The 115,343-nt window shown below is 68.1% G+C and carries 104 protein-coding genes (2 of these 104 running past the window's edge); 36 read left to right on the forward strand and 68 right to left on the reverse strand.

Annotated features, from left to right (window positions below; genetic code table 11):
- From LX14_RS01860 to LX14_RS01880, 5 genes are all read right to left on the reverse strand, one after another.
- Nucleotides 1–94, reverse strand: partial view of a type II toxin-antitoxin system Rv0910 family toxin gene (locus LX14_RS01860; RefSeq protein ID WP_253645584.1) — the 5' end (the start) only. Its footprint begins 347 nt before the window's first position; 94 of the gene's 441 nt are visible here — the first part of the coding sequence; its start codon is at nt 92–94; its stop codon lies beyond the left edge, outside the window.
- Nucleotides 95–132: 38 nt separating this feature from the next.
- Complete coding sequence (locus tag LX14_RS01865) at nt 133–1,377, reverse strand: lipase family protein (protein ID WP_253645585.1); 1,245 nt, start codon at nt 1,375–1,377, stop codon at nt 133–135.
- 23 nt (nt 1,378–1,400) lie between these two features.
- Nucleotides 1,401–1,565, reverse strand: a complete 165-nt coding sequence (locus LX14_RS01870; RefSeq protein ID WP_253645586.1) for an antitoxin — start codon at nt 1,563–1,565, stop codon at nt 1,401–1,403.
- A gap of 76 nt (nt 1,566–1,641) precedes the next feature.
- The gene (locus LX14_RS01875) at nt 1,642–2,781 is read right to left on the reverse strand and encodes an MBL fold metallo-hydrolase (RefSeq protein ID WP_253645587.1); all 1,140 of its coding nucleotides are present in this window, start codon (nt 2,779–2,781) and stop codon (nt 1,642–1,644) included.
- Nucleotides 2,778–3,434: an SDR family oxidoreductase gene (locus LX14_RS01880; protein WP_253645588.1), complete on the reverse strand. Its 657-nt coding sequence runs from the start codon at nt 3,432–3,434 to the stop codon at nt 2,778–2,780. Before LX14_RS01880 ends, LX14_RS01875 begins: the two co-directional genes overlap by 4 nt.
- A 365-nt stretch (nt 3,435–3,799) precedes the next feature.
- Here LX14_RS01880 and LX14_RS01885 point away from each other — a divergent pair, with 365 nt between their 5' ends.
- A complete protein-coding gene (locus LX14_RS01885; protein ID WP_253645589.1) occupies nt 3,800–4,687 on the forward strand; it encodes an SGNH/GDSL hydrolase family protein in 888 nt (295 codons plus the stop codon).
- Nucleotides 4,688–4,736: 49 nt separating this feature from the next.
- On the opposite strand, the gene LX14_RS01890 is transcribed toward LX14_RS01885, so the two are convergent.
- The 6 genes from LX14_RS01890 to lysX form a co-directional block, all read right to left on the reverse strand.
- The gene (locus LX14_RS01890) at nt 4,737–6,980 is read right to left on the reverse strand and encodes an FUSC family protein (RefSeq protein WP_253645590.1); all 2,244 of its coding nucleotides are present in this window, start codon (nt 6,978–6,980) and stop codon (nt 4,737–4,739) included.
- 41 nt (nt 6,981–7,021) lie between these two features.
- The gene (locus LX14_RS01895) at nt 7,022–8,746 is read right to left on the reverse strand and encodes a twin-arginine translocation signal domain-containing protein (RefSeq protein WP_253647851.1); all 1,725 of its coding nucleotides are present in this window, start codon (nt 8,744–8,746) and stop codon (nt 7,022–7,024) included.
- A gap of 138 nt (nt 8,747–8,884) precedes the next feature.
- Nucleotides 8,885–9,676 carry a DUF1295 domain-containing protein gene (locus LX14_RS01900; protein ID WP_253645591.1) on the reverse strand — a complete coding sequence of 264 codons (792 nt, stop codon included), beginning with the start codon at nt 9,674–9,676 and terminating at the stop codon, nt 8,885–8,887.
- 11 nt (nt 9,677–9,687) lie between these two features.
- On the reverse strand, nt 9,688–10,980 hold the full coding sequence (locus LX14_RS01905) for a class I SAM-dependent methyltransferase (protein ID WP_253647852.1): 1,293 nt from the start codon (nt 10,978–10,980) through the stop codon (nt 9,688–9,690).
- Between the two features lie 11 nt (nt 10,981–10,991).
- The gene (locus tag LX14_RS01910; protein WP_253645592.1) at nt 10,992–11,684 is read right to left on the reverse strand and encodes an alpha/beta hydrolase; all 693 of its coding nucleotides are present in this window, start codon (nt 11,682–11,684) and stop codon (nt 10,992–10,994) included.
- Nucleotides 11,685–11,798: 114 nt separating this feature from the next.
- Nucleotides 11,799–15,215 carry a bifunctional lysylphosphatidylglycerol synthetase/lysine--tRNA ligase LysX gene (gene lysX, locus LX14_RS01915; protein ID WP_253645593.1) on the reverse strand — a complete coding sequence of 1,139 codons (3,417 nt, stop codon included), beginning with the start codon at nt 15,213–15,215 and terminating at the stop codon, nt 11,799–11,801.
- Between the two features lie 196 nt (nt 15,216–15,411).
- Here lysX and LX14_RS01920 point away from each other — a divergent pair, with 196 nt between their 5' ends.
- Entirely contained in the window at nt 15,412–17,820 is a 2,409-nt protein-coding gene (locus tag LX14_RS01920; protein ID WP_253647853.1) for an amino acid permease, read from the forward strand.
- 131 nt (nt 17,821–17,951) lie between these two features.
- Here the strand turns inward: LX14_RS01920 and LX14_RS01925 are convergent, their stop codons facing one another.
- From LX14_RS01925 to LX14_RS01935, 3 genes are all read right to left on the reverse strand, one after another.
- Nucleotides 17,952–19,262, reverse strand: a complete 1,311-nt coding sequence (locus LX14_RS01925) for an NAD(P)/FAD-dependent oxidoreductase (protein ID WP_253645594.1) — start codon at nt 19,260–19,262, stop codon at nt 17,952–17,954.
- Between the two features lie 49 nt (nt 19,263–19,311).
- Entirely contained in the window at nt 19,312–19,749 is a 438-nt protein-coding gene (locus LX14_RS01930) for a DUF5994 family protein (RefSeq protein WP_253645595.1), read from the reverse strand.
- A gap of 133 nt (nt 19,750–19,882) precedes the next feature.
- On the reverse strand, nt 19,883–20,821 hold the full coding sequence (locus LX14_RS01935) for an ADP-ribosylglycohydrolase family protein (RefSeq protein WP_253645596.1): 939 nt from the start codon (nt 20,819–20,821) through the stop codon (nt 19,883–19,885).
- Nucleotides 20,822–20,911: 90 nt separating this feature from the next.
- Here LX14_RS01935 and LX14_RS01940 point away from each other — a divergent pair, with 90 nt between their 5' ends.
- Entirely contained in the window at nt 20,912–22,402 is a 1,491-nt protein-coding gene (locus tag LX14_RS01940; protein WP_253645597.1) for an APC family permease, read from the forward strand.
- Here LX14_RS01940 and LX14_RS01945 read toward each other — a convergent pair.
- On the reverse strand, nt 22,395–23,906 hold the full coding sequence (locus LX14_RS01945) for an HNH endonuclease signature motif containing protein (RefSeq protein WP_253645598.1): 1,512 nt from the start codon (nt 23,904–23,906) through the stop codon (nt 22,395–22,397). The genes LX14_RS01940 and LX14_RS01945 overlap by 8 nt on opposite strands.
- Before the next feature lie 76 nt (nt 23,907–23,982).
- Nucleotides 23,983–25,425: a glycoside hydrolase family 183 protein gene (locus LX14_RS01950; RefSeq protein WP_253645599.1), complete on the reverse strand. Its 1,443-nt coding sequence runs from the start codon at nt 25,423–25,425 to the stop codon at nt 23,983–23,985.
- 147 nt (nt 25,426–25,572) lie between these two features.
- On the opposite strand from LX14_RS01950, the gene LX14_RS01955 reads away from it, so the two are divergent.
- The gene (locus tag LX14_RS01955) at nt 25,573–25,779 is read left to right on the forward strand and encodes a DUF2510 domain-containing protein (RefSeq protein ID WP_253645600.1); all 207 of its coding nucleotides are present in this window, start codon (nt 25,573–25,575) and stop codon (nt 25,777–25,779) included.
- Between the two features lie 33 nt (nt 25,780–25,812).
- Here LX14_RS01955 and LX14_RS01960 read toward each other — a convergent pair whose 3' ends face one another.
- The 3 genes from LX14_RS01960 to LX14_RS01970 are packed head-to-tail and all read right to left on the reverse strand — an operon-like array spanning nt 25,813 to nt 28,399.
- Nucleotides 25,813–26,868 carry a substrate-binding domain-containing protein gene (locus LX14_RS01960; RefSeq protein WP_253645601.1) on the reverse strand — a complete coding sequence of 352 codons (1,056 nt, stop codon included), beginning with the start codon at nt 26,866–26,868 and terminating at the stop codon, nt 25,813–25,815.
- Between the two features lie 48 nt (nt 26,869–26,916).
- Nucleotides 26,917–27,357: a MarR family winged helix-turn-helix transcriptional regulator gene (locus LX14_RS01965; RefSeq protein ID WP_253645602.1), complete on the reverse strand. Its 441-nt coding sequence runs from the start codon at nt 27,355–27,357 to the stop codon at nt 26,917–26,919.
- Nucleotides 27,350–28,399 carry an AAA family ATPase gene (locus LX14_RS01970; protein ID WP_253645603.1) on the reverse strand — a complete coding sequence of 350 codons (1,050 nt, stop codon included), beginning with the start codon at nt 28,397–28,399 and terminating at the stop codon, nt 27,350–27,352. Before LX14_RS01970 ends, LX14_RS01965 begins: the two co-directional genes overlap by 8 nt.
- A 151-nt stretch (nt 28,400–28,550) precedes the next feature.
- On the opposite strand from LX14_RS01970, the gene LX14_RS01975 reads away from it, so the two are divergent.
- Nucleotides 28,551–29,588, forward strand: a complete 1,038-nt coding sequence (locus tag LX14_RS01975) for an aliphatic amidase (protein WP_253645604.1) — start codon at nt 28,551–28,553, stop codon at nt 29,586–29,588.
- Nucleotides 29,589–29,649: 61 nt separating this feature from the next.
- Here LX14_RS01975 and LX14_RS01980 read toward each other — a convergent pair whose 3' ends face one another.
- The gene (locus LX14_RS01980) at nt 29,650–30,009 is read right to left on the reverse strand and encodes a hemophore-related protein (RefSeq protein ID WP_253645605.1); all 360 of its coding nucleotides are present in this window, start codon (nt 30,007–30,009) and stop codon (nt 29,650–29,652) included.
- 106 nt (nt 30,010–30,115) lie between these two features.
- Complete coding sequence (locus tag LX14_RS01985) at nt 30,116–31,243, reverse strand: SPFH domain-containing protein (protein ID WP_253645606.1); 1,128 nt, start codon at nt 31,241–31,243, stop codon at nt 30,116–30,118.
- Nucleotides 31,244–31,348: 105 nt separating this feature from the next.
- Here LX14_RS01985 and LX14_RS01990 point away from each other — a divergent pair, with 105 nt between their 5' ends.
- The gene (locus tag LX14_RS01990) at nt 31,349–31,564 is read left to right on the forward strand and encodes an NfeD C-terminal domain-containing protein (RefSeq protein ID WP_253645607.1); all 216 of its coding nucleotides are present in this window, start codon (nt 31,349–31,351) and stop codon (nt 31,562–31,564) included.
- Nucleotides 31,565–31,658: 94 nt separating this feature from the next.
- Here the strand turns inward: LX14_RS01990 and katG are convergent, their stop codons facing one another.
- The 3 genes from katG to LX14_RS02005 form a co-directional block, all read right to left on the reverse strand.
- A complete protein-coding gene (katG, locus tag LX14_RS01995; RefSeq protein ID WP_253645608.1) occupies nt 31,659–33,869 on the reverse strand; it encodes a catalase/peroxidase HPI in 2,211 nt (736 codons plus the stop codon).
- A 72-nt stretch (nt 33,870–33,941) separates the two neighbouring features.
- Nucleotides 33,942–34,382, reverse strand: coding sequence for a Fur family transcriptional regulator (locus tag LX14_RS02000; RefSeq protein ID WP_253645609.1), 441 nt, complete (start codon nt 34,380–34,382; stop codon nt 33,942–33,944).
- Between the two features lie 62 nt (nt 34,383–34,444).
- Nucleotides 34,445–37,969 (reverse strand): ATP-binding cassette domain-containing protein, encoded by a 3,525-nt coding sequence (locus tag LX14_RS02005; RefSeq protein ID WP_253645610.1) that lies wholly within the window; start codon nt 37,967–37,969, stop codon nt 34,445–34,447.
- A 205-nt stretch (nt 37,970–38,174) separates the two neighbouring features.
- Here LX14_RS02005 and LX14_RS02010 point away from each other — a divergent pair, with 205 nt between their 5' ends.
- Nucleotides 38,175–39,353 carry an NADH:flavin oxidoreductase/NADH oxidase gene (locus LX14_RS02010; RefSeq protein WP_253645611.1) on the forward strand — a complete coding sequence of 393 codons (1,179 nt, stop codon included), beginning with the start codon at nt 38,175–38,177 and terminating at the stop codon, nt 39,351–39,353.
- A 1-nt stretch (nt 39,354) separates the two neighbouring features.
- On the opposite strand, the gene LX14_RS20830 is transcribed toward LX14_RS02010, so the two are convergent.
- From LX14_RS20830 to LX14_RS02035, 5 genes are all read right to left on the reverse strand, one after another.
- Nucleotides 39,355–40,233: a M23 family metallopeptidase gene (locus tag LX14_RS20830; RefSeq protein ID WP_253645612.1), complete on the reverse strand. Its 879-nt coding sequence runs from the start codon at nt 40,231–40,233 to the stop codon at nt 39,355–39,357.
- A gap of 37 nt (nt 40,234–40,270) precedes the next feature.
- On the reverse strand, nt 40,271–40,999 hold the full coding sequence (locus LX14_RS02020) for an SIR2 family NAD-dependent protein deacylase (RefSeq protein WP_372505351.1): 729 nt from the start codon (nt 40,997–40,999) through the stop codon (nt 40,271–40,273).
- A gap of 36 nt (nt 41,000–41,035) precedes the next feature.
- Nucleotides 41,036–41,563 (reverse strand): hypothetical protein, encoded by a 528-nt coding sequence (locus LX14_RS02025; RefSeq protein WP_253645614.1) that lies wholly within the window; start codon nt 41,561–41,563, stop codon nt 41,036–41,038.
- On the reverse strand, nt 41,560–42,132 hold the full coding sequence (locus LX14_RS02030) for a hypothetical protein (protein ID WP_253645615.1): 573 nt from the start codon (nt 42,130–42,132) through the stop codon (nt 41,560–41,562). The genes LX14_RS02025 and LX14_RS02030 overlap by 4 nt, the downstream gene beginning before the upstream one ends.
- 194 nt (nt 42,133–42,326) lie before the next feature.
- Nucleotides 42,327–43,286 carry a hypothetical protein gene (locus LX14_RS02035; protein WP_253645616.1) on the reverse strand — a complete coding sequence of 320 codons (960 nt, stop codon included), beginning with the start codon at nt 43,284–43,286 and terminating at the stop codon, nt 42,327–42,329.
- A gap of 95 nt (nt 43,287–43,381) precedes the next feature.
- Here LX14_RS02035 and LX14_RS02040 point away from each other — a divergent pair, with 95 nt between their 5' ends.
- Nucleotides 43,382–43,720 carry a WXG100 family type VII secretion target gene (locus LX14_RS02040; protein WP_253645617.1) on the forward strand — a complete coding sequence of 113 codons (339 nt, stop codon included), beginning with the start codon at nt 43,382–43,384 and terminating at the stop codon, nt 43,718–43,720.
- Here LX14_RS02040 and LX14_RS02045 read toward each other — a convergent pair.
- The 3 genes from LX14_RS02045 to LX14_RS02055 form a co-directional block, all read right to left on the reverse strand.
- A complete protein-coding gene (locus LX14_RS02045; protein WP_253645618.1) occupies nt 43,671–44,480 on the reverse strand; it encodes a hypothetical protein in 810 nt (269 codons plus the stop codon). The two genes, LX14_RS02040 and LX14_RS02045, sit on opposite strands and share 50 nt — an antisense overlap.
- A 67-nt stretch (nt 44,481–44,547) precedes the next feature.
- Complete coding sequence (locus LX14_RS02050) at nt 44,548–44,886, reverse strand: DUF1801 domain-containing protein (protein WP_253645619.1); 339 nt, start codon at nt 44,884–44,886, stop codon at nt 44,548–44,550.
- Between the two features lie 21 nt (nt 44,887–44,907).
- The gene (locus LX14_RS02055; RefSeq protein ID WP_253645620.1) at nt 44,908–46,266 is read right to left on the reverse strand and encodes a hypothetical protein; all 1,359 of its coding nucleotides are present in this window, start codon (nt 46,264–46,266) and stop codon (nt 44,908–44,910) included.
- A gap of 183 nt (nt 46,267–46,449) precedes the next feature.
- On the opposite strand from LX14_RS02055, the gene LX14_RS02060 reads away from it, so the two are divergent.
- The 8 genes from LX14_RS02060 to LX14_RS02095 all read left to right on the forward strand — a co-directional run bounded on the left by LX14_RS02060 (nt 46,450) and on the right by LX14_RS02095 (nt 52,674).
- On the forward strand, nt 46,450–46,761 hold the full coding sequence (locus tag LX14_RS02060) for a WXG100 family type VII secretion target (RefSeq protein ID WP_253645621.1): 312 nt from the start codon (nt 46,450–46,452) through the stop codon (nt 46,759–46,761).
- Between the two features lie 3 nt (nt 46,762–46,764).
- Entirely contained in the window at nt 46,765–47,055 is a 291-nt protein-coding gene (locus LX14_RS02065) for a WXG100 family type VII secretion target (RefSeq protein ID WP_253645622.1), read from the forward strand.
- The gene (locus LX14_RS02070) at nt 47,055–48,713 is read left to right on the forward strand and encodes a WXG100-like domain-containing protein (RefSeq protein ID WP_253645623.1); all 1,659 of its coding nucleotides are present in this window, start codon (nt 47,055–47,057) and stop codon (nt 48,711–48,713) included. The genes LX14_RS02065 and LX14_RS02070 overlap by 1 nt, the downstream gene beginning before the upstream one ends.
- Entirely contained in the window at nt 48,710–49,408 is a 699-nt protein-coding gene (locus LX14_RS02075) for a hypothetical protein (protein ID WP_253645624.1), read from the forward strand. Before LX14_RS02070 ends, LX14_RS02075 begins: the two co-directional genes overlap by 4 nt.
- A 99-nt stretch (nt 49,409–49,507) precedes the next feature.
- A complete protein-coding gene (locus tag LX14_RS02080; protein WP_253645625.1) occupies nt 49,508–50,161 on the forward strand; it encodes a hypothetical protein in 654 nt (217 codons plus the stop codon).
- Nucleotides 50,158–51,120, forward strand: coding sequence for a hypothetical protein (locus LX14_RS02085; protein WP_253645626.1), 963 nt, complete (start codon nt 50,158–50,160; stop codon nt 51,118–51,120). Before LX14_RS02080 ends, LX14_RS02085 begins: the two co-directional genes overlap by 4 nt.
- A gap of 1 nt (nt 51,121) precedes the next feature.
- The gene (locus tag LX14_RS02090; protein WP_253645627.1) at nt 51,122–51,460 is read left to right on the forward strand and encodes a hypothetical protein; all 339 of its coding nucleotides are present in this window, start codon (nt 51,122–51,124) and stop codon (nt 51,458–51,460) included.
- 119 nt (nt 51,461–51,579) lie between these two features.
- Nucleotides 51,580–52,674, forward strand: a complete 1,095-nt coding sequence (locus LX14_RS02095) for an alkene reductase (RefSeq protein ID WP_253645628.1) — start codon at nt 51,580–51,582, stop codon at nt 52,672–52,674.
- A gap of 84 nt (nt 52,675–52,758) precedes the next feature.
- Here the strand turns inward: LX14_RS02095 and LX14_RS02100 are convergent, their stop codons facing one another.
- From LX14_RS02100 to LX14_RS02130, 7 genes are all read right to left on the reverse strand, one after another.
- Nucleotides 52,759–53,283 (reverse strand): hypothetical protein, encoded by a 525-nt coding sequence (locus LX14_RS02100; RefSeq protein ID WP_253645629.1) that lies wholly within the window; start codon nt 53,281–53,283, stop codon nt 52,759–52,761.
- A gap of 124 nt (nt 53,284–53,407) precedes the next feature.
- Nucleotides 53,408–54,976 (reverse strand): hypothetical protein, encoded by a 1,569-nt coding sequence (locus LX14_RS02105; protein WP_253645630.1) that lies wholly within the window; start codon nt 54,974–54,976, stop codon nt 53,408–53,410.
- 212 nt (nt 54,977–55,188) lie between these two features.
- A complete protein-coding gene (locus LX14_RS02110; RefSeq protein ID WP_253645631.1) occupies nt 55,189–55,704 on the reverse strand; it encodes a DUF3558 domain-containing protein in 516 nt (171 codons plus the stop codon).
- A 383-nt stretch (nt 55,705–56,087) separates the two neighbouring features.
- On the reverse strand, nt 56,088–56,636 hold the full coding sequence (gene msrA, locus LX14_RS02115; protein ID WP_253645632.1) for a peptide-methionine (S)-S-oxide reductase MsrA: 549 nt from the start codon (nt 56,634–56,636) through the stop codon (nt 56,088–56,090).
- Complete coding sequence (msrB, locus tag LX14_RS02120; RefSeq protein WP_253645633.1) at nt 56,633–57,103, reverse strand: peptide-methionine (R)-S-oxide reductase MsrB; 471 nt, start codon at nt 57,101–57,103, stop codon at nt 56,633–56,635. Before msrB ends, msrA begins: the two co-directional genes overlap by 4 nt.
- A gap of 148 nt (nt 57,104–57,251) precedes the next feature.
- A complete protein-coding gene (locus tag LX14_RS02125) occupies nt 57,252–57,521 on the reverse strand; it encodes a hypothetical protein (RefSeq protein ID WP_253645634.1) in 270 nt (89 codons plus the stop codon).
- 534 nt (nt 57,522–58,055) lie between these two features.
- A complete protein-coding gene (locus LX14_RS02130; RefSeq protein WP_253645635.1) occupies nt 58,056–59,660 on the reverse strand; it encodes a DUF6119 family protein in 1,605 nt (534 codons plus the stop codon).
- Nucleotides 59,661–60,056: 396 nt separating this feature from the next.
- Between LX14_RS02130 and LX14_RS02135 the strand changes: the two genes are divergently transcribed.
- A complete protein-coding gene (locus LX14_RS02135; RefSeq protein ID WP_505011333.1) occupies nt 60,057–60,791 on the forward strand; it encodes a DUF4145 domain-containing protein in 735 nt (244 codons plus the stop codon).
- A 248-nt stretch (nt 60,792–61,039) separates the two neighbouring features.
- Here LX14_RS02135 and LX14_RS02140 read toward each other — a convergent pair whose 3' ends face one another.
- From LX14_RS02140 to LX14_RS02150, 3 genes are all read right to left on the reverse strand, one after another.
- Complete coding sequence (locus LX14_RS02140) at nt 61,040–62,125, reverse strand: GmrSD restriction endonuclease domain-containing protein (protein ID WP_372505234.1); 1,086 nt, start codon at nt 62,123–62,125, stop codon at nt 61,040–61,042.
- Between the two features lie 773 nt (nt 62,126–62,898).
- Complete coding sequence (locus tag LX14_RS02145) at nt 62,899–65,094, reverse strand: DUF2357 domain-containing protein (RefSeq protein WP_253645637.1); 2,196 nt, start codon at nt 65,092–65,094, stop codon at nt 62,899–62,901.
- A 2-nt stretch (nt 65,095–65,096) separates the two neighbouring features.
- Nucleotides 65,097–67,154 (reverse strand): MrcB family domain-containing protein, encoded by a 2,058-nt coding sequence (locus tag LX14_RS02150; RefSeq protein WP_253645638.1) that lies wholly within the window; start codon nt 67,152–67,154, stop codon nt 65,097–65,099.
- Nucleotides 67,155–67,516: 362 nt separating this feature from the next.
- On the opposite strand from LX14_RS02150, the gene LX14_RS02155 reads away from it, so the two are divergent.
- Nucleotides 67,517–69,385: a DNA/RNA helicase domain-containing protein gene (locus LX14_RS02155; RefSeq protein WP_253645639.1), complete on the forward strand. Its 1,869-nt coding sequence runs from the start codon at nt 67,517–67,519 to the stop codon at nt 69,383–69,385.
- Here the strand turns inward: LX14_RS02155 and LX14_RS02160 are convergent, their stop codons facing one another.
- The 5 genes from LX14_RS02160 to LX14_RS02180 form a co-directional block, all read right to left on the reverse strand.
- Entirely contained in the window at nt 69,386–70,024 is a 639-nt protein-coding gene (locus tag LX14_RS02160; RefSeq protein WP_253645640.1) for an SOUL family heme-binding protein, read from the reverse strand.
- 132 nt (nt 70,025–70,156) lie between these two features.
- Nucleotides 70,157–70,795, reverse strand: coding sequence for a hypothetical protein (locus LX14_RS02165; RefSeq protein WP_253645641.1), 639 nt, complete (start codon nt 70,793–70,795; stop codon nt 70,157–70,159).
- Nucleotides 70,796–71,007: 212 nt separating this feature from the next.
- On the reverse strand, nt 71,008–71,679 hold the full coding sequence (locus LX14_RS02170; protein ID WP_253645642.1) for a hypothetical protein: 672 nt from the start codon (nt 71,677–71,679) through the stop codon (nt 71,008–71,010).
- 115 nt (nt 71,680–71,794) lie between these two features.
- Nucleotides 71,795–74,068 (reverse strand): TPR repeat domain-containing protein, encoded by a 2,274-nt coding sequence (locus tag LX14_RS02175; protein ID WP_253645643.1) that lies wholly within the window; start codon nt 74,066–74,068, stop codon nt 71,795–71,797.
- Entirely contained in the window at nt 74,065–74,391 is a 327-nt protein-coding gene (locus LX14_RS02180; RefSeq protein ID WP_253645644.1) for a hypothetical protein, read from the reverse strand. Before LX14_RS02180 ends, LX14_RS02175 begins: the two co-directional genes overlap by 4 nt.
- A 186-nt stretch (nt 74,392–74,577) precedes the next feature.
- Between LX14_RS02180 and LX14_RS02185 the strand changes: the two genes are divergently transcribed.
- Nucleotides 74,578–74,898, forward strand: a complete 321-nt coding sequence (locus LX14_RS02185; RefSeq protein WP_253645645.1) for a hypothetical protein — start codon at nt 74,578–74,580, stop codon at nt 74,896–74,898.
- Between the two features lie 10 nt (nt 74,899–74,908).
- On the opposite strand, the gene LX14_RS02190 is transcribed toward LX14_RS02185, so the two are convergent.
- The gene (locus LX14_RS02190; RefSeq protein WP_253645646.1) at nt 74,909–75,634 is read right to left on the reverse strand and encodes a hypothetical protein; all 726 of its coding nucleotides are present in this window, start codon (nt 75,632–75,634) and stop codon (nt 74,909–74,911) included.
- Between the two features lie 194 nt (nt 75,635–75,828).
- Between LX14_RS02190 and LX14_RS02195 the strand changes: the two genes are divergently transcribed.
- The gene (locus LX14_RS02195) at nt 75,829–76,404 is read left to right on the forward strand and encodes a hypothetical protein (protein WP_253645647.1); all 576 of its coding nucleotides are present in this window, start codon (nt 75,829–75,831) and stop codon (nt 76,402–76,404) included.
- Between the two features lie 16 nt (nt 76,405–76,420).
- Here LX14_RS02195 and LX14_RS02200 read toward each other — a convergent pair whose 3' ends face one another.
- Nucleotides 76,421–77,011, reverse strand: coding sequence for a GNAT family N-acetyltransferase (locus LX14_RS02200; RefSeq protein WP_253645648.1), 591 nt, complete (start codon nt 77,009–77,011; stop codon nt 76,421–76,423).
- A gap of 76 nt (nt 77,012–77,087) precedes the next feature.
- On the opposite strand from LX14_RS02200, the gene LX14_RS02205 reads away from it, so the two are divergent.
- Nucleotides 77,088–80,156: a DEAD/DEAH box helicase gene (locus LX14_RS02205; protein WP_253645649.1), complete on the forward strand. Its 3,069-nt coding sequence runs from the start codon at nt 77,088–77,090 to the stop codon at nt 80,154–80,156.
- Nucleotides 80,157–80,202: 46 nt separating this feature from the next.
- The gene (locus tag LX14_RS02210; RefSeq protein ID WP_253645650.1) at nt 80,203–80,907 is read left to right on the forward strand and encodes an alpha/beta hydrolase; all 705 of its coding nucleotides are present in this window, start codon (nt 80,203–80,205) and stop codon (nt 80,905–80,907) included.
- Nucleotides 80,908–80,950: 43 nt separating this feature from the next.
- Here the strand turns inward: LX14_RS02210 and LX14_RS02215 are convergent, their stop codons facing one another.
- The 3 genes from LX14_RS02215 to LX14_RS02225 all read right to left on the reverse strand — a co-directional run bounded on the left by LX14_RS02215 (nt 80,951) and on the right by LX14_RS02225 (nt 84,642).
- The gene (locus LX14_RS02215; protein ID WP_253645651.1) at nt 80,951–82,156 is read right to left on the reverse strand and encodes a kynureninase; all 1,206 of its coding nucleotides are present in this window, start codon (nt 82,154–82,156) and stop codon (nt 80,951–80,953) included.
- Nucleotides 82,157–82,364: 208 nt separating this feature from the next.
- Complete coding sequence (locus LX14_RS20835; RefSeq protein WP_253645652.1) at nt 82,365–83,618, reverse strand: FAD-binding domain-containing protein; 1,254 nt, start codon at nt 83,616–83,618, stop codon at nt 82,365–82,367.
- Between the two features lie 19 nt (nt 83,619–83,637).
- Nucleotides 83,638–84,642: an aldo/keto reductase family protein gene (locus LX14_RS02225; RefSeq protein ID WP_253645653.1), complete on the reverse strand. Its 1,005-nt coding sequence runs from the start codon at nt 84,640–84,642 to the stop codon at nt 83,638–83,640.
- Between the two features lie 301 nt (nt 84,643–84,943).
- Here LX14_RS02225 and LX14_RS02230 point away from each other — a divergent pair, with 301 nt between their 5' ends.
- Entirely contained in the window at nt 84,944–85,705 is a 762-nt protein-coding gene (locus LX14_RS02230) for a hypothetical protein (protein WP_253645654.1), read from the forward strand.
- Here the strand turns inward: LX14_RS02230 and LX14_RS02235 are convergent.
- A complete protein-coding gene (locus tag LX14_RS02235; protein ID WP_253645655.1) occupies nt 85,693–86,382 on the reverse strand; it encodes an HAD-IA family hydrolase in 690 nt (229 codons plus the stop codon). The two genes, LX14_RS02230 and LX14_RS02235, sit on opposite strands and share 13 nt — an antisense overlap.
- Nucleotides 86,383–86,479: 97 nt before the next feature.
- On the opposite strand from LX14_RS02235, the gene LX14_RS02240 reads away from it, so the two are divergent.
- Nucleotides 86,480–87,463, forward strand: a complete 984-nt coding sequence (locus LX14_RS02240) for an isopenicillin N synthase family dioxygenase (RefSeq protein ID WP_253645656.1) — start codon at nt 86,480–86,482, stop codon at nt 87,461–87,463.
- Nucleotides 87,464–87,470: 7 nt separating this feature from the next.
- Here the strand turns inward: LX14_RS02240 and LX14_RS02245 are convergent, their stop codons facing one another.
- Together LX14_RS02245 and LX14_RS02250 are read right to left on the reverse strand one after the other, a co-directional pair.
- Nucleotides 87,471–88,787, reverse strand: a complete 1,317-nt coding sequence (locus LX14_RS02245) for an esterase/lipase family protein (protein WP_253645657.1) — start codon at nt 88,785–88,787, stop codon at nt 87,471–87,473.
- 97 nt (nt 88,788–88,884) lie between these two features.
- Nucleotides 88,885–89,835 (reverse strand): dienelactone hydrolase family protein, encoded by a 951-nt coding sequence (locus LX14_RS02250; RefSeq protein ID WP_253645658.1) that lies wholly within the window; start codon nt 89,833–89,835, stop codon nt 88,885–88,887.
- 328 nt (nt 89,836–90,163) lie between these two features.
- Here LX14_RS02250 and LX14_RS02255 point away from each other — a divergent pair, with 328 nt between their 5' ends.
- From LX14_RS02255 to LX14_RS02275, 5 genes are all read left to right on the forward strand, one after another.
- Nucleotides 90,164–90,439: a GlsB/YeaQ/YmgE family stress response membrane protein gene (locus LX14_RS02255; protein WP_253645659.1), complete on the forward strand. Its 276-nt coding sequence runs from the start codon at nt 90,164–90,166 to the stop codon at nt 90,437–90,439.
- Between the two features lie 38 nt (nt 90,440–90,477).
- Nucleotides 90,478–91,686 carry a TY-Chap domain-containing protein gene (locus LX14_RS02260; protein ID WP_253645660.1) on the forward strand — a complete coding sequence of 403 codons (1,209 nt, stop codon included), beginning with the start codon at nt 90,478–90,480 and terminating at the stop codon, nt 91,684–91,686.
- A gap of 97 nt (nt 91,687–91,783) precedes the next feature.
- Nucleotides 91,784–92,212, forward strand: coding sequence for a hypothetical protein (locus LX14_RS02265; RefSeq protein WP_253645661.1), 429 nt, complete (start codon nt 91,784–91,786; stop codon nt 92,210–92,212).
- A gap of 10 nt (nt 92,213–92,222) precedes the next feature.
- Complete coding sequence (locus LX14_RS02270) at nt 92,223–92,672, forward strand: hypothetical protein (protein ID WP_253645662.1); 450 nt, start codon at nt 92,223–92,225, stop codon at nt 92,670–92,672.
- 78 nt (nt 92,673–92,750) lie between these two features.
- Nucleotides 92,751–94,040 (forward strand): TY-Chap domain-containing protein, encoded by a 1,290-nt coding sequence (locus LX14_RS02275; RefSeq protein WP_253645663.1) that lies wholly within the window; start codon nt 92,751–92,753, stop codon nt 94,038–94,040.
- On the opposite strand, the gene LX14_RS02280 is transcribed toward LX14_RS02275, so the two are convergent.
- Nucleotides 94,015–95,541 (reverse strand): alpha/beta hydrolase, encoded by a 1,527-nt coding sequence (locus LX14_RS02280; RefSeq protein ID WP_253645664.1) that lies wholly within the window; start codon nt 95,539–95,541, stop codon nt 94,015–94,017. The two genes, LX14_RS02275 and LX14_RS02280, sit on opposite strands and share 26 nt — an antisense overlap.
- A 39-nt stretch (nt 95,542–95,580) precedes the next feature.
- A complete protein-coding gene (locus LX14_RS02285; RefSeq protein WP_253645665.1) occupies nt 95,581–95,883 on the reverse strand; it encodes a hypothetical protein in 303 nt (100 codons plus the stop codon).
- Between the two features lie 399 nt (nt 95,884–96,282).
- Here LX14_RS02285 and LX14_RS02290 point away from each other — a divergent pair, with 399 nt between their 5' ends.
- The 3 genes from LX14_RS02290 to LX14_RS02300 all read left to right on the forward strand — a co-directional run bounded on the left by LX14_RS02290 (nt 96,283) and on the right by LX14_RS02300 (nt 98,986).
- A complete protein-coding gene (locus tag LX14_RS02290; protein ID WP_253645666.1) occupies nt 96,283–97,308 on the forward strand; it encodes a sulfate ABC transporter substrate-binding protein in 1,026 nt (341 codons plus the stop codon).
- 96 nt (nt 97,309–97,404) lie between these two features.
- Entirely contained in the window at nt 97,405–98,202 is a 798-nt protein-coding gene (cysT, locus tag LX14_RS02295) for a sulfate ABC transporter permease subunit CysT (RefSeq protein ID WP_253645667.1), read from the forward strand.
- A complete protein-coding gene (locus LX14_RS02300) occupies nt 98,180–98,986 on the forward strand; it encodes a sulfate ABC transporter permease (protein ID WP_253645668.1) in 807 nt (268 codons plus the stop codon). The genes cysT and LX14_RS02300 overlap by 23 nt, the downstream gene beginning before the upstream one ends.
- A gap of 18 nt (nt 98,987–99,004) precedes the next feature.
- On the opposite strand, the gene LX14_RS02305 is transcribed toward LX14_RS02300, so the two are convergent.
- The 3 genes from LX14_RS02305 to LX14_RS02315 form a co-directional block, all read right to left on the reverse strand.
- On the reverse strand, nt 99,005–99,820 hold the full coding sequence (locus LX14_RS02305) for a thioesterase family protein (RefSeq protein WP_253645669.1): 816 nt from the start codon (nt 99,818–99,820) through the stop codon (nt 99,005–99,007).
- Entirely contained in the window at nt 99,817–101,097 is a 1,281-nt protein-coding gene (locus tag LX14_RS02310; RefSeq protein ID WP_253647855.1) for a uracil-xanthine permease family protein, read from the reverse strand. The genes LX14_RS02305 and LX14_RS02310 overlap by 4 nt, the downstream gene beginning before the upstream one ends.
- 112 nt (nt 101,098–101,209) lie before the next feature.
- Nucleotides 101,210–101,428 (reverse strand): hypothetical protein, encoded by a 219-nt coding sequence (locus LX14_RS02315; protein ID WP_253645670.1) that lies wholly within the window; start codon nt 101,426–101,428, stop codon nt 101,210–101,212.
- A 155-nt stretch (nt 101,429–101,583) separates the two neighbouring features.
- Here LX14_RS02315 and LX14_RS02320 point away from each other — a divergent pair, with 155 nt between their 5' ends.
- The gene (locus LX14_RS02320; RefSeq protein ID WP_253645671.1) at nt 101,584–102,000 is read left to right on the forward strand and encodes a nitroreductase/quinone reductase family protein; all 417 of its coding nucleotides are present in this window, start codon (nt 101,584–101,586) and stop codon (nt 101,998–102,000) included.
- 46 nt (nt 102,001–102,046) lie between these two features.
- Here LX14_RS02320 and LX14_RS02325 read toward each other — a convergent pair whose 3' ends face one another.
- Together LX14_RS02325 and LX14_RS02330 are read right to left on the reverse strand one after the other, a co-directional pair.
- A complete protein-coding gene (locus LX14_RS02325; RefSeq protein ID WP_253645672.1) occupies nt 102,047–103,030 on the reverse strand; it encodes an NAD-dependent epimerase/dehydratase family protein in 984 nt (327 codons plus the stop codon).
- A 198-nt stretch (nt 103,031–103,228) separates the two neighbouring features.
- On the reverse strand, nt 103,229–104,098 hold the full coding sequence (locus LX14_RS02330; protein WP_253645673.1) for a ParA family protein: 870 nt from the start codon (nt 104,096–104,098) through the stop codon (nt 103,229–103,231).
- 228 nt (nt 104,099–104,326) lie between these two features.
- Here LX14_RS02330 and LX14_RS02335 point away from each other — a divergent pair, with 228 nt between their 5' ends.
- Entirely contained in the window at nt 104,327–105,907 is a 1,581-nt protein-coding gene (locus LX14_RS02335; RefSeq protein ID WP_253645674.1) for a YncE family protein, read from the forward strand.
- A 34-nt stretch (nt 105,908–105,941) separates the two neighbouring features.
- Here the strand turns inward: LX14_RS02335 and LX14_RS02340 are convergent, their stop codons facing one another.
- Entirely contained in the window at nt 105,942–107,888 is a 1,947-nt protein-coding gene (locus tag LX14_RS02340) for an ABC transporter ATP-binding protein (protein ID WP_253645675.1), read from the reverse strand.
- Nucleotides 107,885–109,618, reverse strand: coding sequence for an ABC transporter ATP-binding protein (locus tag LX14_RS02345; RefSeq protein WP_253645676.1), 1,734 nt, complete (start codon nt 109,616–109,618; stop codon nt 107,885–107,887). The genes LX14_RS02340 and LX14_RS02345 overlap by 4 nt, the downstream gene beginning before the upstream one ends.
- Before the next feature lie 167 nt (nt 109,619–109,785).
- On the opposite strand from LX14_RS02345, the gene LX14_RS02350 reads away from it, so the two are divergent.
- A complete protein-coding gene (locus LX14_RS02350; protein ID WP_253645677.1) occupies nt 109,786–110,361 on the forward strand; it encodes an LGFP repeat-containing protein in 576 nt (191 codons plus the stop codon).
- A 64-nt stretch (nt 110,362–110,425) separates the two neighbouring features.
- Here LX14_RS02350 and LX14_RS02355 read toward each other — a convergent pair whose 3' ends face one another.
- A complete protein-coding gene (locus tag LX14_RS02355) occupies nt 110,426–111,901 on the reverse strand; it encodes a carboxyl transferase domain-containing protein (RefSeq protein WP_253645678.1) in 1,476 nt (491 codons plus the stop codon).
- A gap of 21 nt (nt 111,902–111,922) precedes the next feature.
- The gene (locus tag LX14_RS02360; RefSeq protein WP_253645679.1) at nt 111,923–113,605 is read right to left on the reverse strand and encodes a purine-cytosine permease family protein; all 1,683 of its coding nucleotides are present in this window, start codon (nt 113,603–113,605) and stop codon (nt 111,923–111,925) included.
- 182 nt (nt 113,606–113,787) lie between these two features.
- Here LX14_RS02360 and LX14_RS02365 point away from each other — a divergent pair, with 182 nt between their 5' ends.
- Nucleotides 113,788–114,168: a (2Fe-2S) ferredoxin domain-containing protein gene (locus LX14_RS02365; protein ID WP_253645680.1), complete on the forward strand. Its 381-nt coding sequence runs from the start codon at nt 113,788–113,790 to the stop codon at nt 114,166–114,168.
- 9 nt (nt 114,169–114,177) lie between these two features.
- On the opposite strand, the gene LX14_RS02370 is transcribed toward LX14_RS02365, so the two are convergent.
- Nucleotides 114,178–114,909 carry an enoyl-CoA hydratase gene (locus LX14_RS02370; protein ID WP_253645681.1) on the reverse strand — a complete coding sequence of 244 codons (732 nt, stop codon included), beginning with the start codon at nt 114,907–114,909 and terminating at the stop codon, nt 114,178–114,180.
- A gap of 149 nt (nt 114,910–115,058) precedes the next feature.
- Nucleotides 115,059–115,343, reverse strand: partial view of a hypothetical protein gene (locus LX14_RS02375; RefSeq protein ID WP_253648036.1) — the 3' portion only. The gene runs 102 nt beyond the window's last position; 285 of the gene's 387 nt are visible here — the last part of the coding sequence; its start codon lies beyond the right edge, outside the window — the gene reads right to left on this strand; its stop codon occupies nt 115,059–115,061.

Raw genomic sequence — 115,343 nt, forward strand, 5'->3', positions numbered from 1 at the left:
TGAGCCACTCGTCGAAACGGGACAGGTCCTGCACGTGACCCCAGGCGACGTCGGGAGTCAGTGGGACGGAGACGGTTTCCTTCACGGATGCCATGGCGATCAGGATAGGGGTCGCATCGGTGACGCCGGGCGTCAACAGGACGACGGAGCCGCCCGGCCCGCGAACCGGTCGCCGATCCATGTGACCGCCTCCGGTCCGGATTGCAGATCGGTGTGACCGCGACCCGCCTCGACGGTGACGTCGACGGTGTCGCCCATCACGCAGGCCCGCCGCACCGCACCTGCGGTCCATGCCGGTGTGACGAGCTGGTCGCGACTGCCGTAGGCGACGAACAAGGGGCCGGCCGCTCGCCGTCGCGGCAACGAGGACCGGGCCAGCATGTCGTGCAGGGCGCGTAACGCCTCTGGGGAGGCGACGGTCGCGTCACCCGGACGGACCTGGGTGAGCGCCGAGTACTTCTGGAACTCGCTGCCCTCGCCGCACGCCGCCAACGCGGCGCCTCCTGCGGCGAGGCCACCCCGGATGTACTGCGACTCGTCGAGTCCGGGGTCGACGGTTTTCAGGCCGTCGAGCACGAGCGGGATCAACCCGAGTTGCAGGGTGGTGAAGGTCGGCGCGCGGAAGGGTGTGCGGTCGTAACCGTCGGCGATCGGCGCGACGTCGGCGGCGGGGGCCAGTGCAGCCGCCCCCACGAACCGCAGCCCGCTGCCGTAGTCGGTACCCGCCCACTCCGCGGCGGCCCAGGCGGCCTGTCCGCCCTGGGAACTGCCGAGGGCGGCCCACCGGTCCGAGGTGTCGGGGACGACGCGGCGCGCGGCGCGGACGGCGTCGATCATCGAGTAGGCCGCGCTGCGGGCGATCAGGTAGGGGTGCGGGGTCCCGGGTTCACCGAGGCCCACATAGTCCGTCGCCGTCACGACGGACCCGGCACGGACGAGTCGGGCGATCTGTGTCGCGTATCCGAGCAGGTCCGGATGCAGGGACGGCGCGCAGTTCTCGTCGGTGCCGGTGGTGCCGTGACCGACCGCCACCACCGGCCACCCGCCCGCGGGGGGCGCGCCGTCGGGTGTGACGACGATGCCCGAGACCCGGACGCCGAAGTCGCCGTCGGGGTCGCCCGGGGCATACCCCGCATTGGACCGGTAGACGATGCGGGTGACGTCGTACCCGGCCAGAGGACCGTCCGCGTCGACCCGCATCGGCGCCTGCGACACGACACTGCCGCGGTCGGCGACCGCGACGGGCGCCGGAAGCGACGACGACACCTCCGACGACGCCGAGTTCGACGACGATCGCGCGCCGTCCGCGCCGTCGGGGGGTGTCCCCGGAGAACACGCGGCCGCGACCACCACCAGGGTGATCGCGGCCGTCGTCACGCGGGCGACCCGCGAGAGCTGCACTAGCGCTGCTGGCCGAACTTCTTCGCGGCGTCGCGGCCCTTGTCGACCTGGCTGGAGTACTTGCCCTTGGTCGCCTTGTTCACCGCGTCGGCGCCCTTGTCGATGTACTGCGGGTTCTTCTGCACGACGGCCTTGGCCTTGTCGGCGAGCTGCTTGAAGTTCACTCTGGTCACCTCGTCGGTCGGGTACGGGTTGTCGTGGGTGCAACGCATCGCGGCGCGGCGGAGTTCCCGAAACGGACTATTCCGCGACCGACCGCCACCACGACGCCGAGTCGATGCCGGGACCCGTCCGTGTCGACACGTCGATCCGCGCACCCGGGGCGGGGGTCGCGGTGACGACGCCGTTCTCGGACGCGGCGGCGAGCATCCGCGCCACCGGTTCGGCCCAGGGGTGCAGCGCCAGGTTGAACGTCGCCCAGTGGATCGGGACCATCAGCGAGTTCGCGCGTTCGTCCCCCGCGAGCATCGTGTGCAGCGCGACACCCTCCTCGGGGTTCACGTGGATGTCGGGCCAGCTGCGGTCGTAGGCGCCGATGGGGACGAGCGTGAGCTCGTACGGCCCGGTCGTGCGGCCGGCGTCGGCGTAGCTCTCGGTGAAGCCGGTGTCGCCGGTGAAGAACGCCGATCGCGTCGGGCCGTGGATGCCCCAGCTCGCCCACTGCGTCAGGTTGCGGACCACGCCACGACCCGAGAAATGCCGCGCGGGGACGCAGTCGAACGTGAGGTCACCCACGGAGATCTGCTCGCCCCAGTCGCCCTCGTCGATGCGGTCGGGAGCGATCCCCCACGACTCGAGGTGCGCCCCGACACCGACCGGCGCGACGAACCGTGCCGTCGGCTGGGCGTCCGCGATCTCGACGACGGTCGCCATGTCGAGGTGGTCGTAGTGGTCGTGGCTGATGAGCACCACGTCGATCGGCGGCAGGCCTGCGACGGTCACCGGCACGTCGTGCATGCGGGCCGGCCCCACGAGCTGCGACGGCGAACAGCGACGGGAGAACACCGGGTCGGTGAGGACACGGCGGCCGTCGATCTCCACCACCGCGCTGGCGTGACCCAGCCAGGTGACGGCCAGCGACGCGGCCTCCCCGGAGAGATCCGGTGTCACGACCCGGATCGGACGCTGCGGTTCTCCGCGACGACGCTGTCGGATCATGTCCACCGCGGTGCCGCGGTCGGGTGCGGCGATCGACGACGGCTCCCGGTTGGCGAAGAAGCCGTCGACCTGATGCGGACTGCGGGCGATGTGGGGGGCGATCTGCTCCGGCGACGCTCCGAACGCGCGTCCCGTCGACGAGCCCACCGCCGCCAGTCCGGACGTGACCGCCCCGACGGTCCCGACGCCCGCGGTGGCGACAAGCCTGCGCAGCGGTGTCATCCGCGGGCCAGTGCGTCGGCGATCGGGGTGTCCCCGCCGGTGAACTCGATCATGCGGCCGACGGTGTCCGGGGTGTCGATGACGGCGGCGATGACCGCGGCGACGTCGGCGCGGGCCACCTTCGTGCCCTGCTCCGCCCCCTGCTCGCGGGTGGTGATGGTGCCGGTGGCGTCGCCGTCGGCGAGGCTGCTCGGCGCCACGATGGTCCACTGCAGGTCGCTGGCGCGCAGGTACTGGTCGGCGTCGCCCTTGGCCTCGGCGTACGCGTAGAAGGAGTCGTCGGGGTCGACGCCGTGATCGGTCGAGGCCCCGAAGTAGGAGACGAGGACGAAGCGCGACACCGAGGCGGCCGATGCCGCGTCGATGGACCGCATGGCCGCGTCGCGGTCGACCGCATAGGTCCGCTCCGGGTTGCCGCCGCCGGCGCCGGCCGAGAACACGATCGCGTCGTGCTCACCGAGAGCCTCGACGATGTCCTCGGTGGACGCCTTCTCGATGTCGAGGACGATCGGGGTGGCGCCGCGTGCCGTGATGTCGTCGGACTGGTCCGGGTTGCGGATCACCGACGACACCTGGTGCCCGGCGTCGGTGAGCAACTGCGCGGCCTGCAGCGCGATCTTGCCGTGTCCTCCGATGATGGCGATGCGTGACATGGCTGTCCTCCTCTGTTCCCCGCCACCTCGGCGGCGGGGAGTCTGCGACCGTGCGATGCGCGGTCTGCGTGGTGGTGTTCGTCCGTGGACGAGCACCGGCGGCCGGGTCCCGACCTTCTCAGGTCTCCCAACGCGCGATCGCCGCCGTGCATTTCGCCTGCGTGAGCGCAATCCTCTGACCAGTCGGTCCGGGATGGTCGTCGCGGACCCCGGTACCTGCCGTTTCCCGGTGAGCTGTCCGGCCTCGCGGTGATGACGTGTCACAGTCACCTCCCGTAGTACCCCCACGTTTCGATCGTGGACACCACAGTGGTGCACGATGCATCGGCTGCCATCCGTGGTGGCCGAGGTGACAAGGGGGACGGGTGAACGCAGGAGTTCTGCGCGGAGTACGTGGTCGCGTCGTCATGGCGGCCATGATCGGGGCCATCGTGGCGCCGTTGATGGCCATGAGTGCGCCGGCCGCCGCGGACACCGCGCCCGTTCGCTACGTCGCGCTCGGCGACTCCCGCGCGGCAGCCCCGTCGTTGACGTCCTTCTTCGAGGGCAGCGGCTGCGCGCGGTCTCATCAGGGCTACCCGTACCGGGTCAGGGCGGCGCTCCATCCCGCGTCGTTCACCGACGCGACGTGCATCGCGGCGACGACCGACGACGTCGTCTCCCACGGCCAGCAGACGCTGCTGCCGGTGCCGAAGACGCAGCGACCGCAGATCGACGCGCTCCGCCCGGACACCACGCTGGTGACGCTGTCGATCGGCGGCAACGACATCGCCTGGGCGTCCCTGCTCCAGCCGTGTTTCGGTCTCACGAACCTCCGTGACAGCGGGTGTCGACGTGAGGCGGGTCTGCGCACACGCCAGAACGTGGCCTTGACCGACCTGCTGCCGAAGGTGGAGCGGGTCCTCGACGCGATCCGTCAACGGTCCCCGCGGGCACGCGTCGTCGTCGTCGGACACGGCGGTTACTTCGGCCGCACGGGCTGCTCCCCCACCGCGACCGTCGGTACCGCCGACATGGCGTTCATCGCCGACTTCTTCCGTCGCTTCGACGGGACCCTCGCCGAGGCCGCTCGCTCCCGCGCTGCGACCTACGTCGACATCGCGGGTCCGGCGGTCGGCCACGATTCCTGCGCGCCGATCGGCACCCGTTGGTTCGCGGGCCAGTTCCCGTCGGGTCTCACCCCGCCGAACCACCCCACGCCGCTGGGCAGTGCGTCGATGGGCGATCTCGTCCTGGCGGCCCTGCGCCACTGACCCGCCCCTGACCGCTTGCAGGGTTCCCGCTTTGGAGAGTTCGTACGGTTCAGATACGCACACGTGTCAGGGCGGCGGCGTGGTCGAGACGGTCGAGAGCGCGCACGGCGATCCGCGTTGCGGTCGGCAGCTGCTCCGGATCGCGCTCGACGAGCGCGGTGACCGGAGTCTGCGTCAGGGCATGCGCCCCGGAGCCCGACGGACTCCCGGCGACGTCACCTCCCCCGGCCTCACGCACCACCGATCGCAGAGCGGCGACCGACGCCCGCACGTCGTCGGCCCCGGACCGCAGGGCCTCGACGATCTCCGGTGACGGCGCGGTGGCGGGATCCGCACCGGCCGCGACGATCCCGGCGCGCGTCAACGCGTGTGCGGCACGGTCACACGCCTCGAGCACCCGCACCAGCCGGGCTGTCGAGCGGCGGGCTCGGCTCGCCGGCGCCACCCGCAGGGCCCGCCGGTCGGACGTGCCGACCTGCAGCGGACGCGCGGCCGTCTGCAGGTCCTGCAGTGCGACGTCGAGACGCCGCGCGGCCGGGACCAGGTCGACGCCACGGCCCGGTTCGACGACCGAGTCGACGCTCTGGACGATGAGGTCGTCGAGGGCCTCGAGGTAGTCGTCGACCTTCTGCCGCACTGTCTCCCGCGTGCGGGTCGGCAGGATGAAGTAGGCCGCGGCGATCCCGACGCTCGCGCCCACGCAGGTCTCGACGATCCGCAGTTCCAGCACCGCCACGCTGAAGGTGCCCAGGAGTCCGTAGAGCATCGCGAGCAGCACGGTGATGAAGAAGACGAGGAACCCGTTCGCGACGGCCACGAGGTAGAACGCGAAGAAGACACACACGACGATCAGGGCCAGCTGCAGCGGTGGCCTGTGCCCGACGACCGCGGCGAGCAGCACACCGGCCAGCACCCCGATGACGGTCCCGACGATGCGATGCCCTGCGCGCGTGAGGATCTCACCCCGCGTCGTCGTCCCGGTGAAGACGACGAACGCCGAGAGCACCGCCCAGTACCAGCGGGCCGGCGAGACGAGCTCACCGAGCACCGTCGCGATCGACGTGGCCACGGCCACCTGGATCGCCGTGCGCGTCGTCGGCTCGAGCCGCGCCAGCCACGACCGCGACGGCGTCGCAGCGTCCTCGCTGTCCGTAGCGAGCGGCGGGGGCGTCGCCGGCGCACTCGACCTGTCCCCCGCGGCCTCCCGCTCGATGGCGTGGGCGGTCACGCGGTGGACCGCGATGTGCGCCCGGACCGCTCGTGCCGCCGAACGGATGACGATGGACTCCTGATCGCTCCCGGTGGCGCCGGCCTCGAGGCGCGTCACGATGCGTCGCGCGGACCGCAACTCGTCGTCGGTCGGGGTGTTGTGCAGCGTGACCCGCAGCGCGGCCAGCACACGGTGCACCGCGGTCGACAGGTGTGCCGGATCGGTCCCCCGCATCGCGAACGCCACCTGCTCGGTGGCCTGTTGGGCGTCGAAGATGCGCCGTGACATGTCGTTCCCCGTCACCGACAGGTGCGCGGCGGCGACGTTGCGGTCGAGCCAATCCTCGATCATCAGCGCGGTGTTCGCGAGTCGTTCGAGGCGTTCGGTCACCGTCCGGCGGACCGTCGCGTCGTGGCGTCCGGGGATCGACGGCGAGTATCCCTCGGCGCCGGCCGGGTCGATGGTGTCGACGACGTCGAGCGCTGCCGCGCGCAGCGCGCGGGTCAGTCGCGTCAGTTCCGCGCCGGCCCATTCGCGTTGGAACAGGTACCGCACCGTCAGCGCCGACCCGACACCGATGACGACAGCCATCAGCAGGTACGGCAGCTGTGCGGTGGTCGCCCGCAGGAACAGCGCGAAGAAGTAGGAGATGAACGCGCCCATCCCGAGCGCGAACCCGCGCGGGCCGAACCTGCGGACGTAGACCGCGGTGAACAGGACGAGGATGAAGCCGACGTCGGCGAACACCCGCATCGACCCCAGCAGTGTCGACACCGTGACCGCGATCGACGCGGGGACCGCGATCAGTGCCGTCGTGAGCAGTCGACCCCGCGCGGTGCGGTCCCGGACGACGAACGCCGAGAACATCGCGACGACCGACCCGAGCATCGCGACCGTGATCGGCTGGTGCAGCGCGCGAGTCGTGACGACGAGGACGGCCAGCGCCACCACCAACGTCGACGTGGTCTGGCTCGCGCTCCGCAGCCGCAGTTGCCCCGGATCGGACACCACCAGGAACCGGGCGAGGCGCACCAGCGCGTCCCCGGGCCGGCGCGGCGACGACACCCACGACGACCGGCCCATGGCGTCAGCCTACGGCGCGAGAGCGCACCGGCAGGACCGTGTCAGGAACCGAACGAGACCCCCAGCGGGACCCTGCGGGTGAAGGTCAGGCGGTCGAACTCGCGGCCGTACTCGTCGACGGCGGAGATGTCCATGCGCGAGTCGGTCAACCCGGGCAGACCCGGTGTGACGTCGATGCTGATGAACGAGTAGTTGCGGAACCGCACCCGCGACCACTCGACGCTCTCGGCCTTCTTCGACCCGTCGGCGTTCCAGACGTAGCTGTTCGGGACGGTGTCGTCGGAGACGACCTTGCCGCGGTAGCTCTCCGACTCCCCGGGCTGGAACTCGTAGCGGGGCCGCCCACCGCCGCCGACGGTGTAGTAGACGGTGCCGTCGGTCTTGGCCGAGACCGTCGACCGGTCGGGTGCGGCCTTGCGCGGCTGCCCGTTCCGGATCGGGTCGGTGCGCTCGAAGATGTGGTTGTGGGCCTGGAAGACGGCGTCCACCTGGTACTGGTCGAACAACTTCGTCCACGCCGCCCGCACGCCGCCGTCGCTGGCGTGCTGCGCGGTGGTCGAGTACGCGCAGTGGTGGAAGAAGCAGACGATGAAGTCGATGTTCGGGTCGTTGCGGAACCGGGCGAGGGTCGAGGCGACCCAGGACGTCTGGGCGCCGCCGCTGTAGCCCGTGTTCGCGGTGATCTCGAACGAGACGTCGTTGGCGTCGAGCGACAGCACCGCGACGTTGCCGTAGGTGATCGAGTAGACCGACGGGCACCCCGCGGGGCCGTTCGTCGGCATGTCGAGACGCGCGGCGTGGCCGCCGTAGCCGTGCGGGGAGTAGAGCGCCTCCATGTCGTGGTTGCCGGTCGCGAACATCCACGGGGCGCGCGACGCGCTCTTCTCGATGGCAGCGAGGTAGCCGTCCCAGACATACGGGTTGTACTTGTCGAATCCCGACGCCGCCTTGCCGCCGCTGGGCACGTACTGCAGCTGCTTGCCGCCGCCCGACGGGTCCGCGTAGGCGATGTCGCCGGCCAGGATGTGGAACGCGGGGTTGCGTGCGGCGATGGCGTTGACGATGTTCGCCGCGTGCGGGACGGTCGGGTCGTTGTCGGCCTTGTAGTACTGGTCGTCGTAGTCGCCGGCCTTGAGGCCGGGGGGCTGCGTCGGCGTCGTCTCGGTGCCCTGGTCGCCCATCATGGTGAACCGGAACGGCAGGCTCCGGCCGGGTCGCAGGCCGGTCGAGGCGCTGCGCACGTCGGTGGCGCGGCCGTCGGCGGTGCGCCAGCGGTAGAAGTGCGGCAGGTGGGCGGGCAGACCGTTCACGGCGGCGTGGACGTAGAACTGCTCCGCGCCGAGGATCCCACCGGTGCTGACCGGCACCTGGCTCACGAGGTTGCGGACCTCGGCGACCGTCGTCGCCCCGAGCGCCGGGGTCGGGCCGTGGTCGAGGAACACCTTCGCCGTGCCCGGGTTGCGGGACAGCTGGGCGGAGAACCGGAGCTGGCTGGCGGCGTCGTTGCCGAAGGCGACGTGGCGACCGCCGACGGCCAGCGGCGCGTCGGCGGCGTAGGCGATGCCCGACCACGCCATGTTGCCCAGACCCGCCGCCGCGGCGACCGCGGCCGACCCGGTGAGGAAGTTGCGGCGGCTGACGCTGTGGCGCTTGAGGTTCCAGCGATGCCAGTCGTGCTGTTCCGCGGTGGACATCGACGCGGCGACCTCTCGGGGGACGCCGGTGTCGACCGTCTCACCGAGGGGGTTCACGCGGGTGCTGGACACAATGTCGGCCATGCATGTGAGACCACCGTCCCGGCCCGGCACCACGGTGTCGGGTGGGCGGCGCGGAGGTGAACGCCGGGTGAAGGTAGTGAACTGCCGCTATTCGGACACCTCAGCCGGGTGTCACGCCGACCGCCGTCACGCCTTCTTCGGCGGGAGCGGGATGAAGTAGCTGGTCCGGTCCTGGTACTCGCGGTAGCCCGGGCGCTGCGCCATGTGCTGCTCGAGCAGTCGCGCCCCGGTGGCGAACACGAGGAAGTACGTCATGGCGATCGGCGACAGGATCGTGGCGATCGTGGGCCAGAACGTCAGGCAGACCAGGAACGTCCCCCACCACACGCAGGCGTCACCGAAGTAGTTGGGGTGACGCGTGTATCGCCACAGACCCTTGTCCATGACGGTGCCCTTGTTCCCGGGGTCGGCCTTGAACCGGTCCATCTGCAGATCGCCGACGGTCTCGAACGTCACGCCGAGCACCCACACGGCGACGCCGACGACGGCGAGATACCAGAGCGTGCCGTGCGCGACCGACGAGACCTGCAGCGGCAGCGAGACGAACCACAGCGCCGGTCCCTGCGTCGCGTAGATCTTGGTGATCGCGGTGAGCGCGCGGTTGCCGCCGGCGTCGTCGAGGAGCTTCTCGTAGCGCGGGTCCTCACCCTTGCCCCGCGATCGTCGGTACATCGACGACGCCAGCCGCAGACCCCACACACCGATGAGGACGAGCACCAGCAACCGACGCCACAGGTCGCCGTTGCCGAGCACCGCGGTGATCAGGGCGATCACGACGAACCCGAGACCCCATGTCACGTCGACGACGTTGTGGCGTCCGATCGAGAACCCGATCGCGGCGGTGATCGCGAGCAGGATGATCACCCCGGCCAGGCTCGCGCCGGTGACGATGCCGAACTGGCCCCAGTCGAAGGTCATCGCGCTACCTCTCAGAAGTCGCGGACCGGAGGCATGGAGGAGCGTCCGCGCGCGTCGGGTCGGACCGACAGGATCTGGTCGACACCCATCCGACCGTCGCGGAAGGCCATCCCGCCGCCGACGAGGTAGAGCCGCCACACCCGCGCGACCTCCTCGCCGACCATGGCGACGACGTCGTCCCAGCGGTTCTCGAACGTCTCGTACCAGACGTCGACGGTGCGGACGTAGTGCTCGCGCATGGCGTGCACGTCGCGGACCTCGAGCCCGGACTCCTCGATCATGGCGACGGTCTCGCCGACGGGACGCATGAACATGTCCGGCGCGATGTAGGACTCGATGAACGGCCCGCCACCGGGGTTGTCCCCGTGCTTGCGCGACATCTGCTGGATGAGCACCCGACCGCCCTCGATCACGTTGTCGTGCAACGCCTTCGTGTAGGTCGGGTAGTTCTCCTGGCCGACGTGCTCGCCCATCTCGATCGACGCGACCGCGTCGAACGGGCCGTCGGGGATCTGGCGGTAGTCCTGGATGCGGATCTCGACGCGATCACCCAGCCCGCGCTCGGCGATGCGCGCGTCGATGAACGCCTTCTGTTCCTTCGAGATGGTCACGCCGACCACCTGCGCGCCGTAGGTCTGCGCGGCGTAGAGGCTCAGCGAGCCCCAGCCGCACCCGACGTCGAGGAACCGCATGCCCGGGCGCGCGTCGAGACCGATCTTGCGACAGACCATGTCGAGCTTGTCCCGCTGGGCGTCGGCGAGTGTGTAGTCGGCCGCGTCCGACGTCCAGTAGCCGCTGGAGTAGGCCATGTGCGGGTCGAGCACGAGGGCGTAGAAGTCGTTGGAGAGGTCGTAGTGGTGGCTGATCGCCGCCCGGTCACGGGCCAGGGTGTGCAGCTTGCCCTTCACGACGGCCTGGCTCGCCGGCGCGGGCAGCGGACGGCCGATCGCGCCCAGCTTCGACGCCGACCGCACCAACCGGGCAATGCGCGACGGGGTGATCGAGATGCGCGACAGCTTGCGCTCGGCGATCACCGACCACACATGGGTCAGCGCGGCGTTCAGGTCGCCCTCGACGTCGAGCTCACCGGTCACATAGGCCTGCGCCGCACCCAGTTCACCCGGGCTCCACAGCAGTCGACGCAGCGCGTCGGGGCTGCGCAGCGTCACCAGCGGCGCGTCGGCCGGACCGGCCTCCGCGCCGTCCCAGGTGCGCAGCCGGACGGGCAGTTCGCCGCCGACGAGGGGTTCGAGCAGGTCCGCGATCGTGTGCGCGGCACCGGTGCCGGTGGGGGTCGGCGCCATGCGGGTGGTGGTCAACGGAGGTTCTCCTGTCGGATGGGGTGATCGTCGATCGGGTGGGCGTCGGCGATGCGGGCTGCGGCCGCGCCGACGGCGGCGACGACCCGGCGGGTCCACACCCACGGGCGCATCAGCATGAAATGTCCGGCCATCCCCATGGACAGCCACCGCGCGTCGACGCCGCGCTCGGCCGCGCGCTGCGTCGCCAGCAACGACAGGCGCGGGCTGGTCCAGCGGTCGAGCCGTCCGTGCAGCACCTGCAGGTGCTGGCCCGGTCGCAGGGTGTCGGCCTCGGTGCCCTCGGGCCACCACGGCGCGAGGGCGACGATGGTGTCGACGGACGGATCGTCGGCGACGGCGGCCGCGGTCCGGCCCCCCATCGAGTGGCCGACCAGGACGACCGGGACGTCGCCGTAGCGGTCGCGGATCCGGTCGAGGGCCCACCGGGCGTCGGCGACAGGACTGCGGTCGGCGCCGTTCCACCCGCGGAAGCGGTACTGCAGCATCAGCACGGTCGCGTCGGGCATGCGTCGGGCGATCGCGCGGGCGAACGGCCGCATCCGCGCCGCGGACAGATGGCCCGTCTGGGCGGGCTCGGTGCTGCGGACCCTGCCTCCGTGCAGCACCAGCACCACCATCGACGGGGCCGCGACATGGCGGATGCGGTGCAGGACCGGCGGGTGCGGTCCCGGCGTCGGTGACGTCATGACTGCCATTCGGCGCGGGCGCCGTCGCGGATCATCGCTCGTCGCGTGGGCGCGGTCACCTGCTGGTCCATCCTTCGACGGTACCGACGCCGCCCACGCCGCCGCAGGCGTGCCCTACTGGGTGGGGCGGACGAACGGGAAGGTCAGCGTGGGCCGGATCGTGACACCGGTCAGCATCATCACCAACCGGTCGACGCCGAGCCCCAGACCGCCGGTCGGCGGCATGGCGTACCCCAGCGCGTGGAGGAAGTCCTCGTCGAGGCTCATGGCCTCGGGGTCACCGCCGGCGGCCTGCATCGACTGCCGGGTGAGGCGGTCGCGCTGGTCGACGGGGTCGGTGAGCTCGGAGTACGCGGTGCCCAGCTCGGCGCCGAAGCCGACGAGGTCCCACTGCTCGGTGAGACGCGGGTCGGACCGGTGCTGCCGGGCCAGCGGCGAGACCTCCTTCGGGAAGTCGCAGTAGAAGGTCGGGAACCGGGTCTGCTTCTCCACGAGCGCCTCGTAGAGCTCCATCACCATCCGGCCGGCCGACATGTCCGACGGGACCTCGACGCCGTGGGCGGCGCACACCGCACCCACCTCGGCCGACGAGCTCGTCGACGTCACCGAGGTCCCACAGGCCCGCGACACCGCCTCGTGCACCGTGATGATCGGCCAGGTGCCGTCGAGACGGACCTCCTGGCGCACACCGTTCTCGTCGGGCTGGTAGGCGACCGGCGCCCCGTTGATCGCGACCGCCATGGCCAGGATCAGCTCGCGGGTGAGCACGCGCATCGAGTTGTAGTCGCCGTAGGCCTGATAGGCCTCGAGCGAGGTGAACTCGGGGTTGTGGGTGGCGTCGGCGCCCTCGTTGCGAAAGTTGCGGTTCAGCTCGAAGATCGCGCCCATCCCGCTGACGCAGAGTCGCTTGAGGAACAGCTCAGGGGCGATCCGCAGGAAGAGCTGCTGGTCGTAGGCGTTGATGTGGGTCTTGAACGGACGCGCCGACGCGCCGCCGTGCACGGTCTGCAACATCGGGGTCTCGACCTCGTCGAAACCACTGTCCTGCAGCGTCTGTCGTAGGGCGCGCACACCCCGCGACCGCTTCTGCAGCAGGTCGACGGCGTCGGGGTTGGTCAGCAGGTCCAGCGGCCGGTCCCGCACGCGTACGTCGTCGCCGATCTCCGCACCGAGCGCGGGCATCGGGTTGAGGCACTTGCCGGCCATCCGCCACGACGACATCGCGATGGACAACTCGCCCGATCGCGACCCCGCGACCTCGCCGGTCACGCTGATCAGGTCGCCGGTGTCGACGCGTCGACGGAAGGCGTCATGCGCTGCGCGGCCCGCGACAGCCGGGTCGGAGACGATCTGGATGCGAGCGCGATCGTCCTCGAGCACGACGAACTCCACACCGCCGAGGTCCCGGATGGCCCGCACGCGTCCCGACACCGACACGGTCACGCCGGTCCGTTCGCTCGCGCCGACGCCGGCGTGGGCCTCGACGATCTCGGCGACGCGGTGTGTCCGCGGCACCGACACCGGGTAGGCCTCGTCGCCCTCGGCGCGGATGCGCTCCAGCTTCGACATCCTCGCGCGCTGCTGGTCGTTGAGGCGTGGCGCCGGCGCGCGGGCGACCAGGAACCGGTCGTCGAGTTCGGCGACGCGGGCGAGGAACGCGGGGTCGGTGCGACGCGGCTGTTCCTCGGGGGTCTTGTCCCCCACCAGGAACTTCGGGCCGAGGTGCGGCAGGAACCCCTCGGCGACACCGACCGCCACCGCCGCCCGCATGACGGTCAGTGAGGGGTGGTAGCAGAGCAGTCGCGGGACCCACACGGGGTGGTACTTCTGGTTCGAGCGGTACAGCGACTCCAGCTGGTAGAACCGCGACGCGAACCCCAGGACACCGTCCACGGCACGGGTCACCGGACCGGCACCCTCGCGTTCCGCGCTGGAGAACACCGAGCGGAACACCGCGAAGTTCAAGGAGATCCGACGCACCCCGAGGTCGTGCGATGCCTCGATGAGCCGCGCGACGAGGTACTCGTTCACCCCGTTCTCCGCTGCCCGGTCGCGACGCATCAGATCCAGAGACACCCCGCGCAGACCCCACGGGACGAACGACAGGAACGCGCGGATCCGCCCCTCGGAGTCGTGGGCGCAGATGATCAGGCACCGCCCGTCGACGGGATCCCCGACGCGGTTGAGCGCCATCGAGAAACCACGCTCGGTCTCCTCGCCGCGCCACTCGTCGGCGAGACGCTCCACCTCGGCGAGCTGCTCGGGGGTGAGGTCGGAGTGGCGACGGATGGTGGTGGTGTACCCGGCGGCCGTCACGCGGTTCACGGCCTGACGCACCGGCTTCATCGACTGGCCGCGCAGGCTGAAGTCGTCGACGTCGATGATCGCCTCGTCGCCGATGGCGAGGGTCTTCAGACCCGCCTCGCGGTAGACCCGCCCGCCCGCCTCGCTCGCCGCGAGGACGGCCGCGTGCAGGGAGTGGATGCGGCAGTTGCGCAACCACTCCTGCGCCGCCGCGGGCCACGCGTCACGGTCGCCGATCGGATCCGCGCTGGCGACGCTGGTGCTGCCGACGACGCGAAAGGTGACCGCCGCGCGACCGTCGGGGGAGAACACGACCGACTTGTCGCGGCGCGTCGCGAAGTACCCCAGCGAGTCCTCCTCGCCGAAGCGCAGCAACAACTCCCGGACACCGAGTTCCTGCTCGGCGTCGACGAAGCTGTTGTCGCGGTTGGACCGGTAGAGCGTGACCAACGCGAGCACGAGGGCGATCGCCGACATCCACCCGGCGCAGGCGTACACCCAGTGGTGCCCGTCGTGGCCCTGCAGGACCGCGTCGCCGAGATCGGCGCGGTCGCCGAACGTCGAGCGCAGCGCCCAGACGGCCTTCTCGTCCATCCCCCGCAACCGGTGCGGGAACAGGACGGTGAGGACGAAGGTCACCGCGAACGACGTCGCGAACCCGCCGACCAACACCGCGAGCGCGGTCCGCACCGATCCGGGTGCGAGCTCCGCGGTGTAGGCACGCCGGGAGTACGCCACCGCGATGAGCACGACGACCCCGACGACGAGCACCACCGACGCGGTCACCGTCGACGTGCGGAACTGTCCGTAGGCGTCCTCGACGGTCACGTCGTCGGTGTAGAAGGTGATCAGCGCCAGCAGGTCGTCGAGCACCGACAGCGCCATCACGAGCATCAGCGCGGTGTGCGCGCCCTTGAACCGACGGCGCACCGCACCCGCGAGCGCGAACACGAGGCAGACGACGAAGATGCTCGGCTCGGCGGGCAGGTTGAGCGCGCCGAGGATGTCGGTGACGACATCGGTGACGCGCAGGTGCCGCAGCGGGATGGACAGCAGCGACACGATCGCCGCGAGGGTCAGCAACCGGCCCGACCACAGCGCGATCTGCTCGGCGATGTGTTCCCGACGCCGGGACCGATCCGGTCGGACGCGACGGCTCGGCGCGCTCGCCGACGGCGGTCGCGCGTCGGGGCCCTCGGGGCGGTCGAGTGTCGGTGCGGCGGACATGAAAACCGACATTAGCAGCGAGAAGTCGGCGTTTTCCGACCTTCACGACAGGCGTGCCGTATCGGTCGTCGACGGGCGTGAGCCGGATATGTCCGGACCTGTCGAATCCTCTGTCCACCACCCGCACGCAGGCCCTGCGCGCTGCGTATCGTCTCGCCGGGTGGGCGTGGGACACGCCCCGGGTCGAGAGGTCGTCATGTCGCAGGAACCCGCGCCGCGGTCACGTCGCGCCGTCGACGTCACGCTCAGCCGCGACGTGCCCGAATCGCTGGGGTACGGGTTCAAACGCCTGGTGCTCGGCAAGCCGATGATCACCGATCAGCTGCGCGACGAGCGGCTCACCAACCCGGTCGCGCTCGGCGTCCTCGCCCCCGACGCGATCTCCTCGACCGCCTACGGCAGCGAGCTCATCCTCGTCGAACTGCTCCCCTACGCCGGCCTGGCGGCGTTCACACTCCTGCTGCCGATCACCGGGGTCATCCTCGCGATCCTCGTCCTGGTGGCCGCGTCGTACCGCCAGGTGGTGATGGCCTACACCCGGGCCGGTGGGTCGTATGTCGTCGCGCGCGAGAACTTCGGGCCCCGCGTCGCCCAGGTCGCGGCGGCGGCGCTGCTGATCGACTACGTCGTCACCGTCGCGGTGCAGGCGGCCGCCGGCACCGTCGCGGTGGTGTCGGCGTTGAAGGTACTCGGTCCCTACAGCCTCGAGATCACCATCGGCGTCGTGCTCGTGATGTGTCTGGTGAACCTGCGCGGGCTGCGTGAGGCCGGGCGACCGTTCGCGGTGCCGACCTACTTCTTCACCGGCATGGTGCTGCTGCTGATCGTGGTCGGACTGGTGCGTGACGCCACCACGGGCCTGACGCGCTACGTCCCCGCCGATCTCCCCGGAACCGTCGAGGTGCACCAGGGTGGCGGACTCATCGCGGGCGCCACGATCCTGGTGTTGTTGCGCGCCTTCGCCAACGGCGGCTCGTCGCTGACCGGCGTCGAGGCGATCAGCAACACCGTCGGGTCGTTCCGCAAGCCCGAGGGCGCCAACGCCCGTCGTGTGCTGACGGTCATGGCGACCATCCTGTTCGTCCTGCTCAGCGGCGTCGCCTGGTTGGCCCACGAGACCCACGCGACACCCTACGTCGACGGCTACCCGTCGGTGCTGAGCGAGATCGCGCGGGCGGTGTTCGGGTCCGGGACCATCGGCACCACCCTCTACGTGCTGCTGCAGATCGCCACCGCCGCGATCCTGTTCACCGGCGCCAACACCAGCTTCAACGGGTTCCCCGCTCTCGCGAACTTCGTCGCCGCCGACCGGTTCCTGCCCCGACAGCTCGGCAAGCGTGGCCACCGACTGGTGTTCTCCAACGGGATCATCGTGCTCACCGTGCTGGCCGTCGTGCTGCTGCTGGCGACCGGCGGCTCGGTCAACGCGCTGATCCCGTTCTACGCGATCGGTGTCTTCACCGGCTTCGCGATGGCCGGGTTCGGCATGACCAAACACCATCTGACGCACAAGGAGTCGGGCTGGCGGCACCGTCTGGCCATCAACTTCGGCGCCGGACTGCTGTCGCTGATCGTGGTCGGCATCTTCGCCGTCGCCAAGTTCACCGAGGGCGCGTGGTTGGTCGTCGTCGTCTTCCCGCTGCTGGTGTTCGGGTTGATCCGACTCAACCGTGAGTACCGCGCCGAGGCCGCGATCCTGGAGGAGTTCCGCAGCAACCGGCCCGAGCAGGTCAACTACGCGCGGCACACGGCGTTCGTCCTGGTGAACTCCGTCGACCTCGCCGTCCTCGAGGCCCTGCGATACGGCCACGGTCTGCGTGCCGACGACCTGACCGCCGTGCACCTCGTCGTCGACGCCGCGCAGGCCCGCAAGCTGCGGGAGCGGTGGGAACACCTCGACCTGCGCACACCGCTGAAGATCATCGACTGCCCCGACCGCCGGATCACCCGCGGAGTGCAGCGACTGGTGGTCGAGGCGCTGTCGGCCGCTCCGCGCACCCACGTCACGGTGTTGCTGCCACGGCGCACCTACGCGCCACTGCTGGGTCGGCTCCTGCACGACCGCAGTGCGGACAAGATCTCCCGCGCCGTCAGCGAGATCCCGCACGCCGCGGCGACGATCATCCCGTTCGACGTGCAGGCCGAGATCCGCAAGGCCTTCCCCGATCTCATCGAGGAGCGGTTGGCGCGACGCGTCGAGTCACTGCAGGCACGTCTGGCGGAGGAGTCCGACGAGGTCCGCGCCGACCACGACGCACCGGAGACCTCGTCGTCGGTGCTGGCCATCGGCGGGCTGATGCCCGGGCACCGCGGCACGGTGGAGGGGCGCGTGCGCGACACCTTCGACCGCACCATCGACGACGACGAGGTCCACATCGTCGAGGTCGCCGACGACAGCGGGCTGATGCGGCTGCGGTTCACCGGCCGTGACGGCAAGACCGGCGGTGACCTCGTCCCCGGTCAGCTGGTGCGGGCGGGCGGCAAGGCCCGCCAGGGCCGCAAGGGTGTCGTGATGATCGACCCGACCTACACGATCATCGGCGAGAACGACGGCGATGACAGCAGCGACGACAGCAGCGCTGACGACTCCTCGACCGTGCAGTAGATCCCGCCGAGTGTGCCGAAACCACCCGCCGAGCGTGCACTAGATTCCGCCGAGCGTGCCGAAACCACCCGCCGAGCGTGCAGAAGATCCCGCCGAGCGGGCCGAAACCACCCGCCGAGCGGGCCGATCCGTCAGGCGTAGGGGCGTCGCGCGGTGTCGGGGTCGCCGTAGGTGATGGCGCGTTCCCCGCGGCTGCCGCCGATGATCGTCGTCGCCCAGCTCGCCAGGGTCCACGCGCGGTTACGCGTGCCGGCGAGGAACGTGATGTGGATGCCACCCCAGCCGAGCCAGCCGAGGAACCCCGACAGCCGGATCGGACCCGACTCGAGCAGCGCGTGATAGCGCGCGATGTAGGCGGCGGTGCCCAGATCCCGGTACTTGAACGGCGTCCGCGGGTCCGACTTCCCCTCGACGGTGCGCGCGATGTTCCCGGCCGCGTGAAACCCCGACTGCATCGCGACCTCGGCGACGCCGGCCAGGTCGTCGAGGCTCATGATGTCGCCGACGACGTAGATGTTCGGATGCCCGTCGACGGTCAGGTCCGGGTTCACCGGGATGGTGCCGCCGCGGGCCTGCTGGACACCGGTCGCCGACGCGAGCGCCTCCGCGAACGGCACGGCCTCGACACCGGCGGTCCACAGAACGGTGTGGGTGTCGATCTGTTCGGTCGACTTCGTCTTCTTGTCGGTCGTGACCGCGTAGTCGCTGCAGACGTCGGTGACGTGGCGGCCCAGGAGGGTGCGGACGCCGATCTTGTCCAGGATCTTCTGCGCCTTGCCCGACAGGCGCGGGTGGAACGACTCGAGGACCCGCTCACCACCGTGGACCAGGATGACGTCGGCCTCGGTCGGGTCGATGGTGTCGAACTCCTGGGACAGCGACCGGGTCGCCATCTCCCGGATCTGACCGGCCAACTCGACGCCGGTGGGCCCGCCGCCGCTGACCACGAACGTCAGCCACGGCTTGCGCAGGTCCGCGGTCGGCAGGGTCTCGGCGATCTCGAACGACGAGATGATCTTGCGACGGATGGCCAGCGCGTCGTCGACGGTCTTCATCCCCGGCGCGTACATCGCGAACTGCTCGTTGCCGTGATACGACTGCCGCATCCCGGCCCCGACGATGAGGTGGTCGAAGTCGACCTCGAAGGTGGTCCCGTTGAACCGGGTCGCCGTGACGACCTTCTTCTCGACGTCGATGTTCGACGCCTCCCCCAGCAGGACCTGCAAATTCTTGTTGCGTCGCAACAGATGTCGCAAGGGGCTCGCGATCTCACCCTCGGACAGCAGACCGGTCGCGCACTGGTAGAGCAGCGGCTGGAATACGTGTGACGTCCCGCGGTCCAGCAGGGTGACGCGGACGTCGGCCCGCTTCAGACGCCGCGCGGCGTACACCCCGGCGAATCCGCCGCCGATGATCAGGACATGGGGTCGGTCGTCGGCCATGTCCCGATTGTGCCCCACGGCGGGGTACCCCGAACCCACCGGCGTCGTCTCAGCTGGTCGCAGCGAAGAACATCTCGTCGACGGTCGCGGTCGCGTCCTCGGCGGAACTCATCGCCAGCACACGCTGGGCGGCTCCGACAGGAGCGTCCGGTGGGATGACCATGAGCGTGATCGAGTCGGTGTCCCCGACGGCACGGACCTTGAGCATGTGCGGGGGCCAGAATCGGTAGCCGTCGAGACGGATGACGTTGTAGCGGTGGATGATCCGGTTTCGAGCGATGTCCCAGTCCTCGGCGTTCACGACGATGCGACCCGCGGGTGTGGCGCGCGGCGCGAGAGCGTCGAGCAATCCGCCGATCTCGGCGTTGAGGTCGCGCGACGCCGGCCACCACGCACCGTCCACGTGATCGCCGGGAGTGGGGTGGGCTTTGGTGGCGAGTCGGATCTGGTCGACGGCGGACGAGGCCACGGGCGAGGACGGCGTCATCGGACGCTCCGATCTACCCGGCGGACGGCCGGGCTGTGACGCACCGAGGATCACAGGACACCAGCCGGTGCCTCGCGCGTCGATACCTCTTCACGCTACGCCTCACCAGCGCCGACGCCCGATGCGGCGGCGGTCAGGAATGGCCGAGTGTGTCGACGGGGTCCTCCCCGACGAGCCGCAGTGCGGTCGCCCGGAGGTCGGTGGCTGTCCATCCCGGATAGCCCTGCAGCATCGAGGTCCATCGCTCCGGCAGCCCCGCGGTCCCAGCGCACGCACCGGCGAGGGCCCCGGCGATGGCGGCGGTGGTGTCGGTGTCGCCACCGGCCCGCACGCAGTTCTCGACCGTCCCGACGACGTCACCGCCTGCAGTACAGATCGCCCACCACGCCGTCTGCAGCGCGTGCACCACCCACCCGTTGTTCGAGAAGTCCGCGGGTCCGCCGGTCTCCGCCTGGTCCAGCAGCGGCTCCCAGAACTCTCGGACACCCGCGTCACGCTCGGCGACGTACTCCCGCAGCGACGACCGGTCGCCGGTGCGGATGCCGCGCGCGATCGCCGCCGACCACAGCTCGCAGGCCTCTCGCGCCCGCGGGTCGGCGTGGGTCAGGTCGCTGATGGCGCCGGCCGCGGCTGCGCACTGTGCGTCGTCGTGGCGGACGAACGCGACGCCCACCGGTCCGGTGCGCATCAGGGAGCCGTTGCCGCCGGTGAGCCCGGGAACCCCGCTCGCGCGGGCGGTCATCGCGGCCGCCGTCACGTCGCGGTGGGTCAGCACCGACCGGGTCTGGTTGCCGATGTCGGCCGGACGGGTGTCGTACCAGGCGACGAACGCCGCCGCGACAGCGTCGAGATCGACATGTCCCGGTGACAGTCCCGCGGCGACGCAGGTGGCCATCGACGTGTCGTCGGTCCACTCCCCCGGCGCCCAGTCGAACGGGCCGCCACCGATCATGTCGACGACGACGTCCTGCGGCGGATGGGTGAACTCGTAGCCCGCCCCCACGGCGTCGCCGAGGGCACTCCCGACCAGCGCGCCGACAGCCCGGTCACGCTGTTCCTCGCTCAGTTGCATGGATCCGATCATGCCCGTCGAGTCGGACATTTTCGCCCGGATGCGGCGGTACACGATTGCGCACCTGTGGTGCGCAGTAGCGTCAGGTCGGTGGGCATATTGCGGACCAAGAGTGTCGAGGCGATCAACCGCGACGTGGCGGGCGGCGACGGCGACGGTGAGAGCCGGGGACTGAAGAAGACACTGACGACGCGCGACCTCGTCGGGTTCGGCGTCGGCATCGTGATCGGCACGGGCATCTTCACCCTGACCGGCATCCAGGCGAAGGAGAACGCGGGCCCCGCGGTGGTCATCTCGTTCCTCGTCGCCGGACTGGTGAGCATGCTCGCCGCGGTCTGCTACGCCGAACTCGCGTCGTCGGTCCCCACGGCGGGCAGCGCCTACACATACGCCTACGCGACGCTCGGTGAGGTGTTCGCCTGGATCATCGGCTGGGACCTGGTGTTGGAGTTCGCGCTCGGCGCCGCGGTCGTGGCGCGCAGCTGGTCGGGATATCTCGCCGACCTCTTCGAGCTGCCGAAATCGCTGTTCACGGAGGACGCGTCGGTGAACATCGGTGCCGTCGCCCTCGTGCTGGTCCTCGGCATCATCGCCGCGGTCGGCGTGAAGGAGTCGGCACGCGTCACCAACACCCTCGTGCTCGTCAAGGTCGCCATCTCGGTGTTCATCATCGTGGTGGGCGCATTCTTCGTCACCAAGGCCAATCTCGTTCCCTTCGTGCCGAAGTCGACTCCATCCGACGAGAAGGTGTCGACACTGAGCCAACCGTTGCTGCAGTGGATCGGCGGTTTCGAACCGGCATCGTTCGGCGTCGCCGGGATCTTCACCGCCGCCGCGGTCGTCTTCTTCGCCTACACCGGCTTCGAGGCCGTCGCGAACCTCAGCGAGGAGACCCGCAACCCGGCCCGCGACATCCCGCGCGCGCTGCTGATCGTCCTCGGGTTGTGCACGACTCTTTACGTCCTCGTCGCGTTCGTGGTCACCGGCATGCAGAAGTACACCGACCTCGACGTCAGCGCACCGATCGCGAAGGCGTTCGACGCCAACGACGCGAGCTGGGCGGGCACGTTGATCGCCATCGCCGCGGTCGCCGGCCTCACGTCGGTGACACTCGTCGACATCATCGCCATGAGCCGCATCGGATTCGCCCTCGGACGCGACGGACTGCTGCCGCAGGCGGTCGCCAAGTCGCACCCGAGGTTCGGGACACCGTTCCGCTTCACCATCGGGACGACGATCTTCGTCGCGATCCTCGCGGGCCTGGTGCCGCTCTCGGACCTGTCGGAGATGGTCAGCATCGGGACGTTGTTCGCGTTCCTGGTGGTGTCGATCGCCGTCCCGGTCCTGCGACGCACGAAGCCCGACCTGAAACGACCGTTCCGCGTGCCGTTGTCACCGGTCGTCCCGATCATCTCCGCACTCGCGTGCATCTACCTGATGACCAATCTGGTCGTCGAGACGTGGCTGCGGTTCCTGGTGTGGCTGGTCCTCGGTCTGATCATCTACCTCGTCTACGGTCGCCGTCATGCGCGGCTCGCGGGCGGCGACAAGGGCGCGGAGGCAGGCGCGATCACTAGCTGATCTGCATCGGCCATTTCCACGAGCCGCTGAGCCCATGCGGCGACTCCGGCGGTGGGATGCGTTCCCGCACGATCAGTCTCAGCTCGCGTTCCACGGTCGACTCGGTGTCCGTCGGTGGTGCGTGGTCGGCGAGGATCTGGTCCGGTCGGTGCAGGTGGTTGGTTCGGGGTGGGTCGGTGGTGCCGTTGGCGGTCCATCCGTATTTTCCGCGGTCGGGGCCGGATCGGATTTTCTGCGTTTGCCAGCCGCCGGGTTTGTCGTGGACGGCCCGGTTGTGGGGTCCGCAGGCGGGGGCGAGGTCGGTGATGTCGGTCGATCCGCCTTGGGCCCAGTCCTGTTCGGCGTGGTGGGCCTCGGTGTGGCTGAAGGGTGCCGGGCAGCCGGGCATCGAGCAGCCGCCGTACTGGGCGAACGTCACGGACCGTTGCGCCTCGGAGGCCAGGCGGCGTGACCGTCCGTAGAACAGGGCTTCGCCGGTGATGTCGTCGAACACCGCCAGATGCATCTGCGCTCGAGCGGCCAAGCTGATGATGTCACTCATCGGCAGATCGGTGCCGGTAGCGGTGTGCCCGACCCCCGCCCGCTCGCGCAGCTGTGTCTCGGTGATGGAGATGATCAGGTGCGGCGGCAGTCCACGATGCGACTTCCCGAGCAGCCCGCCGTCGGCAGCGGCCCGCAGCAGCGCGTTCAGCGCATCATGGTTGCGTTGCTGCTGCGACCGCGAATCCCGTTCCGCGGCCGCGGTCAGCGCATCGGTGTCGATGCCGTCGTCGTCCACCCCACCGCGGGGTGAGGCCTCATCGTCAGGATTGTTCATCCCCGGCTTGGCCCACTTCGCCAACACCACCTCGAACAGGGCTCGGGTGACGGGGTCCAGATTCCCGCGCAGCCTCGACATGAGTTGCGGGTCCTGGTTGCCCAATGACAGGGATCGCTGCCGGGCACGATCACGATCCGACGGTTCCTCGCCGTCCGGGTCGAGGTGGGCGAGCAGCCGCGCCCCCGCGCGGTGAATGTCCTTCGGCGAGTGGTGTCGGGCGATGTCGGCGAGTTGTTCTTCGGCCTTCTCCCGAACCTCCGGCGGTGTCGCGGCCGGGACCTTGTCCATCACCGCGAGCACCGCATCCGCGTGCTCGTGGGTGAGGTCGCCATCGGCCATGGCCGCCGCGGTCTCCGGGCACTTCGCCGGCAACTTCTCGCCGGTCACCGAGAACATCTCCGACAGCGCGAGCACCTGCTTCAACCGCCGCTTGGGATTCGGCACGCGTAAGCGTTCAGCTACGAACTGCGTCAGCGTCGAGCACTGCACCGACGTGTGGGCATCACGATCACTGACGTCGAGAATGCGTCGCAGCCCGATCGACCCCATCGTGCGAACCGCCCGCTCATGCGTGATCGCCAACTCCGCGACCTCACGCTCCGAACACGCATCCGACGACGCCTCGGCGATCTCACCCAGAAGGCGATGCAGCGCGACGTATTTCGTGACGAGACCGTCGTCCACGATGCACCTCCCCCCAGCTACAGCGACGCCTCCATCATAGAACAGGCGTACGACATTCGCCAGGGTGTTCGATGCCTCAGTTCGTCCGGATGTGCATCAGGTCAACGTTGTACGACGTGTACGTGGTGGCCGTGAAGTAGAGGTCCTTTCCGGTCGACCACGGGTGCATGAAGCCGCCGTAGAGCTGTGGGTGCTGCGCCGACGACATGAGCAGCGTGGGTTCGGACCACAGACCCTGCGGTGACTTGGACTGCCGCAGAACGATTCCCCCGCGAACCTCGTCCAGGTAGGTCGCCTGCCACAGCTGCGAGTCCGCGTCGTAGCGCACCGACAGCTCGCCGGTTGGCCCGCCGAACAGCGAGGTCGCCTGGTCGCCGTTGGAGGTCGGGCGCCATGTCCCGTTGACCCAGTACTGGTAGGCGGTCTTGTTCAGGACGTCCGACGCGGGAACCCGTGCGAGTGCGGTGGTTCCGAGGCGACCGTTCGGGGTGCCGAACATATAGACGTAGCCGCCCGCCGGGACCATCGAGGAGACCTGGAACTTCGACTGCCCGAAGACGTTGTCCCACCGTGCGTATTGCGAGTTGGTCCACGTCGATCCGCCGTCATCGGACCATGCGAGGCCGCCGTAGTTGGTGAACCACTGGCCGGGCACGGTGAAGTCCTTCACCGACATGTAGCTCATGTACTGCCGCTTGCCCAGCGCGAAGCCCGACGTCGGGATGACCGTCTGCTCGACGAGGTTGATCTTGCGGCTGGCGATCACCTCGGCGGCGTGACACCGACTGTCCTGGACCATCGAATCGATGCGCAGGCCGCGGTTCAGGTCGCGGTTGCCGGAGAAGCCGAGGGTGTTCGAGCGCCAGTCGCCGCCGTTCGCGCCGGGCGGACGGAATCCCTTGCCGAAGGTGTCACCGAACGCGACGGCCACCTTGTCCGGTGCCGCCTCCCACATGATCCCGAGGTCGGTGCCGTTGACCTGGAAGCGCTTGTCGGTGCGGCTCGTCGAGCCGTGGCCCGTCACCTGCCCGACGTACTGCAGACCACCCGCGCGGGGGTTGCCGAGCTTCGGGGTGACGGTCCCGCGATCGGCCGGCGGGGTCTGCGCCGGCGGGCGGGCCTGGCCGGGAGGCGGCGTGCCGCCGGGAACCGGCACCGGGATGGTCGCGATCGGCCGCGGGGTGAACGTGATCTTGGGGACAGCGATGGGCCCGGATCCAGATCCCACCTGCGCAGCGGGCGGCGGTGGGTCGGTGATGTCCGGGCACGGGTCCTTGCACGGATCGGCCGGCGGAGCCGGCGACGGGATCCGTTTCCGCGAGTTCTGCGGGCCGAACTGTGGGACGGGTTTGAACTGCAGGTACGGCAGTCCGAAGTCGATGCGCGGCGGCAACGGGCTGCCCGGCCGGGCCGGCTGGGGCAGGTCGTTGACGCAGCCCGAACTCGGCAGGGCGGCGGCTGCCGGTGCGGCTGCGGCAGGTGCCGCGACCGCGAACGGCGCGACAGCGCAACATGCCATTGCCACATACAGGGATCGGCGTATCACACTATCGACCTCTTCACATATCTCCGGTTCAGCGGCGTGAACCTAACACGGGTCGGGAGGGTGTACGAGGGGATGGAGATACGGGAGTGCACATAGCGGACAACCGTCCATACTCGGTGGATGGACACATGGTTGATCGTCGTCATCGTGGTGTTGGTGGTGTCCGTGGCGGTGGGCGCGATCCGCCCGGCGATCCGATTCGCCCGCTCGACCCCTCCGCCGACGCCCGAGGGCTGGTACCCCGACCTCCACGACCCGTCGATCGAGCGGTTCCACGACGGACAGGGCTGGACGGAACAGACCCGGCCGAATCCCGAGGAGTCCTGAACAACCACACCCCCGGCCGGCATTCGGTGGCCGTCAGGCGACGGCGCTGATCCGCGCCACGACGTCGAAGTCGAGTGCATCAGCCACGGCCACATAGACGTCCTGTGCGAGGTGGCGGCCGTCGAAGACGACATCGCCCCGGGGACTGCCGTACCGGAACCCGTCCGCGGCCGCGCGATTCATCGACGGCACGTCGAGCGACCCGGCCCGACGGGCCAGTTCGGCGAGGAGCTGCACCCCCTCGAAGCAGGATTCCCCCGGTGAGGTGAGTGGTGGCGCCGTCGTGCCGAATCGCCGCGCATACCGGCCTCCGAGGTCGAGACATGGTGCGGTCACGAGGCTCTCGTAGAACCCCGCCGTCGAATAGACCCCGCGGGTCGCGGCCGCTCCGGTCGCGAGCAGCATGTTCTCGTCCATCAGCGGACCCAGCCGCACACACCGATCGCTCAGCCCGCGCCGCGCGAACGCCCTGTTGAACAGCACCGCGTCGGACCCCAGCAGCATGACCACCACGCCGTCCACGTCGGCGCGCTCGATGCTGTCGAGGATGGGCGCGACGTCGCGGCATCCGAGCGGGGCGAAGGCCGTCGCCGCGATCTCGGTTCCCGGCATCTCCCGGACGGCCGCGGCGATGTGCCGCGCGGTCGTGCGCGGCCAGACGTAGTCGCTGCCGACGACCGCCCATCGCCGCACGCCGTGTTCCTCGCCCATCCAGCGCATGGCGGGGATGACGTGGCGGTCGGGCGTCTCCCCGGTCAGGAACACCGCGTCGTCGGCCTCGCCGCCCTCGTAGGTCGCGGTGTACACGTACGGCACCACCGGCGCCGCGGCAGCGACGAGCGCTCGACGGACAGCCGAGTTGTGCCACCCCACCACTGCGTCGACAGCCCCCTGCCGACGCAACCCCGCGACCGCGGTGGCGACGACGTCGGGGGCCGCGCCGCCGTCGATGGTGGTCACCTCGACCGGCTCACCGAGGATCCCGTCGCGGGCGTTGAGTTCGTCGACGGCGAGCTGGGTTCCGGCCGCGCACGACGGGCCGAAGATCCCCGACGGTCCGCTCCGCGGGATGACCACTCCGAGTCGCATCCGTCCACCACCGTCCCTCGCGTGTACGTCCAGCCTGGCAGGCGGCGATTACCGCGACGTTTCGTCGACCCTGTCGCCGTCGACGAGGTGGGTCAGCCCGTCCCCGAGCGCGAGATACCGGCGTGCGCCGACCATCGTGGCCATCTCCCGCTCAGCGCTCGCGACATCCCGCAGGATCGGCGCGATGACCGCCACCCCATGCGCGGAGAGGAAGACGACCACCCGACGACGATCCGTCGGGTCCACCCGCCGATAGACCATCGCGCGGTCGACGAGTGCGTCGATCGCGCGGGTCGCGCCGGCAGGGCTGAGTACCGACGCCCGGGCGAGGTCGCTCATCGTCATCCCGTCCGCGCTCTCCAGCACGACGAGCACCCGCCACTGGTCGAGGCTGAGCGCGGCATCGGCGAGGACCTCTGCCACCCGCGTCTCCACGGCACGCACGGCGCGGGCGAGAAGCAGGATCAGCGGTGTCGACCCGTCATCCATTCGACGACACCGCGTCCGGGGCGACCACCGTGGGCGTCACACGGACGCCACCACCGTCGACGTCGACGAGCAGCTCGAGCGGGCCGTCGCTGTCGGCGATGGCCGCGGCGATCGGGGCCACCAGGTGGACCCGCAACGCCCGTCGCAGTGCGCGTGCGCCGTACCGCGCATCGAACGCTCTGTCCAGCAGCAGTTCTCGTGCATCGCCCGTCACGACACATCCGGTCCCCCGACCCGCCAGCGAGGCGATCAGTCCGTCGATCTCCCGGTCGACGATGGCGCGCGCCGTCGTCGGGTCGACGGCGTCGAACACGATGACCTCGTCGAAACGGTTGAGCAGCTCCGGGTCGAAGAAGTCCCGCACCCGCTCGAGCACGATCTCGCGGTGGGACAGCCCGCGCACGGACCGCATCACGCGACGCGCTGTCGCTGACGGAGATCGACGTCCGAGGTCGTGGACCTCACGCGAGCCGAGGTTCGAGGTGAGCAGGACGACAGCATTGCGGAAGTCGATGTCCGACGTGCCCGACGCCAGGCGCAGACGGCCGGTGTCGAGGATCTGCAGCAGAGCGCGCAGCACCGTCGGGTGCGCCTTCTCGACCTCGTCGAACAGGACGACGCCCGGACGGTTCGGGGTGCCCTCCACGGTCTCGCGATCGAACAGGGAGAACTGCTCCTTCGACCCCGCGTACCCGGGCGGCGCCCCCGACAGCGACGCCGCGTAGTGCTCCTGGGCGAGGGAGTTCATGTCGATCCGGCACAGGTTGTCGACGTCGCCACGGACGTGCTGCGCCACCTGCCGCGCCAGCTCGGTCTTCCCCACGCCCGTCGGACCCACCAGCAGCAGGGAGGCGATCGGCCGATGCGGATCCCGCAACCCCACCGCGGCGATGGTCAGCGCTCGGACCACCGCCTCGACCGCCTCGTCCTGCCCGATGACGGCGCCGCGCAGGCCGTCTCGCAGCGCCGCCGGTGATCGGAGGTCGCCGAGACGGAAGCCACCGCCGAGGTCCTGGAACCGCTGGTGCGCGAAGCCCGACATCGGCACCCCCTTTCTGTTCCAGGTGAAACTACCTGCCCTAAGGCCACGTCATCAGGTGTGCACGTGACCGCAACACGGTGGTCATGGTCGCCTCCGTACCGTCAGAACACCCCTTCCGGATGGAAGGACCACCCGACATCAGGAGTGCTCGATGCGCCACGGAGACATCTCGTCCAGCCCCGACACCGTCGGCGTCGCGGTCGTCAACTACAAGATGCCGCGGCTGCACACCCGCGACGAGGTGATCGCCAACGCGCACAAGATCGCCGAGATGGTGGTCGGCATGAAGAGCGGACTGCCCGGGATGGACCTCGTCGTGTTCCCCGAGTACTCGACGCAGGGGATCATGTACGACTCCGACGAGATGTACGCGACCGCCTCGGTGATCCCCGGCGACGAGACCGACATCTTCTCCGCCGCGTGCCGGGAGGCCACGACGTGGGGCGTCTTCTCCATCACCGGTGAACGTCACGAAGACCATCCGAACAAGCCGCCGTACAACACCCTGGTGCTCATCGACGACCAGGGCGAGATCCGGCAGAAGTACCGGAAGATCTTGCCGTGGACGCCGATCGAGGGCTGGTACCCCGGTGGGCAGACGTATGTCTCCGACGGCCCGAAGGGCCTGAAGATCTCGCTCATCATCTGCGACGACGGCAACTACCCGGAGATCTGGCGCGACTGCGCCATGAAGGGCGCCGAGCTGATCGTGCGACCGCAGGGCTACATGTACCCGGCCAAGGAACAGCAGGTGCTGATGGCGAAAGCCATGGCGTGGGCCAACAACTGCTACGTCGCGGTCGCCAACGCGACCGGCTGGGACGGCGTCTACTCGTACTTCGGACACAGCGCGATCATCGGGTTCGACGGCCGCACGCTCGGCGAGTGCGGCGAGGAGGAGTACGGCGTCCAGTACGCGCAACTGTCGCTGTCGACGATCCGCGACGCCCGCGCGAACGACCAGTCGCAGAACCACCTGTTCAAGCTGCTCCACCGCGGCTACACCGGTGTCCACGCCGGCGGTGACGGCGACAAGGGAGTCGCGGAGTGCCCCTTCGACTTCTATCGGAACTGGGTGAACGACGCCGAGGCGACGCAGCGCGCCGTGGAGAAGATCACCCGCGAGACCATCGGCGTCGCCGACTGCCCCGTCGGCGACCTTCCCACCGAGAAGGTGATGGAGGCCTGAGACGCGACCGTGCCCGGCCGACCTCGTGGTCGACCGGGCACGGCGGCAGTCCCGCGTCAGCTCACTTGCGCTTCGGGTGGCACGCCTGGCGGTAGTCGCGGATCGGGGTACGCGCCTGGCGGAGCTCCGTGAACTCCTCGCGATGCGTCTTCCGGAACTCCTTCAGCTCCGCGCGACGCTCGTTCTTCGGCAGCGTTCGCACGTGCGCGAGCTCGGCAGCCAGGTCCGGGTGGCGCGCCAGGACGCCGGCGACCGCGGGTGCCGCCTGGGCGACGGCGGCCGCGCGGGCCTGCGGCGTGCACTGCGCCGGCGCGGCAGACGCTGTCGCTGCCGGGAGGGCGGCCAGGCCCAGTCCCACCGTCAGTGCGGCGGCGGCACCGATCCGTCGGGTCCAGCGGGCGGGGTGTCGGGTGTCGGTCATGGTCTCTCCTCACGGGGTGCATCGGTCATGCGCCTGCGACTGTGGGCGCGCAATCTGAGCACCGCCTGAGATCAGCAGCACGGCAGCCGAACCCCTCAGCGGATCCTCAGCTCCTCCCCGACTGTTCGGACGAACCGGACTCCGACCCCGGGTTCTGGGCGAGCTGGGCCTGCAGTGCGCGCAGCACCGAGCCGCCCTGCGTCGCGAGCCCGGTGAGCAGGTCACCGACACCGTCGGACCCGTTGAGGACGGTCAGGTTGGCCTTGGCGAACCCACCGGCCAGTGCCTGCATCAGCTCGGGCAGCTGATCGATCAACTGCTGGTCGAGGGCGATCCGCCCGTTCGCCGCAGCAGCCTCCGACTGGATGCGCAGCGCGTCGGCCTCGGCCTCGGCGGCGATGCGCGTCGCCTTCGCCTGCGCCTCGGCGGGTTTCACGATCTCCGACAGCAGTTCCTTCTCACGCTGCGTCGCCAACGCCTCCGCGAGCGTCGCGCGCTGCAGCGCGATCGCCTGTTCGGTGGTCGCCGCCGCCAACGGACCCGCCTGTGCCGCCTCGGCATTGGCCTTGTCGGTCTCGGCGCGGATCTGTGCCCGTGTGATGGAGGTGTCGCGCTCGAACTCGGCCTGCGCCCGCAACGACTGCTGCTGCGCCTCCGACGACGCCTGGTCGGCGCGCGCCTGGGCGATCGCCGCCTCTCTCTGCACCCGGGCGACCTCGGGCTTGGCCAGCGCCTCGATGTACCCCGACTGCATGTCGTCGATCGACTGGATCTGGAACGAGTCGACGACGAGTCCGATGCGTCCCATCTCGGTCTTCGACGCATCGAGGACCTGCCGGGCGAGGGTGTCGCGCTCCCGGATGATCTGCTCGACGGTCATCGACCCGACGATCGACCGCAGGTGCCCGGCGAAGATCTGGCCGGTCAGCCGCGACATCTCCTGCTCCTGCTCGGAGACGAAGCGTTGCCCCGCAGCCACGATGGACGCGACGTCGCCACCCACCTTGTGGGCGATCACGGCCTTGACCTTCAGCTGGATGCCCTGCGTGGTCACGCACGTCTCCTCGACCTGCGCCTCGCACATCGCGAGCGACAGGTACGTGACCCGGCGGATCAGCGGGACGACCCACTTGCCATGTCCGACGACGACGGCGAACGGCTCGCCCTCGCCCTCACCGCGTTTCCCCGAGATGAGCATCGCCTCGTCGGGGTCGGGGACGTGGTAACCGAGCATGACTGTGTCCTCTCGCAGCTGTTCCGGACGCCCGTCCGGCGAGATGACGCTACTTCGCGCGACTATCGATCGCCACTGCTCGTCCCGGATGGGAGAGTCGTGGTCATGGCCGGACTGGTGGGACGAATGGGCGTCGTGGTGCTGCCACCCGGACCGGACGGCATCGGTGAGGTGGAGATCCGGGTCGGGGGCACGCGGGAGACGTACGTCGCGACGGCGGAGGTGACCATCGAGGTCGGTGCGACGGTGCTCGTCGTCGAGGACCTCGGAGGCCGGCAGGTCGCGGTGATCCCCTGGGCAGCTCCTCCCGAGGCCGTCTGAACCCGCGGGCTCCACGCCCCCGGACGACGAACGCCCCGCGAACCCAGGGGCTCGCGGGGCGTCCGGTGTGGGCTGTCAGTCAGCCGTCACGACCTCAGCGGTGCAGGTCGAAACGGTCGGCCTCCATGACCTTGGTCCACGCGGCGACGAAGTCGCGGACGAACTTGTCCTTGGCGTCGTTCGCGCCGTAGACCTCGCTGATGGCACGCAGTTCCGAGTTCGACCCGAAGATCAGGTCGACGCGGCTGGCCGTGAACTTCTCCGCACCGGTCTCCCGATCCTTGCCGACGAACGTGCCGTTCTCGTCGTCGGTGGGCTCCCACACGGTGTCCATGTCGAGCAGCTCGACGAAGAAGTCGTTCGTCAGCGTCTCGGACTTGTCGGTGAACACACCGAGCTTGGAGTCCTTGTAGTTCGCACCCAGGGCACGCAGGCCACCGACGAGGACCGTCATCTGCGGGGCGGAGATGCCCAGCAGGTTGGCCTTGTCGACGAGCAGGTACTCCGCCGAGAGACGGAGGCCCTTGCCGAGGTAGTTGCGGAACCCGTCAGCCTTCGGCTCCAGGTAGGAGAACGACTCGACGTCGGTCTGCTCCTGGGTCGCGTCGGTGCGGCCGGGGGTGAACGGGACGGTGATGTCGACACCGGCGTTCTTCGCGGCCTTCTCGACGGCGGCGACGCCACCGAGCACCACCAGGTCGGCGAACGACACGGTGCCGCTGAACGACTCCTGGATGCTCTCCAGCTTGCTGATCACCTGCGCGAGCTCGTCGGGCTCGTTGGCCTCCCACCCGGCCTGCGGCTGCAGACGGATGCGACCACCGTTGGCGCCACCGCGCTTGTCGGAGTTGCGGAATGACGACGCGGACGCCCAGGCGGTCTTCACCAGCTGCGAGATCGTGAGGCCCGAGGAGAGGATCTGCTCCTTGAGCTGCGCGATCTCGGCGTCACCGATGAGCTGGCCCTCCTGAGCCGGCACCGGGTCCTGCCACAGCAGCTCCTCCGAGGGGACCTCGGGTCCGAGGTAGCGCTCGATGGGGCCCATGTCGCGGTGGGTCAGCTTGTACCAGGCCTTGGCGAACTCGTCGGCCAGCTCGGCCGGGTTCTCCAGCCAGCGACGCGTGATCTCCTCGTAGATCGGATCGGTGCGCAGGGCGATGTCCGAGGTGAGCATCATGGGCGGGTTCTTCTTGCCCTCGACGTGCGCGTCGGGGACGAGATCCGTTGCCGCGCCGTCCTTCGGACGCCACTGGTTCGCGCCACCGGGGCCCTTGTGGACCTCCCACTCGTAGCCGTAGAGCGTCTCGAGGTAGGAGTTGTCCCACTGGATCGGGGTCGCGGTCCACGCGCCCTCGATGCCGGAGGTGATGGTGTACTCCGCGTTCCCCGTGCCGAGGCTGTTCTTCCAGCCCAGACCCATCTGCTCGATCGGCGCGCCCTCGGGCTCGGGTCCGATGTGCTTGTCGGGGTCACCCGCGCCGTGCACCTTGCCGAAGGTGTGGCCACCGACGATCAGCGCTGCGGTCTCCACGTCGTTCATGGCCATGCGGCCGAACGTCTCGCGGATGTCGTTGGCCGACAGCTGCGGTTCCGGGTTGCCGTTGGGGCCTTCGGGATTGACGTAGATGAGGCCCATCTGCACAGCACCGAGCGGCTCCTCGAGCTCACGGTTGCCGGTGTAGCGCTCGTCGCCGAGCCAGGTGTGCTCGGGACCCCAGTAGACGTCCTCCTCGGGCTCCCAGCGGTCCTCGCGACCACCGGCGAAGCCGAAGGTCTCGAATCCCATGGACTCGAGGGCGACGTTGCCGGTGAGGACGATCAGGTCGGCCCAGGAGAGCTGACGGCCGTACTTCTGCTTGACCGGCCACAGCAGGCGACGGGCCTTGTCGAGGGAAGCGTTGTCCGGCCAGCTGTTCAGCGGCGCGAAGCGCTGCATGCCGGCGCCCGCTCCACCGCGGCCGTCGTGCACGCGGTAGGTGCCCGCGGAGTGCCACGCCATGCGGATGAAGAAGGGTCCGTAGTGACCCCAGTCGGCGGGCCACCACGACTTCGAGTCGGTCATGATCGCGCCGATGTCGCTCTTGACCTCGGCCAGGTCGAGCTTGGAGAACTCGGCGGCGTAGTCGAAGTCGGCGCCCTCGGGGTTGATGACGTCGGGGTTCTTCGCCAGGATGCGCAGGTTCACCTTCTCCGGCCACCAGTCCCGCGAGCTCGACCCCTCCACGGGGTACTTGCGGTGACCGCCGACGACCGGGCAGCCGGGTGCATGGGCGCCGCCATGCTCCTCCGGCTGGTCCTGGTTCATCTCTTTTTCGCGGGTTGTGTGGTCTTCAGACACAGCTTTCCTTCCAGGAGTGGTGAACTGAGCTGATCCCGATCACGATTGCGATCGGAGACTCATGGACGTGCAGTCGGGGCAGGTGCCCCAGTAGATGACCTCGGCCTCGTCGATGGAGAAGCCGTGATCGTCCGAGGCGTGCAGGCAGGGCGCTTCGCCGACGGCGCAGTCGACGTCGGCGATGGCCCCGCAGACCCGGCACACGACGTGGTGGTGGTTGTCCCCCACCCGCGACTCGTACCGGGCAACCGACCCCGTGGGCTGGATCTTGCGGACGAGCCCGGACGCGGTCAGCGCGCCGAGGACGTCGTACACGGCCTGTCGGGACACATCGGGAAGCGTGTCGCGCACGGCCGTGAAGATGGAGTCGGTGTCTGCGTGAGGGTGGGCGCCGACGACGTCGAGCACCGCCACCCGCGGTCGGGTGACACGCAACGACACCGAACGCAGTTGCGCCTCGGAGTCGTGTGGTGTGGTCACGGCCACCACTATGGTCCCTTCTCTGGACTCAGTCAAGAGTAGGACAGCCTCACCAGGCCGACTCACCCCGCGAGGTGACCCCACCGTGCCGACAGGTCCGACCACGGTCCCGACTCCGCGATGGTGCCGTCGACGAGGACGACGACGCGGTCGGCCTGCGCGAGTGCTGCCCGCTTGCTCGTCGCACCCAGCACCGCGGTCCCCCGCTCGCGCAGCGACCGCCACAGCTCGACCTCGGTCGCGGCGTCGAGCGCCGACGAGACGTCGTCGGCGAGAAGCAGTTCCGGCTCGCTCGCAAGCGCGCGGGCGAGCGCCAGCCGTTGCACCTGACCGCCCGACAAGCGCACTCCGCGGTGTCCGATCACCGCGTCGACACCGCCGGCCGCGGCGACGTCGGGTGCGAGGCGGGCGTCGTCGACAGCGCTGTCGATACGCCGGTCGTGGTCGACGCGGATGTTCTCGGCGAACGTCCCCGAGAGCACGCGGGGCACCTGCGCGACGTGCGCGACCTGGCCGGGCCGCAGGAACGTCTGGGTGTCGAGGACCGGCTCACCGTTCCACCGGATGACGCCCGTGTGGTCGATGAGACCCGCCAGCGCCGAGAGCAGGCTGGACTTGCCGGAGCCGACCTGCCCGAGCAGCAGGACCAGCTCCCCGGCGTCGACGCGCAGGTCGATGCCCGTGGCCCCGACGGTCCCGTCGGCGTGGACGGCGGAGAACCGTTCGACACTCACCGATCGCAGCGGGACGCGTGCCGGCGAGGCGGGTGGTGGCGAGGTGCCGTCGAGGAGGTCCACCGCCGACGGCACGGCCATCAGGTCCCGTCCGCCGGCGAAGCGGGCGGTGACGCGCTGCCAGGCTCGCGTGCCGGGCGCCTCGGTGATGACAGCCCCGGCGACGCGGCCGAACCAGTCGAACCCGATGACCGAGCCCGAGACGAGAAGTGCTGTCGCCAGGCCCCATCCACCCGCCAGATAGACCGCCCACGCGGCGACGACACCCGCGTAGACCAACACGACGGGCACGCCGATGAGGATCGACTGGATGCGGTGCTCCCGGACCGCGGCGTCGACGCGACCGCTGTCGGTGCGGGTGAGATGGCGGTGTGCGTCCTCGGTCGCGGCCGCGAGTTTGATGGTGCGGGCGCTCTCGAGCACCGACACGAGCGCCCGACCGAACGCGGCTCGCGTCGCCGACGCGGCCGCGGCCGACCGTCCTGCGAACGGCCGCCCGACGGCGGATGCCGCTGCGGCTGCGAGCATCACGACCATCAGCACCAGACCGGCCAGCAGGCTCCCCGCCAGGATCGTGGTGACGACGACGACGATCAGGCCGTTGACCACGTCGACCCACCGGTCGGCGTAGCGGATGAACCGGTCGGCGTCGAGGGCGCGCGCGACGATCTCGCCGGGCGGGGTGCGCGGGAGCCGGTGCTGGTCGGTCTGCGCGAGCAGCACCGACGTCCGTACGCGGAGCAGCCCGGCCACCCACCACCGCGTGTAGCGCAGGCCGGCGCCGGCCACGAGCAGCGGCGACACCAGGAGACTCACGACGACACCGACCAGCAGCCACGCCGAGACGTCTCCGCGTCCGGCGGCGGCCACGACGTGACCCCATAGCGCTGCCGTGACGACACCGAACGCGCCGGTCAGTGCGGCGGTGAGGAACAGGAACGCACCGAGCAGTCCCCAGGTGGGGTGGATGCGGATCAGCGACAGCACGCCGCGACGCAGGGTGGGGCCGTCGTCGATCGCCCGTTCCGCGGGCGGATCACCCTGTCGCCGAACACCTCCGACGGACCCGGGTGCCTCGTCGGATGCCGTGGACTCCTCCGGGGCGTCGCTGTCTGCCTGGGTGGCGGCCGCGTCGAGCAGCGTGCGGAACGGCCCCGGCCGGGCGGCGAGGTCGCTCTGGCGGCCGTGGTCGATGAGCCGACCACGGTCGAGGACGGCGACGGTGTCGGCACGGGCGACGGTCGAGAGCCGGTGCGCGATGAGCAGACCCGTGCGCTGCGCGAGCAACCGATCGGCTGCGCGCACCACCCGCGCCTCGGTCAACGGGTCCATGCGGGCGGTCGCCTCGTCCAGGACGACGATCCGCACGTCCCGCACCAGGAGACGGGCGAAGGCGACGAGCTGCTCCTCCCCCGCCGACAGCGTCGTCCCACCCGGGCCCAACGGGGTGTCGAGGCCCGCGGGTAGGCCGGCGACCCAGTCGGTGAGTTGCAGGTCCGCGACAGCGTCGGCGATGCGGTCGCGCGGCACGTCGCCGAACAGGGCGATGTTCTGTGCGAGTGTGCCCGCGACGATCTCGGTCTTCTGGGTCACCACACCGACCGCGGACCTCAATCCGTGGAGGTCGAGGTCGTCGACGTCGACACCACCGAGGTGCACGCTGCCGCGCGGCGGGTCGACGGCCCGCGAGATCAGCGCGGCCAACGTCGATTTCCCGGACCCGGTGCGTCCGACGAGCGCGCAGGTGGTCCCCGCCTCGATGTGCAGGTCGATGCCGGCGAGCGCGAACGTACCCTCGGCGTAGGAGAACTCGAGGTCGCGGATGTCGACGTCGAGCGGGCCGGCGGGCAGGGGGCGCCCACCCGTCGGCTCCGGCGGCGACGCCAGCAGCTGTCGCAGTCGGATGATGGCGCCCATCCCGGCCTGCAGGTCCGGCAGGTGCCGGGCGAGCTGGTTGATCTGTCCGACGAAGGTCGTCGAGACGAGGAACAGGGTGACCAGCGCGCCGACCTCGAGGTGACGACCGGCGACGAGCAGCGCACCGGCGACAGCGATCACGGCCATCAGCAGATGCAGCAGCAGTCCGGCGCGCACCGTCATCCGCGCCTGGATCCGCACCACCTGCAGGAACGCGCGATGCACCGCGGCGGCGAGTTCTCCGTTGCGGCGCACGACGAACGCCTGGCCCAGGCTGGTCCGGAGGTCGTCGCGGGCGGCGATGCCCTCCTCGAGCGCGGCGGCGTGATCGGTCCACGCCATCTCCTCGACGACCTTGCGCTCGGTGAGGACACCGAGCAGCGGCCGGATGGACAGCAGCGTCGCCGACGCGACGATCGGGAACAGCAGCCACGCCGGCCACCAGGTGAGCCCGGCGACGATCCACATCGGGATGACCAGGACGACGGTCCGCAGGGCGTCCCAGAGCTGCAGTCGCACGAGCGACCCGACCTCATGGGTGTCGTCGTCGACGCGGTCGAGGATCTCGCCGACCGCCGTCTCCGACAGCACCGACAGCGGTTGACCCAGCGACGCAGTCAGGAGGTCGTCGCGCAGGGCGCCCTCGGCGCGGTCGGACACCGACGTCCACACGGTCCGGCCGATCGCGTCGAGCACAGCGGACCCGACGAGCGTGACGCCCAGGACGACGACGAGCGTCAGCGTCGGGGTGTCGGCGACACGTCCGACGACCACCGTGCCCAGTGCCTCCGCGATCGACGCGACGACCAGCAGGACCAGGGCCACGGTCATCGCCCGTCCGCGCATCCGTCGCCAGTCGACGGTGGCCCGGGCGTCGTCGGCAGCCGCCACCGACGCACGGGAGAGCGTGCGTTCCGGAGCGGGTGCGAGAGACATCGCTGCCGACCCTACGCAGGGGCAACGACATGCCGCGAGCGAGTTTCGTCCGACAACTCACCTCTCCGCGAAGGGCACTGTGAGGCAATCGTTACGGCAGGTGCGGCGCCGGTGACCCCTGCGTCACTCACGCGTGCGGGAATGGGTGTCGAGCGGGTGCATCGACGCATCCTGCGATCGCGTCCCATCGCTCGAGGAGTTCGACATGCCCGACCTGTTCTCGCCCCTGACCATCAAGGGCGTCACGCTGCGCAACCGCATCGCGATGTCGCCGATGACGATGTACCGCTCCACCGACGGGAAGATGGACGACTTCCACGTGAGCTATCTCGGCGCCCGCGCCGCCGGCGGTTTCGGCCTCGTCTTCCCCGAGCAGATCGCCATCACGCCGGACGGCCGGACGTCGACGTCGTGCGCCGGCATCTGGGACGACAGCCAGATCGAGGGCCACAGGCGCGTCACCGACATCATCAAGAGCTTCGGCGGGGTGCCTGCCATCCAGCTCGGCCACACCGGCCGCAAGGGCAGCGAAGTGCCGAAGTACAAGACCATCGACGGGTTCCCCGGCGGGTCCCAGCTCCCACCGGATCATGCGCAGGGCTGGACCTGTCGCGCACCGTCGGCCATCCCGTACGGCGGCGACCATTCGTTCGACGTGCACGAGCTGACCGTCGAGGAGATCGGCGACTTGATGCAGAGCTATGCCGATGCGGCACGCCGCGCCGCCGAGGCCGGGTACCAATGGCTCGAGATGCACTACGCGCACGGCTATCTCGGTGCCAGCTTCTTCTCACCGCTGGCCAACCAGCGCACCGATCAGTACGGCGGGAGCCTGGAGAACCGTGCGCGGTTCCACCTCGAGGCCCTCGACGCCGTCCGCGAGGTGTGGCCCGAGGAGTTCCCCCTCACCATGCGGTTGGGTGCCGACGACCTGCATCCCGACGGCACCCAGTTCGACGACTCCGTGACCGCGATCGGCTGGATGGCCGAGCACGGTCTCGACCTCGCCGACGTCTCGCTGGGCTTCAACACCGACGACATGCGCGAGAACATCATGGCCAAGCCCGGTTTCATGCTGTCGCGGGCGACGCGGGTCAAGCGCGAGATCGGGATCCCGGTCGCCACCAGCTGGAATCTCGGCGTCCCGGCCATGGCGGACAGCGTGATCCGCGACGAGCTCATCGACCTGGTGCTGCTCGGTCGACCCGCGCTGGCGAACCCGCACTGGCCCGTGTGGGCCGCCCGCGAACTCGGCCACGAGACACCGTTCGAGCTCGTCTGCGACGACTGGCGCTGGTGGTTGGAGAACTTCCGCGGCGACGACGACAGCATCGGCCTGCCGCCGGCGAAGGTCGTCGCCGACCGCGAGGAGAACGCCGCCTGACTCACACCGATATGACCGCGCCTTTGCCGACCCGTCGGCGGACATCGTCAAAGCGCAGTCGAAGTGGGACGCCGTCGCGCTCGGCGTGGATGTGCAGATGCGGCTCGGTGGAGTTCCCCGAGTTGCCGACCTCGCCGAGCACGACACCCGCGGTGACGTGTTGTCCCTGCTCGACCCGCACGCTCCCGTAGTGGAGGTGCGCCAGGACGACGCGTTCGCTGCCGGTGTCGATCACGACGTGGTTGCCGGCGGGATGGGTCGTCGTCGGCACGCCGTCGGCCAGGCCGTCGACGGCGCGCACGACCGTGCCGTCGCACGGCGCGACGACCGGCGCTCCGTAGGCCGCGAAGTCACCGTCGGCGGCCTGTCGGAACCCACGCCGGGACCGACCGTTCGAGCCCAGCCGCACGAGATCCCATGCACCGCGTTGCGCGGGTACCGGCCAGTGGTGGTTGAAGATCCGCCCGTCGCCCTCGACGGCCAGCCACCGACCATCACGCAGCGGGAACAGCATCGGACGGCTGACCTCGTCGAGCACGCCCGTGAACGGCGCCACCATGGCGAGGGCGATCGCCCCGGTTGCCAACGCAGGTCCGACCCACGACGCCGGATCCCGGAAACCGCTGAACGGTGAGCCGTCGACCCATGCTCCCCGGACAGCGACAGCGGCAGTCGCGACCGCGCAGATCGGGGCCGCGGGTACTGGGGCGAGCACGAGACCGGGGACCAGGAACCGCCACGCCATCACCAGGAAGAAGACGAGGGCACCAAGGGCTGCAAGCCAGCCGCCGGAGGTGCTGACAGTCGCGCCGGTCGCCGTGTCCGCCGCCACGATCACGAGCCAGATCACCGGCCACACACCGCTCAGTCGTCGAGTCACCCGATCATTATCACCCCTAACGACCGACCGGGGAGTGTCAGACCACCTGTCGAACGAGCTCCGGGAGGGAGGTCGCCGCCGTCGACCGGACCGTGATGTCGCAGGCGTCGGAGAGGTCGGTCACCTGCGGGTTGATCTCGACGATCGTCGCCCCTGCCCCGCGCGCGATGTGCGGGAGACCCGCGGCCGGGTAGACCACGCCCGAGGCACCCACCAGGATGACGACGTCGCACGCTTCGGCCCGCTTCGTCGCCTCGGCGAAAGCGTTGCGCGGCAGTTCCTCCCCGAACCACACGACACCGGGCCGCACTCGACCGCCGCAGTCGCAGGCGGGAGGGTCGACGCGTTCGCCGTCAGGTTCCACCGCATCGACGTCGCGGGAACGACCGCACGTGTCGCATCGGCAGGCGAACAAGCTCCCGTCCACGTGGACGACGTCGATGCTCCCGGCGCGTTCGTGGAGGTCGTCGACGTTCTGGGTGACGACCCGGACGTCGGCCGACACCGCCCACCGCGCCAGCGCCGCGTGGCCGGCGTTGGGTTCGACCGCCTGCACCATCGCGCGCCGGCGTTGGTACCAGGCCCACACCAAAGCCGGATCGCGTTCCCACGCCTCCGGTGTCGCGAGCGTCATCGGATCGTGCTTGGCCCACAGGCCGGTCTGGACGTCACGGAATGTCGGCACCCCGCTCTCGGCAGACATGCCGGCGCCCGTCAGCACCGTGACGGTGCCGGCGTCGCGGACAGCGTCGACGACTGCGGTGATCGAGGAATCGGTCATGTCCCCATCGTCCTCTGCCGGTCAGACAGGGATGAGGCGAACGCGATCCAGGCTCTCCCCGTGCTGGGGCAGGGCGGTGACGGCAAGCTGCGCGAGGACGTAGGACCCGTCGGGCTGCGTCAGGATCACCGCATGTGAGTTGGAGACGAGCGGGCCGAACGGGGAGTCGAGCGTTCCGCGGAGCGTCGAGCCGCAGCTGTTGACCTGATCGGTGTCACGTGCGCGCAGTGTCCACCCGGTGACCCCGGACGTCATCGCCTCGGCGAACTCGAGCAGATGCTCCGCCGGGACTGGAAGATTCGCGAGATGCCACGCGGTGGCCAGCGCGTTCGAGACGAACCGGTCGGCGGGATCGAGCTCGGCCTGCTTCTCGGCCTCGGCGACGTCGAGCCACAGGTCCGACACGGTCACGATCTCGGCGTCACGTCGCACCTTGCGCCACCCGTCGGGGAGGCCGTCGATGACGAGACCCGTTGTGCCGAAGTCGTCGACGAGTGTCACGGTGGCCATGGGGTGGCCGAGCGCACCGGGATCGACGGGTGCGCTCACGCTGTCCTGTCCTCCGGTTGCGCGACGATGCGGACGTCGATGCTCTCCCCCACCGCCACCTCCCGATCGGGCCTGAACAACAACATCTCTCGGATCAACTCCGGGCTGTAGCTCCGCCGCGTCTCCTCGTCGGTCTCCGCGAGGTGACGCAGCGTCGAGCAGACGGAGTTTGCCTCGAGTCCATAACTCATCGTCGGGTAGAGGTTTCTCGCCTTCGCGTTCTTCCTGGCCGTCAAGGTCAGGTAGGGAAACCCCCCTGCGCGCGCCGGCGTCATGTCGATACCGAGTCCGTCGTAGCTCGTCGTGTAGCTGTGTCCGACCCTGAGTTCGCTGCCTGTGATGCGAAGTGAACCGCGAAACCGCCACCACAGCGACAGAGTCAGGAGCGCCGCGATGTAGGCGCAAGCGACGACGAAGACGTACCGGATGCTGAGCGCACGCGACGAACTTTGCAGGTGCTCGGCGGTCATCAGAACGGCACCGATGCCGAACGCGAGCGGGAACATGCAGTACGAGTTCACGAACCACCGCTTCTGCCGGACCTCCACGGCTGAATCGCGGATCTGCACGCGTGGTCCTGGTTTGACCAACGGCGGGACGGCCGCCACGAACAGCGCGAGGATCCCCGCTCCGTAGAAGAATTCGCCGGCGACGACGAACCCTGCACCGGGGATGACGGTGACGAGCGCCCATACGAGCGGGGCTCGCCAATCCCGGAGCCACGAGCGCGACGAGCGGTGCCAGCGAAAGTGCGGTGCCTCGGTCAGTCCCACAGGTCAGCCACCAAACCCGAGGCCCAGTCCGAGACCTGGCCCCCAGCGACTGCAGCGGCGATGAAGCCTGCGGCCGCCCCGACGGCGGTACCCGCGCCCGGCACAAACGATCCGGCCACTGCCCCGGCTGCCGCACCCGCGGCCAGACTCGCGCCGGCCGCGGCGCCTACTCCCGCCGCCGTCCCCACCGTTTCCCGAGTGATCGCCTTGGCGGCGGAATCGCCGTCGCCCATGTCTTTCATGATCGACGGGATCATCATCGCGACGTTTCCCGCGATGCCCAGGCGGCTCGTCTTCAGGAAGCTGATCTCCTTGAGCCACGGCTTCAGACTGCTGTCGACGCTGTCGAGCGCCTTCGAGCCGTACTTCGCCAGGAGATCGGTTTTCGCACCGACAAGCGTCCCGACCACCAGCGAGTTGAGCGCCTCGCCATTCGTGGAGAAGACTGCTTTTTCCGAGATCGTGGCCAGCTTGTGTGCGAGATCGTCGTCGACCTTGTTCGCCACCGTCACCAGGTTGTCGACGCGTTGCTGCAGCTCGCGTTGATCCTTCTTCAGTTGCGCGAAGTCGTCGTCGGACCAGTGCGCCGTGGAGACCGCGATCTCCACGGTGTTCGCCTTGTCGTCGATGCGAAACCCGTGGGCGGACGCCGCAAGACGAATGTCCACGAGCGTTCGGACCAGCCCTTCGATCAAACCCTCGAAACTCGAGGCCGCTCCACCGAGGATTCGTGTGCCGGCGGTGAACTGCTCGGCTTTGGCGGCGCTGTCGCGCATGGACCACTTGGCACTGCTGGCGCCACGGCCGGTCCAGGATCCGAACACGGGCATTCTCGGTAGCGGCTCGACTGCCTCGTCGACCGACACTGTTAGCTTCTTCGCCGTCTCCACTACTTCGCCGATCGACGAAGGGTCCCATTTCGCGATATCTGCGATGTTCAGACCGCCCACGCCGGTTCTCCCTCCGTCCCAGACCCTCTCGACTCCTGCTGGCGACGAACGCTACCGTACCGACGTACACTCCTTCTCGGACCGGAGGTTCCCCTGTGGATGGCGACGACAAGCTGACAGTCCGATCGTCCGACCTCTTTCAGGCCGCCGGCCAGGTGAGGGAAGCGCGCGATGCGATCCACAACGCAGCGTCCGCTGCCTATGGCCAGTTCCGCTCCGAGACGAAGGGGTGGATCGGGGACTCGAAGCGGGCGTTGGAGAAGGCGGTGGCCGAGCTGGAAGCCCACTCGAAGAGCATGACGAACGAGCTCGAGGAACGCGCAGGGCGCATCGATTACGCCGGCCGTGAATACGCCGCCACCGAACGGCGCAATGCGGAGAGACTCAGGGCGTCCGGGAGGTCGTCGGGTCCGGGCCTGAACATGGACCACTGACCCGTCTCAGAGCGGCACCTGCAGGCAGCACGAACTCGACGCTGTCCTTCACGGCCACATCGGGCTGATCAGGAATCGACAACATCGCGGCGACAGTGCGGAGAGAAACCGACACCCCGTGGTGCTTCCACGCCTGAATCTGCTTGATGGTCGACAGCGCCGTGTTCGGGTGAATGCCATAGGCGCGCAGCGCCAGATACCGCTTCGGTCCACCCAGCAGAGTGCGGTTCGCCGCCAGTCGGACCATGTCGTCGCTGCGGACCCCGTAGTCGATCGACGCGGTGAGCGTCGCGAACGGGAACGTCAACTCTTTGGGAAAGATCACCGCGTCATTCGTGATGCGAAACGGCTGGACACGCCACGCCCACGCACCGAGAAGCACCCCGAGAACAGATATCGCACCGCCTACCGACAGCCATACGATGCTGCGAGCGTTTGCGTAGGCCACCACCAGCACGAGGCCGGCAGCAACGACGCCCGCACCGAAGAAGACCGCCGGGTTACGGAAGACGGGTTGTCGTCGAACGTGCACCGCGGCCTCGTCCACCTCCAGCCGGAGGACGGCAGCGGTGAACAACGGCAACGTCGACGTTGCGAGGAACACCGCGAATGCGACTGGCGGCCACACTCTGTCGGACGCAGCGAAGTAGCCGATTCCACCACCGATGATCAGCCCCACCATTCCGAGCACGGCATGGCGCGACTGCACCCGATCGGTGTGCCGCGTCCACGTCATGACGGTGGGTTGCTCGACGTTCACGCGGCCGATTGTGACATCAACCGGACAGATGTTCTCGATCGGCCGCGTCGAGAGAGGGACGAGTTGACTAGCTTCTGTTCAGCGCGACAGCGGCCTGGACGAGCCCGGTGAACGCGTCGGGGTTGAGGGTGTCGGTCTGCTTGATGTCGACCGCGCGACGGGTGCCTGCGTCGAGGCTGGCGTTGAACACGTTCGACGGATCCGGGAGTGACGCACCCTTGGCGAAGGTGACCTTGATCTTGTCCTTGTAGGTCTCGAGCGTGCAGATCAGGCCGTCACACGAGAAGGTGGGCACACCATCGGGATTCGACGCCTTCTTCCACTTCTGTTCCTCGGTGATCCCGCTGTCCGCAGCAAGGATCAGCCCTCGGATGCTCTCGACGGTGTCCGCACGCCAGTCACTCATGGAGCGACCTTAGTCCGGTGATCAGCGCGGCCGGTAGTCCTCGGCGAAGCACAGCGACCGCAGGACGTTGTTGTACGTGGTGATCCCGTAGGTGTTGGGCGCGTTGATCAGACCCCACGGCGAGGGCACCAGGTTCCACACGTTCAGCCCCCCGGTGGCGGGTGAGAGCGCGGCCCCGATCCCGCTGCCGATGTTGCCGGTCACGTAGGCCAGGATCTGCGTCGTCACCGCGTATCCGTATCCGACGCCAGTGAGCGCGTCGGCGACAGGCAGGTCCGCCAGCGGGACGATCCCGCGACGGTTCGCAGGCCCTAGGTTCCTGTCCCCCAACCCGACGATCGCGTTGGTGATCGGACCACCGATGGTCGGCGCGAACGAGAAGACGGTGGCGAGCACGGTCTCGACGGTCGTGAACTCCGCCTGATCGGTCGGGATGATGGCGCGGTTGATCTTGGTGGTGCGCAGCGTCGACATGATGCGTCGCTCGGCGTCGGTCACCCGCGGCGCGGACTTCTTGTCGGAGCGGCGCAGGTAGTCGGCGGTCCGGGTGACGATGCGCGACAACGGTTGCACGCCGATGGACGGACAGGATGACCGGTCGGCGAGGCGGACCTGGCTCGCGAGGTCGTACAGCATGCGCGGTACGTCCTTGGTGAACCGCAGGTCCGTCTGCTGTGCGCTGTGGACGTCGTCGATCTGTTTCTGGGTCTTGCGTGCCAGACACGCCGACGCGAGCCGATCGCTGAGCTGGCCGAGGATCAGGCTCATCCCCGTCGCACCCAGCGACAGCGGGAGGGTGATGAGCGTGCCCAGCCCGATGCCCATCACCGGGAACAGCGGGGGCACGGTTGCGGAGATGATCGACGCCGGGACGATGAACGTCACGTAGATGTAGAAGTACGCGGTCTCGACGGCTTGCGACAGGGTCATCTGGTCGAGCCGGATCCGCGCGCCCGACTTGCCTTCTCGCGCCCGGATCAGCTGCGTGACGATGAAGGTGCTGACCGGATCTCGATAACTCGGGTACGGCGACGTCGCCGTGGCGCCGAGTTCGGACGGATGCTCCGAGATGGTCGTGTCCGAGACACCCATCGACTTCAGTTGCTTCAGCACACCCGGGCGACTCGCGAGCGCCTGCGCACGCGCACCCGCCGGCAGCGACGGCGCCAGGGACTCGACGATGGCGTTGTAGACCTCGGGCAGCGTGACGTCGGCGGATCCCACGCACTTCACACCGGCGTCCCGGGCGGGTGGGGCCGCGGACGCGACGACGGGCTGGACGAGTCCGACGACGGACGCGACGAGCGTTGCGATGGCCAGGAGACGAAGGGTCCGACGTACCGGCGATGACCGACGCCGTTCAGCGCCGAGGGGCCTCATCGGTCGAATGTTAGATCGTTGACCGCTCTCGGCAACCGCTAGCGCAGATTTGGTACGACGGACTTCCGTGACGATCGCGCGATTTGTCCGTTTCTCGCAGGTCAGAGTGGCTCGTTCGCCACGCGTATCGTATTCTCGGGCTGCCTATTCGCACGCCTGACCAGGCCCGCCAGAGGGGGATCGATGCCCGAACTCGCCGTCACCCCGGCCGAGGTCACGTCCGCCTCGCAGGGCATCCGTTCCGCCGCCGACACTCTCGACGATCGCGTCCAGGCACTCAGCTCTCGCGTCGAGGCACTCCTCGGCAGCGGGTGGAAGGGGCAGGCCGCGGACGCATTCCGGCGCGACTGGGAGCAGTGGCTCCACGGGGCGAAGGAGGTCGTCGACTCGATGTCCGCATTGTTGGCGTCCACCGCGCACGACTATTCGCGCCAGGAATCGTCGAACGCCGCGGCCGTCGGGCAGTCCGGCTCGGGCCTGAACATGGCGGTCTGACCGATGGCCAAGCAGTTCACCGTCGCCACCGAGGAACTGGCCGACATCGTCGCCGACATGGCCCGTTTCGACTCCGACGCCGAGGCTGTCTGCCGTGACGCCGACCAGACCGTCACCCGCCTACACGGCTCGTGGACCGGCGAGGCCGCAGACGCCCAGCGCGCCGCCCACGAGAAGTGGACGCACGGCGCCGCCGAGATGCGCTCGGCCGTGGCCGATCTGCGCAAGGCCGGCGACACCGCCCACACCAACTACACCGCCGCGGTCAAGGCCAACCAGGAGATGTGGGGCTGATGCCGACGCTCGTCGTCGACCCCGCGCAGTACGCGCACGCCGCGGACTCGATGGCCTCGGTCGCACAGGCCGCGCACGCGGCCGTCTCGTCGCTGTCCGGTGAGCTCGGCGCATCGTCGGGCATGGGCGGTTCCGACGACGCCGGCACAGCGTGGGCGTCGGGCTACGACGACGGCGCCCGTGCCGCACTGAGCGCTGCGGCGTCCGCGGTCGGCGCGGTAGGGAACATCGCGACCCGGTTGCACGCCACCGGTGAGAACCACGCGCACGCCGACGCGTCGTCGACGATCGGCGGCGGAGGCGACGCCGGGATGCCCGGAGCACCCACTCCCCCGACCATGTCTGCCCCATCGCTCCCGTCGGCGGCCGGCGGCAGTGGCGGTGGTCCGCCCGGGTGGTCGTTGGTCGAGGGGCTCGTCGGCTACGTCTGGCCGAACGGTCACCAGGACAGGCTGCACGCAGCCGACGCAGCGTGGAAAGCCGCTGCGGCACAATTGCAGGACGCCGCGGGGCCGACCAGCGCTGCGGCATCTGCTGTGTCCGCGCAGCAGAGCCCCGAGGTGGCTGCTGCCGCGCAGGCCTGCACCGATGCGGGTTCGCACCTGCGGGACCTGTCGTCGGTGTTCACCGAACTCGGGTCCTCGTGCTCGGAGTACGCCGCTCACCTCGACAAGGCGCACCACGAGATCATCCACGAACTCGAGGTGCTGCTGGCGCAGACCGTCGCGATCGAGGCTGTCAGCGCGATAGCCGGATTCTTCACCGCCGGCATCGGCGAACTCGCCGGCCAGGCTGTCGAGACCGCTCGACTCACCGCTGCCGCCAACCGCATCCGCGAGATCATCCAGGCGCTGATCGCTGCTGCGCGAACGGCAGCGGCTGCAGTCGGCCGGGTGGCGGCCGAGGCAGGTCGCGTTGCGGCGGAGGCCGCGAAAGCAGCCGGATCGCAGGCGTCACGTGCCGTGGCCGAAGCTGCCGAGGCCACCGGCACGCAGGCAGCGAATGCTGCACGTTCGACAAGCGCGATGACGTCTAAGGCCGTGGACGCCGTACGGTCGACCGGCGCCGCGGCGGCTTCAAAGGCAACCGACGCAGCTCACACCGCGGGCACGCTCGCGGCGAACACGGCCCGATCCACAGGGGATCTTGCCTCGAAGGCTGCGGGAGCCGCACCCGGATTCGCGAAAAGTGCTGCGCGCGCGGCACCGATGAATTTTGCGACAGGGGCCGGGATGGAGTTCGGGAAAGAGTCCGTGGAATCCGTCGCTTCGGGGCAGAACAAGCTCGACCCGACCAAGATCGTTGCGCAGGGCGCGATCAACTCCGTGACATCCCCCGTTGCAAAGGGGCTCAGCGAGCGGGCGCTTCCGAAGCCGATCGCCGTTCCCGGCGCCAAAGCACCGGATGAGAGTCTCTTGACGAAGACTGGGCGCACCGCGCTCACGGTGGGCGCCAATTCGGCGCTCAACAACGGTCAGCAAGCGCTTCATTCGAGCATCAGTCCCGACTCTGCCGAGCAGGTCGAAGGTACATCTCTGGTCGGGACGGTCAAGGACGTTCCCGCGGCAGTGCAGAATGCGCCCAAAGCGTACGACCAAGTACGCGATGCCGTGGAGAAGGCAGTGGAACCAAGGCCCACCGACGGAGAGGGACGATGACCGGGGCGACGGACAAACGTGACATCGATCCGTTCAGTCGGCAGCGCGGCTCGTCGCTGCTCGCAGGTCAGAGTCGGCCACCACACCTACGCGTTGTCGACAAAGGACGCGTGGTCGAGTGGCCGATTCCCTGCTATGGAGGCGGACCAGGCAACGTTCCGATACCCGTTGTGTGGATTCGCCACCCGGAGTATCCGCGCAGCCAACCGGTTCTCGTGTTCGCGGGTCTCGACGACGCCGAGCCGATGTACACGTTGGCGAGGCCTCGGCGCGGGAGTAGAGCAACGGAGGTTCGCCGCCGCGACGGCTCGGTCGCAGCGGTTGTCAAGGCTCACCGCCTTCGCAGCGCTGTCCACACTTACTGGTCGGTTGAGAATGACCGCGGCTCCTCGCTTTTCAGCTTGTCCGAACGTGGTCGAGACGCCCTGTGGCGAAGATCGCTCGGCATGCCGAGCCGGCTCGAGGGCGACGGCTTCGTTCTGGCCATCCCTGGATTTCTCGCAAGCGTGTTCCGAGGCCCGAACCAGATGCGCCTGCGGGACGGTACTGGTGGTGCCATCGGCACCGTCTCGTTCAGCCCCGGCATCTTCAGTCCGCGCGAGGATTTCGCCATCTACCTCGACAATCAGCCGTTTCCGCTCACAGACATCCTCCTCGCCGCGTGCGTTCTGGCCGCAATGCAGCGCACATACTGACGGGGACACGATCAAGTGGAACGTCACCACACTCGCGATGCAGGCGTCACGCTCTCAGGTGCTCGCCGGATCATCGAACGCGCCAGGCACGGACGTCGGGTGCCCGGCGAGCTGCGCAATTCCCGGAGTCGACCACATCTTCGGGTGGTCGCCTCATCGAGGCGACCCGCCGAAAGACTGCCCGCACTGACGTCTTCAGGGGCCAACAGCTCTGCGGACTTCCTGTGGCTCGAGCAGCCTGCCGACAATGACGATGGCCCGGTGCGTTGTTACGAGAACGAGTGTTCAGCGGAACCGGTCTACGAGGTGCTCAGACGGGCGGACGACCCGTTTGTGCGGGAGGTCCGTCGCGCAGACGGCGAAATCGCACTGACCGTGTTTCGGATCTCTGGGTGGCCACGGACGAAGTGGACCGTGAACACCCCAGGACATGTGGACGCGTACTTGATCGCAGAGCGACGCCGGGATGCGCTGTGGCGACGCACCATCGGTCGTCTGACCAAGATCCAGGACTCGTCGATCGACATCGTTGGTCTGGTGGTGGCAGCCATCGCATTTCCAGCGCTGTTGATGCCCGCGAACCGTCTCGAGATCACCGACCGCTCCGGTGGCCGCGTCGGACTGGTGACGATCCCTCCGTCGCTCAGCAGACCGCGAGACAGCTACTGCTTGTATCTCGATTCTCAGCCGCTGCCGCTGTCTGACGTCACGTTTGCGCTCCTCGCCATCGCCGTGGTCCAGGACCTCAAGTGATCACCTCGCCGAGAAGTGCTGCCCTGGCGGACGCCGTCGCGACGGTCGACCACATCGTCGGACTCCTGCGGACTCATGGTCCGGACTCGTGCGGCACCGCCCTGCAGACCATTGCCGACATCGGTCGTGAAGGCCTCACCGGAGCCGCAGACCCCGTCGACGCAGCGATCGAGATGAGGCGACGCTGGGGTCATCTGGGGCGCCCGTTCTCCGACGTCGTCATCCACTCCGATGAGCACGACGAGCGGACTCGCCTCAACAGCGAGCTCGAGTCGCTCAAGATCCAGTTCGATCGCGCCGTGACGTCCGTGATCATCAACAGGGACATCGGCGAGGAGTCACGCGATCACCTGACCGGTGAGACCACCGGGTACGAGGTGGGCACGTTCACGAGCACCTCCGGCGCGCGTAGACCCGTCATCAGGTCCACCGAGGCCGAAGTGGTCGACTTCTGGGTCGGCTTCGATGACGCAGGCCGGCAAGTCGACCTGTTCGGCGGACGTCACGCGGAATCCTGTGTCCTACGCATCTCCGGAGACAGGCGACGTCGACAGGTGGTCGACTCTGCGGTCGACGTCGCAGTCCACCGCGTGGAACGCATCTCCGCTGCCTTCCGTACACGGTGGTCTGTGACAGACGCGACCGGCACCGAGATCTTCCGGCTCGTCGAGGGCATCGGTGACGCACTGTGGCGTCGCCTCGTCCGGCCTTTTCCGCGGGCGTTCAGCGGCGGCGCGCCTGATGTGTTCGGCGCGATCCTGTTGTCGCCTCTACTCCTGCTCGCCAGGGTCAGACCGTATTGCCACATGTCTGTCGCCGACAGTGCCGGTGGCATCGTCGGAAGAATCACCTTCGCGTCCGATGTGCGGTCGGCTCGCGAACATCTCCTCGTCACGAGCGAGGTGTCGTCCATCGATGTCTTGGTCGCGGCGCTGGCTGCGGTATCGGTGATGCGCTGACGTGACGAGCATCCTGGGCGACGGGCCCCCGTACTCCCCTGAGGTCAGCGCTGCGATCGTGTGGGCTTACACGCACCGGCGAGAGCGAGGCGGTCCTCCAGGCGTCACTCCAGACTGGGTACTCGAACGGTGGGGTGACGACTTTGGCAGCCGCGTCCTTGCCATCATCGAACGTCTGCAGAAGCAGGCCGACGACGTCGAGGTCCGCATCGACTGGGCGACCACCACCCTGGCCGACGGCCAGCGCCTCGTGCAGCATCACCTTGTCGACACGAATCCGGGGTTGAGCGAGCACGCGGCGAACCTGATCGCCCGATGGCTCTCGTTCCAGGTCAGATGATCGCCCGTGAAGACACGCGAAGCCAATGGGTAGAACGCACGGCAGACCGTCAGTTAGTAGCTGCCGTGACCTGCATCTCACTCGGGACTGTGGTCCGGTTCCGACGCGTTCACTCGTGCATGACCTACCGCCTGAATTCTGATTCGCCACTGCTTCAGCCGTTCGAGTCGGGTGTCATCCGCACACCGCATCGCGTGTTCATGGCGCCGCTGACGCGCCTGCGCGCCGAGTCGGACGGCACTCCCACCGACCTGCAGACCGAGTACTACCGCCAGCGTGCGGGTGCCGGCCTCGTGATCGCCGAGGCCACCCAGTCGAGCGCGACCGCCGGCGGCGCGTACATGAACACCCCCGGCATCCACAACGACGCCCAGCAGGCCAAGTGGAGCGAGATCGCCGACGCCGTCCACGGCGAGAACGGTCAGATCTTCGTCCAGATCTGGCACGTCGGGCGCGTCGCCCACCCCGATCTCCCCGGTGGCGATCCTGTCGCCCCGTCGGCCATCGCCGCCGACGGCAAGGCGCACGGCCCCAACGGCAGCGTTCCCCTGGTGACGCCCCGCGCGCTCGAGACCGATGAGATCGCCGGCATCGTCGACGCGTTCCGCAGCTCGGCTCGTCGCGCGGTCGACGCCGGACTCGACGGTGTCGAGATCCACGCCGCCAACGGTTACCTGCTGCACCAGTTCCTGGGTGATGACACCAACCAGCGCACCGACCAGTACGGCGGCTCGCCGGAGAACCGTGCCCGGATCGTCGTCGAGATCGTGAAGGCCGTCGTCGACGAGATCGGCGCCGACCGCACCGGCATCCGCCTTTCCCCCGGCCACAAGGCCAACGGCATGAACGAGGCCGACACCGTCCCCGTGCACGAAGCTCTCCTGAGCGCGATCGCGGACATCCCGCTCGCCTACGTGCATCTGCTGATCGAGCCGCAGGACCCGGTCCTCGCGGCCCTGCGCCCGCACATCACGGTGCCGTTCCTCATCAACACCGGCTTCGCCATCGAGTCCGACTTCGCGCAGCTCGAGAAGCTCGTTGCCGACGGAACCGCTGACGCCGTGGTTGTCGGTCGCTGGTACATCGCGAACCCGGACCTCGTCGAGCGTCTCAAGGAGGGCGCCGAGCTCGCCGAGCCGAACCAGGCGACGTTCTACGCGCCCGGCCCCGAGGGGTACATCGACTACCCGACGCTGGCTACGCAGAACGCGTAACCGCCCGACCGACACCGAAGCCGGTGCTGCGCAGCGATACACGTCGCTGTGGCGCACCGGCTTCGGTGCGTTCGTAGGCAGGCGTCAGACCGCGCTCCACGGCGCGTACGCCCACCCGACGAAGTTCCAGGTGCCCAGGTTGGGCGACGGGAGGATCTGGATGTCGGTGCCGTCGCCCCAGCCGGGCGCGAACCCCTGCACCCCGCCGCTCTCGTACTGCCCGCTACCGAGGGAGATGTCTACGTGGTCGCCGTCCTCGCCCTGCGAGAACACGAGCGCTCCGGGTGGCGCGGGCAGCGAGCTGTGTCCCTGTCCGCTCGCCTCGAGCTGGCGATAGAAGGCGAGCGCTCCGTCGTGCGGGATGCCGGTCGCGGTGGTCTTGCCATAGGCGGCGTCGACGAAGTCCTCGCAGCCGTATTCGCCGAAGTCGTTCGTGTGCAGCATGGTCGCACCGCGGACCGAGGCGACGCCCCCGTTGGCGATGGACGCGATGTCATTCAGCGTCGGGGAAGCCTGCGCCGTTGGGACCGTCGCGCACGCGATCGCGACGGCCGACCCGACCGTCACCATGAGTGCGGCAACTCTTTTCGACCACAGTGCAGAACGCATACCTGCACAGTCCCACCGAATGTTGAGCTTTGCGCTGTGGCGACGTATACCGGCAGCCGGTTGCCATCGGGTGATCAGGAATCTGGTGGTTCTGAGCAGAATGTCCGATCGACCCGCTACTGACTCACGTGCGATCGCCGGCTTTCGACGACGCATCGGTGTCGTCGGTGGTGTCGAGGTTCAGTCCACCAAGCACCGGTGGCGCAGTGTCAGGCAGGTCGCCGGCGATCTCCTCGCCGTTCTCCGTGTGCTTGAGATACTTGGCGGCCCTGTGCTCCTTGCCCTCTTCACCCTTCGCGCCGGCACCGCGGGCCCCCATCGGGCCACCCGCAGCGGGACCAGCCGGTCGAGCAGCAGTCGCACCCTGCTGACCCGCCATCGCCTTCTCCGCCGCGCTCAACGCAGAACTGTTGCGCGACAACGCACTCTCCGCAGCCGCTGCACCACCCAGACCGCCCACGCCGCCGAGCTTGCCTGCGCCACCTCCGGCTCCGCCTCCCCCACCGCCAGCACCCTTCATGGCGGCGGCAGCCTTGCTGGCGGCGCTCTTCTCCGCCTCGCTCATCGCACCGAGACCCGATGGACGCGTCATCGACCCCGCACCCGACCGAGACCCACCAAGACCCTTCGCCGACTCCCCCGCCTTCGACACCGCTTGCTGCGCGGCCGCAGCCGGGTTCTGCGCACCCTGCGACGCCGCATTCTTCGCAGCAGTCCCGGCAGGATCGCCCGTCGCCTGACGAGTCAACTGGCCCGCAGCATCCGAACCCGTGCGAGCACCCGTCGGACCGCCGCCACCGCCGCCCCCACCACCGGAGGAGCTTCCGCCCCCGCCACTACCGGCGCCGGACGAGGCGGTTGATGCTCCCGAACCTGCACCGCCGCCGCCACCCGACCCACCGAACCCCCCGATGACCAACGGCACACCCGTCGACCCGGCTGCCGGATCACTGAGGTTCGACAAGCCCGACGAAATCGCGGTGACCCCGGGGTTGTAAGTGCCGAGCATCTTGAAACGAGCCATCGTGTCGATCTCGTTCTGCAACGTCGCTCGCGACTCCGGCGGCGCCGTGGCCATCGCTGCGGTGCGCGACGAGCTCAGACTCTCCATGTACGACTTCGTGTCACCCAACGCACCAGCCCAGCCGACGATCGCAGCCGCATTCGCACTCGCCTGCGCTGAAATCTCCGTGGACGTCCTTACCAACTTGTGCGCCGCGTCGCCCACGGCCTTACCCGACGAGCCAGTCCAACCACCGGTCGCCATCTTCGACTGAACAATGTTATGAAAGACGGTGATCGAGCTGGTCAGATCGGCTCCGAGCTGTTGCCACTGTTGAGCCAACATCGACAGCCTCGAAGCTTCCGCCGGCGACAAGTTCGCAACACAAGTATCGAGCGTTAGTCCGCCCACCGACTCCGGTGATGCCCCACATGAAAATTTCCCCGCGGCGTCGCCGGACGCTGACGGTAGAGGCGGGAGGCCGGACGACACGCCGGAAGTCATGATGTCGATCGGGTTTGGACCACTCGGGATCGCGACGGGCGACTGCTTGCCTGACAGCAATTGGCCAATACCAAGAGGGTCGGACGAATCGCCTGCGCCCGCTTTAGCAATCTGCTTCTGGTTCTCGGCTTCCTGCTGAGAAATAAGCCCACCTGCAGCGACGACCGACTGCAGATACTCGTCCACTGCGTGCCTTAACCGGGATGCAGCTTCGGTCGCAGACTGACCGATGTCGTGAAGCGCCTCGTCGATGTGAGTTCCCGACGGGAAGCTCCCACTCCCGCCCGCTCCGAGTAATTGACGCGCCACCCTAGAAAGGGAAGTGACCCCTTGCAACAGACCTTGGCACGCACCAGCAACCGCAGCCGCAGTGGATGGAGTAAAGGTGAACGGCCGGCTCACGACGAGGCGCGCATCTGTGAAGGACTCCGAGGCGCTGAATTGACGATGGTCTTTGCGGCCGAAAGGGCGATGTCGCACGTGCTGGGCTTAAAGCCGGAAAAATCTTGATAGCTAACGACGATTGCACCGAAGAAGGTGCCCCATGCGATATCACAGCTTTCAATAGCAGTTTCGTCGTCAGGACTACCTGGAATGGACTTTTTCACAGTCGCATCCACGCGGGGCGAGATAGGCACCTCTTGCTGCAGAACCTGCACCTGCTTCGGATCCAGAACTTCTCGGATGTTATTAGTGTAAAAGGAGACGTCCAAAGACTTAGTCGGCGTTCCTTGCGCGTCGCGGCCCTGCATGTCGCACGTCTGAACAACTAGCTGTGTGCCGCGGAACGCCTTCAATTTGGTCACGAGACCAAGTTCTTGTACCAAACGATCTGGCACGAAATTACATACATCCGGAAGGTGCGCCGCGTAAGGACTCTGCCCGAACGGAACGGTCGTGACGACGCCGGTCATGTCCTTCGTCGAGTTCAGATCTTGAACAGAGTCCTTCTGGACTCCCGGGGGGACCGACTCGGACGGGAAAGCCGGCGACGCGGAGGCGCTAGAGGATGCTGACTCCACCCCCGCCGTCGAACCGGAGCTGCAAGCAGAGACCGCGAGACCCACGCTCAGCGCGATTGCCCCGATGGAGAGAACGGCCCGACACCGAGTCCTCACGGAAGTGCTCCTTAGCGTTCAGAACGACACGACGGGGTCAGGGTATGCGACATCCGCGCACTGCTCAGACGTCGAGCCCGACGACTGTGGAAATCCCCATCGAGTGACTGTACAGAAGCACAGGGACAGCACAGCGCCCCCGCTCCACAGGGGAACGGGGGCGCTGTCGGTGAAGCGAATCAGCTGGCTGTCGCCTCGTCACGCTTGGGCAGGACCCAGTTCGGACGGACGTAGTGGCAGGTGTAGCCGCCGGGGTTACGAATCAGGTAGTCCTGGTGCTCCGGCTCGGCCTCCCAGAACGGGCCCGCGGGCTCGATCGTGGTGACCGCCTTCCCGGGCCACAGGCCCGACGCGTCGACGTCGGCAATGGTCTCGCGCGCGACCTTCTCCTGCTCGTCGCTCTGCGGGAAGATCGCCGACCGGTAGCTCGACCCCACGTCGTTGCCCTGACGGTCCTTCGTCGTCGGGTCGTGCGCCTGGAAGAAGAACGCCAGGATGTCGCGGTAGGTGGTCTGCGTCGGGTCGAACACGATCTCCACCGCCTCCGCGTGACCGGGGTGGCGACGGTAGGTGGCGTGGTCGTTGCTGCCGCCGGTGTAGCCGACGCGCGTCGCGATGACGCCGGGCTGGCGGCGGATCAGGTCCTCCATACCCCAGAAGCACCCGCCCGCGAGGACGGCGGTCTCGGTGCCGGTACGGGTGGTGACCTGGCCGGTGTCTGTGCTCATCGTGCGTTCTCCTCAGTGGTCGTGGTGGTGAACAGGGCGCGGTACTCGCCGTACCCCTGCTCCTCGAGCTGGTCGGCGGGGACGAACCGCAGCGCAGCACTGTTCATGCAGTATCGCTGCCCGCCCGCCGAGCGGGGGCCGTCGCCGAACACGTGGCCCAGGTGGCTGTCGGCCGACGACGAGCGCACCTCGGTCCGCTTCATCAGCAGCTTGCGGTCGGTCTTGGTGGTCACCGCGTCGTCCTCGATGGGGCGGGTGAAGCTGGGCCAGCCGGTCCCGCTGTCGTACTTGTCGGTCGAGGAGAACAACGGCTCGCCGGACACCACGTCGACGTAGATGCCGGGCTCGTGGTTGTCCCAGTACTCGTTGTGGAACGCCGGCTCGGTGCCGTCCTTCTGCGTGACCCGGTACTGGTCGGGGCTCAACGCCTTCACGGCCTGGTCGGTCTTGCTGTAACGCGCGTTCAAGAGAACCTCCTCCGACGACGCTGGCTGCGTCGTCCTACCCTTCAACGAACGACGCCCCGGTTTTGGTCCCGTCAGGTCCTCAGCGCTGACGGCGTCCATTCCGGCCACCTCGGCGTTCCCACCAATCGGCCACGATCGAACCGGGCGATCACCCGGAAGGCGTCCCCCGCCTCTCCACAACTGCCCCGTCGACGCCAACCTCCACGAACGGGCGACGCTCGTCGGCGAATGCGCAGGCAAGATCGATGGTCTCGACGCGCCGATGGATCTGCTCAGCCCATTCCGCCCGCACGGCGGCTTGCGCCAGTGGGGTCAGCGAATCATAGTCGCGGCGACCGGCGAGAACCTGCTCGATGTCGCGCGTCTCCAAGTATCGCGACGCCTCGAGTTCAGGACCGATCAACGCCCAGTTCGCCACCCGCTACGACGCACTCCGGTTCTCAACCTAACCGATGAATTTTGGCGACAAAACACAGGTCGTCGTCGATCCGCGCTGACGACATCACAGCGACGCCAAACCTCTCGGCATGCGGTGCTAATGCCTCCGCAATCTGCCACAACGAACGACGACCGCGCGGGATCACCCACGCGGGTAACCCGACCGCCGGGTCTCTCGGCGTCCGCAGTCGAGCCGAGGCGGTCCGCGCGAGCACTATTACCAACGCCGCAAGCCGCGGAAGGATGGCGTTGATCAGAGCTTTTCTCCTTGTAAGCGCCTCCGTCCCGCACGACTGACCGGCACCGACGCGATGACGTCTAGTTGCAGACGGAGGGGTAGAGTTCGCTCGCGGTAGCTTGCATAACTGGGGCTTGGGAAATCGACAGTACCCAAAATGTTGAACCATGAAGGCGTTCCCATAAAGCCCCAACGCGAGCGACAGTCGCGACTTCAGTTGCGGCCCACGCGCTTTGTCATACTCAAACGCTCCCGCATAATCGAACCCACATTAAACTATCGCAGCACAGGAATGCGCGCAATAGCAATTCCGAAGCCCAGCATTCGCAACTGACGCCCTTGTTGCATTAAGTTCAACTTGCTGAAGAAAGGGAGCCAGTCCCGACCAGGCTTTTCAGAGTTAGCAACGACAGCGTACGTAATGCAGTAATGAGACCGGTCGACACTTTCGTCGCCGGCGGGGATCAAGTCAGTCCAGCTGGCGCGTTGCGCATCCGGCAGCTGCTTTTCGATCAGCTCGCGAACACGCGCACGGAAAACTCCATCATTAACAAAGGTGAGAGCAGAAACGCCACCCTGCGCGAATAAATGACTAAGGGTTGAGGATCGTGATTTTCTCTTGATATGAATTAAGTCGCCATTCTTCGACAGCAGGTCACAGAATTCGATCCCGCTACTCGCTCCTCCGGGACGCCGGATTCGCGCGTCAAGGTTGATAATTTCGTCCGGAAAGACACTTGCCACTCGCGCGTTATAGGCGGACTCGATTTCACCAGATCTGGCAGGCGGAAATGTGAGCCGCGCGCCTGGAAGGGACTCTGCGAACGCGTCAACTTCCTGAACTAACGTAGAGCTTATTGCGAACCAGCGGCCTTCGATCAGGACGTGCAGCTTGTCTTCAATCCGCTGCTCCGACACGAGGCACCGGTAAATGCTTGACCGTTTATCGAAGTTTCCGGATCTCCCAAAACGCACCGATACGTGACGTGACTTGAGAACCGACAAAGAGATAACCGCGCAGTCCGCGCCAAGACGTTCGAGATACTCATCAAGGTCTAGTTCGTCGTAAATGTGATCTCGCGTCCCCCCCAGTGTGAATCCGTCGACATCCGCCCATTCGATTGACTCCGGCAGAGCAAGGTGCGAACTCGCCGCTGCCCCGGATCGCAACTCGTCTACGAGAAGCTGGTCCAATGTCGAAACCACTCCTGGGTCTCGCACCTGGGACAATTGATCGATCCATCCAAAGTCCGTCTTGTAATCGTCAGCACCGAATGCGATGAGCAGGTCATCACAGATTTCGGGCAGTTTGGACACTGGCTCCTTTACACCCATGATAAGCGAATCGGATCCAGCGATCCGTGTCGCGAAGTCCCGGTCGCGGGGCTCGCCAGTGACTGCTCGCAATATGTCGGTGGCGATATCGACACCGAAGGTCGGTAGCTCTGCGCTTTTGCTCGCTTGAGTACTAGTCGACACAACTAGGTCTTCGAACGTTTTCGTGTCGAGGCCGCGGATCTGACGGGGGTCGATCCGATTCAGTGCGACCCGCAGGCCAAACTGGTACTCGATTTTGGACAAGTCGAGAAGCGATCGACCATAGCCAAACGTGAGCGCAAACATGCGTCCAGACGTTCTAAGAAGCAACAGTCCCGCCGTCGACGAAGAACGCACAGTCACCAAATTGGCTTGCAGTGCGGGCTGCACAAATCCCACCCACCGTGGTACCGATGGCCGGGGCTCGGTGTAGTAGAAGCGCCCGTCGATACCGGAAGAAGGATCGAGGTCAGCGATAAGGCCGGGCTTGTCGGGGTCGCGAGCATCATCAAACTCGACTACGCCGTCCCTCAGCAGATGGAACGTCAACCGCATCGTGTTCATAAGCCATCTTTCAGAAGACGGTGTCAATTGCTAAGCGCGATTTGCGCACCCACGGCGATCGCAGGCCGGTTCCCTTGCGCTTTGGTCTGGCACCCGTCTGCGATGAAGATCATACCGGCCGTTTTACCTACCTACTAGCCCCAGTGTTACAGCCCTGGATTCGCCTCATCGCCCGCGTAACAGCAGCACCAGTTCCTCGAGGCACCTTTTGTTGACCCGAGCTCGCAACATTCGAGCCGCTTCAAAAGCATTGCCGCCCCCAAGGACAGCCTGTCAACTAGCATCGTTCATCAAGTGCGCAGCCCATCGACTCTGCGCGTGCTCTAGGCCGAGTATCCGGCTGATGGCATGGCCCGCCATGTCGCGGCTGGGTCTCATACGCGGAAAGAAGCGTTGATGTTAACCGACATCCGAAACTTGGCGAGGTGGTTCGACTCTGATGAGTGGCCAGCGCTGCCGTGCCCCCGGCCAGATTGCTCCGGTCGACTTTCAATGCCCGCCGACGAGATCCGGCACGACAAGTGGGACTACACGCACCAGAACTGGCAGGACTGGGGCGACCCGACCGATATCGAGGCCGTGTTCGTAGGCAGACTTCAGTGTTCGCGGGCGAAATGCCAAGCCGTTGTAGCCGTCAGTGGTCTCTACGGCGTTCAGTACGCCGACATCCGTGGCAGTTACACAGATGTGCTGCGCGTGCGGACGCTCTTTTTAGCGGTGCCGCTCTTCGAAACTCCGCCCGGCACGCCAGGCAGCGTTGCCTCGGAACTGCTACGCGCAGCGCAGCACATTTGGCTAGACCCAGGTGCGGCTGCAACATCACTCCGTCGCAGTCTCGAGGCTCTGCTGACGGAGCAGGGTGTACCAACACAAAAGGGCCCATGTCTTTTACGGCTCCACCAACGCATTCTGTTGTTTCGGGATATGTCCCCAGAAGTCGGCGATCTGGTTGAGGCAGTTAAGTGGGTGGGAAACGACGGGACCCACGCCAGCGGCAGTCGGATGACGGCCGACGATGTACTTGACACTGCCGAGATGATCGAAGTGGCTCTAGGCGTGCTTTACGCAACAAATGCGGCCATCCACGCCCGAGCCGCCCGAATTGTAGCCGCAAAGACTCTTGTCCCGTAGGGGTTCTGGAGCGTCGTGCCAATGAGACAACTCAGCAAACCAGCGCCCGAGCGTCTTGCCCGTCTAGCAGTGTTGCAACTAAGCCCCGAAACACAAACGCTGGCGCCTAGCCGCGCACTCTCGCGTTGACCATAGTGCGTGCGCCAGTGTAATAATTAATTGAAGATAAGCGCCAAACACCGCTTCATCCTATCGGCCGCTTTGCGGATTCGCTTTGGGCTTTGACCGCGCGGCGGCCGTTCCACAGCTCATAACCAGGCGGCTACCCCGCCGTGCCCGGAGCATGTACCCCGTCGGTGCTGGCTAAACGAATAGGTGCCGTCCTCGCACTGCGCGGTCGCGTCATCCGGTGCCGAGTTCGCGGCAACCGGGCTGTGAATGCAGTTGCCGTCAGAATTGACATACGAATTGCCACCGCATCCTGACCCGTAATCATTGCCGGCCGGGGGCGGTGCCTGATACGTCTTCGTGGGCGGTGGGACGTAAGCCTGGACCGGCGGAGGCGTCGCGCGAGACTGGGTCGTGGGCGGTGGGACCGGGGACGGGGTGGCTTTCGTCACCGGCGGTGTCGCACCGCAGCCGGTCAGAACGCGGATCATGGCGTCCTTCTCGGGCTGGGTCACCCAGAGCTTGTAGATCGCTTTGACATCGATCTGGCGCGAGACATAGGTGCACCGGTACGACGTATTCGACGGCAGCCACGTCGCCGCGTCACCGTCACTCTTCTGCTCATTCGTCGGACCGTCAGTCGCCTGCAGGTTGCGTGGATCGTTCGCGAAGTCCTGGCGCTGCGCAGCCGAAAGCTGCTGCGCGCCCGTCTGCCACGCATCCGACAGCGCCACCACGTGATCGATCTGAACAGCCGACGAAGCAGTTCCGCCTGTGAACGCGATTGTTCGCCCGGTATACGGGTCGGCCAGCGACCCGGTCAGCACAGTGCACCCGTGCGAGCCGGGCTTGATCGTGGTCGTGGTGAGGTCTCGGCGCAGGATGTCGTTGCGGGTGTCGCAGCCGTTGTGTCCGGACTTGACGTCGACGTCATCGGTCCAGGCTTGGCCAAACATCTCCCGGCCGTGCCCAGTCTTCGGCGCCCGGCCCTTCACCGGCAGCGACTCGAGCTTGGTGAGCGCAGCGTTTGCAGGCGCTGCGGAATCCACAGGCCTTGCGACCGGAGCCACCGCCAACGTCGGCTCCGGGGTTGGTGCCGCCGATGGGGTGGTCATCGCTGGCGGCGTGCTCGAGGTGCTGACGGCGCCCGCCGATGCGGTCTTGGTGCTGGTGTCTGTCTCCTGCTTCGGGGCGACAAGCCCGATGATCAGGAAGGCCACGAACACCGCGGCCAGAATGAATGGCCACTTACGGCGCTTCTTTGGTGGCTGCGGCGGTAGCCAGCTGGGGAGATCGCCGGGACGGTCAAAGTTGAATCCGGACAGATCCGGCGGGGGCGCAGACACGAATAGATGGCTTTCTGGCACGAGGGAGGCGGGACGCGAGGTGTCCCGAACACATGTATACGTGACGCCGCACACGCCGTTACATCAATTTGATCCGGATCACTCGGGCGCGCATGAGTGTGCAGCGCCTAAACCTTCAGGCCCGGCGACGACGCGCCCCGTGGCGGCACGGTTGGCCCGCAGCACCGCCGGGCGACCTACCGCCTTGAGGAAGTTCGAGTGCCGTTGCGGCTGCGAAGTTTAGTCGCGTCGTTCCTCGGCTTGCTCTACTGTCCGCTCGGCCAGCCGCTGCGACGCCGCCTTCAGAGGGCGGGCGCCAGCAACTGGCGGCGCTGCAGGGTGTAGTTCGGAGGGCCCTCAACCGCGTGGGACGGAGGGCGGGAACAGCGGCGCGCACGGAGCCGTCGGCGCGGGGTGCTCGGACGGGGAACTCGCGCAGCACGGTGAGCGTGGCGAGTCGCAGCGGGATCCGCATGGGGACGCTGACCCGACGCCTCATCGAACGTCCCTGGTGCCTCCAGAGCGGCAGCCTCCTGGCGAGAACACAATCCGAATTGGATTCAGGAAGGTTCGGTATCTGACTGGCGACGCTCCGACCGGACTGTCTTGCAGAAAGGAAATCGAGGCGTCGCCGACGGGTAATCGAGTCGGGTCTAGCGCTGTGTGGGTGAATCGGGTCCCTCGTACCCTTGCGTGGACAGCACCACGTCGAGCCAAGTTGTCGAGTAAGGCCGGCCTCGCAGCCAGCCCTCTGGGAGCAATCGCGAGATGTCGATTTGATGCAACCATGCCGGAGCATCCACCTCTTGGAGGCGGGCTACCAGATAGGCCTCCCCTCTCGGCGCTGGATACCCCAGCCGCTCTAGCGACTTGCGGGTGGCTCCCTCCCACACCCCGACGCGGGCACAAAGAGCCAACTGCGAGTCTTCGGCTGCGGCTCCGTATAGCAGCATCAAGGGACCGTCCAGCGCTTGCTCACCCCGAGCCACCGCGCCTCTACGCTCACCAGTTCGGACGTTGTAAAGGCCCGTATGGCGGATCCATCGCCAATGGGCATCAGACCGCACATAACCGAGAAGCACCCCCGTGTCGGCCGGAGGAAGCTCGCCGACTGGCGGCTGAGCAAGTGGGTTGTCTGTCCCCTCACCCGCATAAGCGAGCGCTGACCAGTAAGTCGCCCGTCGGTATCGGGTTCCTGACGCAGCAACATGTTGAATCGAGCGATTGACGAACTCGGCAAGCCTAGTCGTGTCCTGACCGCTCTCGTCGGGCCGCAGGGGAAAGGCACCGAGTCCGGGTAAGAACTCACCTTCTGCGAAAGCGAACTCGGCCGCTCTCGAACCGGGGAAGAGAACGTAGGAGCCGGCCGACGCACGAATCGCGTCCCTATAGGCATGCATCTTCAAAAGGTCGGTCCGCTTACTGGTCCCGCTACGGCGCTCCGAGTCTTCCTCCTCAGCCACTTCGCCCGTCTCAAACGGACTCGCCCAATCGACCCGATACTTTGCATCGAAGTGGAGCCATGTCTCTTGGCCACCCGGAGCGCGAATGAGAAGGCTTGCGTCAGGTCGCATGGGACGAGTCCAGCTGGCCTCGCGAAATTCCTTGTTAAAGAACAAATCAATGAGCACCGCCTGGCCCGCAACGACGGTCTCGAACTTGAGCCGCGTCATTGCGTCTGCCCTCAGCACCAGCGACATTCCGGTCCCTGACGCCGCAAAGAGCTCTGCTGCGACATCGCGGCCTCCGCATGCTTGCGCAACGGCGTCGGCAAGCCGAGTGAAGGTCCAGTATTCGTACAGGGAGGCAACGCTCCTGCGCGACACGAGCAGCAAATCCTCGAGATCAACGTCTAGCCCGACGGTGCCTTCGACCAGTGCCCATGCTGCATATAGCTGTCGATACCCCTCACGGCGACGCAGAACCTGGTTGTCACCCGGGAACACCGAAAGCGGCTCGACCTCTCGAAATAGCGGCACGGAGAGAACCTCATCAAGCAAAGCGACCAGATCGCCCGCTTGCTCGACGCCGCGGCGTTTGGCCGCGCCTCCTAGCTTGTCGGCTTTTCGAACCACTTCAACCGCGATCGCACGCCACCGCTCTAAAGCGAACCGGGCGAAGCGATTTGCGATCGTGTCAACCGTTTCTTCCGTCCGGTCGATAAGCAGAGAACGGGGCATGGAAGAAAGTGGCCCGCGCGGCGTCAGTACCCGAGCTCCTGGCCGGCCGAGCTGACCCCCCAACCTAGAGGACCCGCGCAACGGACGTCCTGGAGGGCGAGGCTCCTGAACGGACTCCCAAGCCCGGTGTGGATCAGCAAGTATTTGAGAGATGGCCCACAAAAGATCAGATCCGGCAAGCAAGGACTGCAGAACCGCAAATTGCTGGTAGAGCAAGCGCGGAGAGTCGCCCGCCGCGCCTCCATACAATCCCGAGCTCGGCGCAAAGCCCTGGTGCATCGCCTCTATCGAAAGCTCCGCCAGATCCGCCAGCATCCGGCCGAACGCCTGTTCATCCGAGAACTTTGCACTGCGTACGTCGAACCGCCCCCGATAGTTTTCACCTGATGCAGTAGTGACCATCACCGACACGACGCCGACGGACTCTCCTGGAAGGAGGCGGCCCGCGGCGAAAGAGTTGTCGTCGAAGTCAAATAGCTCGGAAGGCTCAACTTTGCTAATTTGCTCGGATAGGTCGAATTTGAACCGGTAGACACCGCCCTCTCGAAGAACGACTGCACCCGCGGCAGCAACCTCAGGGTTGAGATACGAAGCTCTCGGCAAGCTCGATATGGTTAGTCGACCGCTTAGGTCGCCATCCCCAATCAACTCCACCACCGCTGGAATCATTCTTAATCCGTGAAGCTCACAAATTGATTGATTTCGGCGGAACGTAGCATGCGCCTCAGCTTTGATGCGCTCAGCGGCAATGCCGCCATGTCTAAATCATTCAAGGCGAAGCCTTGATCCGCATCCGCATCCGGTGTAGCAGCGAACGCGGCTAAAGATTTCAACACAGGTTCGGCACGTCGCCGTGAGCCGTGAATCTTCGGCAGGATTTTCAGAAGGACTATGAGATCTAAGGCCTTATTCCGCTCAGCCACACCGAGCTGTTGGAGCGCTGCAGCGAACCTCAAAGCTTCATAGAACACGCGGTGGCCAAACTCGTCGTCTGTATCTGAGAGTCGTTTATGCAGATCGCGCAGTGCGGCTGACACTGCACTCCTCCGATTGGTCCCTTCTTGCCACCGGTCGTCCCGGACGAGCTCGACCATACCGCGTAGGTGCGCGACATCAGCGGACGGGATGGCGCTTGGGCGGACGATCTCATCGGAAAGATCTTCGGTGCTGGTTCGAACCTCGAAGGTCGCCGCACGATCGAGCACTTTGGGTGAAAACTGATAGGTCGTTTCGTCCACGTTCACAGTTCCAATTACGAAAATGTTGCGAGGAAGTGCTACCAGTCGTTCTTCCGAACTCTTTAACCGCCACTCACCATCCGGCCCCACCGCTAGATTCGGAAGAACCGCGTCACGGGATTCGAAGCCGGAAAGGAAGTCCGAGAAGTATCGTTCGACGTGCGCTAGGTTCATTTCGTCCAGCAACAACAGGTACGGCATATCGGGCTCTTCCACCGCGGACAGAAAGAAACGTAGAGTGTCGGGCACGAACCATGCGGCTCTACCATTCAACGGTGGACGCAACGCGTCTTCGTAACCAAAAATCGCCTCGGGTCCAGTCCAGTCCGGACGGACCGCGACCGGCAGGAAACGTCGGCCGTTCGGCCCTGATCCAAACCACTCCCCGAGACGGAGGGCAAGCTGAGTCTTGCCACTCCCCGACATTCCAGCCAACATCACCAACGGTTTTGTCACCAACGCCGCGAGGAGCGTCAGTACGAGGTCGCCGTGCCCGGTACGAACCCGAAGGCCCGAGGCATCTACCGCATCTCGGAAGGCCGACGCAATCTGTGCAAGTGACGACACACCCCCTCGTTCCACCTTTGGCTTATTAGCATTGTCGATGGCGCTGTCCGATAGATCGAGTACCGCATCAATATCACGAAGGATTTCCGCGTCGTCAGGCACGGATCCGCGGGCGTAGAATTTGTGGACGATTGTGCTGGCCGCGTAATCCCGCGCAAGAGTACCGTTCCCTAGCGAAATCGCGTTGTCCGCCATGAACGAACGACTGCGGAGATCCGGAGTTGCTAGAGCTCTTACCCTCGAGGCGGTCGCCTCAAGCTGCTTTAGCATGTGATCGCGTCCCAGCTTTTTTAGCTCTTGTGTTCCCTGCGCAAGTGTGACGTACACACCCGACATATCCTCGCGGAAGAGGAGAACCGGGTAGATGCCACTTTGCGTTGTTTTAGTGACGCGGCCGTCTAGCAGAGCAATCCACGGCGCCGCGGCCCAGTTCCCGAGACCTACAGATCCCTTCACTTTTACGTGCGGTCTAGCTATCAGCGGTCCACTCTGTCCAATCCGCTCTTGCAGCGATCGCAGCGTCGCCATGACTGGGTGCGACCCGCTAAAGCTCCCCGTGCGCGCTTCGCGGTACTCGTCCATAAACTGTTCGAGAAGTGACTGAACTGCCCTGCCGCCGGGCTCGGTCTTGAGGATGACGTCGAAGCCAGCAGGTTTGTAGGCTGCGCGCAGTTGGTGTCCACCGTTGAACTCAGTGTTCTTCAGAGTGCCTTCGTCCGGATGGTCGAGTCCGTACGCGACCCCCGCTATGGCCTTGGGGTCGTACTCGCGGCCGTCGACCACAAGGGCGTAGGCCGTAGCGCGCCCAAACCCGTGTTTGCTTAGGAACGCGTCCCGGCCGAGGTCGTCGTACTCCCGAATCGCTTGCTCAATAGCGTCTCGCGACAGCACTCCGAGGGCCATCAGATCAATACCGTCCAACACATGCAAACAACCTTATGTAGGTCGCGGCCATTTGTGGGTCGGCGCGCCACATGAGTAGAGCCTCTTCAACTCGTGGTGGTACGCAAGGAAACGCGTAGACGCGAATCGGTCGAGGACCAGGCCCGCTCGGCATTTGCTCCGTGTGCGCCTCCGTCACGTGCGCAGCATTCTGTTCCGATGAAAGGACAGGTCCAGCAGGGGCGTTGGGTCCAGAAGCACCCGACCTGACCAGCCTGAGTCAGAAGTCGCCCCTGTGTCGCTAACCTGAGTGCTGCGGACCGACGGGCTTCCTTCCAGCGTCGATGCCACCGGACATGCCCCCACCGCACGAATCCTTTCGTGCTGCCTTGGGGACATCAAACGTGACTTTGCTGCGGACCACCGCCGATCGTGTAGCGCTCGCCGATCCAGACTCTCTGGTGGAGCAACTCTTGGAGCAGATGGTGCACCAGCGGGGGTACAAGCCAGCTCCGGCAGAGCAACAGTCATGGCGGCGGTCGCTGCCCGTTCTCGCGGGGGACCTCCGTGAGGCGGGACTCGGCGACGTCGAGATGCTCGTCGAATATCACCTGCCGTTGACTTCGCAACGAGCCGACGTCGTCCTAGCCGGTACCCACCCGACGACCGGCCGGCCTTCGTACGTGGTTGTCGAGTTGAAGCAGTGGTCGGCAGCGGCCTCATTCGAGGGAAACCCGGAACTCGTGGCGGTCCCCGGAATGCCCGGCGGCCCGAAATTGCATCCCGTTCTGCAGGTGCGCGGATACTGCAACTACATTGCAGACTTCGCGCGTGCGCTCGAATATCAGCCGGACTCGCTCGCGGGCATGGCTTATCTGCACAACGCTAATGACTCCACAGCAGTCGTGGACTTGACCTTAGTCCCGGTCTCGACAACTGGGCGGTTCTTCACCGGGGCAACGCGTGGAGCAATGATCGCCTTCCTAAAATCGCGACTGGCACCATTACCCGGCCGAGCGGCTGCAGACATCCTACTCAACTCGGCGGTCGCGCCGTCGCAGCAACTTCTCAAGGTCGCAGCGGACGAGGTTCGCAATCGCGAACAGTTCCATTTGATCGGCAACCAACAGCTCGCAGTCGACCTGGTGGTGCATGCCGTCGACCGTGCACGGCGCGCAAACTCGAAGCAAATCATTGTGGTGAGTGGTGGTCCGGGGAGCGGCAAGAGCGTGATCGCGTTGTCGTTGCTTGGGGAGCTGTCGCGGCAAGGCCGGACCGTACTGCACGCGACCGGGTCGCGATCATTTACGCAGACGCTCCGGAAAGTTGCAGGCCACCGCGACAAGCGAGTCCAATCGATGTTTAAGTACTTCAACCAGTTCATGGACGCCGGCACAAACGATCTCGATGTGTTGATCCTGGATGAAGCGCACCGTATCCGCGAGACTTCCGTGGACCGGTATACGCGGGCCGCGCTGCGAACCGGTCGTCCGCAGGTCGATGAGCTTATTTCAGCCGCTCGTGTTCCCGTCTTCCTTCTTGACCAGCACCAGGTAGTTCGGCCAGGCGAGATGGGGACGCGCGAGCAGATCGAGGCATATGCGGCCCGACTCGGAATCACTGCCCATCACGTGGAACTTGGTGAACAGTTCCGCTGTGGCGGTAGCGAGGAGTACATGCTCTGGGTTGCAAGATTACTCGGGCTGCGCGACGAACCCCCCAGTCGTTGGCAGGGAGATCCCCAGTTCGAGGTTCTCGTCGCCGGCAGCCCAACCGAGTTAGAAGCTATTTTGCGCAGCAAAATCGACGACGGTTACTCGGCACGTATGACTGCCGGCTATTGCTGGCCTTGGAGCAACGCCCGGGATGACGGAACGCTCGTCGAGGACGTTGAAATCGAGGATTGGTCCCGCCCATGGAACAGCAAGAGCGACCGCCGAATAGGCGATGCCCCGCCTGCGCCTCTGTGGGCGACCGACGACGGCGGGTTCGGTCAGGTCGGGTGCATCTACACCGCGCAGGGCTTTGAATATGACTGGAATGGCGTGATCATCGGCCCCGACCTCCTGTGGCGTGACGGACGGTTCGTTTCGGTGCGACACGCCAACCGCGACCCCGACTTCAAGAACTCGGTAAAGGTCCCCGACGAACACTTCGACGTCCTAGTCCGCAACGTTTACAAGGTGCTACTTACACGCGGAATGGTGGGTACCGTCGTCTACTCGACCGATCGCAGAACACGAGAAGCCCTCCATCAGTTGGTAACTAGTTAGCTACCTGACCGGGACAACCACCTCGTTGCGGCGTCGGAAGGGAAGGGTCCACGGCGGGTCGTAGAACCAGCTGACCGGGTCGCCGGTCGTCTCAATGCCATTCGCCGACAGGGCGTCGAGCAGCTCCCTCGTCTTTGATGTGACCGCATCGGGGCTGCGAGAACCCGTGAACCTGATTGCGGCGACGGACTCTTCCGGCACCTCGACGAGATGCACGCGATCGTCTTTCGGCGTCGGGAGCGTCCCCATCGTCCACTTCGACGGCATGAAGAAGCGGATGACCCAGCCGTCGGCGTCGCTCGACGTCGAGACCGGCGCCGTCATCGCGATCTTCTGACCGCTTGTCGCACCCTGGCTGACGGGAGCGGTCATCGCGACCTTCTCGCCCGCCTGGTTGCCGCCGAAGATGTAGCCGGCCAGACGACGGAACCCGTCGGACCGCGCCTGCTCCTCGTCGACGCCCTGCACAGTGGTCTCCGCAGCGATCCGCGGACCGTACCGACGGATCTCGACGCTGTCGGTCAACCGGCGCGTGGTGTGCTTCGGCTCCTCGGTCAGCACGCGCACGCCCACGATCCCCAGCGCGGCGTCGGCCACCTGCTCGGCAACGTTCACGACTCTCGACAACACGTCGCTCATCCCCTCGGTCCTGTTCCGGATATCTCTGAGTTTCTGAACGATGGCCGGCCCGGGTTCGTTCCTCCCGCTACCGACCGGCCACGCCGGACCACGAACCGCCTGATGACCCATTACGGGCGCCGACCACAGTCGTTACAGCGCAGCAGCGACTGCCTGCTGCCCTTTGATACTGAGCTGCTCCTGCAAGAAGGCGTTCATCCGAATGGGGTCGGATGCGAGGAGATCCGCAGGCTGAAGTTCGTCCCACGTCTCGAAGTCGGCTGGGTCCTCTGCGGTGATGACGCCGATGCCGTGCTCTGCGGCGATTGTCACCACAGATGCGAGTTGCTCCTGTTTCGCGTCACCGAGCTCCTGGGGCACTTGAAAGAGCGTGTACGCATGCGTCGCGGCCCGGCTGTGGGAGAGCGCTTCGTATACCGCAAGCACGTCGATGTTCATGACCCTCTTGACTTCAAAGGTGATCAGTTCGAATCGGGGCGGCACCAACTCGAAGTGGCGGAACCCCACGACGACCAAATCGGGCCGGGTCCAGCGACCGCCCGTTCGGCGCTGTCCCCCAAATGCCGTTGTCTCGCAGGCGAGTGGCCTGAAGACCGCGGTTCTCACTCCATGCCGTCTCAAGGGTGTCGCGGAGTTTCGCGTACATCGCCGGCTCCGGTGGAGGTTCTGACCCGCGACCATCACCCGGCTCGGTTCGACGCAAGGTACCGCCTCGGCCGACACCCTTGATGACGACTTGCTTCTCGAGTAGACCCTCTCGCGCTCGCGCATAGCGGGTCCTCGGCCACCCGAGTCTCGACCGGAGGGCGCCGTTGCCTTCGGTCTCGCCACCCACGGGCAAAAGACACATCAATTTGAACTCGTCGTCCGTAAGTTGCACGTCAGCCACAGTTCGAGAGTGCACGAATAGGTGGGCCACGTTGGACTAAACGACGAGACGCGGGTATCTGGGGATCGAGGCCGGAATAACTAGCACGCTCGTACTACTCGGTGTCCGACGGGCCGATCCATCGAGGGTATTGAGGAACGTCCGGGGCTATCGGACCACCAGAGGGTCGAACCATTTGATTGCTGGTCGACGACTTGACCGCGTCGGGAAAGACTGATCCCCACCACGCGGCGCAACTCGCCGGAATCTCCTGAGCCTCAACCGAACGGAGTTGTGTGATCGACCAGGGCGCGAAGACATTCCACGTCGGCGCTCGTCCTTTCTCCCCGGTCGCGTACGTTCCGGAATCTTTCACCCCCGACGTCCCGGCAGAAGCGTTCGCGGCCTTCTCAAGCGTCACGAAGACCGCACGAAAGAGGTACTTGCCGGCCTCAGACGGATACGGGGTCAACCCGTAGCTACAGACTTTCGCGTCGATGCTTGAGGCGTCGCTTCGCAGCTCGGTCAGTCGGTAGTAGATCACCGAAAATTCCGGAACGCTGGGGTCGAAACCTTCGGTGGCGTAGCCAAAATTCTTGTTCCTCAGGCGCGGGTCACCGTATGAAAAATCGAGAGGACCGATCGCTTGTTGGTAGCCGACGAACGAGTGGTCAGGCCCATGGGCTTTCGCGAGCAATCCAGCCTCCACCGAAGCCCTCACCAACTCGGCACCACGCGTGAAGAGGTCAATTCCGGTTGACGCCGACCACACGTTGGACCAGGGCACGTCTGCACTGTTCGCCACCGATGCAGACGGTCGCGGTGGCTTCGCGGGTTTACCGCTTCCACATCCTGTTGCAAGGACGGCCATCGTAAGGAGGACCACGATCGCCTTGACAGCGCTACTTCTTGTCATCGTGCCGATACTGGACGACGGTGTCGTAGGCCTCGTCGAAGGACGTCGAGTCTCGACGGTTGTTCAGACTGTTGAACATCTTCTCGAGTCCATTCGTGACATCCGTGTCGTTGACGCCCGACGATCGCATCTCCTGATAACTGCGAAGCGTCCCGTCCTCGTTGACTGCCCAGGGGAATTCGTTCGTTACTGCAGGATCGAGCTTTCCCGCCCCCTGCAGCACATTCCAATAGTTCATATTCACGCGCGGCCCGAGCGGTTCGGGTGCGTCAGGGCTCGGGCCGCTGTCAGGCTTGGAACCGATCAGTGCATTCTTCAACTGGTCGCCACCCATGTTGAGCGCCGTCTGAGCCTCGTCCGACCCCACGGGCAAATGCGAGATGCCGAGACCGGCCAAGTTGTTCATCTGATTGAACGCCTGCTCTTTGCGCTCGTACGCTTGCTGGACTGCCTGTTCGCCGTACTCGTCGCGCGCCGCGAGATACGTACCTTCGTCGACAAGACCTTGCACCCGGCCGGCACCCACCAGATCTGCACCCGAACCAGGCGCAGTCGGGTTCTGTCCGTAGGTGTGCTCCAGGCCAAGCTGATGGTTGTAGGCGGCGGCGTCGAAGACTTGTCCCGCCTGGTCATCAGTGTTCATGAGCGCGAACACGTTTGCAGCGCCCACATACTTTCCATTTCCATCGTCTGCCCAGTCACCGGTGCTGAAGCCTGGGGAGTGCGCCGCTCCGGCCAAGTCTGAAATGTAGGGCGCCATGCTCTTGGACAAGGTCCGTAGCAGTTCCGGGTTCAGCTCGCCGACTGATTTGCCGTCGGTTCCCGGGATGGACGACAGCGTCGCCCATGCGTCGTTACTGCTGGAGGCGCGCGCCACGGCCTCCATGATCTGGCCGGTACGCGGATTGTCGAAATCGTTGTCGCCGAACGTGAACAGTCGGCCCACCGCTTTGCCGTCGTCCGACCAGCCGTGTGTCTGGACGTCGTTGACAAATTGCATTCCCGTGTGAGGGTCGTTGACCATCGACGCGACAACGTTCTTGTCGTCGCCGATGTTGGAGAAAATCGATTCGGTCAGGGCGTGTCCCGGCTCCGCACCGTGTCCGTCGACCATCAGGCTGGCGTGCGGCGACTGCTCCACCTGAACCTGAGCGTGCAGGTACTTTGCGCCGACATCCGCCAGAGACCGGTCCAGATCGCTACCCGCTTGGAGTCGGTGGTCGCCACCTCCCGCGATTGCGGCGATCGCTTGGTTGTTGGCGACCCCAGACAGTGCGAACTGTTTGTCCGCGGCGCCGGAACCGGGCGCTCCGACCCGACCAGGAGTGGACGTTCGAACGAGGTCGTCGCGGGTCAGCGAGGCCTGCATCTGCTTCGGCAGCAGCGCCATTCCGCCGTTCGTGGGCACATCCTTGTCGCCCACCACGCTGGCGGTGACCTTGCTGTTGGACCCGATCTGCAGCGCGTTGGCGACGGCTGACCGCGACTCGGGCGGCATCTTGTCCATCGCCGCCTTGATCTCCTGCGGGCTTTTCCCGTCCAGCGACCTCGACAGCGCGTTGATGTACTCCATCTGCGACGCGGGGATCGCCGCGGTGTCGCCCGCCTGAAGTCGCGCGATCTGGTCTGGCGTCAAACTGCCGGCATCTTTGAGGCGCTCCTGCTCCTCGGGGCTCAGATCGTTCGGATGCTCCACCAGCTGACGGCCATCGCTGGTTCCCTGCTGGCCGCTGAGCGTGGCCGCGTTCGTGAACGTGGCGATGAGCCCGGATCGAAGTCCGTCCAATGTCTGCTTGGTTGTGAGATCGGCATTGAACGCGGCGATCGCCGCGTCGTTGATTGCCGTCTGCCAGCTGACGCGTGCCGCTTCGCGCGCACCGTCCGAGGGCGGCCCGGCAATGAGGTCGGTGACGGTGAAATCCTCGCCAACACTGAACTGATTGCTTTCAGCACCCTGAATCGCACTCTTCGCGGCTTTTACGTGGGCGTCGATCGCGTGGTAGCCCTGTTCGGCCGTCGACGCCAGGTTCTCGAGTGTGTCGACGACCCTTATGGCGGTCTTCTTGTCTGCGGTCGCGCGTGACTGAGCGCTCTCCGCCGCGATGCCCTCCCAGTACGACCCGCTGGTCTGATTCACTGCGTCGACGTATCGCGAGAAGAGCGACTCGATCGACGCCCCGGTTTTCCGCCAGGACGCCGCCATCGTCTCGAGCTGCTCAGGCTGCCATGACTCCAGCTGCGACCGGGTGAGTCCGCTCAAGGCGTCCCACCTGTGCTCCAGTCGCCTGTCGCCGCACTGAAGGAATCCGCGATCATCTGGCTGTTCGCACCGTCGCGGTCCTGGTACTGCTTCGCTACGGCGACCATGATCTCGCCGGTTTCACCCAACCGCTCCTCGATTGCCGGGACCAGTGCGCCGCCGATGATGTCGCTGTCGATGGATGTGGCCTCGCTCACCGACTGCATGGTGCTTGCCGAACCGGCAGCATGCTGGGTTTTCAGTCCCGCCGCCTCCGACGACAACTGCTGCAGCGTTCCCCCCAGCGCATTGAGATGATCGATGTCCGCCTTCACCGAATCCACAACCAAATCCCTTCGACGACGCCAATCGGGCATATCGTCACCCACTTCGCCTTATCTGTGCAAACGAACAGCCGACCTACCTGTGGACAACTCACCGCTGCGACGTCCGCGACGTCCGTACCCGCAAAGCTCGAGCTGAGTATTTCCCCGCTGTTCGGCAGACGTCCGTAGAGATCGAATGAGCGCATGGACACCATCGCTGTTCCGACCCGCCGCCAACAGATCGCTACGGCATGCTCCGCCGCTGCCGTCGTCTGTGCACTCATTGCGCCGATCCCGCTGATCGGACCGCTGACGAGCACAGAGTTCGCCTCCGATTTCGAGAACGGGACCCACACCGCGGACTACAGCGGGGTGGTAGCGGCCCAATGGATCGCGGTCGCGACGATCGTGTTCGCCGTTGTCGCGGTGGCGCTCGACGACGCCCGGGCACGCACCATCGGCGCGCTGATTCTTGTCGCACCGGCCATGCTCGTGCTCGCAGGAGCGCTCGGTCAGATCATGTGAGCAGCTGCTGTCAGCCGCTGATGCGCTTCGCGGCCGCGGTGACCACCTGACGGAAGACGGACTCGTCGGGCTGGCCCATGAAGTTGGAGACGCTGACGAGCACGGCGCCGTTGGGGATGGGCAGCAGGGCGACGTACTGGCCGGTGGTGCGCGTCGACGAGCCGGGGATCTGCGCGACGGTCTCGGTCTTGACCACGACGCTGCCGCTGACACCCGGGGTGTCGATGTCGAGCGTCGTCGCCTTCTGTGTCGCGGTGACCGTGTTGCCGCCGACGGTGGTGGTGATCTGGTGGGTGGCGCAGTCGCCCAGGTTGTAGCGACGGAACTGGTCCACCGAGCCGTTGGCGCCCGACGCTGTGGTGCTGACGGCGTTCACGATCGCGGCACCGGTCGAGTTGTCGGCGAACAGTGCCTTCGGTGTCGAGAGCGCCTGCTGGGCATCGAACTTCGAGAGATCAGGCTGACAGGATGACGGGCTCACCTTCGCGCCCTTCGTCGCGTCGGTGAGCGATCCGACGGCATCGCCCGCACCCGGCGGCAGTTGCTGCTGCTGGAAACCGCTCGGGACGTCGGACTGCTGCAGCAGGTACTCAGTGAGGGGCTTCGACGACGCATTGCCGGACGCGGACGCGCCCGCAGCTGCGCCCTGCGTGGTCGACGTCGTCGTCCCGGAACTGCAGGCCGCGGACGCGAGGACCGACACGGCCACGATCCCGCTCAGCGCAACTCTCTTCACGACAACACCCTCCACTCATTCGTCGGCGTACGGATACTAGACGGACGTCAGAGAGCGACGTCGCGCCGACCACCTGCGGATGTCGTGGGCCTGATCACGAACGTGAGGACCTCGCACAGGACTGCAGACCACCACCTGACGGGATTCGACGAAAGTCGATGGAACCGGATCGAGCCTCTGTGCATCCAATGAACATGAGACTCGACGAAAGGCAGCGGGTGGTCGCCGAGATACGCGGCGACGGTATCGGTCTGGACCTGGAGGGGATGGGGCTCGAGGGGTGCCTCACCATCGGGGTCCGGAGAACACTGATCGGGGGCGGTCGGCTTAGGGTCCTGCCTGATCTCGGTGCACTGGAGGTGCGGCCGGCCGACGACGTCGGACTCGCCGGGCGCGCCGAGTTCCTGGTCCCGGTCTGGCGCGGGGACGCCGTCTGGCTCGACTTCACGGCGACGGCCCCCGCGACAGTGCCCGTGCGGGTCTCGCGGGACGACGGGCCGGAGACGCTGTGCCTCGTGCCGCACGACCCGTGGATCGAGCGGTGTCGTCGGCTCGACGGCTCCACCCGCCAGCTCACCGCTCCCCCGCAGGGGGCGTCCCGCGTCGACATCCGCATCGGGGGGTCGGATGTCGACGGCGGCGAGACGCTGTCGCTGCACCTCGTGGACGCGATGCTTCTCGCGCAGGCCGGGCTCGAGCTGCCCGAGCACGACCCGCTCGAACGCATCGACTACGCCGAGCACAACCTGCTCTGGCCGTTCCTCGACTGACTCGGCTCCAGGCCGCTCAGGGCTGCAGTGTTCTCCGCATGATGAGGCGCGGCATCTTCGAGGCGACGGCGTCGGTCTGTCCGACGACCTCGAAACCGACTGCCTCGAACATCTTTCGCGTGCCGACGAACGCCATGGTCAGGTCCATGCGGCCCGGCGGGTCGACGGGGTAGGACTCGACGGCGGGCGCGCCGTGCGCGGCGGCGTAGTCGACCGCGCCCTGGATGACCTGGCGGGCGACACCCTGCTTGCGGTGACCGCCGCGCACGACGACGCAGATGATGCTCCACACGGGCGTGTCGTCGAGCGGGCGTATGAGCTTGCTCTGCACCAGGCGCGGGGTGTCAGCGCGCGGGTTGATGCTGCACCAGCCGACCGGCACCCCGTCGCGGTAGGCGACGACGCCGGGCGGGTGGTCCCGCTCGCAGAGGGCTCGCGCGGCGCGCTCCCGGGAGCCCTGGCCGAGCTCCTCGATCTGCCTCGCCTGCAGTCGATGAGAGAGACACCAGCAGTGCGTCGTCCGACGGTTGGGGTTGATGACGTCGGCGAAGTCGTCGAAGCGGTCCGGCGTGACCGGATGGGTCTCCCACGTCATGGGGGTCAGCATCGCGCAGACGTCGGGGTGCGGCAAGAGACATGGGGACGCACAGCGATCTGGGGACAACGTCATCGAAGGGGGTCGGATGGAGATGGATCTGTCGGGGGTGCGCAGCAGCGTCACGTCCATGTTCCCCGAGATCAGCGGCCCTGCCGCACATCAGGACTGGCGTTCACGGCTGACGCCGGCCGTAGACGACGACACCGCATCCCACCGGCCGCTGACGCTGGTCCTCGAGCCCGTCCATGACGAGACGGGAATGTGTGATCTGGCTCTGCGGATCACCGTGCCGAGTGAGTTCGGGCTCCGAGGCCGGCGGGAGATCGACTGGGACGAGGTGTTCGCTGTCGGTGGTCCCCACGACATCTTTGCGACGAACCTCGAGGAGATCGACCCCGAGCATCTGGCGGCGGTCCGCGCGCTGGCCGCGGTCACGTGCACGGGCAGGGCCCGACATCGTTCGGTGACCGCGAGCCTGGGCCGGTCGTCGCCGCAAGTGTGGGAGTTCTTGCGACGGGCCGTCGACGCCGGGGTGACCATCGAGCCGGACAGGTCTCTTCAGGTGTACGGCGTCGAGGTCGTCGACCCGGTGACGCCGGGCCTACAACTCGTGGCGGACGCCGACGGCGGTGTCACCATCCATCCGTCGGTGACGGTCCCCGCCCCGCACCGCGGCACGTCGTCGGCGATGAGGTTCGGGGATCGGCCGCACGGCGTCGCCGTCTTCGGGACGACCACGCTGTATCTGGCCGGCCTCCTCGACACCGATCCGCTGGTCCGCGACCTCATCGCGGGCAACCCGGTCCACGTCCCCCGCCGGGACGTCGACGAGTTCGTCTCGTCGTATCTCCCCGCGATCCGCGAGCGGGTGCACGTCCGGGTCGATCAGTCCGTCCAGGGCGAGGTGATCTCGCCACCGACACCCGCTCTGGTCGTCCACGTCGCGGTGGACGGCACAGCGCGGATCGAGTGGACGGTGCGCTACCTCGTCGACGAGCGGTGGCGCGAATTCGACGCCCGGTACGAGATCGACGAGGACCCGCTCCGGGACGTGGCGGCCGAGCTGACCCTGTGGGACTCGGTGCGCGACGCGCTCGAGCGGACGGTCGCCCTCGCCACGCGGTGGTGGGAGCAGGCGGTCCGTCACGAGCAGCAGGACGTGTGGGCGTCGAGGACATGGATGGAGCGGCTCGACCCACTCCCCCGCGACATCACACAGGCGCCGACGTCGGTGCTCGCCCGCGTCTACACGCTGTCCCCGGTCGAGGCGGCTGTGCTGATCGGCGAAGTGGTGCCCGAGCTCCGAGCGCGAGGCGACATCCTCGTCGAGGTCCACGGGGACATCGGTCGGCTCCGACCGGCGCGACGTGCGGCTGTCGTGTCGTTCGGGCTCGGCGCCGACGACGTGCGCACCGACTGGCTCGACCTGTCCATCGACGTCGACATCGACGGTGAGCCCGTGCCCCTGCCCGACGTCCTGTCGGAGCTGGCGCGCGGCGCGACGCACATGCTCCTGCCGTCCGGCGTCTACTTTCGGCTCGACACCCCGGAGCTGCGCCGCCTGTCCGAGCTGTTGGCCGAAGCACGAGCCCTCGGCGAGATCCGCGACGGTCGCGTCCGTCGAGACTCGATGAACGCATCCCTGTGGGATGAGGTGCTGGGGATCGGCGTCGTCGACGAACAGCTGTCGGAATGGCGGGGCCGCATCGCGAACCTCGCCTCGGCGGAGCCGCCGACTCCGGTGGCGGTCCCGTCTGCGGTCAGGGCGGAGCTGCGGGACTACCAGCGTCGCGGGCTGGACTGGCTGACGTTTCTGTGGCGCAACGGGATCGGTGGCATCCTCGCCGACGACATGGGCCTGGGCAAGACGCTGCAGACCCTGGCGTTCATCGCACACGCGGACAGCCCCTCGCCGTTTCTCGTCGTCGCGCCGACCAGTGTCGTCGGGAACTGGTTGTCGGAGGCGGAGCGCTTCGTCCCGGATCTCGCGACCGTCGGGATCCTGGGTTCGGAGAAGCGGTGTGGGCGAACGGTCGCCGAGTCGGTGGCCGGCGCGCGAATCATCGTGACGTCGTACGCCCTGTTCCGGCTGCAGTTCGCGCAGCTGTCGGCGATCTCGTGGGCGGGAGCGATCTTCGACGAGGCGCAGTTCGTCAAGAACTCCGCGAGCAAGACCCATCAGTGCGCACGCCGGCTACAGACTCCGTTCACCCTCGCGATCACCGGCACGCCGATGGAGAACAGCCTGTCGGAGCTGTGGGCGTTGTTGTCGCTGACGGTCCCAGGGTTGTTCCCCGCGGCCGAGGTGTTCACGCGGTACTTCCGCAAGCCCATCGAGGTCGGTGGCGACCCGACGAGGTTGTCGTTGCTGCAGCGTCGGATCAAGCCGGTGGTCCTGCGACGCACGAAGTCCGAGGTCGCGGCAGACCTCCCACCGAAGCAGGAACAGACGGTGGTGCTCGCCCTGCATCCCGACCACGACCGCATCTACCGGGCACGGCTCAACCGGGAGCGGCAGCGGCTGCTCGGCCTGCTCGACGACTTCCAACGCAACCGCATCGCGATCCTCAGCTCGCTCACCATGCTGCGTCAGCTGAGCCTGCACGCCGGGCTTGTCGACGACGACCACGCGGGGGTCGCGTCGGCCAAGGTCGACCACCTCGCCCGCGTCGTGCCCGAACTCGTCGAGGCGGGCCACAGTTCGCTGGTGTTCAGCCAGTTCACCGGATTCCTGCGCATCGTGCGTGACCGTCTCGAGGCGGAGGGACTATCGGTGAGGTACATTGACGGCTCGATGTCGGCGCACGCCCGGGCGTCGGAGGTCGAACAGTTCCGCGTCGGCGGACCGTCGGTGTTTCTCATCAGCCTCAAGGCCGGCGGGTTCGGGATGAACCTCACCGAGGCCGACCACTGCTTCGTCTGCGACCCGTGGTGGAACCCGGCGGCCGAGGCGCAGGCCGTCGACCGCGCACACCGCATCGGTCAGACCCGGCCCGTGAGCGTGTATCGCCTGGTCTCGGCGGACACGATCGAGGAGAAGGTCGTCGCGCTGCAGGAGCGCAAACGCGCGCTTTTCGACGCTGTTGTCGGTGACGCGGACGTGTTCGGATCGGCGATCGACGCCGGCGACATCGCAGGGATGCTGGGCGGATGAGCGGGGACTGTGTTTCACCGAGGCCGGAGGTGAGCACACTGGTGACATGGCCCGCGACACCGTCTCCTACGGCTCCCATCCCGATCAGTACATCGACGTCACGCGACCCACCGGCGACCCGCGGTGGACCGCGGTGCTCGTCCACGGCGGGTATTGGCGGTCGCCGTACAAGGCCGACCTGATGGAACCGATGGCGGAGGCACTCGCCGCCTCCGGTGTCACGGCCTGGAACGTCGAGTACCGCCGGCCCGACGCGCACGGGTGGGAAGCGACGACGTCCGACCTCGCCGCGGCACTGGCCGCCGTGGTTCCCGACGGGCCTGTCGTTGTCATCGGGCACTCGGCCGGTGGGCAGTTGGCGCTGCGAGCAGCGGCCGACGCCGCGCCGGCGCCCGCGCTCGCGGTGTCGCTGGCGGGGGTCATCGACCTCGAGGAGGCGCACCGGCTGCGGCTCGGCGACGGCGCTGTCGAGAACGCGCTCGGGCACCCGTGGGACGCCGGCAACCCCGACGACGTCGCGTCGTCACCGCGTCACCGTCTGCCGCTTCGGGTCCCGCAGGTCATTGCGTGTGGCCACGACGACGACCCGCACCTGCTCGCGATCAGTCGGGACTATGCGCGAGCAGCGGGGGAAGCCGGCGACGACCTGGTGCAGGTGTCGGCGCCCGGCGACCACTTCGACATCATCGCTCCCCAGCACCGGCTGTGGTCGCAGGTGCTCGCGGCGATCGAGCACCGCGTCGCGGGGTAGTTTCTGCACGCTCGGCGGGCGGTTTCGGCCCGCTCGGCGGGGTTCAGCCGAGGGCGAGAGCCAGGGCCTCGATGCCGCGTTCGACCTCGTCGAAACTGGTGCTCAGCGGGCTGAAGCCGAGGCGGACGCCGCTGGGCCGGCGGAAGTCGGGGATGACTCCCTGCTGCCACAGACGCGCGACTGCCTCACGCGCCGACGGGTGGTCGATGGTGACGTGACCACCGCGCCTGTCGGGATCGCGGGGTGAGGCGAGCGTTGCCCCGAGCGGACCCAGGACGCTGTCGGACAGCGAGATGGCCAGCTCCGTCAACGCGACGGACTTCGCGCGGATCGCGTCGATGCCCGCCTGCTCGATGACGTCGAGCATGTCGGCGATGGGCAGCATCCCCAGGACGGGGGGCGTGCCTGTGAGCATCCGTCGGATGCCCGGCGCAGGAGCGTAGCCGTCGCCCATCTCGAACGGTTCGGCCGCGCCCATCCACCCCCAGATCGGTTGCGACAGTTCACCGATCACCCGGTTCGTCACATAAGCGAATGCCGGCGCGCCGGGGCCGCCGTTGAGGTACTTGTAGCTGCAGCCCACGGCGAGGTCGACACCCCACGAATCGAGCTGCATCGGAACGGATCCCGCGGAGTGGCAGACGTCGAGCAGCAACAGCGCGCCGCGGTCCCGCGCGATCCGGGCCGCCGTGGGGGCGTCGAGCAGGAACCCTGATCGATAGGCGACGTGGCTGACGACGACGAGAGCGGTGCGTTCGGTGACGGCTGCGTCGAGCAGGTCGACGGTGACACCGCTGTCGTGGTCGGTGTCGATCCAGCGGATCGTCGCGCCGGTCTCGGCCGCGATCCCCTCGATGAGATAGCGGTCGGTCGGAAAGTTGTCGCGGTCGATGACGATCTCCGTGCGACCCGGGCGCATCGCCAGGGCGGCGCGGGCGAGCTTGTAGATCAGGACGCTCGTCGAGTCACCGACGACAGTCTGACCGGCGGCTGCTCCGAGGACCGCGGCACCGATGCGGTCGCCGAGTGTCGTCGGCATGTCGAACCATCCCTCGTCCCAGCCGCGGATCAGACGTCCACCCCACTCGCGCTCGGCGAACTGCCGCACGTTCTCCCCGGTGACCTTCAATGGTCGGCCGAGTGAGTTGCCATCGAGGTACGCCGACACCCCGCCACCGTCGACGAACGACGCCCGGTGCTCCGCCAGGACGTCGGCGGCGTCGAGCTCGGCGGCGTCCGGACGGGTCATGGAGGCCAGTGTCGCACCGGAACGGCACGCGTGGCACAACTTCTGCACGGTCGGCGGACACTTTCGGCACGCTCGGCGACTATTTTCGGCACGCTCGGCGAGCACTTTCGGCACGCTCGGCGGGATCTACTGCACGGTCGGCGGGATCTACTGCACGCTCGGCGGGATCTACTGCACGCTCGGCGGGATTTGGTGCACGCGCGGGGAGTCAGCGGGGAGCGCCGACCGCCTTGCGCCAGGCGCTGAACGAACGCACCGGAGCGCGTTTCAGGTGGACCAACCACGGCCACGGGTGGACCTCGGTGGGCTGCACGCGGTCGGCGATACGACGCCATCCCGGCACCGGCGCCCACGTAGCGGCCAACGACATGCCGTCGAGTTCGTCGGCGACGACTCCGCGCCGCACCTGCACCTCACGACGCTCCGCGAGATCGCCGAGGCACTCGGCGAGGAAGACCAATCGCTTGCCCGACAACCGGAGTCGGCGCAGGAGCGGTTCGTCGAAGACAAAGACCGCAGGGCGCGTTTCGTTCACCGCCAGAGCAGGATCCGCGTCGCCGAGGGACTCCGCCGTCAGCCACACCGTGTCGGCGGTGCCGCTGTTCTCGGGCGCGTCGGGACCGGACGGGATGTCCTCAGGGCCGAGGTAGGGACCGTCGACGGGTGCGCCGTGATCGTCGGACGGCCAGTCCTCGATGGGACAGTTCGTGTTCAGCGCACACTCGTCGCACAGCTTCGGCGACCGCTTGCGCACCTGCCACCGGCTGAACCCGTACGGCTTGCCCGACCCGGTACCGACCGTCCACTGCCACCCGAGGCGGTTGGCGGCGCGCGACCCGTCGAGGAGATGCGCGAACATCTCGTCCTCGCCGTCGCGCCAGGTGGCGCCCACACGCACGGTCCACTGCGAGGCGGCCCACATGCGGGTCTGATTCACCAGCCAGCCGTTCTCGTGCAACTCCTCGACGACGAGATCCATGCACCGCATCTCGCGCGGCCAGGGGTCACCCCCGAACGGCCGATCGCCAGCGGGCAGGTCGCGACGAGGCTGTTCGTAGCGCAGCGCCTGCCCGAGATCCGTTCCGACACGGGCATACAGGTGCCGCGCGTACTCCTGCCACAGCAGCTCGTCGCGGTACTTCGACCGGTCGCGACCGGGCGCGTCCGACACCGAGTCCCACACCTCACGCAGTGGCGTCAGCCCGTGCCGGATGTACGGCGACATCCGACTCGCACCACGACGACTCTCCGGCAGCACCTCGTTGCGGCGTGCCGCGTAGCCGGTGATGTCGAGGCCACCGAGTGCGATGTCGGCGGCGGTCTGACCGCCGGTGAACGCGCCGGCCGCGATGTCCGACGGGTCCTCGCGAGCGAGGTCGCCGAGGTGCTCGGCCACCCACGCGATCGACGCGGAGTGGTCACCATCGGGCGTGGGCGCCGGGGGCGTCGGGAGGGTGGTCACCCTCCCGACAACACCGCGCTCAGACCAAACGCTTCCCGGGGCTGGTCGTGAGGTTCGGATCGGTGATGATCGCGTCGCCGAGAGCGGCGTCGATCTTGGCGAGGACGTCGGAATCGAGCGTGACCTCCGACGCCTTCACGTTCTCGGTGATCTGCTCGGGGCGCGACGCACCGACCAGCGCCGCGGCGATGTTGTCGTTGGCGAGCACCCACGCGACGGCGAGCTGCGCCATCGTGATCCCGAGGTCGTCGGCGACCGGCTGCAGGTCCTGCACGCGGGTGAGCACGTCGTCGGTCAGGTAGCGCTTGATCATCTCGTCGCCACCCTTCTCGTCGGTCGCACGCGAACCGGCGGGCGGCGCCTGACCCGGCTTGTACTTGCCGGTCAGCACGCCCTGCGCGATGGGCGACCACACGATCTGGCTGATGCCGAGCTCACGCGAGGTGGGCACCACGCGCTCCTCGATCACACGCCACAGTGCGGAGTACTGCGGCTGGTTGGAGACGATCGAGAACCCGGCCTGCCGGGCGAGGGCCTGGCCGGCACGCAACTGGTCGGCGTTCCACTCCGAGACGCCGATGTAGAGCGCCTTGCCGGCGCGCACGACGTCGGCGAACGCGGCGATGGTCTCCTCGAGCGGCGTCTCGTGGTCGTAGCGATGCGCCTGGTACAGGTCGACGTAATCGGTGCCGAGGCGGCGCAGCGAGTTGTCGATGCCCTCGTGGATGTGCTTGCGCGACAGACCCGTGTCGTTGGGGCCGCGCTCGCCGACGGGGAAGTAGACCTTGGTGAAGATCTCGAGACCCTCACGTCGCTGACCCTTCAGCGCGTCGCCGAGCACCTGCTCGGCGGCGCCGTTGGCGTAGACGTCGGCGGTGTCGAACGTGGTGATACCGGCGTCGAGGGCCGCGTGCACACACTTCGTCGCGACGTCGTTCTCCACCTGCGATCCGTGGGTCAACCAGTTGCCGTAGGTGATCTCCGAGATCTTCAGACCGCTGTTGCCGAGATACCGATATGCCATCCGTGTACGTCCGTTCCGTCTGTTGTCGCCGACTCGTGTCGATCGCGTCCTCTGGTGCAGCGTGCCGGGTCGGGCGGTTATTTCGTCCCGGAAAGTAGCGGTCGGGCCGTTATCATTCTCTCTCGCCGCTTTCCCCTGCACACTCCGACCGCTCTGTCCGTTCTGTCCGATCCGGTCTGTAGCGTTCCGACCCGAGAGGACACCCCCGATGCCCGCGCTGTCGATGTGTCTCGGACGCGACAGAACCACGCGCGCGACCGAGTTCGTCGACCACGCGCCCCATGAGAACGGACCCGCCTAGATGAGTGGACTGCCCCGTGCCGCGGTACCGGTCACCCACGTCGTCGTCCGGGAGGCGGACGCCGTCCGATACGACCTCCCGATGTCGGTGGAGGTCGGGCATCGCGTGATCGGGGTCGTCGCCAGCGCGAACTGGGCCATCGAGGGCGTGTACGACGTCGTGACGTCCGACCGTCGTCGGGACGGCGTCAGCCTGACCGTGGGCGACCCGGTGGTGCCGCACTGCGGTGTCGCCATCGCCGCGGTGGAGCAACGCGCCCGACGGACCTTCCCCCGGCACTTCGCCACCCCCGCCGTCGAGCGTGCCGCGGCCTACATCGCGGCGATCGAGGCCGAGACGATCTCACCGACACCCTGGCACCGCGTGGATCACCGATGCGCGGGGGAACGGCTGACACTGCACGATGCCGCGGTCGCGCGGACCTGGGGTTGCAACACCTGCGGACGGGATCCGAGCACTGAGTACGCGCCACGGTTCGAGGCCCATCGGACCGACATCGAACTGGATCCCCGGATCGACCTGGGCATCACCATCGCCGTGTGCCCGTCGTGTCACGAGATCCTCCACCAACCGTTGGCCCCGACGGTCGACGAGTTGATGTACGGACTCCGCCCCGCGTGCCCGGAGTGCGGTGCGCGCCACGCCGACATCGTCAGCGTCGCCGACACCTCCGTGCCCGCGCCGGTGGGGGTCATCGCCTTCTCGGGAACCCACGACCCTGCCCCCGACTTCGTCTGCGGGTCCTGCGGTCACGAGTGGTGACGGCGCAGCTCCGGCCCCAGGTCGGTGAATGAGCCGACCGTGTGGTCCGGCGCGGTGAACGCGGTCGGGAAGTCGGCGCCGTCGCGGTTGATCCAGGCGGTCTGCAGTCCGACGCGTCGGGCACCCTCGAGATCCCAGGGATGTACGGCGACCATCAACGCCTGCGCCGGTTCGACGCCGATGGTGCGCAATCCGTACTCGTACGACGCGGGTGCCGGCTTCCACGCGCCGGCGTCGGCCGCGGACAGGTAGCCACTGACCGACGGGCCTGCGTCGGTCGCGCCGAGAAGCCTGCGCGCGACGTCGGCCGAGCCGTTGCTCAGCGTGTAGACGTCGAGCCCCGCCTCGGCGAGGGCGACGATCCCGGGTACGACGTCGGCGTGTGGTGCCGCGTCGACGAAGGAGCGCAGCAGACCGGCGGCGACCATGTCGGCCGACTTCTCGTCGCGGCCCGGGTCGGCCAGACGCAGCATCGACCGCAGCTGTCCCTGGGCGAGGTCGGCGAAGCCGGGGTTGTCGCCGAGGACGGTGAGCGCGAAGCCGTCGCGCAGCACCGACAGGTACCAGGTCCGGACGTCGGCGGCCTGCAGTCCCGAGTCGGTGAAGGCGGGTTCGACGGACGCGAGATCGGAGAGCGTGTCGTTGACGTCGAGGAACGCGACGGTGGGGCGGGGCATGGGGATCCTCTCGATGGGCTGCCACCGGTCTACCCGTTCGCGATCACCGCGACCGCAACCCGGGCGCGGAGCGACGCGGCGTCCTACCCTCGGTGCCGTGCTGCCGCTCATCTCGCTCGCCGATCTCGACACGCCCGACGGCCGGGACCGTCTGGCCGAGGTGTCGCGGACTGTCGGTTTCTTCTACCTCACCGACCACGGCGTCCCCGTGACCCTGCAGGAGCAGATCATCGACACCGCGCGGCGCTTCTTCGCGCTGCCGCAGGCGGAGAAGGACGCGATCGCGATGGTGAACAGCCCGCACTTCCGCGGGTACAACCGGGTCGGCGGTGAGCTGACGAACGGTCGCGTCGACCGGCGCGAGCAGATCGACATCGCACCGGACCGCGACCCGATCCCCGACGCCACCGGACCGCTGCGTCTTCAGGGCCGCAACCAGTGGCCGGCGGCGCTGCCCGAACTGAAGACCGCCGTGGCGGCGTATCAACACGAGCTCGCGCGGGTGTCCCGGACGCTGCTGTCGCGGTGGGCGCAGGCGCTCGGGGCGGCGCCCGACTTCTTCGACGACGCCTTCGCGCTGCCCGCGACGCTGATGAAGGTGGTTCGCTACCCGGCCCGACCCGCCGACGACGCGGACACCGCGGGCGATCAGGGCGTGGGTGCGCACAAGGACTCGGGTGTTCTCACCGTGCTCCTGGCGCAGGAGGGGTCGTCGGGTCTGCAGGTCGAGCGCACCGACGGGACGTGGATCGAGGCACCGCCGCAGCCCGGCGCGTTCATCGTGAACATCGGCGAGATGCTCGAGATCGCCACCGACGGACGGCTCGTGGCCACGCGGCACCGCGTGATCACGCCACCGGGTTCGCCCGAGCGCCTGTCGATCCCGTACTTCTACGCGCCGTCGCTGGATGCCGTGATGCCGCGCATCCCTCTGCCCGACGGCCAGGCGTCATCGGTCACCGCCGACCCCGACAACCCCCTGTTCGACACCTACGGTCTGAACACGTGGAAGAGCCGCACCCGCGCACATCCCGATGTCGTCGCGCGGTGGTACCCCGACGAGGTCGTCGCGCGGGTGTGACCGGTTCTCAGCAGCGGCCGAGATCCGAGGTGGGCTCGCGCACGGGGTCACCTGCGGTGATCGCGCGGTCGGTCGGGACGGGATCAGCGCCGCGCAGCCGCGGCAGCAGCCACGCGTAGACCTCGTCGTTGTTGAGCAGCGTGAAGTGGTTCGCCGAGCTGATCGCGAACCCGTCCTCGTCGCGGAACCCGATGTGCCGCTTCTTGTTCTTGCCCACGGCACTGGGCACCAGCACGAGACCGTCGCCGATGACACGGCCGATCGGATGCTTGGCGCTGCGGGTGACCGTCGCCGAGACGAAGTAGTGCGTCGCGTCGGCCAGCAACGGGACCTCCTGCACCGCAGCGACTCTCAGGGCGTCGATGTCACGGCCGGACCAGTCCTCGTCGACGAGGGACCCGTGGAAGAGATCCCGCACCCCGGAACTGCGCCGGCGCAGGAGGTGGGCGAACGGTCGCGACTCGGGGACCGCGCCGAGTGCCGCGGTGAGGTAGTGCACCGACCGTGCCAGCGGTGCGCCGAGGTGCGGCGTCCCGAGACACACGACGTGGCGGACGAGTCCTGTCCAGTCGGCCCCCTCGAGTTCGCCGCGGTGGCAGGCGGATCGGGCGACGAGTCCGCCCATCGAGTGGCCGACGAGGGTGATGTGGCGGACCGGTACCGGCCACGCGGTGGTGATCTCGGTGAGCAGCCGGTCGAGCTCGCGGCCGTTCTGCGAGATGTGGCGCCCGGTGTTGTAGCGGAGCTGCACCTCGGTCGCGCCGAGGTCCTCGGCGAGTCGGGTTCCGTAGGTCGGCCGACCACCGATGCTCCAGGCCGCCTCGGTCTCCATCAGACCGTGCAGGAACACGACGAGATGTCCCGTCGCCGTCGGGAACGCGTTCGCCAGTGCGTTCCGCATCGGAGGGATCGCGACGCCGTCGAGACGGATGCCCATCGGCTCGGCGAGCGGACTGCGCGCCTGGTGCAACTCGTCGCCGATGAGGCCGTTGATCGCCGCGATCATCGCGCCGCCCCTGACGGTCTGCGACGGAGGCCGCCCCCACCCGTCGGCGGCCTGCGAGGCGACCTCCGACGCGGTGTCGCAGACGGCTGTGATGGTGGTGTAGGTGCCGCCGGCGATCGCGTCATGCAGGAGCTTCGCGGGACGGACGAACTCGTCGAGCCCGACGGGACGCAGGCCGACGCGCAACCCGGTGAAGATGTGCTCACTGAAGGCCGAGTGCACCTTGGCGATGCCGGTCGCGGCGTCTCCGAGCTCGGAGAACGCGAGTCGGCCCATCTCCCGCAGCTCGTCTCGGCGCTGCCGCTCGAGGGTGTCCATGCCACTCAGAGTACAGGTGTTCACTGAATCTGCGGGGCGTGCGACATACCCCACATCGAGCGGGACGACGACCATCTCGGCGCGCTCAGGGGACGGGTCAGGCGAGGTGCTGACCGAACCAGCCCAGCGCGCGGCCCCACACCTGGGATGCCGCGGCCTGGTCGTACCGACCGCCCGTGTCGTTGAAGAAGGCGTGGTCGACGTTCGGGACCGTGAGGACCTCGTAGGTGAGGCCGGCTGCCTTCAGTGACGCCTCCGCCTCACCGCGCGAGGCGTTCACGCGGTTGTCGAGGCCGGCGTAGACCGCCAGCACCGCGGCGTCGCGGGAGCCCGCGAAGTCGTGTGCTTGCGGGAGTGGTCCGTACAACGGGATGGCTGCGCTGACCTGGGGCGCGCCGGACGCCAGCAGCGACCACACCTGTCCCCCGCCGAAGCAGAAACCGATCACGCCGACCTTCTTCCCCGGCACACGGCGCTGCAGTTCGGCGATGGCCGACTTCTCGTCGGAGACGAAACGGTCGTTGGAGATCGTGCCGAGTGCCGCGGTGGCGCGGGCGGTGTCGTCGAACGTCGACGTGCCCCCCTCCTCGGAGAGGAGGTCGACCGCCAGCGCGCTGTATCCCGCGCCGGCCAGTCGCCCGGCGATCGACGCGATGTGCGGCGTCAGTCCCTTGTTCTCGTGGATGACCAGCACGACGCCGCGCGGGTTCGCCGCCGCCGCATAGGCACCCTGCAGTTCCCCCCGCTGCCCGGGGAACGTGATCATGCGGGTGGCGACGGCCCCGGACGCACCCGGCGCATCCGGGGATCCCGACGACGTGGTGGTGGCCGCACCCGACCCGCCCGACGACCCTCCCGACGACGAGGCCGAGGACGACGGCGCACCCGCGTCGGAGCTGTCGGTGCTGCAGGCGGCGAGGACGCTCGACGCCACCGTCGCCGACAGGCCGAGCAGTCCGAGGCGTCGCATCGCCTCGCGACGGCCGAACATCCCGTCGGCGTGGTCGAGGGCGATCTCCTCGGCGATGTACCGGGTGAACTCCGCCATGCTGCACTCACTTTCACCGTCACCGGATAGATCGTGCGGGCCGGTCACGGCCCGTGCCCACCACGGTGCCAGAAGGGGCGGACCTGCGCGGATGCTCGCCGAGACCCGCCCCGCATGACGCGCGGGCGATGCCGATTCGTGACCTGGCCACGCCGGGCAACACGATCTGGTGGAGGTCGGCGCGTGGGGGTTACCTGCCTGCGCTCACACGACAACACTCAGAGGGCAAGGCCTTCATCGGCGGCGGCGAGACACGGCGCCCCTGTGATCTCGGCCGGGCACCATCAGCTCGGCCCAGCGGGCCGGGTGCACGCAAAGGAGCGTCGCCATGATCGGCACCATCATCAGCGCCATCGTCGTCGGATTGATCGTGGGCGCGCTCGCCCGCCTGATCCTCCCGGGCAAGCAGAACATCGGGGTGATCATGACGATCATCCTCGGCATCCTGGGGTCCCTGATCGGATCGTGGGTGACCTACAAGGTCGGTTACGACAACGCCAACGGTGGCTGGGAGGTCGTCCCGTTCGTCGTCGGCATCGTCGTCGCCGCGATCCTCATCGGGTTGTTCGTCGCCGCCACCGGGCGCCGCACCGCCAGGCGCTGACACCTGCCCCACCCCCGACCCACCAGAGAAAGCCGGCCATGGACACGAGCACGCGGTTCGACAGCGAACTCGATGCCGCCTGGCTGACCTTCCGGGCCGGACTTGCCGATCTCCTCGTCGACCTCGATGTCGACGAGGAGATCGTCGTCCGACGCTCGCACGATTCCAGCGCGGCATGGTCGCCGCTGCTGTCGTTCGTCGTCACCGGCGCCCACCGCGTCCGGTGCACCCTGCTGCACGCCGCACTCTCCGACGATCAGGTCGCGGTCCTCCGGGGAGACGGGTGGCGTCGTCTCCGTGACGGCCGCCTGATCCTCGAGCTGGGACATCGCCGGGTCGACGAGCTGTGCGCAGCCGCAACAGAACTGCTGCGCGAGACCGCAGACGTCCTGCACCCCGCGTTCCTCGCGCCGCTGGACCCCGATCCCCGCTCGTACGACGCCGACTCACCGCGCCGCGAGCTCCCGCCCGTCGCCGCCTCCGCGTTCCCCGTCGTCGACACCGACCACCTGCGCGAACTCCTGCTCGACACGCTCGCCGCCCAATCCGACGACGCGTTCATCGATGCCGACGGCGACATCCGCGCCCAGATCGGCACGCAGACACTGCAACTGCGCGTGCACCCGACCCGCCCCGTCGTCGAGTTCGTGGCCTGCATCGCCGCGATCTGCGTCGACGACCGCACCGTGAACGAGATCGTCCTCGCCGAGAGCGTCCGGTGGACCGGCGTCGCGGTGCACGTCCTCGACGGTCACGTCTGGGCGACCCAGCGCCTCGTGGTGCCGACGTTCGTCGCCACCAACATCGTCGCCGCGGTCGAATCGTGGCGTGACTTCCTCCGCGACGGCGCGCCCGCGATCACCGCGCGGATCGCCGACGCCGCCCGACCGATCGCGCAACGTCCGAGCCGGGAACCCTCCCCGGACCACGTCGAGCAGTTGCTCGACACCCTCACCGCGCTGACGACGGTCGGCACCCCGCTCCCCGCCGAGGGTGTCGTACGCATCTGTGACGACAGCGCGGTCATCGCCCGTCGCTGCCTCATCACGGGCGCACGTCGTCTCCTGGCCGTCGGGTGGGAGAAGCGGCAGGCCGCCGAACGTGGCGACGTCACCGCCGCCGATCGGCTGGAGCACGATCGGCAGATGTGCCGGACCATGCTGATGTCGGTCTCCGGCGCCGTCGACCTGCTCCGCGAGCGCGACGCCCCCGCCTCCGGGACCCGGCAGGGCCGCTCGTCGTACTGATCGACTGCCGGGCGGGACCACCGTCGGTGTCGTCTGGTCGAGCGAACAGTCGCAGCGCGAAGTAACACCGATCCGTGCAAGATCCGACATCCCCGACATGACCCGTACATACGTCCTGTCGTCGTCGACGGCCCGTCGCCGCACGACCCTGCTGTGGTGGGTACTCATCGTGGTGTGGGCGGTGATCACCATCGGTAGCCTCGGCGCGTGTTCGTCCGGGGACGGCAGTGGAGCAGCATCCTCGTCGGCGGCAGGGTCGACGACATCGGCGGCGTCGTCCACCTCCGCGCCATCCACCTCAGCGTCGTCGGCGGAAGCCACCGACGGTCCGGCGCCACACCAGGATCCGGTCACGACGACCGCGGCACCCGCGCCACGGGACGAGGTCGCCCCGACCGGGGTCGACTACTCGCGTTGCACCAACCAGACGAACTACGCCGCCGACCCCCGCTCCAACGCCGAGATCAACTCCATCGGCGAGCGCACCGGGTCGTGCCCGCCGGTGATGACCGCAACCGAGAAGTAGAGGACGGATCATGAAGCGTCACAAGACGTTCGTCACGTCACTCATGGCCACCGTCGCGCTGGGCACAGGGCTCGTCGGCGTGACCACGGCGACCGCCGCGCCCGCTGCCGCCGCCACGCAGGTGGTGAACCTGGCCAACCCGGGCAACGGCAACCCCGGCATGCGGGTCGACGCCGTCATCGATCACGGCCGCGGCACCGTGACCGTCCTGCAGCGGTTCATGAGCGAGCGTTCGCGGCTGACCGCCGCCTGGGTCAACCTCCGCACGGGTGCATCCGGACGCACGGGGCTCCCCGAGGCGCGGCCGGCCACCTACCCGTCCTATCCCGATCGCGCGGCGGTCCTGCCCACCGGGACGGGCCCCGTGGTGGTCGTCGTCTACGGCCCCACGCCGTCGCAGACCGGTCTCATCCCGACGCTGAACGCGATCCTCCCGCTCCCGCATCTGCTCACCGTCTGACGGGGGCAGAACCTGTCGGACCCCGTCGCTACCGTCCTGTCATCGGCGCAGCGTGCGCGCCACGAGAGGAGGGTCGTCGTGGAGGATTTCGACGCCTCGGTCGACGCGGGATGGCAGCGGATGGCAGCCGCCCTCGGCGATCGGCTGGCCACCATGGAGCCCGGTGACTCCCATGCGATCGACCTGGGCTTCCTGTGCGAGGACGGCATGGCCCGGGAGAACCTCCCGATCATCGTGTTCACCACACACGGCACCACTCGCGTGCGGTGCACCGTCGGCAACGCCACCCCCACCGAGGACACACTGCTCGCCGAGGCCGGCTGGCGTGAGCGGGGCACGCATCCGCGCACGATGGAGACCGGCCGACGCCGCGCCGACCACCTCGCGCGCTGCGCCGTCGCGGTGCTGCGCGATGTCTTCGACGTCCCCGACGCGTCCTTCGTCGACGGGACCACTGCCGCGCGGGTCGAGCCCGAGGTGTCACTCGCCGGCGTCCCCTCCGATCCCGACGAGCTGCAGGCCATGGTCGACGCAGCCATCGTCGAGATCTCCGGCCGTCCCGTGGAGCACGACGAGGACGGCGACATCCCACTGCCGACCGCAGTGCCCTCGTGGTTGCGGGTGAGCACCGAGGAGGCGGCGATCGAGTTGTTCAGCACCCGCATCGACGACTCCCGCGGTGTCACACCGGAGATGCTGTACGCCGCGGTCGACGGCTGGCCGGGTGTCGCGGTCACCGTGCGGTCCGGGGTGTTGGTGTCCCGCATGCGCATCGAGGCGACGGTGTTCGTCCGGGAGAACCTGCGGGCCGAACTGAAGCGGTGGTTCGCCTTCCTCGACCACGGGGTCGACGAGCTCCGTGCGGCGATCGCATGCCGGTCGCACTCGCACGCGGGATCGGACGAGTGCGACCGGACGGAGGAGCTGCCCCCGACCGACGGGATGGGCCGCGGGGGCATCATCCGCACGACCGACGTCACCACCACGGCGGGCAGGGTCGTCTCACTGCCCGCGGCGCTGGAGACCCTTCTGCTCGTCGCGACGACCCAGTCCGGCGACCTCCGTCCCGACGACGTCGCCGCGATCATGGAGCGTGACCGCGACGTCACGCTGCGGTGCCACCGCGTCTGCATCAGTCAGCGTGACGACTGGGAGACCGAGGCGGATGCTGCAGCCGACCGCGACGACGTCGAGGAGGCACACGCGTGTCTGGTCGAGTCGTGGCGGTGGGCCGAGGTCGCCCAGAGCCTGCGCTCGGCACTGCGTCTCATCGTGCTCGAGCGGCCGCGCCCGCAAGCGCGGTCCACCGAGCGTCGCACGCGCGACCACCGGCCGCCCCGCCTCAGCGATCCCGGCGACCGGCGATGACCTGACCCATCGCGAGTAGTGACGGCGTCCCGGGATCCCAGTAGCCCGAGTGGTTCTCGACGCCATAGCGGCTGTGCGCGTCCCAGGGCGTGGCACCCGGCGACGACGGGAGATGCCGCGCACCGAAGCGGACGCCGTCGGGGTCGGGCCCGAGGACATACGGTGCCGCCAGTCGGATCGGGTCGCGCGCCGCGGTGACCGTCCAGACGTGATCGGCGACCTCCGAGGAGTCCAGGCCGCGCAGACGCAGGTCGCCGACGCGCGCGGCGCCGCCGGTGCCCGGGCTCGCGACGAGGACGACGTCGTCTGCGGCGAGGGCATCGGAGCCCGACGCGGCCGTCGTCACGACGGTGCTGCCGTAGCTGTGGCCGAGCACCGTGAGGTGCGGACCCTGGTCTTCCCCATGTGTGGCCCGCAGGCCCGAGACGAACTCACGGAGATCCGGTGCAGCGGTTCGCGCCGCCGGGAGACCACTCGCCGCGACCAGATCGGCGGGGGCGCCGTAGTCCTGCCAGACCACGACACTGACCCCGCCCTCACCACCGGCGGTGGCACCCGCCGCGCGCATCGCGTCGGCGCGGGCGAGATTCGTCCGCACCGATCCGAGCGAGGTCCCCGTGCCCGGCACCATCACGGCGACGTGCGCGGCGCCGTCGGGGTCACCCGCCGCGACCACCGCTCGACCGTCGTCGCGCAGGGTCATGAGGAACCGGCCCGGGGTCGCCAGGGCGCGCCGCAGGGCGAGCTGACCCGCGGTCGGAGATCGGATCGCGGACAGGCGCATCCGATTGATCCGGTCCCGATCGGCCGCCGGGACACCCGCGCGGTTGCCCAGTCCGGGGTCCGCGGTCGCCCAGGCGATGCGCTGCGCATCCGACGTCGACCCCCACACCGCTGCGACGTGGACCGCAGAACCCGTCGGCGCCGCGCTTGTCGCGGGATCCGATCCGCCGCCGACCACCACCGAGCGCAGGGCGACCGTCGCCGCGTCGATCGACGCAGCCAGGTCCGCGTCCGCGCTAAGGGCACCCTCGAGCAACCGCCGCAGGCTCTCGGTGTGCAGGGCCGCGTTGGTGTCGGCGATGTGCAGTGCCAGTGCGGCACTCGCGTCTCGCGGGACGTCCGCGGGACGGTGGCCCGGCCGGTGGGTGACGCCCCCGTCGTCGGCGACCTCGTAGCCGTCGTGGACGAGTGACGCCGCGAGTGCCGACGCTGTCGACGCCGCATGGGCCAGGTCGGGTCCACGCCGGGCGATCGCGTCGGCGACGCACTGTGCCGCCATCGCGACGCGGTTCGCCTGTGTCCTGCGCGTGTGCGCGGCGGCCCGTCCTGCGTCGGCTGCGGGTCCCCGCCACGTGTCGACGGTGGTCTCGGTCGCCCGCACGAGGGTCGCCACCCGCTCGTCGCAGCGGTCGACGGCGCCGTCGATGTCGGTGGCGATCTCGCGGAGTCGGTGCGATGTGACCGCCCATCCCCCGACGGTCCCGACCCCCGCAGGCATCACGTCACCACCGCCGTCCACCGACCGCGTCGGTCGCCCTCACGGACGCGCCGAGCCGATCGCCGCCGCGATCGCCGCGTCACTGCCGGAGAACGCCGGGCCGGCGCCCGCGGTGCGCTGTGCGAGCCGTTCCACGTCGTCCGCGACGGCTGACATGGCGGCGAGGACCGCCTCGATGGCCCCGGCGATCGATGCGGAGGTGCGAGAACCCGCGAGCTCGTCGGCGGCGAGACCCGTGATCCCCGGGGCCCGCACGCCCGCGGCCGCCGCCCGCTGCACACGCGCCAGCGAGGCCAGCCGATCGGTGTCGAGAACGGTCGCAACGGTGCAGGACGCTTCCATGGCGTCACCGTAGGGTTCACGAGCGACAGGCGGCGCCGTCGTCGACGCGGGTGTCCTCGAGCTGTGGATGTGGCGGGAACGGTGCAGGCCAGGCCTCCGCGGGACATTGCGATCACAGCGATTTTTACGCTTGTCGCGGGCTGCGCCGTGGATGCCGGGTCCGTCGTCTGTCGGCCCGCCACCGCCTGATCTGCGCCTATCCGCGCACGGCACATCGTCGGCCCCGTGACCCCACAAAAGTTCGCCCTGCGCAGAACATTTCGCCGATCGTCGCCGGTCAGAGCTCTGCTAGCGTCCCGATTCGACACGGTGACCCGCGCGACGACCGATCGCGCGCCGGGGACCGCCGTCCTCTCCGAAGGATCCATCGACGGATCCGGCGACCGAAAGGTGTTCCACGTGAAGCGAACGCGACTTCTCGCACCGGTGGTGACCGCACTCGCCGCGGCACTCGCACTGACTGCGTGCGGCGGCGGCACCAGCGACAGCTCGGACGGCGGGGCGAGCCAGGCCGCGACGACGACGACACTCTCGCTGGTGGGCTACGCCGTCCCGCAGCCCGGTTTCGCGAAGGTCATCCCCGGCTTCCAGGCCACCGCGGCCGGCAAGGGCGTCGGCTTCAACCAGAGCTACGGCGCGTCGGGCGACCAGTCCCGCAAGGTCGTGCAGGGCCTGGCGGCGAACGTCGTCGCGTTCTCGGTCGAGCCCGACGTCACCCGCCTCGTCAAGGCCGGCAAGGTCGACCAGTCCTGGAACACCGGCCCGTACAAGGGCGTCGGTTTCGGGTCGGTCGTCTCGATCGTGGTCCGCAAGGGCAACCCCAAGGGCATCAAGACCTGGGACGACCTGCTCAAGCCCGGTGTCCAGGTCATCACCCCGGACCCGCGCTCCTCGGGGTCGGCGAAGTGGAACCTGCTGGCCCCCTATGCCGCCGCCAGCAACGGTGGGGCGAACAAGCAGGCCGGGATCGACTTCGTGACGAAGCTGGTCACCGATCACGTCAAGGCCCGTCCCGGGTCCGGTCGCGACGCCTCCGACCTGTTCCTCCAGGGCGCCGGTGACGTCCTCATCTCCTACGAGAACGAGGCGATCAACCTCCAGCGCCAGGGCAAGGACATCGAGTTCATCGACCCGCCCACCACCTTCAAGATCGAGAACCCGGTGGCCGTGGTCAAGGGGTCGAACGAGACCCAGGCGAAGGCGTTCGTCGACTACGTCACCTCGCCGGCCGGCCAGAAGCTCTGGGCGGAGGCAGGTTTCCGTCCCGTCGACACCACCGTGGCGAGCCAGACCGCCGGCGACTTCCCGTCGCTCGGCAAGGTGTGGACCATCAGTGATCTGGGTGGATGGACGACGGTCGACAAGGAGCTGTTCGACAAGCAGAACGGCCTCCTGACCCAGGTGTACGCCAAGGCGACCGGCTAGATGTCGGTCCTCGGCGGCCCCTCCCTGGGCCCCGCCGCGACCACCGCGCCGTCCACACCCCCTCCGGGGCGTGGGCGGCGCGGTGTCGGTCCCGGGATGGCCCTGGGTATCGGTGCGGGCACCCTCTGGCTCAGTCTGATCGTCCTCATCCCCATCGCCGCGATCGTCGCGCGTTCGGTCGACGGCGGCTGGTCGGCGTTCGTCGACGCGATCACCTCCGACGCCGCCGTGGCCGCGTTGAAGGTCACCGTGGGGACGTCCGTCGTCGTCACCCTGATCAACGCCGTCGTCGGCGTGCAGATCGCGTGGGTGCTGACGCGCGACTCGTTCCCCGGCAAGCGGCTCCTCGACGCCCTCATCGACCTGCCGTTCGCGTTGCCGACCATCGTCGCGAGCATCGTGCTGCTGTCGCTCTACGGCCCCGACAGCCCCGTCGGGATCCATGTGCAGCAGACCAAGATCGGCCTCGGGATCGCGTTGCTGTTCGTGACGCTGCCGTTCGTGGTGCGGACCGTGCAGCCGGTCATCCTCGAGCTCGACCGCGACGCCGAACAGGCCGCGGCCACCCTCGGCTCGACGTGGTGGACCACCGCCCGGCGCATCGTCTTCCCCGCGCTGGCCCCCGCGCTGCTGTCGGGTGCCGGCCTGGCGTTCTCCCGGGCCATCGGTGAGTTCGGGTCGGTCGTCCTCATCGGCGGTGGCATCCCGAAGCAGACCGAGGTGTCGTCGCAGTACATCCGGTCGTTGATCGAGCAGGACAGCCCGCAGGACGCCGCCGCCGTGTCGGTCGTGCTGCTCGCGTTGTCGTTCGTGGTGCTGCTCGTGCTCCGCCTCGCCGGCGACCGGCTCTCGCGAAGGGAGGCGCCCACCCGTGCGACAAAGACAGACGGCTAGACACCTCAACCGCGCGTTCACCATCGTCTATCTGACGATCCTCCTGGTGGTCCCGCTCGGACTCATCCTCTACCGCACCTTCTCCCCCGGTGTCGGCGCGTTCATCGACTCGATGTCGTCGCCCGCAGCGATCTCCGCGATCAACCTGTCGCTGCTGATCGTCGCGATCGTGGTGCCGCTCAACGTCGTGTTCGGTGTGATCCTCGCGCTCGCACTGGCCCGTGGGCGGTGGCGCGGACGGGCGATCGTCCAGGCGATCGTCGACCTGCCCTTCGCCATCTCCCCCGTCATCGTGGGCGTCTCGCTGATCCTCGTGTGGGGCGTCGACGGGTGGTTCGGGTTCGTCGCCGACTGGGGTGTGCAGATCATCTTCGCCGTCCCGGGCATGGTGCTCGCGACCGTGTTCGTGACGCTGCCGTTCGTGGTGCGCGAGGTGGAGCCGGTGCTGCGGGAGATCGGCGTCGAGCAGGAGGAGGCCGCCGCGACACTGGGGGCCACGGCGTGGCAGACGTTCCTGCGCGTCACGCTGCCGGCCATCCGCTGGGGTCTCGGCTACGGCGTGATCCTCACCGTCGCACGCAGTCTCGGCGAGTTCGGCGCGGTGATCATGGTGTCGTCGAACCAGCCCGGTGTGTCGCAGTCGCTGACGCTGCTCGTCTACGGCCGCCACCAGCAGGGCAACGAGTACGGCGCCTACACGGCGTCGACGATGCTGATGTTGCTCGCGCTCGTCGCGCTGGTGCTGATGACCGTGTTCGCCCGTCGGAAGGACGCGGGGACGTAGCCCCCGGGGACCGGGGAGCTAGCCCCGGTCCGACGGCACCGAGGACTTCGCCATGTCCGGGTGCTCGTTGGCGATCGCGGTGATCATCCCGGACCCGATGACGCCGTGCTCGTCGGCGAGGGTCGAGGTCCCGACGGCGATCCCGTCGGCGTCGGTGTGCGACATCGCCTGCACACCGACCCACTCGCTCTCGGGCAGGCGGGTGAGCGCGATGGTCAGATCGCCGTTGATGTACGGCACCCAGTTGGTGCCGACGTTGGTCACCAGGCTCGTCCACTCGGCGACCATCGCCACCCGCGCGTAGGGGCCGGGTTCCCGGCCGGCGGTCACCTGCGGCGGACGCCACCACGCCGAGAACCGGTCGGCGTTGCGGTGATCGGCGAGGTCGGCGGTCCAGCCCGCGGAGTCGGAGTGGTACCAGGCCACACGCTCGGACGGCGCGGCGTCGAACGACGGCGGTGCCGGGATCTCCAGGTCGGGTCGCCACCGCTCGCCGTACGCGTTCTGCGTGCGGCGGTACTGCACCGCGGTGGCGATCGCGACGACGCGGTCGCCCTGCACGGCCTCGGCGTGGCAGACGATGATCCGGCGACCCGTCCGGACGACCTCGGTGCGGACGGTCGTCGGACCGGTGCGGAACGGACGCAGCAGCTCGACGGTGATGCGGCCCGGCGTGAAGCCGTCGACGCCCTGATCGTCGTCGAGGACCTGCGCCAGCAGCCCCGTCACGGCCGGACCCGCCACATGATCGGGGCCCCAGCCGCTGAGCGAGATCTCGGTCGCGCGGTAACGCGGCCCGTCGTCGGTGTGGTCGACGTCGAAGAAGTGCGTCATCGTGTCACGTTCTCACGCGGGGGCTCGACCACCGTCCCCCGCCACCCGCCGACGATGCGCATCGCGTGGTAGATCGCGAGGGCGGCGACCGCGCCCAGGGCGATGCCGCCGAAGGCGAGATCACCGATCGTCCAGGAGAAGTCGGCGATGCCGATGACCAACGGGATGGCCGCGGTGAACTGGTTGATCGGGCGGGAGAAGTCGACCCGGGCCGACACCCAGATGTTGACGCCGAGAACGGCGACGAGGCCGTAGAGCGCGGTGGTGACGCCGCCCAGCACCCCCGCCGGGATCGAGGCGATCACCGCGCCCACCTTGGGCGACAGCCCGAGCAGGACGGCCCCGACACCGGCCACCCAGTACGCGGCGGTCGAGTAGACGCGGGTCGCCGCCATGACGCCGATGTTCTCGGCGTAGGTGGTCGTCGCCGACCCGCCACCGGACCCGGCGAGCAGGGTGGCGATGCCGTCGGCGGTGAGGGCCCTGCCGATCTGGTGGTCGTGGTCGACACCGGTCATCGTCGTGATCGATCGGACGTGGCCGATGTTCTCGACGACGAGGACGAGGACCACCGGGATGAACAGCGGCAGCACCGACAGGTGGAAGGACGGCGCGGTGAAGTCCGGCAGGCCCACCCACGACGCCGCGCCGATCGCGTCGGTCTCGACCTTTCCGCGGGCGAGGGCGATCAGGTAGCCGACGACCACGCAGACGACGATGGCCAGGCGTCCGAACAGCCCCCGGAAGAACACGAGCACCGCCACCAGGAGGACCAGGACGATCGTCGCGGTGACGGCGTCCTTGGTGAAGTTCGTCTTCGCCGTCGGGGCGAGGTTGAGACCGATGATCGCGACGATGGTGCCGGTGACGATCGGTGGCATCAGCGCCTCGATCCACCCGGTGCCCGCGCGCTGGACGATCAGACCGATCACCGCGAGCAGCACGCCGACCGCGACGATCCCGCCGAGTGCCGAACTCTGGCCGTGGGACGCCGACGCGGCGGTCACCGGCGCGATGATCGCGAAGCTCGACCCGAGATAGCTGGGGAGCCGGTTGCGGGTGATCAGCAGGAACAGGATCGTGCCGATGCCCGAGAAGAGCAGCGTCGTCGCGGGCGGGAACCCGGTGAGGACCGGCACCAGGAACGTCGCCCCGAACATGGCGACGATGTGCTGCAGGCCGATGCCGACGGTCCGGGGCCAGCTCAACCGGTCGGCGGGGGCGATCACGCCGCCGTCGGCGAGGTGGGCTGCGTCGACGCGCCGCCACCGGAACATGGCGCCGATGGGCGGCTGCTCGGGCGGATCTGCGGTGGGGGTCGGTGAGGCCGGGCTCTGCGACATGCGGGTCAGTCTGACGGACACCCGACGGTCGCGGGTGGTGGGGACGTCAGCAGGCGCGCCCGAGCGGCGTCACCAGTGCCGCCGTCATCTCGTCGTCGGAGGGGAACACGTCGACGTCGCTGCGGCGCAGGGCGAGGAACGCCCCCAGGCGAGACATGCGGGACGGGGCCGGGGTCGTCGGTGGCGGTGCGGGAGGCGATGCGACCGGGACGTGTGTGGCCCCGACGGTCGCGGTGGTCCGAGACGGACGTTCGCCGTATGCCATGACCTGCTCCTGCCATCGGCCCCCGCGCACAACCGTACGAAAGACGCGATCGCGGATCAATAATTCGAACATGTGAATACCCTGGTTCGACGTCGTCGGCATGTCGGCCGGGTGAACGTCACCCGTGACGACCCCCGACACAGCACGATGGACGCATGAGTGACTTCAACGCGCAGATCATCTCCGAGTTCCGGGCGAACGGTGGGCACGTCGAGACCGCCGGGTTCGGCGACAACCTGCTGATCCTGCACACCATCGGCGCCAAGTCCGGCCAGGTCCGGGAGATCCCGCTCTTCGCCCTTCCCGACGACGCCGCGTGGCTGGTCGTCGGATCGGCGGCCGGATCACCGAAGCACCCCGCGTGGGTGCACAACCTGCGTGCGCATCCCCAGATCGACGTCGAGAAGCCGGGCCAGGACGGGATCGACACCGTGTCGGTCACCGTGACCGAGGTCGCCGACGACGACTGGGCGGCCACGTGGGCCCGGTTCACCGAGGCGTCACCCGGCTTCCGGGAGTACGAGAAGACCGCGGAGGGCCGGCGCTTCCCGATCTTCCGCCTCGCACCCTGACACCCCGATCGCCCCGGCCCGTTCGGTGACGGCCGGGGCGACGACGTCACTTGCGGGAGGCCGCCAGTTCGTCGAGCGTCTCGCGGGCGCTGTGCTGGGGGTTCCACCCGAGCTTCTCCCGGGCACGGCTGGTGTCCATCACCACCGATGTCCGGCCGATGTGGATCCACTCGGCGAACGAGGGCAGGAACGGCATCCGCTTGACGACCTCGGCGGCCGCCCGCACCCCGACCGCGGGGAACGGGACGGGTTGGCCGCCCAGTGACTCGACGATCTCGCCGAGACTGACCGTGCCGTCGCCGGCGATGTTGTAGGCACCCGGTGGGGCGTCGGCGACGGCGCAGATCGCGATGGCCGCGGCGACGTCGTCGTGGTGCACCAACTGCACGGGCACGCCGTGGTCGGGAAACGGCATCCGTAGGCCGGGCACCGCGTTGAGCAGCGACTTCGCCAGTCCCGGGAGCATGTTCCACGGCATCGACTCGGCCAGCGCCGGGGACTTCGGCCCCGCCACGATGCAGGGCCGCAGCGTGAAGACCTCGAGATCCACACCCTCGACGAGGTCGGCGATGGCGAGCTCGCACTCCGCCTTCTGCGCCGAGTAGTAGTGCTCGGCCGATCCCCGGATCGGCGTGTCCTCGGTCAGCGGCAGCGGGTTGTCGTCGTGATAGCCGTACGCGGCGACCGACGACGTGTAGACCATGCGGGTGGGTCGTTCCGCCGCGATGGTCGCCTCGAAGACGGTGGTGGTGCCGGCCAGGTTGACCCGCGCGGCCTCCTCACGGGAACCGATCACGATGAACGCCAGGTGCACGACGACGTCGGCGTCGACGACGAGCCGGTCGACGGCCTCGCGGTCGAGGATGTCGCCCTGTCGGTACTCCGTCTTGGTCCACCCGTGGTCCGTCGGGTCGAAGGGCCGTCGCGCCATCCCGATGATCTTGTCGACCCGGTCGTCGGCCTCGAGGGCCGTCACCGCCGAGATCCCGATCTCACCGGTGGGCCCCGTGATCGCGACCGTCACACCCACAGAGCACTCCTCGCGTTCGCCGTCATGTGCAGATGGTCGCATGCGATCGGTCACGGCTCCGGCACTTTCCGCGACACGAAACCGCCACGATCGCGTATCACCCTCGCACGGTGCACATCCCGCACCGGTCGGGACGCGCCGATCGGACATCGGTCGAAACCGTTGCGGGAGCACCGGTCCGGACGGTCGAGAAAGCGATCAGACGTCGCGCCGGACGAGTTTGCGCTCGGCCTCGGTCAGCACCGTGCGCGCCAGTTCCCGGAACTGCTCGAACTGCCCACGCCCGCCGTAGCGGGCCCGCAGGCTCGGATACCGGTCGTGGTGCGCCGCGGCGGCGACGGCGTTGGCCTCACCGATGTACCCGGGGAGGACATGGGCGATGGTCGGATCGCGGCGCAGGCGCAGCACGGTGTCGCGGTGCAGGGTGGCGGCGGCGCGGTACTTGCTCACCACCACACCGAGTTCGACGATGGGACGGCCGATCTCCTCGGCGAAGCGCATGATCTGCTTCTGCACCTGTCCGATCCCGTAGGTGGACAGCACGTCCGGGATGGTGGGCACGAGGTACCCGTCGGCCATCGCGAGCCCGTTCAGCGTGAGCGGACCCATCGACGGCGGGCAGTCGAGCAGGACGACGTCGTAGTCGTCGAGCACGGGCCGCAGCGCGTCCGCGAGGGTCCCGACCGCTGCCAGGGTGTCGTCCCGGCGGACCCGCAGCGCGCTGAGTTCCTCGGTGATCTCGACCAGGTCCAGCGACGACGGCAGCAGGTCGACGGTGTCGACGCCGTCGACGGAGGAGACGTCACGCTGCAGCGCCTCGGACAGTCGGAAGTTCTCGGTGCCGTCGACGACGTCGGCGAAGAGGGTCGCCAGGGTTGCGCCGCGATCGTTCAGCTCGGTCCACCGGTCGGCGCCGATCATCATGGCGGTGAGGTTCATCTGGCTGTCGAGGTCCACCAGGAGCACACGCCGACCGAACTCGCCCGCGAGGAACTCGCCGAGGCCGGCGGTGACGGTCGTCTTCCCGACCCCGCCTTTGAGGTTCAGCGTCGCGATGACGGCGGGCACGTCAGAAGCCTAGGGCGCCCGCCCGAATCCGCTGCCGTGAACCACGAATCCGTTACTTTGGCGCACGTGTTCCCCATCGTCAATGCGTCACCGCGACAACGCGTTAGGAGGTTCGATCGTATTTGTGCCCGCTATCACCCGACTGCGCGGATTGTGTGTTCTCATTGCTCCTGACAGATGAACGGCACGTATCGCTCACCTGACGATCCTGCTGGGAGGGCGCGTTCGATGCACAACGAGGTGATGGCCTTCGGGGGCCTGAACCCCTCCGCGGCGGCCGTGACGGCCCCCGCTCCCCTGACGACGTCGTTCTCCCTGGTCAGCGCGCCGGACGCGATCCCCGTCCCCACTGCGGGCCCGGTTCCGCGTGCCCGGTGGAGCGCGCGCCGTCGCCAGCGCGATGCGGTCCCGGTCGCTCGTCGTGTGCCCGCCATCGGTGGCGTCCGCGGCCGGATCACGACCGGCACCGACGACGGGACCACGCTCACCGTCACCTCGGTCCCCCACCGCGGCACCGTCACGGTCAGTGACGGCGGCGAGTTCACCTACCTCCCGTGGTCGGTCGAGCGCACCCGCGTCCGCCCCGGGCGACCCGTCGTCGACGTGTTCCGTGCCGTCGTCGACGACGACCGCGACCGGCGGTCCGCGGTCGCCGTGGCCGCCGTGGTCACGTCGGCGTCCTGTCCCTGGCCCCTCGCGTACACCGCGAACGCCATCGGTTCGACGACCGTCACCGTCGACGAGCATCCCCGGGGCGTCGCACTGTCGGCAGATGGTGCGGTGCTCTACACCCTGAGCAGCACGGCGTCGTCGCTGACCGCGATCGACACCGGGACGATGACGGTGCTCGGGTCGCTGTCGCTCATCGGCCGCCCGACCGACCTCGCCCACGACCACTCGACCGGCCGGCTGTACGTGACGCTGACGGCCCTCGACCTCGTCGAGATCGTCGACATGCGCACGTTCGAGGTCGTCGACGCGATCGGCGTCGACCGGCCGCGGGCGATCGCCGTCGTGCCGGGGCGTGCCGTCCTGATCGCGACGGTCGGCGGCGACCTCGTCGCTGTCAGCGTCGTCACGCATGACGTCCTCGCGGTCACCGCGGGCTGCGGCCTCCCCCGGACGGTCCGCGTGACCGCCGACGGCCGCACCGCCGTCGTCCTCGACGAGTCCGGGACCGACGCCCGACTGCACCGGGTGCGGTCGCCGCTGGCCGACCCGCACCGGGCGGGCGTGTTCCGCGCCGACGGCTTCGTCTTCGATGTGGCTCTCACCGCCGACGGCACCCGCGCGCACCTCGTCGAGGACGGCACGCGTTCGCTGATGACCGTGGACGTCGCCACCATGACCTCGGTCGCGGCGACCCCGCTGGAGTCGTTCCACACCGGCGTCGCCGTGAGCACCGACGGTCGCTGGGTCTACGTCTGCGGGGCTTTCGACGACTGCGTGCGCCTGGTCGACACCGAGACCGGCGCCGTCGTGTCGTCGGTGGAGACCGGGGAGTTCGCCCGCGACGTCGCGATCGGCACCGACGGGCGCGCCTACGTCACCTCGTCCGCCGGCGTGAGCGTCGTCGGCGGTGCGTTGTGCGGCTCGATCGTGGCCGACGACAGGACGCCCTGCCGGTTCACCCTCACCGCGGCACCGGCGCACGGCACCGTCGAGGTCACCGAGGACGGTGCGTTCGTCTACGTGCCGTCGCGACCTCTCGTCGACGGCGACTCCTTCACCGTCAGCGTCGAGGACGGCCGTCACGCACCCGTCGCAGCGATCATCCCGGTGATCACCGGACTTCCCGGCACCTGCTGAACGCCGCCGCCGCGGGCCAGGACGTCACCGTGGGCTAGGACGTCACCGACACCGGGTCGACGTCGTCGAGCGGACCGGTGAACTGGCTGGTGTAGAGACGGTGGTAGGCCCCCCGGGCCTCGAGGAGTTCGTCGTGGCTGCCCTGCTCCACGATGCAACCGGCCTCCATCACCAGGATCAGGTCGGCGTCACGGACCGTCGAGAGACGGTGGGCGATCACGAAACTCGTGCGATCGACCCGGAGCGCGACCATCGCCTTCTGGATGAGCAGCTCGGTGCGGGTGTCCACCGAGCTGGTGGCCTCGTCGAGGATGAGCAGCCGCGGCTGGGCCAGGAACGCCCGAGCGATGGTGATCAACTGCTTCTCCCCGGCGCTGACGCCCCCGCCCTCCTCGTCGATGACGGTGTCGTAGCCATCGGGCAGGGTCGCGACGAGCCGGTCGACGTGACCCGCACGGGCCGCCGCGAGCACGGCGTCGCGATCGGCCGTCGGGTCGCCATAGGCGATGTTGTCCCAGATGGTCCCGCCGAACAGCCACGAGTCCTGCAGCACCATGCCGGTGCGCGAGCGCAGATCGGCGCGTGTCATCGATCGCGTCTCGACGCCGTCGAGCTCGATGGCGCCGGAGTCGATGTCGTAGAAGCGCATGAGCAGGTTGACGACGGTCGTCTTGCCCGCCCCGGTGGGTCCGACGATCGCGACCATGTTGCCCGGTTGCGCGGCCAGCGACAGCGCGGTGATGAGCGGTCGGTCGTCGCGGTAGCGGAAGTCGACGTCGGTGAACGCGACCCGCCCGCGGCCGTCGTCGGCGGGGGTCGCGGCGTCGAGCGGATCAGGGGTCTCGACGTCCTCGTCGAGGATGTCGAAGATGCGCTCCGCCGACGCGACACCGCTCTGCATGAGGTTGAACATCGAGCCGATCTGCGTGAGCGGCTGCGTGAACTGCCGGGAGTACTGGATGAACGCCTGCACCTCACCGAGGCTCAACGTGCCCGACGCCACGCGCAGGCCACCGACGACGGCGATGGCCACGTAGTTCAGGTTCCCCAGGAACATGATGGTCGGCATGATGATCCCGGAGATGAACTGGGCCTTCCAGCTCGCCGAGTAGAGGACAGCGTTGCGCTCGTCGAAGCGGTCCTGCACCTCCTGACCGCGGCCGAACAGCGCGATCACCTCGTGCCCGGTGAACGCCTCCTCCACCTGCGCGTTGAGCGCGCCGGTGTTCTTCCACTGGGCCAGGAAGTGCGGCTTGGACCGCTTGGCGACGAGTGCCGTCGCGACCACGGCGAGCGGGACCGTCGCGACGGCGATCAACGACAGCAGCGGTGAGATGACGACCATGACGATCAGCACGGCGATGACGGTGAGCACCGAGTTGAGGAGCTGGGTGATGGTCTGCTGCATCGACTGCGCGAGGTTGTCGATGTCGTTGGTGACGCGGGAGAGCAGCTCACCGCGCGGGGTGGAGTCGAAGTAGCGCAGCGGCAGGCGGTGGATCTTCTCCTCCACCTCGGCACGCAGTTCGCGCACCGTCTCCTGCACGGTGATGTTGAGCAGCAGACCCATCGCCCACGCGAGGATCGCCGACACGACGTAGAGCGCGAGAACGAGCGTGAGGGTGCGTCCCAGCGCGGTGAAGTCGACGCCGGCGCCCGGGGTGAGATCGGTGGCGGCGACGAGATCGGCGAAGGTCCCGTCGCCCTTCTGCCGTAGACCCTCGACGGCCTGCTCCTTGCTGATCCCCGCGGGCAGCTGACGGCCGATCACGCCCGCGAAGATGATGTCGGTGGCGTGGCCGAGGATGCGCGGCGAGATGGCGGTGAGCACCACCGAGCCGACGGTGCAGAGCACCACCACGATCAGTGACGTGCGGCGCCGGGCGAGCCGGCCGAGCAGTCGGCGCACCGACGGTCGGAACGAGCGCGCCTTCTCCCCGGGCATGCCGCCCGCCGGGGGACCAGCACCGGGGCGGGTCATCGGGCGCCCTGCACTGCCATCTGGGAGTCGACGATCTCGGCGTAGGTCGAACAGGAACGCAGCAACTCGTCGTGGGTCCCGATGCCCACGGTCCGGCCGTGCTCCAGCACGACGATCTGGTCGGCCTCGACGATGGTGGAGACCCGCTGCGCCACGACGATCACGCAGGCCTCCCGGGTGCCGGGGCGCAGCGCGGCCCGCAGACGGGCGTCGGTGGCGAGGTCCAGGGCGGAGAACGAGTCGTCGAAGAGCAGGATCGACGGACGACGGATCACCGCGCGGGCGATCGCGAGACGCTGTCGCTGCCCGCCGGAGACCGTCGTCCCGCCCTGCGACACCGCGGTGTCGAGGCCGTCGGGCATGTCGCGGACGAAGTCCTCGGCCTGGGCGATCCGCAGCGCATCCCAGATCTCCTCGTCGGTGGCGTCGGCCCGGCCGTAGAGGAGGTTCGAGCGGATGGTGCCGGAGAACAGGTAGGGCTTCTGCGGTACGACGCCGATCGCGCCCCGCAGCAGCTCGAGGTCGAGGTCACGCACGTCGGTGCCGCCGACGGACACGCTGCCCTCGGTGGCGTCGATCAGGCGGGGGATGAGGGAGAGCAGGGTGGTCTTGCCCGCGCCGGTCGACCCGACGATCGCGGTGGTGGTGCCGGGACGCGCGGTCAGGGTGATGTCGCAGAGGACGGGTTCGTCGGCGCCGGGGTGGCGGAACTGCGCGTCGCGGAACTCGACGACACCGGGGTCACCGGCGAAGCCGACGGGGGTGGTCGTGGGGACGACGGAACTGTCGGTGCTCAGGACCTCGCCGATGCGCTCGGCACACACCGACGCGCGCGGCGCCATCATGGCCAGGAACGACGCCATCATCACGGCCATGAGGATCTGCATGACGTAGCTGATCATCGCGGTGAGGGCACCGACCTCCACGGCGCCCGCGGAGATGCGGTACCCGCCGACCCAGACGATCGCGACCATGGTGACGTTGGTGATGAGCAGGACCGTCGGGAACATGAGGGCGACGAGGCGCCCGACGCGCAACGACGCGGTGGTGAGGTCGTCGTTGGCGACACCGAAGCGGGTGCGTTCGTGGTCCTCCCGGACGAACGCCCGCACCACCCGGATACCGGTGATCTGTTCCCGCAGAACACGGTTGACCGCGTCGATGCGGGTCTGCATAACCCGGAACTGCGGGATCATCCGGCCGATGATGAGCGCCATCGCCCCGCCGAGCAGCGGGACCGCGACCACGAGCACCCACGCCAGCGAGCTGCCCACCCGCACACCCATGACGACGCCGCCGATGCACATGATCGGGGCGGTCACCAGGATGGTCGCGGCCATCACGCCGAGGAGCTGCACCTGCTGGACGTCGTTGGTGGTGCGGGTGATGAGCGAGGGTGCGCCGAACGTGCCGACCTCACGGGTCGAGAACGACCCGACCCGGCGCATCAGGTCGGTGCGCATGTCCCGTCCGGCACCGAGCGCGGCGCGGGCCCCGAACCAGCTCGACGCGATGCTGCCGACCACCTGCACGACGGAGAACAGCAGCATCCACATGCCGAGGTGGAGGATGAGGTCGGTGTCACCGCGGGCGACACCCTCGTCAATGATGTCGGCGTTGAGCGTCGGCAGGTAGAGCATCGCGACGGTGGCGATGACCTGCGCGACCACGACCGCCCCGATCTCACGGCGATACGGCGCGAGGTACTGCCGCAGCAGGCGTATCAGCATCGGCCCGACCGGCAGACGGGCGGGTGCGGAGGCGGGGTGAGCACCTCGGGAACGGTACCAACGCCCTCCGACCGCCGCCCGTCGATTTTTCGCCGGGACAACGACCGTCGGGCAGGTTCCGCGGGGTAGGGCCACGTCACCGGCACGAGGGTGTGACCATTGTCGGCATGATCACGTTCCGCGCACGCATCATCGGCATCGGGCTGGCCGTCCTCACCGCGGCCACCCTGGGCGCGGTCGCCCCAGCGACCGCCGACACCGCCTACGGCGAGTTCACCGTCGGTGGCCGCATCGGGGAGGCGTTCGACGCCACCGGCGGCGTCGGCACATGGGGCAACCCCATCACCGGTGAGCGCGCCGCCTACCAGAACGGTCGTTTCCAGGTCTTCGAGAAGAACGTGTCGTTCTACTGGAAGGCCTCGATCGACAACGGTCGCGCGCACTACGTCGGCGGGGCGATCCGCGGCAAGTGGGGTGCGCTCGGCTTCGAGCGGAAGGCGTTGGGCTACCCCGTCACCGACGAACTCGACGTCCCCGGCCGCGGCAAGCGACAGGACTTCCAGGGCGGCAACCTCTACTGGTCGTCGTCGGGTGGTGCCCACCCGGTGTGGGGCGGGATCCTCGGTCGCTGGGCGTCACAGGGCGGTTCACGCGGGTTCTTCGGCCTGCCGCAGAGCGACGAGTACCGCGTCGGCAACCGGTACGCGCAGGACTTCCAGGGCGGCACGCTCTTCTGGCCGTGACCGCACCCGTCGACTGGGCGGTTGCAGACGTCGAGTGGGCGGTTGGAGACGTCGACTGGGCGGTTCAGGGTGGCAGGCGGTCGCCGCGGGTGGCGACGAGGTCGGCCACCGGCACCGACGACACCGCCGCGACGGCCCCGGTGATCGCGGCTCCGATCGCGCGGGCGAACCCCGCGGGATCCCGGGCGGGGTCCCCCTCGTCGACCACATGGTCGACGATCCCGCGCGCGGCGAGCGCGTGGGCGCGGATGCCCTGACGCTCGGCGAGCACGTCGGCGTGGTCGGTGTCGCGGAACACGATGAGGCTCGCACCTTCCGGCGGCAGCGGTGCGAGCCACGCACCCGACGCGGCGATCACCCGGTCGGCCGGGAGCAGAGCCAGGGCGGCGCCCCCGGCGCCCTCACCGAGGAGCATTGACACCGTCGGCACGGGCAGCGAGATGAGATCGGCAAGGCAGCGGGCGATCTCGCCGGCGAGGCCGCCCTCCTCCGCCTCGACGGACAGATCGGCGCCGGGGGTGTCGACGACCGTCACCAGCGGTAGTCGGAGATCGGCGGCGATCTGCATCCCCCGCCGTGCCACACGCAACGCGGCGGGGCCGAGGCGCGAGCCCGGGCGCTGCAGGCGCCGGTCCTGGCCGACGATCACGACGCCGGTGTCGTCGAGACGGACCAGTGCCACCAGCAGCCCGTGATCGCTCTCGCCTTCGCCCGTGCCGCTGAGGTCGACGACGTCGGAGGCGATGCGCGACAGCACCTCTCGGACACCCGGACGGTCACCGCGACGCGAGGCGGTGACCACGTCCCACGCGCTCCCGGACTGCAGCGGTACGGACGCGGGTGCAGCGAGGGCGTCGACGGCGGCGGGGCGGGCTCCGACGATCCGCAGCACCGCGTCGACGACGGTCGCGAGCCCGTCGACGTCGAGCACGAGGTCGGCGAGTCCGTGCGCCCGGAGGTTCTCGGCACGTTGCACCCCGTCGGGGAATGCCTCGCCGTACAGGCCCTCGTACACACGCGGACCGAGGAATCCCACGAGCGCGTTCGGCTCGGCCAGCGTGACGTGCCCCAGTGACGCCCACGAGGCGAAGACACCGCCGGTGGTCGGGTGACGGAGGTGGACCAGGTACGGCAGGTGGGCGGCCTTGTGGGCGACGACCGCGGCCGTGACCGGCACCATCTGCAGGAACGCCGGTGTGCCCTCCTGCATCCGGGTGCCGCCCGACGCCGGCAGCGCGACGACGGGCAGGCGTTCGGCGGTGGCACGACGAATGGCCGCGGCCATCCGCGCGCCGGCGTCACGGCCGATCGAACCGGCCAGGAAACCGAACTCGCTGACGACCACGGCCACTCGATGTCCGCGGATGCGCACGCAGGCGGTGAGCACCGACTCGTCGACACCCGTCGTCTCGCGTGCCCGCCGGAGCTCGTCGGCGTACGACTGCTCCGGCGGCAGGTCCACGATGGGGGTGTCCCAGCTCTCGACGCTCCCCTCGTCGGCAAGAGCGTCGATCACCTCACGGGCGGTGCGTCGGTTCACACCCCCATCATGGCTGCGCCACTACTTCTGGGCGGGCAGGACGTGCTCCCCCGTCTTGTCGCACGAGAGCGCCAGCGACGAGATGTACTGCTTCTCGCCCTTGGGTCCCGGGACCGCCGAGGCGATCATATCGGGCCGCTCGAACTCGACGCCGGTGACGCAGCACATCAGCTTGACGTCGGTCGGGTTGCCGTCGGCGTCGAGCATGGGGATGTCGATGCCGTCGTCGGTGCGCCGCAGGTAGAACCGGCCCTGCGTGGCCAGCGCGATGATCGGCGGGAGCACCAGCGCGAGAACGAGAGCGACGATCGGCGAGTACGGCTGGATGGCGTCGCCGAAGGCGTGGAAGTACACCAGGATCGACGCGCCCGCGGCCACGATCACCGAGACGAACCCGACGGGGTTGACGTTGTGGAGCATGCCCCGACGGAACTCCGGCTGCTTGGGTGAGATCCCCAGCAGGTACTTGTTGATCGCGATGTCGGACGCGACGGCGACGATCCACGCGATGCCGCAGTTGGCGTAGAAGTTCAGCAGGTTGTTGAGGAAGCTGAACATGTCGGCCTCCATCAGCACGATGGCGATGGCGACGTTGAACACCAGGAACACGATGCGACCCGGGTAGGTCTTGGTGACGCGGGTGAAGCTGTTCGTCCACGCCAGCGAGCCGGAGTACGCGTTGGTGACGTTGATCTTGATCTGGCTGATCACGACCAGGATGACGGCCAGGGTCAGCGCGAGCCAGTGCGGCATGAAGTCCTCGTAGATCGCGAGGAACTGCTCGACCGGCTGGTTGGCGACGCCGGCCTGCGCGGAGAAGTTGAGGATCAGGTAGACCGCGAGGAACAGGCCGACGACCTGCTTGATCGCACCGAAGAAGACCCAGCCGGGGCCGGCGGTGATGACGGCGGTCCACCAGCGACGGCTGTTCTCGGCGGTCTTGGGCGGCATGAACCGGAGGTAGTCGATCTGCTCGGCGATCTGGGCGATCAGCGACAGACAGACACCGGCCGCGAGCATCGTCCCGGCGAACGAGACGCCCTGTCCGCCCTTGGCATCCGTGCCACCGCTGTAGGCGAGGAAGTCGCCGATGGCGTCGGGGTGGGTGATGAGCAGGTACAGGAACGGCAGCACCATCATCACGAGCCACAGCGGCGTCGTCCACACCTGCAGCTTCGCCAGCGTGTTCATGCCGTAGATGACCAGCGGGATGACCAGCACCGAGGACACCAGATAGCCCAACCACAACGGGATGTGCAGTCCGAGTTTCAGGCCCTGGGCCATGATCGAGCCCTCGAGGGCGAAGAAGATGAACGTGAACGACGCGAAGATCACGTTGGTGACCACCGAGCCGTAGTAGCCGAAACCGCTACCGCGGGTGATGAGGTCGAGGTCGATGTTGTACCGCGCCGCGTAGTACGCCAGCGGATAGCCGGTCACCACGATCACCACGGCGAAGAACAGGATGCCCCACAGGGCGTTCCCGGTGCCGTTGGCGATGCCGATGTTGGCGCCGATGGCGAAGTCGGCGAGGTAGGCGATGCCACCGAGGGCGGAGATCGCGACGACGCCCGGACCCCATTTGCGGTAACTGCGTGGGGCGAAGCGGAGGGTGTAGTCCTCCAACGTCTCCCGGGTCGCAGCCGCGGCTGGGCCGGTGGCGAGGGTACTGGTGGTGGGCGGTTCGGCCACGGTGTCCGTCATCGACGCTCCTGTTCGCGCACTGGGTATCTCGCCCGCTGCTGGGCAATAGCGCGAAAGTAGGGACGCCGTGTGTCGATCGCTGTGCCGCCATGTTTCCGGCAGGAAAACTCGCACGGTTAGCCTTGCGTAACAATCCCGGGTGCCGTAAGGCACCCTCCGACCGCTCTCGTACCCTGGTGACGATGAGCAACAAGGTGCCGACCGTGACGGTCTGTCGCGGCTGCTGCTGCGGCACCCGCAAGAAGCACCCCGACGTCGACCACGACGCTCAGCTCGACGTGCTGCGCGAATCCGCCTCCGACGCGGCGCGGGTCCGGACCAGCGACTGCCTCGACGACTGCAAGCGGTCGAACGTGATGGTCGTGACGCCGTCTCGCGGGGGTCGCGCCGAGGGTGGACGACCGGTGTGGCTGCAGAAGGTACTGACGGTCTCGGCGATGCACGACATCGGCGAATGGCTGCACGCCGGAGGCCCGGGCATCGCCACCCCACCACCTGCGGTCGAACGCCTCGTCTATCGCCCCGGTTCGTCGAAGAAGGGCAAGAAGAAGAAGAAGGGCTGACCTTGCGGATCAGCGCCCGGTGAACCGCGGCGCCCGCTTCTCTGCCCGAGCAGCCCGCCCCTCGGCGAGATCGTCGCTGGCCCAGGCGCGCAACATCGCGTCGCGCCGTGAGGCCGGCGGCTCGTCCCGGGCGCCGTCGCCGGTGAACACCGCCTTGTAGTGGGCCAGCGTGAGCGGCGCCAGCTCGGCGATCGAGGCGGCCCACTCCTGCGCCGCGGCGAGATCCCCCAGGCGGTTGGCGAAGCCGGTGGCCAGAGCCTGCTCGGCGGTCAGCGGGTCACACCCGATGAGCATGCCGCGGGCCGTACCCGCCCCGGCGAGCGAGATCAGACGCCGGATGGTCCACTCGTCCACCGCCACACCGATCTTCGCCGCCGGGATGCCGCAGATCGCCGTCGGGGACATGACGCGGAGGTCGGCGATCATGGCGAGCTGCAGACCAGCACCGAGCGCGCTGCCGTTCAATGCCGCGACGACGGGAACGGGGATCGACTCGAGACGGGTCAGCGTCTCGACGAGCGATCCCAGGAAGTCGGGGTCGTAGACGGGCCCCGAGAGATCGGCACCCGCGCAGAACACGTCGCCCGCGCCGGTCAGGACGATCGCGCGCGCACCGGCTGCCACAGCATCGTCGAACGCAGCTGCGAGGTCGGCCACCATCGCATGGTCCAGAGCATTCCGCTTGTCCGGGCGGTGCAGCTCGATGGTGGTGACGGAACCCTCCGCCGTGCTGACGATCATGGCGCAACACTATCGGCGAGGCCCAGACGTCGAAGCGATACCCGATGGCGTCACCATCACGCGACTATCTCGGGTGCCGCGTCGAACGCAACGACATAGCGGTGTGTCGAGGACGTCGCCCGCGGATCGTGGGACCAGATCGCCGACGCTCAGAGTCGTGGACGGCGAATCGCGTTCGCCACGTCGGCCATCGCCTCGGCGTCGCGGGCCGGGCAGAGCTGGATCATCCGCACTGCAGCATGGCGGCGACCTCGAGGCGGTTGTCCCCAGCTCATTCGAACATCCTGGCGAATGTCGCACGTCTGTTCTATGATGGAGGTGTTGCTGTAGCTGGGGGGAGGTGCATCGTGGACGACGGTCTGGTCGCGAGATATGTAGCGTTGCATCGCCTTCTGGGTGAGATCGCCGAGGCGTCGTCGGATGCGTGTTCCGAG

The organism is Williamsia deligens (genome assembly GCF_024171765.1).
In the GTDB taxonomy this organism is placed as follows: Bacteria; Actinomycetota; Actinomycetes; order Mycobacteriales; family Mycobacteriaceae; genus Williamsia_A; species Williamsia_A deligens.

Bases quoted from the DNA above. Each gene is read 5' to 3' on its own strand.
- LX14_RS01905 (WP_253647852.1), bottom strand. From the start codon at position 10,980: ATGGCGCCGACCCCCACCGGCACCGGTGCCGCGCACACGATCGCGGAC.
- LX14_RS01950 (WP_253645599.1), bottom strand. From the start codon at position 25,425: ATGGCATGTTGCGCTGTCGCGCCGTTCGCGGTCGCGGCACCTGCCGCA.
- LX14_RS02280 (WP_253645664.1), bottom strand. From the start codon at position 95,541: ATGCCTGCGGGGGTCGGGACCGTCGGGGGATGGGCGGTCACATCGCAC.
- LX14_RS02250 (WP_253645658.1), bottom strand. From the start codon at position 89,835: ATGGCGGAGTTCACCCGGTACATCGCCGAGGAGATCGCCCTCGACCAC.
- LX14_RS01875 (WP_253645587.1), bottom strand. From the start codon at position 2,781: ATGACACCGCTGCGCAGGCTTGTCGCCACCGCGGGCGTCGGGACCGTC.
- LX14_RS01980 (WP_253645605.1), bottom strand. From the start codon at position 30,009: ATGACCGACACCCGACACCCCGCCCGCTGGACCCGACGGATCGGTGCC.
- LX14_RS01975 (WP_253645604.1), top strand. From the start codon at position 28,551: ATGCGCCACGGAGACATCTCGTCCAGCCCCGACACCGTCGGCGTCGCG.
- LX14_RS02205 (WP_253645649.1), top strand. From the start codon at position 77,088: ATGGAGATGGATCTGTCGGGGGTGCGCAGCAGCGTCACGTCCATGTTC.
- LX14_RS01900 (WP_253645591.1), bottom strand. From the start codon at position 9,676: ATGACCTTCGACTGGGGCCAGTTCGGCATCGTCACCGGCGCGAGCCTG.
- LX14_RS02160 (WP_253645640.1), bottom strand. From the start codon at position 70,024: ATGAGCGACGTGTTGTCGAGAGTCGTGAACGTTGCCGAGCAGGTGGCC.
- LX14_RS02335 (WP_253645674.1), top strand. From the start codon at position 104,327: ATGCACAACGAGGTGATGGCCTTCGGGGGCCTGAACCCCTCCGCGGCG.
- LX14_RS01910 (WP_253645592.1), bottom strand. From the start codon at position 11,684: ATGACGTCACCGACGCCGGGACCGCACCCGCCGGTCCTGCACCGCATC.
- LX14_RS01955 (WP_253645600.1), top strand. From the start codon at position 25,573: ATGGACACATGGTTGATCGTCGTCATCGTGGTGTTGGTGGTGTCCGTG.
- LX14_RS02340 (WP_253645675.1), bottom strand. From the start codon at position 107,888: ATGACCCGCCCCGGTGCTGGTCCCCCGGCGGGCGGCATGCCCGGGGAG.
- LX14_RS02370 (WP_253645681.1), bottom strand. From the start codon at position 114,909: ATGATCGTCAGCACGGCGGAGGGTTCCGTCACCACCATCGAGCTGCAC.
- LX14_RS01930 (WP_253645595.1), bottom strand. From the start codon at position 19,749: ATGACGCCGTCCTCGCCCGTGGCCTCGTCCGCCGTCGACCAGATCCGA.
- LX14_RS02050 (WP_253645619.1), bottom strand. From the start codon at position 44,886: ATGAGTGACTGGCGTGCGGACACCGTCGAGAGCATCCGAGGGCTGATC.
- LX14_RS02075 (WP_253645624.1), top strand. From the start codon at position 48,710: ATGACCGGGGCGACGGACAAACGTGACATCGATCCGTTCAGTCGGCAG.
- LX14_RS02255 (WP_253645659.1), top strand. From the start codon at position 90,164: ATGATCGGCACCATCATCAGCGCCATCGTCGTCGGATTGATCGTGGGC.
- LX14_RS01985 (WP_253645606.1), bottom strand. From the start codon at position 31,243: ATGCTCGGTTACCACGTCCCCGACCCCGACGAGGCGATGCTCATCTCG.
- LX14_RS02100 (WP_253645629.1), bottom strand. From the start codon at position 53,283: ATGCGTTCTGCACTGTGGTCGAAAAGAGTTGCCGCACTCATGGTGACG.
- LX14_RS02310 (WP_253647855.1), bottom strand. From the start codon at position 101,097: ATGTTCCGGTGGCGGCGCGTCGACGCAGCCCACCTCGCCGACGGCGGC.
- LX14_RS02055 (WP_253645620.1), bottom strand. From the start codon at position 46,266: ATGAGGCCCCTCGGCGCTGAACGGCGTCGGTCATCGCCGGTACGTCGG.
- LX14_RS02260 (WP_253645660.1), top strand. From the start codon at position 90,478: ATGGACACGAGCACGCGGTTCGACAGCGAACTCGATGCCGCCTGGCTG.
- LX14_RS02165 (WP_253645641.1), bottom strand. From the start codon at position 70,795: ATGCGCGAGCGCGAGAGGGTCTACTCGAGAAGCAAGTCGTCATCAAGG.
- LX14_RS02200 (WP_253645648.1), bottom strand. From the start codon at position 77,011: ATGCTGACCCCCATGACGTGGGAGACCCATCCGGTCACGCCGGACCGC.
- LX14_RS01890 (WP_253645590.1), bottom strand. From the start codon at position 6,980: ATGGGCCGGTCGTCGTGGGTGTCGTCGCCGCGCCGGCCCGGGGACGCG.
- LX14_RS02235 (WP_253645655.1), bottom strand. From the start codon at position 86,382: ATGCCCCGCCCCACCGTCGCGTTCCTCGACGTCAACGACACGCTCTCC.
- LX14_RS02265 (WP_253645661.1), top strand. From the start codon at position 91,784: ATGACCCGTACATACGTCCTGTCGTCGTCGACGGCCCGTCGCCGCACG.
- LX14_RS02185 (WP_253645645.1), top strand. From the start codon at position 74,578: ATGGACACCATCGCTGTTCCGACCCGCCGCCAACAGATCGCTACGGCA.
- lysX (WP_253645593.1), bottom strand. From the start codon at position 15,215: ATGTCCGCCGCACCGACACTCGACCGCCCCGAGGGCCCCGACGCGCGA.
- LX14_RS02245 (WP_253645657.1), bottom strand. From the start codon at position 88,787: ATGGACACCCTCGAGCGGCAGCGCCGAGACGAGCTGCGGGAGATGGGC.
- LX14_RS02095 (WP_253645628.1), top strand. From the start codon at position 51,580: ATGACCTACCGCCTGAATTCTGATTCGCCACTGCTTCAGCCGTTCGAG.
- msrA (WP_253645632.1), bottom strand. From the start codon at position 56,636: ATGAGCACAGACACCGGCCAGGTCACCACCCGTACCGGCACCGAGACC.
- LX14_RS01880 (WP_253645588.1), bottom strand. From the start codon at position 3,434: ATGTCACGCATCGCCATCATCGGAGGACACGGCAAGATCGCGCTGCAG.
- LX14_RS02225 (WP_253645653.1), bottom strand. From the start codon at position 84,642: ATGGCATATCGGTATCTCGGCAACAGCGGTCTGAAGATCTCGGAGATC.
- katG (WP_253645608.1), bottom strand. From the start codon at position 33,869: ATGAACCAGGACCAGCCGGAGGAGCATGGCGGCGCCCATGCACCCGGC.
- LX14_RS02305 (WP_253645669.1), bottom strand. From the start codon at position 99,820: ATGACGCACTTCTTCGACGTCGACCACACCGACGACGGGCCGCGTTAC.
- LX14_RS02360 (WP_253645679.1), bottom strand. From the start codon at position 113,605: ATGACGGACACCGTGGCCGAACCGCCCACCACCAGTACCCTCGCCACC.
- LX14_RS02145 (WP_253645637.1), bottom strand. From the start codon at position 65,094: ATGATTCCAGCGGTGGTGGAGTTGATTGGGGATGGCGACCTAAGCGGT.
- LX14_RS02270 (WP_253645662.1), top strand. From the start codon at position 92,223: ATGAAGCGTCACAAGACGTTCGTCACGTCACTCATGGCCACCGTCGCG.
- cysT (WP_253645667.1), top strand. From the start codon at position 97,405: ATGGCCCTGGGTATCGGTGCGGGCACCCTCTGGCTCAGTCTGATCGTC.
- LX14_RS02365 (WP_253645680.1), top strand. From the start codon at position 113,788: ATGAGCAACAAGGTGCCGACCGTGACGGTCTGTCGCGGCTGCTGCTGC.
- LX14_RS02195 (WP_253645647.1), top strand. From the start codon at position 75,829: ATGAGACTCGACGAAAGGCAGCGGGTGGTCGCCGAGATACGCGGCGAC.
- LX14_RS02135 (WP_505011333.1), top strand. From the start codon at position 60,057: ATGTTAACCGACATCCGAAACTTGGCGAGGTGGTTCGACTCTGATGAG.
- LX14_RS02010 (WP_253645611.1), top strand. From the start codon at position 38,175: ATGCCCGACCTGTTCTCGCCCCTGACCATCAAGGGCGTCACGCTGCGC.
- LX14_RS02070 (WP_253645623.1), top strand. From the start codon at position 47,055: ATGCCGACGCTCGTCGTCGACCCCGCGCAGTACGCGCACGCCGCGGAC.
- LX14_RS02315 (WP_253645670.1), bottom strand. From the start codon at position 101,428: ATGGCATACGGCGAACGTCCGTCTCGGACCACCGCGACCGTCGGGGCC.
- LX14_RS02110 (WP_253645631.1), bottom strand. From the start codon at position 55,704: ATGACCGGCGTCGTCACGACCGTTCCGTTCGGGCAGAGTCCTTACGCG.
- LX14_RS02130 (WP_253645635.1), bottom strand. From the start codon at position 59,660: ATGAACACGATGCGGTTGACGTTCCATCTGCTGAGGGACGGCGTAGTC.
- LX14_RS02285 (WP_253645665.1), bottom strand. From the start codon at position 95,883: ATGGAAGCGTCCTGCACCGTTGCGACCGTTCTCGACACCGATCGGCTG.
- LX14_RS02320 (WP_253645671.1), top strand. From the start codon at position 101,584: ATGAGTGACTTCAACGCGCAGATCATCTCCGAGTTCCGGGCGAACGGT.
- LX14_RS01990 (WP_253645607.1), top strand. From the start codon at position 31,349: ATGGCCGGACTGGTGGGACGAATGGGCGTCGTGGTGCTGCCACCCGGA.
- LX14_RS01935 (WP_253645596.1), bottom strand. From the start codon at position 20,821: ATGCAACTGAGCGAGGAACAGCGTGACCGGGCTGTCGGCGCGCTGGTC.
- LX14_RS02210 (WP_253645650.1), top strand. From the start codon at position 80,203: ATGGCCCGCGACACCGTCTCCTACGGCTCCCATCCCGATCAGTACATC.
- LX14_RS02005 (WP_253645610.1), bottom strand. From the start codon at position 37,969: ATGTCTCTCGCACCCGCTCCGGAACGCACGCTCTCCCGTGCGTCGGTG.
- LX14_RS01960 (WP_253645601.1), bottom strand. From the start codon at position 26,868: ATGCGACTCGGAGTGGTCATCCCGCGGAGCGGACCGTCGGGGATCTTC.
- LX14_RS02065 (WP_253645622.1), top strand. From the start codon at position 46,765: ATGGCCAAGCAGTTCACCGTCGCCACCGAGGAACTGGCCGACATCGTC.
- LX14_RS01925 (WP_253645594.1), bottom strand. From the start codon at position 19,262: ATGGCCGACGACCGACCCCATGTCCTGATCATCGGCGGCGGATTCGCC.
- LX14_RS02350 (WP_253645677.1), top strand. From the start codon at position 109,786: ATGATCACGTTCCGCGCACGCATCATCGGCATCGGGCTGGCCGTCCTC.
- LX14_RS01970 (WP_253645603.1), bottom strand. From the start codon at position 28,399: ATGTCGGGCTTCGCGCACCAGCGGTTCCAGGACCTCGGCGGTGGCTTC.
- LX14_RS02060 (WP_253645621.1), top strand. From the start codon at position 46,450: ATGCCCGAACTCGCCGTCACCCCGGCCGAGGTCACGTCCGCCTCGCAG.
- LX14_RS02230 (WP_253645654.1), top strand. From the start codon at position 84,944: ATGAGTGGACTGCCCCGTGCCGCGGTACCGGTCACCCACGTCGTCGTC.
- LX14_RS01920 (WP_253647853.1), top strand. From the start codon at position 15,412: ATGTCGCAGGAACCCGCGCCGCGGTCACGTCGCGCCGTCGACGTCACG.
- LX14_RS02215 (WP_253645651.1), bottom strand. From the start codon at position 82,156: ATGACCCGTCCGGACGCCGCCGAGCTCGACGCCGCCGACGTCCTGGCG.
- LX14_RS01965 (WP_253645602.1), bottom strand. From the start codon at position 27,357: ATGGATGACGGGTCGACACCGCTGATCCTGCTTCTCGCCCGCGCCGTG.
- LX14_RS02345 (WP_253645676.1), bottom strand. From the start codon at position 109,618: ATGCTGATACGCCTGCTGCGGCAGTACCTCGCGCCGTATCGCCGTGAG.